Consider the following 114,529-nt stretch of genomic DNA (forward strand, 5'->3'; position numbering starts at 1 on the left):
TGCTGAGCCTGCAGCTTGCTTGGACTGCCCCGCTAAGCCTTTAACGGCGTCGGCTACGACGGCGAATCCCCGGCCAGCTTCACCAGCACGAGCAGCCTCAATAGCCGCGTTTAAAGCAAGCATGTTGGTTTGACCAGCAATATCAGAGACCGAATTAGCCATCTGACCCACCTGCTCAACAGAACTCACCATAGAAGTAACAGCTTCGGAAACGCGGGTAATGTCGCTTTTTATGTTTTCAATAGCTTTTAGACCTAACTGGCTTTTTTCGTTGGCTTCTCTTGAGCGGCGCACTGCCTCATCTGTTACAGATGTCGCTTCACGAGCAATTACTCCTGCTTCATCCATGACTTTCTTTAAAGCTTCGGTGCTTCGTGCGGCGTTTTGAGAGAGTTCGGCAAGTTTTTGGGCGCCTGTAGAGACCTGCTGTGATGCAGTGCTAACCTGCTGCATACCAATAGCCATCTGATTAGAAACATTAGCTGCCTGTCGACCCATGTCTAAGACACGAACGCTTGCTTTAGTAGCGTTTCCTGCAGCAGAAAAAACCTTCTGTGCAACTTCTCCGACGCTTTTAGCGGCAGTAGCCACATTGTCGATGGTTACTGTGGAGTTGGTTGCAAGTTTTGAGACCTGACCTGCAGATAGTTGGGCTTTGCTTGCCAGTTCGGCTATTTGGCGGTTGGTTTTAATTGTTTCTTCGTTGCTTGTTATGATGTCTTTTGCGCCTTTTATTGCGTCTTCGAGGATTTTTTCTTGGGATTTGATTAGTTCTATGTTAATCTGTTTTTGTTTGGTTAATTCTTTTGTTAGGGTTTCTAGTTTTTTTTCGTACTCTGCTATTTTTTTATCTGCTTCGTCAGGCATTGTTTATTGCGCACTCCAAACATTTTCAGGGGTTGTCTGGTTGTTGCTGATTTTTGTATTAATCAGTTATGAATTCAGAATCTGAACTGGAATATTTTGAAAAATGATTGTTGGCGCCGAGAATGGGATTCGAACCCATGCGGACCGGGAGGTCCACGGGCTCTCAAGGCCCGCGCGTTAACCACTCTGCCATCTCGGCACAACAAATCAACACTCTTAATTCACTGTGTCTTAAATGTTTACCGAATCACCAACAGCTACTTTTTTAAAAAGCAAGTAAGGTAAGGTTCTTAACTGACAAATTCAACCCTTCTGATATGTCGCCACCCTTAACAATACATATCCCAAGCAACATACTCGAAACCATCTATGCAGGCGCCAAAGAACTCTACCCCCGTGAAAGCTTCCTGCTACTACGAGGCAAAAAAAAGAAAAACACCCTACAGATCACCGACCTGATTCTCGCTCCCTTTGCCATTCACGGAGAAGGGGAAGTGCACTTCAACCCTTACATGTTTTCAGGCGACTTCTCACTTGTCGGAACGGTGCATTCCCATCCCTCAGGCGACATTTCCCCCAGTCACGTAGACTTGAACTATTTTTTTGGGCGTGTACTGTTGATCGTGTGTTATCCCTACGAAGGTAAAGAATGCATAGCTGCCTACGATTCAAACGGCGATGAACTCCCAATCGAAGTGACCGCTGCCATAGAATGCAAAGATGAAGAATTCTACTAAGTCTCTTTTTGTGCTGTCATTGTAGCTAATTGAAATGCAGCAAGGTAGTCCGTAGCGAATTTGTCAGCATTACCTTCAGTTCCCCTATGCAATCCATCGACTGCGCGGCACCGAAGATGGTGATAGAATTCATGCAAAACAACAAAAGGGTTAGTCACTATGTCGCTGTTCTGTACGCTTATGGTTTGGGTTTTGGCCGTGTAGCAGCCGTATGCTTTGATTTTGTGCTTTTTTGGCAACCCAACCTTAAAAGAGGGCACACTGACACAGTATTCTTTTGCCAGCAACGCCAATGCAGCCTCGGTTTTGCCGCTTAAAATCAACGCAACAACGTAAGCTTTGAAGTCAATCTGAGTCATTGGCAAGTCACCGCTAAACCGTCGAGGCGCTTAATTAAGGTGGTTTATTGTCCGTATGTTCCCCTTCGGATTTTCTCAACTAAGAGGTGAATGAACTCGATGGGCCACACATCGTCACATACATCGTCAGTTAAGATTTTACGTTGATGATAAAGAGGTATAAGGTCGTTTTTGAGCAGAAGAATCAACAAGAATTTGTGCCCATATGTGCGTTTGAAGAGAGCGTATTTGCGGGCTTGTTTTTTGGTCATTTCAAAATGCGGTTCCAAGATGATTTTTCGGCCCTGCACCGTTTTCTCCAAAATAAAATCAGGAGTATAAACCTCGTTAGGTAAAGGAAAACTAATAGTTTCATACCCATAGGGAATGTGCATACGAAGCAAGGTAAGGGCAGTTTTCTTTTCCCAGCCACTCTTGTAGCGGCTCATCTTTTGATAGTAAGCTTGCGATTGCCCCGTGATTTTCTGCATACGCTCCAAGAAGTCAAGGGCAGTCTTGAGCGTGTAGCGATTGAGAGTTTTCTGCTTTAACCATCTGCCTAAGAGAAAAAAGGGGTAATCTATTTTTGCAGGATCATGTGGAAAGAGTTTTTTAGCGTAATCGGTTAGCCTCTGTCTGGCTTGAGCAGCTGTTGGTTCATCGCGCCAAAGGGAAGGCGAAGCAGTGGAAATGATTCCTAAACTTGCAGCCACGTTCGCGTTCTCTTTAGTTAATGGAACATAGAGGTCCTCGGGTAGCAGGTGATCGTAAATCTGTAGGTCAGGTTGGGGTCGTACCATCCACCGCATATAGGTCCAAGCGCGATCTTTGTGGGGGCCACTAAGAGAAGGTATGTTTTTTGATAGGTCTTCGATGAAGTCTTTGGGTTTAGTGAATTTTTGAGCATACTTAAGCAGGTTACGTTCAGCAGTATTGCGGATGAATAGGTTGACGGAGGCAAGGTTTTCAGAGGCTGCTTTTTTATTCGGACCCAAGTCGTGGTAGAATTCGGCTTTGACTATTTCTTCTTCAAAGAGATGCGCTTTTTTGATTTCGAACAGCTGGTTACCAAACGCTTCATGCAAATAAACCATCAGCATACGAGCATTCTCAGGGTAACCGACTACTGTATCATCCAAGATGGAGGACGCAAGCAAAAAGTAGTGAGCAGCTATCCGTCTCTCCTCATACTTCTCGGAGTAGGGATTAAAAAGCAGCCGCGGACTCATGCGGCGGTCCCATTGGACGTCAGCAACGTTGGAGTTTTTGTTTATAAATTCCACAAGTAGCGCTTGTATTTCGTCATTTGCAGCCATGACCCGTGATTCCGTAAAGTAGGTGTATTGTTTATTGTGCAAGGATGCTTAAAACTTCTGTCATCCCCCGAGCATGCCGAGCATTAAGTGTCCTTGATTTTTTTTATGGCTAAGAAAAATGTAGATGTTTGAGGTGGAAAAAACAGAAAAATCAGGGGATAAAGGTACCCCTCATTTTGAAATTAAACTGGAGCTAAACTGTTACAGAGTATATCGTTATCGGCAAGTGGCAGTAGTTGTTGTCATAGTTGTTGTCCATCCAGTCCACTATTTCGAATGTTAACGCTTTTCCTTGACCGACGTAGATTATTGAGTATGTATGTAAGGTAGCTCCGTTGCTAAATGTGCCCCAATTGACGTCGTTGCCGTTTATTTGTAAGAATGAATGACCGTTGGGTGCAAGGTTGGAGTCACTCCAGTCCCACGCGTTCGATGCATCTGCAGAGTAGTACATGGCGTCTGCTGCAAGATTCGCTGAAGCATTATACCAGAAGATCTCGGAAACCTCTATGACGTAAATCTTGCCTGCTTCAAGAACAGGTGAAGTCACAGTGGACCCATAGATGTTACGCATGTCAGTGGCACTCCACGCGGTACCTGACCAAACTAGAGATTTCGTTGAAAGGTCGATTACGGTTATTTGTTGGGTTGTGGTGCTTGTTTTGCCATTTTCGTCTGTTACAGTGAAAGTAACGGTTTTCACGCCTGGGGTTGTGTAGGCGTGTGTTGGGTGATGTTCACTGCTAGTTGTGCCGTCTCCGAAGTCCCATAGGAACTGGTTAACCATTCCTGAACCGTGGAGTGATGTGCATGTGAAAGTTATTGTTTCCCCGACTACAGGTACAGTTGGGCTGTAGGTGAAACTTGCAGTGGGTGACGTATAGTCGTTCACGGTTAATTCGTGGGTTACAGTGCTTGTTTTGCCGTTCGAGTCGGTCACAGTTAAAGTAACGGTCTTTAGGCCAACAGTGGTGTATGCATGGGTTGGATTTTGCTGTGTGCTTGTAACACCGTCACCGAAATCCCAAAGCCAACTGTTAATTACGCCTGAACCCGCAACAGAAGTATCAGTAAAGCTCACGATTTGTTGAAGTACGGGGTTAACGTTGGAAACCGTGAATTCTGCAGATGGAGCCTTCTCAACGGTTATACTCTTTGAGATAGAACTTGACTTACCGTTTGTGTCAGTTACCGTTAGAGTGATGGTTTTGACGCCGATGGAGGAGTAGGCGTGTGTTGGGTTTTGCTGTGTGCTTGTTGTTCCATCACCAAAACTCCAGAGCCATTGATTGATTACGCCTGAGCCGGCAACAGAGTTATCGGTGAAGGTGACATCTTGAAGGACAGTTGGATTAACTGATGAGACAGCGAAGTCTGCTGTTGGGGCATTAATCACGATGGCTTTTTCTACGTTTAGGGTTTTTGTGACTGTACTTGAAATACCGAATGAGTCAGTAACTGTTAAAGTAACAGTTTTCACACCGGCAACAGCGTATAGGTGCGATGGATGCTGCACGGTGCTGGTTGTGCCGTCACCGAAATCCCACAACCAAGAAGTGACTTCACCAAGGAATGAAGTGGACTTATCGGTGAAGACAACTTGCTGATTTACAGAGGGATTAGCGTTTGACACTGAGAAATCAGCAATCGGCAGTAAACGCATAAGTGGCGCTGTGAAGCCGCGGAGGCTTTCAACAAAGATCATTTTTGTTGTGGTGCTTGTTTTTCCGCTGGAGTCTGTTACTGTTAAAGTGACGGTCTTGACGCCAGTGGTTGAGTATGCGTGTCGGGGGTTCTGTTCGGTGCTTGTTGTGCCGTCACCGAAATTCCATGACCACTGTGTAATCGCGTCGGCACCTTTTTGGGATGTGTCTATGAACCTAATGTTGTAATTGACAATTGGGGCTGTGTATCTGAAACTTGCAAACAGGGCCGCTTGAGGCGGGTTTGGCTTAGAATTTGAAGTGGTATCTATGCCTGTGTCATCTGGAGCTTGAGGATCGTTATCGTTAACCGAGCCCGTGACATAGGTGTATGCTATGAATGAACTGAGAGCGGCTAGGACAATTAGAATAATTATCGAAGCTGCTGAGACTTTTTTTGAAGGATGAATTTTGGTTTGCATCTTACTCGCTTCCTGAGTCTTTTTAATTTATAGAGCATATTGCTTGTTTTCAGTCATAGGAAATTTGCCTTTATTAAGCGGTAAGCCGAAGCAAGCAATACATCGAAAACAGAAATATCTCTAACACCGTGTGGCAAGTGATTTGAGCATAGAAACCTACGATTAACACCTCTTTGATTTGATGATATGCATAAGGTATTTAGGATGCGAAAGTAAAATGTTCAGAAACAAGGCACCTTTAAAGAATCGAAGCGCCTAAATAGGAAGACGCAGTAGGAAAGGTGGCTAATAGTGTGGGCCGGTCGTCTAGCCTGGTTAGGACATCTGCTTGACGTGCAGAAGGTCGCCGGTTCGAATCCGGTTCGGCCCACCATTCTCTTACCTTATCTCGACAAGTAACCCATTCTTTGATAGTCCCTTTAAGGAATTTCTAAATGAATCCAGCACCAAAAAAGACAGCTTTGAATAAAGACCTAGGGAGGGGAGGTAACATCTGAGAGGTCGCGTGAAAAGAAGAGGCTTTCACTGGCGCTCGTCCACGCCACCCGCTTAAAGTCAAAGTTGGGCCTCCCGAGCTCACAGACACGGATAGGATACATGTAAGGGGCTTTTACGCGTGCATAGCAAGCGACACTGAGTGAAAGCCAACATACCTTCTGGCGGTGATTGTTTTTGTAGTTTGTGGATGTATAAGCTGAATTAAAAAACCAAAAGAAAAAAGGGCGGTAAAATTATCTTTTGCGTGATTCAATTATGCCTCGGCATTTATCAGCAAACTGACAGTACTGCAAACACGCGGCGGAGGGGTCGGGGCGTTTCCATTCGGCTCCGCAGCTGGGACAAGTTGTTTTGTCCTCATCACTCCAGATTTCCAACTCGCCGCCACAGACGTGGCAGTTGATGTAAGCGGGTTTAGGCTGGAGTAAGTCACGGAGTCCGGGGCATGTTTCAGGGTTCTTTTCGATTTTGTCTTTAGAGCTCAACGATGTCACCTCCGATTTTGACCTCGTATTCTTTAACTGGAACCTGCTTACCTGATCCCTCGATGGCTTTGTTGACTGCCCACTTCAACCCTGTACAACAGGGCACTTCCATGTGAACTACGGTTATGCCTGCGATGTTGTTCTGTTTTAGGATCTCAGTTAGTTTAGCGGCGTAAGCTCTGGCGTCGTTGAATTTGGGGCAGCCGATGATGACGCGTTTTCCAGCCATCAGGTCGTGGAAGCTTTTGAGGGCGACAGGTGCGCAGTCAGCGGCTAAGAGGATGCTTGCGTTTTCGAAGAAGGGTGCTTTGGGTGGAACTAGGTCCAATTTTACTGGCCATTGGGGTTTCTGTGGTTCAGCTTGGGCTGGTTGGATTGTGACTGGTTTTTCTATGCCTTTACTTTTTAGGTATTCGTGGACTTCGGCTTCGTTGAATGCTTCTGCTTCGCGTTCTGTAACGGTGATTGCGCCCTGTGGGCATTGACCTAAACATGCACCTAAACCGTCGCAGTAGGTGTCTTTTACGAGTTTGGCTTTTCCGTTGACGATTTGGAGTGCGCCTTCAGCACATTTAGGGATGCATGCTCCGCATCCATTACAGAGTTCTTCATTAATGTGTACGATTTTTCTTTTCATTTTATTTTTCTCCTTTTAGGCATTTTCCGCCTGTGGGGCAGAATTTTTGGGCGTGGTTTTCTATGGCTTCAAAGATGGGGGCTATGGTTTCTTGGTTGACGGTTAGGATGTGTTTTTTGCCTTCTCGGTGGCTGATTAGGATGTTGCAGTCGAGGAGGGGTTTTATGTTGTGGCTGATCATGCTTTGTTCTTGTCCGAGGGCTGCTGCGAGTTCGGTTACGCTCATGGGTTGGTTGATGAGTTGTTCGATGGCTGCGAGGCGGGTGGGGTTGGATAGGTTTGTGAAGAAGCGGTGGCAGATTGTGGTTAGGCTTTTTTTCATTTTCCCATCTCACTATTTGCATGAATAATTATTCATATGAAACATTATTCATATAAACCTATTGGCCACTAAAGCTGATATCTACCCAAATCAGCCGAACCCGTATCAGGCGTAACAAAATAAAAAACCAACCCACACGCACAGCACTTAACCTCTTGATTTCTCAGCCGCTCAACCCGCAACGAACCACACTTCGGACAACGCATAACTATAGCACCATTAACTTTTGGGGTCTGTCATTCGTTTAATTCTTCATCTTTCCCGATCAGACTGGGACGGCGACATCATCCCCCGATGGAAAATGCACCGTCCCCGACTATAAAGTCTTGGGGTTAAAGGAGGACAAGAAAATGAAGAAACGAACCCAAGAAACCCAGCAAGCAAGTCAACAACCCCAAGATATAGGAAAACTAAACATTCCAAATGTTATGCTTTGGATGCTCAAGAACGCCTATGAACAAACGACCATCAAAAGAGTAGCTAAGGAGCTAAGGCACTTAGAAAGAAACTGCAACACCTCAAGTCCCGAAGAAGTCAAGCTCTTTATTGCCAAAAAGAACTGTTCCAACGCTCGAAAAGAGAATTTAATCGAATCATACAATATTGTAATAAAATCCTTAGGCTTATCTTGGAACAAGCCGTTTTATGAAAGGTACGATAAAAAGCACAGGGCACCAAAGGAAGCCCTTTTAGACTTTATGATTAACCATTTCCGTTTAGAAATGGCGCTCAAACTATCAATCCTCAAAGATTTAGGAACAAGACCCCAAGAACTGCTATGGTTAACTGTTAAAGACATTGACCTAAACACTGGAATGGTGAGTATTACAGGAGCCAAGCATACAGTAGGACGAGATGGAAAGCTAAAACCCAAATCAATCGCACTACTCAAATTATACATAGAGAAAAAGCAACTGAATGCCAACAGCAAACTCTTTGAAGTATCAAGCTCAGACTACTTAGGCGACATGTACCGCCATTGCCGAAACAGACTAGCCAAAGATTACAACATGCTAGAACTCAAACAAATCTGTCTCTATGACTTTAGACGCTTCAAAGCATCCAAAGAATACACCCTCTCTAGACACAATGCTTTCTATGTGAAGCAACTACTAGGACACAAGGACTTCAGAAGCATAGAACGCTATATTAGCGTATTCGATGATAGCAATGTTAACTGGATACCAGTAATATGCCATAATCAAGGGGAAATAGAAAAAGCCATCAAAGATGACTGCATCTTAGTATGTCAATCGGACGGAATAACATATTTTAAAAAACCATTGTAGCACGCTATTTTTATCTAATTAGAATTTTTCTTATTACAAGGTTTTATAAGATTATTCGTAGATAAGGAATCGGTAAAAAGAAATGGAATGGCAAATAATTGGCTATGCCATAACGGCTTTTTCAGGAGCTGTCTTCGCTCTTGTACTAACAGAGGTATTAAAATGGCTAAAAAGACCCAAACTATCGATGAATCTCGATTTTTCTGCATTAACCGAATTTAGGGATCAAAATACAGGCGATATTCAAAAGAAATCAGATTATCGATTTCTAACATGGGCAAAACGCCAGCAACATACTGTGAAGCCAAAATTGAACCATTAAATGCAAACAACAAATCCCTCTTCGACCCATCAATTCTACATTGGGTAAGAAGATTTTTAGAACCCAAAATTGGCCCTGAAAACACGTTTTCGCCGATTACTATTAATGCAAAAGACCACGAATTTCTTGCTATGTTGATTTTGATTAACGATAATGGAACGAACATACCGAGAATATCTTTAAAATCTGCTTCCCATCGCCCGTATAATTTCGCCGCAAATACCCGATACAAAATCAAGGTAACCGTTTTTTCAAGTAATCATGGCCCTGTCTCTAAAAACTTTTCTTTGTTATGGAATGGAGAATGGGACGGATTCAACACTGATGTAATCAAAGTAGTTTCAGATTGAAAGCATGAGTCCGCTTCGCTCCCGCTTCGCGGGTCGCTCAGCCTCTAGATTGCCGAACGTTGCGCAAGAGCCAAACGCTATTCGCAGGTATCATCAATCTCTTCACCTTCCCAAAAGTCACCTTCGGGGATAACGCCAATTTGTTTGTGAGACAGCACTTTGAATTCTCCTGCAACAAACTCGCAGATACTGACAAGCTCAATATGCCCACCGTATCTATGGTTTTCAAAAACACCCACACTACGAACTCTAAGCTGTTTCTTTGAGATTTTAGTAGCTTGGAATTCTATGACGTGAGGCATTGAGAAAAGATTTTCTCGCTCAAGGAATTTTGTGCAGTCGTCACCCACTTTTATCTTAGCCCATTGGCGCTCTATTCGCCTTCTCTGCTGACGAATCATCACTATCCGCACCCCTCATTGCCATCGCCTTCATGCTCAACTTCCCAGAGCGGGGTCCCATCCTCTGCAAACATGCTCAGGATTTCGCCTTTTCGAGTAAGCAAGAGTTTAGAGTTGCCTAAGTATCGGATATGGACTAACTCGGAATTGCAGATAGGACACTTATGCTGAATTCCCACGTCATCACCGTTAATAATTTCCAGCTTTCGGTAAGAGCAAGCGCCAAACCATGTTGTGGCATGAGATTTTTTGGAGCCTCGCTGAATTGAGCAGTGGTTGAGCTGATACCAGCAAGTTCCGCCTACTGTTTTTCGCTTCTCAAGGACTTTGACAACCCAGCCGTCTTTTTTGTTCTCACGTCTTGTAACGCCTTCGAAGCCTTTGCAAGCGTAACAGTCACCGCCTTTGCATTTTCGGCACTTACCGTAACCTTCACCGCCAACAAAGCCTAGAATGTGGAAGTGTGGACTCCAGCGCCAACCAAAAGGTACTGCTTTTATGTACGCTTCTTTTCGGTTAGCATAACGGAAACCATGAAAGATTATGGAACCGCCGATTATGCCCCGTTTAGCCAAAAGTTTGATAGCTTTTTTGCGTAATGCATCAAGGCTTAACCCATAGTCTTCGCTTCTGACACTTGCGACAATATGCTCAACTGGAAGTCCAAAACGCTTAGATGCGTCTTTGAGGCGTGCTTCCATTCGATAGGCTTCACGAACAGCCCAACCATACTTGAAGCAAACGGGGCAAGTAGGTTTATCGCATGAATGATAAATGGGCTTGGCGAAAACTGCATTTTCAGGTATGCTCTCAGTAAAGAAGCGTGCTTGATTATGTGCCTTGTAGTTAAGGCACCCCATGTATTTGTTGAATGTTCCGCATTTTGGAGAGGTTTGTTTTCCATGACCCACGAGTTCATACTCGCCATAGCTCCAGAAGTCGTTGCGGATTTCCGAAACTACATTATCATGTTGGGTTTGCATTTGTTGTGCCATTTTATTCGCCAACCAAGATAATGATAACAACTAATATAAGGTAGTATATAACATACCTTAGCTTGGGAAAACATATGGTGAGCAAAAAATCAAGAGAGCATAGGTCAAAAACTCTTAACAAAAGCGATAGCTTACCTTCACTGCAAAAAGCGATAGTCACCTACATGGCTGAAAACGAGCCTAAAACAATCCGTCAAATATCAATAGCCCTTTCAAAAGATTACTCAGCTACTCATACTGCTTTTAAGAGTTTAGAAAACAAAAAATTAGTGGCGAAAGTAACTGTAAAACGTTATCGTGAGCAAGATTTCGGTTGCTATTGGTTAACAGATGAAGGCACGATAATGGCTTTAATGGAAGGTGCAAATGCCGATAAATTGTTGCAACAGACAAAAAATCTGTATCCAGAAGCGGAAATTACCCATTGCTTCTTACAGGTAATCCCTTTGTTTGACCCCGTTATGATGCGAACCGCTTATTCATATGTAAAGGGAAAAGGAACTCTTGGATTTGCCGAGGTTGCACAGATAATTCTTTCTGGAACAGCAGAAGCTATGGATATAGAAACAGGTAAAAAAGTATCAACTATACTCAGACGATACCCAAAATACTATGCTCAACTAAAGGTTATAGTTCAAGAAATGATTAAGACCCTAAACCAGCTAATTGAGGAGTAATCAAAAGAGCAACGAGCAGGTTTTAGAGAGAAAAGTTGGAAGCGAGCAACCACAAGGGTTGCCGCCGACTGATTGTTAAAATTGGATGCCATATCTTGAACCCAGAAGACTTACCTTTGATAAGTAAATTATATAACCGAACTCTTTCATCAGTAGCTAACATGGAAAAAATGGGTAAGTATCTTTCATTATGCTTAGTTGTAATCTTAGCGGTGTCAAGTCTAATAAGTATTGAATCAACTTATGCGCAATCAACAATGACACAAAAGCCAACACCTCCCGAATTTACCTTGAAATTTGTTCCATCGTCAGAAAATATAACCCATATAGACTCATTTACTGGAGTAAAGACATTCGAAATAATTGATAAGAGCAAAATAGAAGTTAAAATTAAGAACCAACTTTTTACAAAAAACTTGAATGGCGTAAATTATTACTTATATTATAACATATATGTGACAGGTCATTTTGACCCTTCAAATCAAAACGATTGGCGATATGAGTATAATTTCCCCGACAATTATACCAAAACGCCTCGTTGGAATAAAATATTGGAAGCAACTGCATCCGAATACACAACCGTATCGATTGGCGGTGATTATCCGTCTCATTCCCAAATCGATGTTCATGTCGGTGCAATGCTAATGCATGATGGGCAATTTAGAGTGTATGAGTATATTGGGGATTTGACTGGACATTTAGTATCAGGTGTCGTACAAGGCGAAATAAGCGGCAATGTACAAACGTTTACTATACCTGAACACCTGACTTCTTCAACTGATTCGCCCAATCCTACATCCATAGTGACTACTCAGCCGACATCTATCTCTCCTAGTAGCCCTACTTCCGTGAGCCCCTCAGAACAAGTTAAAGATATGATTTCAATGCCTTTATTGACTTTTATCGTTATAATTGCAGTCTTCTTATCGGTCATAATAATATTGTTAGTCCTGATTCTAGTCAGAACACGCAGACAACCCCTGCATCAACCTGCAAAAGCTTATAACTAGAAACATGCAATATCAGTAATTTAGTCTCAGAAATTTACTTTGCCCTAAGGCTGGGACGGCGACATCATCCCCCAACGAACCAAACATCGCCTCACATCTTTTAGTGTTTTGGTGAACAAATAGAAAGCTGGAAGCGAGCAACCACAAGAGTTACCGCCGAGGCGGAATTATTTGTGAAAAAAAAATAATTATAGTGTGCGCTAAGCGTTATTAATCCCATACTGGGGTGCCTGTTCTGCAGGAAACCTGTGGAGAACCACCTGAAACTTGGACGGATGTACTGATGTCTTTGGAATCTCCTGCTGATATATCGCCAATGGTTATTGTTTCTGTTTTAATTTCCGCCTGTGTATCAACGTTAAAGAACGTTACATCAACTCTGACGTTCTTTGCATCTTTCTGCCCCATATTTTGGGCGTTGACCTGTAAATCAAACAGGCCCGTTTCGCTATTGTAGCCGCCTCCAACGCTGACTGCTACGGAAGCCTCTTTAAGTTCAGGAGTAACATTGGAAGAGAAAAATGAACTTAGTATTCCAGTGGCAATCAAAGCTCCGATGACTAAAACAACTGCTATTACGGCTATAACACCAATCACAATTAATTTCTTCATAATACATCTCGCTAAATATGGCTACACTCGTTAATAATTCTATTCAACGCACAATAGACAAACAGAGAACAATCAGCAAGCAAATTAATTCATAAGAATTGATAGCGCGATAGCCCTGTTTTTTGCTACCCCCAAGACCCCAAAAAATAATGAGTTAGTGAAATTAACGAATGATTTATTTTTGAAGCTGAGAAGTGTTGAATTATGTTAAAAGAGATATCTATTATTCTTACAGCAGTTGGATGCATCTTCTTAATTATCCCTTTAGTTTGGCTCTCTATTGGCGCACTAAGTTTTATCTTACCACTGATGCTCTTAACCGCCATAGTAGTTTATTCTATTTTCTATGTTAAAAAACTCTACAACAATGGAAAAAAACATTTAGCGACCCGATTTATATTAGCTTTAAGTTCTGTAATTATTCTGGCGTTTATTGTTCTCTTAATAATATTTCCTTATGTTATCCCTAAGCTGTTAATATAAGATAATTAATCAAAAACACCTCGGTAGCGAGTACACCTCCCTAAAGGGCACCCTCCTCGCAACCAATGGCTCTGTTTTTGCAAGTCTGCTACCTCTATGGCAAAACTTATAATGAGAAGCAAATTGAATACAATTGAGGGAGAAGTGTGAAAAGCAAGTTATGCTTGTTGCTTCTGGTTTTTACGCTTTTTTTAGGCTTAGCCTGCTTCGTTAAAGCACAAACAGATCAAGTTTATTGGAGTGATGACTTCAACTACTCGTCCAATCAAGATATGAAGTCTGCGGGTTGGACACTGTATCGAAATCCCTCAGGAATCAGCGTAAGCGCAGGAGCATTAACGTTAGACGGAACGGATGGAGACGCAATCGTTTATTATCATAATCACTTTGCAAGCGGCATTTATGATTGGAAAGTCGAAACTAAAAGCATGTGGCTAGGACAAGGACACACCACAAACGGCGTGTTTATCCTTACGGAGAAGCATTCATACGGTTTTAACGCAGATGGATATTACAAAGAATTCGCATTTTATAGAGATAACAAAAAAATCTTGCATTTCGGCATATTTGAAGAAAAAGCAAACCAATGGATAACAATTGCCTTAGTGCGTGAAGGCAACACTATTAAGATGTACTTTAACGGGAATTTACAAAATACCTACCAAGAAGAAGATACAGAAAAATCCGCAGCTATAGGCGTAGATATTAGTTCTCCTTGGCAAGGTAATGCGAAATATGATTATGTAATGCTTGGAACACCAAACGCAGTAATGCAAAACACTTCTCCCCCAGAAACCACCTCAAGCTTCCCAACAAGCACAGTACTTATTGTAGGAGGATTAGCTGCTGTAGTTGTTGCTGGGGTCGTAATTTACTATTTCTTTATAGCTGGCGGCTCTGGTGCTTCTACAGGTGCAAGTGCAGGCGCTGGGGCTGCTTCAACAGGAACCGATAGCTCGGACGACGGTGAAGTGGGCGGAACACTTATACACAATCACCAACTAAGCCCTCAAGAAGTGGGTAATCTTATTCTTCATTATCCGCCTGAAGCAAAAGGTGGTCTTGAGGATGGACCCTTACATGAACAACCTTTGAGTGGAGAAAAACCACCCAAACCACCATCAACTTCGGATTCTTCAGAACCTTATTTGGAGGGGGACGGCGGACCAGTAATAAGTCCCGACCGCTTTCAATCTCAACCTAAACCACCAAATAGCAATACAAACCAGACACAAGATAATACAAATCAAGCATCCAGTTCAGGCCAAGCAAATAGTGAAAACGACAGCTAACTTGCAATAGGTCAAAAACACAAAACTTAAATCTAGAGGCAAACAGTATCAACTCAATGATTTAATCCCACAAAATTTACTTTTCCCTAAGGCTGGGACGGAGACATCTCCACAAGCCTATTTTTTACTTCTTTCTACGAATGAAGTTTATAAGCAAACCCGCCCCGCAGTTTGCTGGAGAAGGCCATTGGATAAAGTCGCAAGAAGACGTTACGAGATTCTTAGATGCAAGTTTTTTGGGGGACTTCGACGCCTTTCTTAGGCGCAAAGCAGCAGCTCACATCTGCATCGGCCTGTACCCGTCAATTTTAGCGTCATACGTGCTTTTCTATGCAGGTTCAAAAAAAAAGAAAAAAGGTTAATGGCGTCTTGCAGCGTAGACTCCGAAAGCAACAAGCACGATAATGACGACAACGACTAAAGCTATGATTATCCACCATTCCATCGATAACCCGCCTATGTTGGTGGGCGTCGGTGAGGTTCCACCCGTCGGTGTTGGTATTGTGCTGCCTGTGGGGACGAAGACTGCTTGGTATGCGTATCGGTTTCCGTAGCCGTGATCCACAGTGTACGGATTATCTGTGGGAGTTGTGGTGAAGGGTGCTGTTCCATGTGCGCCTACAATTGGGTAGCCGCTGATCGACCAATGGGAAAACTGGTAACCCTCAGAGGGAATAGCTGTAAGGGTGGTCTGGGTTGCGTCAGCCAAAGCGTAAGTGCCCGGTGGGGGGTTTGTGGTTCCGCCTGCAGAGGCCAAAACGACGATTATGGCTGCTTTTGAGATGTCAGCGGGAAGGCTGGTAACTGGCGGAGGCGGAAGCAAGGGTACAAAGATTGCTTCAACGACATAAGTGGCGCCGCCCATAACGGTGATGGAGGCAGGGTTATCAGTTAGTACCTGTGATGAGGAATCAAACTGAACAATCCACCGATCGAACATGAAGGTGTCATCCGTTGGGGTGGCCGTCATAGTGACAGTTTGACCGTTCGAGTAGGTTTGTGTGCCAGTGGGATTAGTTGTGCCGCCCACTGTGGTTAAGAAGACTACTGTCGCATTGCCCTGTGCTGTAACGTTTATCGATGTAGCGAAGACTGCAAAAAGCAGTAAGCCAAAAAGAAAAGTCATGGACAGGATTTTTGTTGATTTAGCCATTAAAAATATCTCCTTATTGTAGCATGCTAGCTTGTGGATACGTTAATTGAAGAGACTATATTTGTCTATGTGACTGCAAAGGTGCGCCAACAAACCTGTGCAATCAACACTGCAGTTGCCCATTTTTTCAGCAAAAATACAAATCAACATAACATTTATTGCTCAAATAGTTATCCTAATACGTTAATTGAGGGTGCTTGAAAGGATGCTTTCACGTTCAGCCGTAGTTAAATTAAAAGCGATTTTGATTGTGGATTTGATAATTGTTGCAGCAGCAGCTGGTGCCTACTTCTATTTGCTAAACGAAGGTACAATAACAGGCGCATCAAAACCAGCAACGTTTATCCTAACTGACTTGACCGTAACGCCTCCTGAGGCCTATGTTGGCGAAGCGATACTGGTCTCGGTTAATGTTACAAACATCGGCGACGTTGAAGGTAACACCACGATCAACCTCGAAGTAAACAACGCCCTCAGAGAATCCACAAACCTCACCTTGCCAGGTTTAAAGTCCTCAGAAATCGTTGAATTCACAGTAATCGAAAACAATCCTGGAAACTTTAGTGTAAAAATAGGTGATTTGGAAAGCTTTTTTATTCTAAAAGAGGCACCGCCTGAAACCAGTAAAATTGTGCTCTCGAACTTGAAGATGGACCCCTATGAAACTTGGCCCAACTACCCAGTTACAGTAACTGTTTTAGCTACCAATCCATCGGCTGAAACCGATCGTTTATTCATAAAAGTCTCAGTAAACGACGTTATAGTTAACTCTACCACGATAGTTTTGGACGCAAAAGCTAGTCAAACAATCTCATTCAACGTCACCGCCTCAACTGAGGGAAAACACACCGTAAAAGTCAACTCACTCAAAGGCTCCTTTATCGTCGTAAAAGAAGGCTACCACACACTCACCATCAACCGATCGGGCGGCGGCTCAAAGTCAGTGCCCTTTACCCTAAACGGGGAACAACTCCAAACACCCTACCAAGCAGTTTTACCAGAAGGACAATACAGCATTTCTATGCCATCACCATTCGATGTAGGAACCGGCGTTTTGGCATTCGACACTTGGAGCGACGGCGTCGGAAGCCCCTCGAGAACTTTCACATTGAACAGTCGCACGATTTTGGTTGCCACCTATCAATTAATCAGCGGTTATGCGTCTTGTCCATCCCTCTACATCTGGAACGGCACAGGCTACACTTATGTCACTGACGTTTCTAACTCAGGGTGGCTTGGATACATCGGCTACATAACGTCGAATGGAACCATCGTATTCAAAGATGGAAACCCCTATGACTACGTTAAACTAGACCGAAATATCCTAACAGCTAAGAACGGCTACTTTGACATGACGCTCTCCCAGCAATGGGATGAACTCTACTACTTAGACCAAGCATACCTCTTAGTCGTTGATCACCCAATAGGCACAGACGCCTACATGTCCATGACCAGTTATCTAAGTGACTGTTCAACTGGAAAAGTCTACACCGTAAGCAGCAACAACATTTTGTCCCCCATAAGCGCCACCAACGAAAAAGGTCAAAACGTGTTAGCGCAACTTTTAACCCAAGATGGGATTTTCACTCCAGGCATTAATGGCTATGACAGCGTTTGGAACAATATCACTCTAAACCAGTTAACCCTGAATTTAGGCAACCTCAAGGGGGCATCAGAAATTAAACTAGTCGTAACGGGCATGGTAGATTGGGGATTAGCTGAACCATACTATGACTGGATAGACAGTTTCATCGCAGCAGCCAAGCAAGGTATACTAGTAGATGGCACCGAAATCACGCCTGCACCATACTTGGAAGTTAAAGCCGCCAACGGAACTTGGATCAGAGTTCAACGCGACATTCCCTTGCCTTCAGATTACCGCTCACGTACCTACACAATAGATTTAACAGGCATATTCCCCGATGACGTCACAGAATACCAGATCCGATTCAACAATTTCTGGAACGTAACCTACGACTACATCGGAATAGACATAACAACTCAACAAACCGTTACTCAACAGATAATTAAACCAACATCAGCAACCCTAAGCCAGCTATGGGAAACCAAATCCATCTCCTCAGGCTACTTCACCCGATACGGCGACGTAACACCGCTACTGCAGGAAGCAGACGACATGTTTGTCATCGGCAGACAAGGCGACCAAGTCAACATGCAATTCTCCACTGAAAACCTTGCGCCAGTCGCAGAAGGAATGGAACGCGACTACTTCTTTGTAGTTGCATGCTGGTTTAAAGACCCCCCTGGAGCATGGGGTTACGGCTTTGAATTCACTGTTGATCCAATGCCGTTTCTAGATATGACGGGCTTCCCATACACCAGCAACGAAAGCTACCCCTACGACGCGGCGCATCTGGCGTATTTGCAGCAGTACAATACTCGCTACATTCCACCGCCATAAACCGCCCTTTTCTTATTTTTTCTTCTGCATATAACGAAATTATTTATGTGTTAAGCAAAAAATGTGTAAACTTTAAATGAGATAGACTGCTATTTGCTGTAAATAAAACCTGCCGAGACATACACATGTCGACAACGGACTTAACTAATCCTTATCTGTGGGCTTTTAGTGAAGGCTTGGTCTACGGTTTGGCGGTTTGTACAGCATCCTGTTTGCCGCTTTTGGCAGGGTACATCGCAGGAGTCGGTTCAGGTTTCAAAAAGAGCGTAAAAATCACCATGATTTTTAACTCTGGGCGGGTAGTTGCTTACACCGCGATTGGCATAATAATCGCTTTGTTTAGTGGGTTGATACGGCTGTTGATTTCAGACACAGCTTTTTCACCCTTTCAGATTTACTCTTCAGTTGCCTTTGGAATTGTTACAGTCCTTATCGGGGCGTCGGTTTTGTATAGAATAAGAAAGCCCGCCTGCGAATGCATCGGCAAAAACGAGCCAAGTTTCTTTGGAACAGGAAAAGTTGGCAGACACGGAGTTGACTTCGGTGCTTTCTCGCTGGGGTTAACTCGGGGGCTTGTTATTTGTCCGCCGCTGATTTTGATTTTGGCGACCTCGTTGCCATTGGTTTCGCCTGCGGGGAGCGTGGCGATTTCAGTGCTTTTCGGTTTGGGAACCACAATTTCGCCGATGCTATTATTAGGTGGAGTTACAGGTTGGTTGCTAAGTAAAGCACCGCTGTTTAGGAAGGGGATTTCCATCGCTGGAGGCGGCATTCTAATATTGCTAGGTGCCTATACAATGTACAATTCCCTAATTCAGTTAACGTGATAGACTATGGCTGGAGAACTAATCGGGGACCTATTGCGCCTTACTGTGTTGGCGGGGCTCGGGGTAGCAGGGATACTGGCGATTCTGATTTGGAAGAAAAATCTTGCGATGCGCGTAACATTTCTGAGGTTAGTCATTCAAGCGGTCGCTTTTGCAGCTATTTTTTACATTTTTTCTTATTCGGCAGTCATTCCTATGCTCTATGAACTCATAATCCTCTTCGCCATCACGCTGTTCATAGGCAGGTTCTTCTGCGGGTGGCTGTGCCCATTTGGGTTAATCATGGACTTAGAAAGCCTCCTGCGCAGAGCACTTAAAATCCGCTACCGCTTACTCCCAGACAAACTAAACATAGCCCTGCATAAAGGACGCTACTTGATTTTACTTGTTTTCTTGTTGTTACCTGCTGTGTTGTGGCTTTTGGATCCGCAGGAAATTTTAGTCTCCCCGCTGATGGCTCAACTTCTGGCGGGGCATTTTCGTCCGTATGGCATTTTGCTTGATCCCATGATACCCTTTATTGTGCCTTGGACTGGTCCGCTAAATATCGGCGGAGTTAACCTAAGTTACCCATACGCTCAAAACATCATAACTTTCACTGGAGAGGAACTGGGTCAAATATTCGCCATCGCATTTGTTGCCGTTACATTAATCGGCGGGTTCTTCATCAGACGAGCGTGGTGCCGCTTCTGCCCCACAGGCATCTCATTGGCAGCAATAAACCAGATCAAAGCATTCAGAAAAGTTCCCTTAGTGTACGTGGATAAAGATGAAGAAAAATGCACTAAATGCGGTGTCTGCAAACGCGTCTGCCCTGTCCAAGTTAACGAGGTTTATGAGCAAAAGGGCGGAAAAATCGCAACATCCCAATGCATGCTCTGCGCTCGATGCGTCGAAATGTGCCCCTATGAAGACGCACTTAAAATTAAGGTTGGTAACAAGACCGTGTTTAAGTCTAGAGATTGGTTACAGCCGCCAAAGGTTGAATGAGGAGAAAAGAAATGACAAAAACCGTTGAGAAAAAATTCATGCCTGATATGCCTAAAAAAGAGATGGATGAATTAAGAAACACCGTGAAAGCCGCTTCCCTAAAAATCATCGCCGACAACATCGAGCGAATGAAAAAAGCTGACCCACACCGCCCCGAAGCCATGAAGTACTTCGATGACATCGCAAACCTGTTTGGGCAACGCCAGCAAGAAATTCAGGCAGCTAAAGAAAAAGGCAAAAAAGTCATCGGTTACATGTGTCTTTTCGCGCCAACTGAACTCATCACGGCTGCAGATGCGATTCCAGTGCGTGTAAACTCAGGCTGGTATGACACATCAAAACTCGGGGACCGAGTAGTGCCAGTTGAGGTTTGTCCAGTTATCCGCTCCACTATCGGAGCAAAGATGATTGAACTTTCGCCCTTTTTGGAGCAAAGCGACGCCTTAATCAGCGTCTTAACCTGCGACGGCATGACCAAACTTAGCGAAATTCTCGGCGACACAAAGACCATCTGGGGCATGAACATCCCCCGCGTAAAAGACTCAACACAGTCATTACGCTTCTGGAACGATGAAATTAAACACATGAAAACCCAAATTGAGCAGTTCACAGGCAACAAGATAACACGTAAAAACCTGAAAGAAGCCATAGAAATCAGCCACCGCGCAACCAAAGCTTTCCGCAGACTACAAGAACTCCGGAAAGGCAACCCCGTCATCATGGGCAGAGATGCTATGCTTGTCAATCAGGCGTACAGTTGGGATGACAAGAAGCGCTGGACAGAAAAAACTGAAGCCCTCTGCGACGAACTTGAAAAACGGGCGGAACGCAAAGACTGGGTTGTCTCACCAGACACACCACGCGTAATGGTTACAGGGACACCGATGTTTTGGCCCGACAACTGGAAGCTACCCACCCTAGTTGAGGAAGGCAACCCACAGGGCATAATCGTCGCGGACGAACAATGCAGCGGAGAACGCATCCTAAACGACCCCATCGGAGTAGACGAATGGTCGATGGATGACATGCTAAACGCCATGAGCGAACGCTACCTGATGGCCTCCACATGCCCATGCTTCACCAGCAAAGACGGCAACGAAGACCGCATAAACTGGCTACTAAATAAAGTCAAAGAATGGAAAATTCAAGGCGTCGTTTACTACGTCGTTCGCGGATGCATGCTCTACGCCATGGAATACGCTCGAGTAAAGAAAGCTTTAGACAAAATTAATGTTCCAGTTTACTATTTGGATACCGAATACACAAGAGAAGACGTTGGGCAAATGAAGACACGTGTTGAAGCCTTCTTGGAAATGCTCAACGCAAGAATCGACATCTAAGGTGAAATGAAGCATTGATAACAGTCGGAATGGATCTAGGCACGCAACGTGTACAAGTTGTTGTCCTAAAAGACGGAAATGTTGTAGGTAGAGCACAAGCCTTTGCAGGGTTTGACCCCACAAAAGCCGCTGAACAAGCAGTCAACGAAGCACTAACACAAGCCAACCTCAAACTCTCAGACGTAAACCACTTTGCTGCCACCGGTTCAGCCATGGACATGGCACCCTACGCAAACAGCACAGTCAGCATGATGGGCGCCGACGCAAAAGCAGGCGTATACCTCGTTCCTAAAGCGCGAACAATAATCGACGTAGGCGCAGAAGAAGCCCGCGCAGTAAAAACCGACGAACGCGGCGTAATGGTCGACTTCGTCGTAAACGAACGCTGCGCAGCAGGTGCAGGAGCATTCATTGAAGCCATGGCAAGAGCACTAGAAGTGAAACTTGAAGAAATGGGACCACTCTCCCTGAAAGCTGAAAGAGCAAGCCCCATCAACGCATCGTGCGTGATCTTCGGCGAATCCGATGTCGTCTCGCTTATTCACCGCCAAGAATCCAAACCCGAAATCGCACGGGCCGTATTCGACGCAATGGCAGACCGTGTTTCAGCCATGATGCACCGATTAGGCATAACTCCCGAAGTGGTGCTGGTCGGCGGAGTAGCCAAAGACCCCGGCTTTGTCGCTTCATTAAACCGTAAGTTAGGGCTCACCGTGGTTATCCCCGAGTACCCCGAATACGTTGGAGCACTCGGCGCCGCGTTAATTGCGGCTACACGCGTCAAGGAGGCATCTAAATGAGTGGAGTCAGAGACGAGTTCTGGCGTTGGCAAGAATACCACCGCATAATGCCCAACATCAAATGGAGCAAAAACGACATAATCACCGCAGGCGTAGACGTAGGTTCAGTCGGTTCCAAAGCAGCCATCATGGTTAACGGCGAAGCGTACGCTTGGGGAATTACCCGCACAGGCAGCAACAGCCCTGAAAGCGCAAAAAAAGCCCTAGATTTCGCTCTAAAAGACACAGGACTCAGCGTCAGCGACCTAAAATTCATCGTGGGCACAGGTTACGGCCGAGTTAACGTTCCCATGGCCAACAAAGCCATCACAGAAATCGCCTGCCACGCCAAAGGGGCAAACTACATTTGGGGACCCAGCGTCCGCACAGTCCTCGACGTCGGCGGCCAAGACATTAAAGCCATAAAAATCGACGAAACAGGCAGAGTCGTCAGCTTCCTCATGAACGACAAATGCGCCGCAGGCACAGGCAGAGGCATGGAAGTCTTCGCTGACCTACTTCAAATCTCCATCGAAGAAATCGGAGACATTTCACTTAAGGTCGAAAAAGAACCCGAACCCGTAAGTTGCACGTGTGTTGCGTTTGCAAAAACAGAGGCTATGGGTCTTTTACGTAAAGGCTGGTCTAAGGAAAAAGTTTTAGCTGCCTACACAAGGGCTATGGCTGTGCGTATGGCTAACTTGATCAACCGTGTGGGTCTCGAAAAAGAACTGGTCATTACAGGTGGTCAATCAAAGAACAAAGGCATAGTTAGCCGTATCGAAGTAATCTTAGGTGTCAAAACTTTACCTTCGCCGAAATGGCGGGAAGGCGGCTTAGATCCGATGGTTGCGGGTGCATTGGGTGCGGCATCTTTCGGCAAAGCACTCTATGAAAAAGCCCAAAAGGCATAGGTGAAATTGGCATAATCACGCATTACGGCTACACGGATGGTTCAGGTGAATACTACATAATAGTGGACTCTGAGCATTGCAGTGGATGCGGTAAATGCGTTGACCGATGCCCCCAAAAGGCGCTTCAGTTAATAACTGAATTCATCGATTTAGAAGACAAAACCGTCGCCGCAGTAGCCGAGGTACATCGGAAAAAAATCAGCTACACCTGCGCTGCATGCAAACCTGACCGCGGGCAGACGCCATGCGTTTTAGCTTGCGATTCAAAAGCAATAAGATGCGTCTGGAATCCACGATAAACTATTTTTGGAAATAAAGAAAAAGGTAGGGTGCCCTTTTATGGACCTTGGTTTCTACGTCTTAGCACAAGTATGGCTATCGCGCCGACTGCAGCTATGACAATTATGGCGATGATGACTATGCCCCAGGTGCCAAGCAGGTCAGCTGGCGGTTCCGGTGTGGGTGTTGGGGTAGCAGGTTTTGGTGTCGCTGTAGCTGTAGGAGCAGGTGTAGGTGTCGGGGTAGCTGTTGGGGTGGGTGTTGGAGTGGGAGTTGCAGTAGGCTCGGCGACATAAACCGCTAATGTGATGTTGCGCGGTTCATCAGATATCACTGCATGAGTGCTGTTTTGGAGTCTTATGTTCCAATAGTAGGTTCCGTTCGCGGTGAAAGTGTAGCTGATTGAATTTACTTGGTTATTTGATATTGCTGATTGATTTGTGGCCGTTTGGATTACGCTTCCATTAAGTACCAAGTTTGCACCGTAGAATTTGTCTGAACCGACAAGGTATGGAATGTAAGAGAATGTTACGTTAAAGTTGTCGGTTTTAGCTGTGTTGTTGGCGGGTGCATTTAGTACTACTGTAATTGATTCTTCGCTGCTTTGTGCATTTGTGTTTGCGATGTTAACCAAGAGTGCACTTGCTAAAAGGGTAAAGAGAAGTATTGAGATATACGCTTGTTTGATTTTCATAAAACGTAAATCGCTACATTCGCTATTTATAACTTTCGAAGTTCAGAAAATAGACAAGCTAACGGATTTAACTAAAAAACAAAAGATAAGCCCAATTTAAGCCCCTTTTTAATCAAAAAACCTGTAACTCGGCTTTTAATCCAATTTTTACCTCGATATCACGCCCAAAGTGAGAAAATCGCTTTGTTTTAATGCGGCGCAGAGACAATTTGTCCTGTTTTGTTGTTGTACAGAATTTTCAATAAATATAGTTACGCTGTTGCTCTGATTCTACTTGACGATTCGCTAACATTATATACGCAAAACGCTGTATTGGGTTTGTTAAGTGGGGGTTAAATAGTAAAAATGGCGAAAAATCCGCAGTCAAAAGACGAAGCTCTGGAAGCGGTAGACTTCATCGTTAACGTCCTAAAAGAGCATGAAAGAGACTTAGACAAACTCATCAATGAACTCGCAACCGTCACCGAACAGATGGGCGACGCAGGAGAACTAAGCAACAAAGTAGAGAAAGTGGAAGAAAAAATCACCACCCTGCAAAAAGAAGTAACCAACCTCGTCGGTTACGTTGGAGGAGCAAAAGTCAGCGCTCCAGCCCCAACAGTTAAAGAGCAGCAACCTGTGCAATCTGTAGTCGCACCCGTTGCCGCGCAGAGTGGACCTACAGTGATCTTGCGTTGTAAAGTATGGGAAGATTTCCAGAAATTAGCATTAGGCGCCCCGACTATTTCGTTTAATTATAAGGAAGACGAGAAACTCTTCCAAGCAGATGCCGTAAAAGGCAACCAAATCATCAACTATAGTGGACCTCTTCCCAAGTTGTCTGTCGTGCTTAAGGCGTTTTTGTCTAAAGAATTATGTGTCTCCGAACAGAGTATTCTAGAAGGCGTTTTAGCTATAGGGTAAAATTTACTCTGTAGGCTAAATCCATATTTTGTTTTCATAAACGATATAACAGTTTTTTGGCTATCTGTTTGCTTAGTGATTGGAGGGAATGGTTAAGGTTGAAGGCGAACACCACTAGCCAAGCATACCTTTTCCGTTTTCGAAGCCTTCTCCTTTCTCCTCGAACGACGGATGGCTAATGGTCTAACCAACACACTTAAGCCACCTCTCCAAACACAAACTAAACCTAAAGTGTTATGGTAATATAAAGTCGTAAAGAAGACTATATCAAAACTGTAAGAACACACGTCATACCTAAGCACGCTACCCCAACCTTGTTTAAGCAATCAGGGCAACACAGTAGTTGTTGTTGCGGAAAAAGCTCTATACACAACAACCCGCAGTTTATACTGTGATTTGCTTTTTGGATTCCGGGTTTAACGTACGTCGCAGACTAGGGGAGGGGGTCTAAGTCAGAGTAACAACAGAAAACGGGTTTTACGTTGGTGACGGTCTTGTACCCAATTTTACTGTTACCGTTATCTCTTGGTTGTTTCTGATTACAGTTATGTTGATTGTGTCTCCGGGGATTGTTTTGTCTTCCAAGTAACTTGCTAAATCATCGTTGTTTTTGATAGTTTGATTATTGATAGCTATGATTATGTCGTCTACCGTTAATCTGCCGTCAGAGGGTCCTCCTCGAACAATAGATGCAATCTTCCATCCGTAAGTTACGCTTGCACCCGTCTCTTTCGCTATGTTGTAACTCATGTCGGCGCCTGTGACCCCTAGATAGGAGTGCCCATTGTAGGTACCTGTATTGATCAGTGACCCAATTTCGCGCAGAATAGTGTTCGACGGGATAGCAAAGCCTAAGCCTTGTGAGTCAGAAACGATTGCGGTTGTTATTCCCACAACGTTACCCATCGAGTTAAGCAGTAAACCGCCAGAGTTGCCTGGGTTGATTGGAGTGCTTGTTTGGATTACGTTAGCAATCGAGTAGCCACCTGCGCTGCTTTCGGTGATGCTTCTTCCAGTTGCACTTACTACTCCTGTGGTTAAAGAGCCAACTAAACCGTACGGGTTACCTATGGCGATGACGGGTTCGCCGACGCGAAGCGGTGATGAACTCACGATGGTGATAGGTTTAAGTTCGTGGTCGCCTTGGACTGAGAGAACTGCTAAATCAGCGTATGGGTCAGTGCCCAGTATAGTGGCTGCGTAACCTTTGCCATCTGAGAAGGTCACGCTTAAACTCGTGGTGTCTTCAACGACATGGTAGTTGGTTATAACTACGTTTCGACCCGCGTGGTTGTAGATGAAACCGGATCCCTGCACACTTCCACTACTTGTTACTCCTTGAATGAGCACAACAGAGTCACGAACCTTATCATACAAATCAGCTAACGAGGTACCATCTTGGAGAACTGTAATGTTTTGGTACGTGATGTTTTGTTGGCTTTGAAGTGAAGAAATTGCCATTTGTAAGTCAGAAACTTGGCTGTTTAAGTTGCTTACCATTCTGTAGTTAACGTAGTAAAACAAGAGTCCCCCGACCAGCAATCCTGCAACAAAGAGCAGAATAAGTGCGCTGGCTGAGGCTTTAGTCGCTCTCTTAGAGGTTAACATGTATGCAGCCCTTAAAACAGGATTGCAAAGAAAGAAAATAAAAGTTACTATGCTCTGCGGTCGATTATGTCAAGAGCTTCAGGGCCAGTGCCGATTAAAGTTATGGGGACGCCTGTGCGTTTTTCTACTTCTTTTATGAATTCTTTTGCTTCGTTAGGTAAATCATCGAATTTCCGTGCACCTTTACAAGACGGATAAATTACGTCGAGCTTAGTCATGGCCGCTTGTGTTGCACCGTTAATCTTCGCGGTTTTCTTTGCTAAATCGAAATCAAAAGGCGCAGAACGACGCTCCCGCCCTGTGCCTGCGGCAACTTCGAACCAGCCTCGTTTTAAGGCTTCTTCCTTCGTAATTTCTCCAGGTAATGGACCTCCTCCGACGCGGGTTATGAAGGATTTGTAAACGATTATTACATCATCTACCCGTGTAGGTCCAACGCCTGCTTCTGAAGCTATTGCGGAAGCACTTGTGTCTCTGCCTGTAACGTATGGATAACCTCCTCCGAGGAAAAGCGACAACATGAAACCCTGAGTGCCCTCCAATAGCACGCTTTTGCCTTCATCTAAGCCGTCGTTAACTTCAGTGATTCCGTCGCAGAGGTATGGTTTGAGTTCAGGCATATCTTTTGCAAGTTTAGCTGTGCGCCTCACTCGCTCCTCCAGCGCTGGGCCAACACCCCATCCTGTGGTACCAATTCCTTTGTTGATTGCTGACGCCTTGTCTTGGTCGCTGTGTTTCTGCTCGATTATGGAGGCGTTTTGGTCTATGCCCATACGTTTGGCGTCAACCTGTGTTAATTCGACTTCTTTGAAGAATTGCCCTATGTGGACGTTTGCGCCCGCGGCTATGAGCAGGCGGGTTTTGGGGTTGAGAAAACCAGCGGGAACCATGTGTAGGGCGTATTTTTTGTTGTCTTGCCAAACAGTGTGTGCTGCATTCACTGAGCCGGTTCTGACACAAAAATCAAGGTTGTCTTTTAGAGCTAAATACGAAATGATTTTTCCTTTGCCTTCATCTCCCCAGAAGGCTCCAACTATTACCGAGCAAGGCATGCCTATTCCCACGGTAAGGGAGTGCAAGGGTTATTTAAAGTTGTAGGGATTGAAGCGTTATTATTTTTGTTTCACTCTTTTGTCTTGGGTTATGAGTTCTGCCAGCCGATAGGTAACGTAGGCAGAGAAGCTCCGGATGCCTTTTTTTATGGTATATTCTTCTTTTACTTTGAGCCATTCTTTAAAGAAATAATCGTAAACTTCAGCCTTCACAGTGATTGTTTTGAAACCTTTTTTTGGCGTACTGTTCCCCTCTTAAGGATAGTAACCGAGTATACGTTTATTTAAGGTTTAGCAATACTTGCGGTACTTTACGTTAAACTCGGCGATACCCAAACTCAATTAAGAGCGGCGTTTAAGCGCCTCAGAATCGATACCTTCAAGAAGCCTAACTACACGTTTACCCTTTAGCGTTTTTTCTTCATCTGAGATGGTGTGTCTAGATTCACAAATTGTATCCAAGATAATCCCTTTCTCTTCATCAACTATAACTGGGTAAACCCTGCAACCTGAAGGTCGACTGGCATACTCACTGCACCTTCGGTTTTTGCGATCATAAAAGACGCAGTAGCCATCACGATTTTTCAGCGTCGCGTAGCCTTTTTTGTCAAAGTGCGCAAACTTGCTTTTTTGGTAGCCTCTATCTTCTAAGCGTTTGATGTCTTTTTTGGATAGCAGCATCTCTGTTTCAGTGCAGCAAACCCCGCAGTGTGAACAACGCATACTGGGTGAATTATTATGGGTGTATTTGTGCATTTAGCTAGAACGGGAAGCTATGCTATGTTCTTCATAATTTTAACGTTTAGGTTTTCTGCGTACGCGATTGCCCGAAGAGGAATACGACTGCCTTTACGGTTGCCCAGCGAGTACTCGATTAGATTGTTGTTTTTTCCTGCAGCTTTATGGATTTTTGTCAGTTGCACGTTGACTATGACTGCGCCGTCTTTTAGGTGAAGGTTTACGTTTTTACCGATGTATGATCTGGCACTGTTTGCGCTGAAGCTCTCCATTTCACCATTCCTCATCTTGGTCGGCGATTTTGCTCCAACATTGCTGACATATTGGGAGGTTTTCGCCTTTAATTTGAATGTAGAGTTTGATGTCTTCGCCTTTACAGGCACTTTTCCATGGGTTTTTACAGTGTTCCATTCTTATCCCTTCAGAGCGGTGTAGTGTTTTTTGCTTTTAAGCCAAATCAGCAAACTACCTTTAGAAGCGGGGGAGGGGTGACTTTAAGTAAAGCTTATCTACGCTATGTTCACTCTAAAACATTGATAATTATGTCATTTTTTGAAAACCCCTTTATTGTTGCCGCAACAGCAAGCTTAATCATCCAACTTTTCGTTTTAGGCTTACTCTTCTACGGCTTCATTTTAAAGAAAAACCAAAAATTCCGCCAACACGGCTTAACAATGCTTGGAGCCGTAGTCTTACATGCCATAACCATTTTTGCAGTCATGATGCCCTCCTTTGCTGGAGGCTTTTCTGCACCTGGTGCCTTTGATTTCTCGAATATGCTGGTTGTTTTAGCGCTTGTTCACACTGTGGCTGGCGTTGTTGCTTTCCTTTTGGGTATTGTTTTAGTAGTGAATTGGCGTCTTCGAGCGGATTTGAAACCATGCTTTGCAAAGAAGCAGCTTATGCGGGTTACTATAGTGATTTGGATGATTGCACTGATGCTTGGGGTAGTGCTTTATTGGTTGTTCTACCTTGCAACTTATGCTACATAACTCGAACAGGTTATTCATTCGATTCTAAACTTGGTTGATGGGGATTATTTCTGGAATTATTGTATCTTTTGTTATTTTGATTAAGCCTACAGAAAGTTTTCCCATGGTATTTGCTGGAACTGTGGGGCTGCCTGGGTTAAAAAAGAGCGTTTTTCCTTCCCATCTGATATTAGCAACGTGTGTATGCCCATAAACAAAAACGTTGAAACCATGCTCTTTTACCAATTCACGAATCCGATTGAAACCAAAAGCAATGTCAGGGTCATGCATAACACCGATCTTCCAGTCAAACACCTTCAAAGAGTTAAGTCTTGGAAGGGCTCCATTTACTTCCATACCATCCATGTTTCCGTGAACCGCTAAGACAGGTGCCAACTGCTCTAACTCATCCACAACTGCCAACTCAACCAAGTCTCCCGCGTGAATAATGTAGTCTACTTTTTGAAAAATCTCAAAGACGCATCTCGGCAAAGCGTGGGCGCGTTTTGGGACGTGGGTATCTGAGATTAAGCCAACGGTTTTTGTGACTTTTTGTATAGGGGGTTCTTTGCTTACTAATGATGTTCCGCTGAACATTGCTTTTGTTCCTCTTTAGCAGGCAAGTGTAATGTTACTCATATGCATGTTATGAATAAAAAACCATTCATCGAATTTGTTCAGTCATGTCATGAACCTTTTAACTGTCTCATAGAACACACTTGTGCCCCAAACAAGGTTCTCTATACTTAAGCGTTCATCTATGCCATGCATGCGTTTCTCGTATTCATCGTTTGGCTCATCAGGTCGCACGGGGTGGAAACCGTAGCATATGCTGCCTGTCTCTCTGAAGAACCGCGAGTCTGTTCCACCTGTAGTTAACGTTGGTGTTACGCCGCAGTCAGGCTCAACTTCCCGTAACACGTATTTGATGGCTTCATAGAGAGGTGTTTGTGTGCTTGACTCGTTGCCATCATGGATCTGGATAATTTCGTAGCTGAGTTTGCCCTCGTCCACATCCTTAAGCATCGATTTAATTAATTTCAGAGTTTCGGTAACGCTTTGACCTGGTAGCACCCGGCAATCAAAAGTTGCTTCACATTCGGATGGAATGATGTTTTCTTTTACGCCTCCTTTGATGATAGTTGGGCTTATGGTGGTTTTTGTGCGGGGCCAGATTTCTTCTGCAAGGGCTTTATCTTTTTTAGATAGTTCCTTGAGAATCTGGTCGCTGTGTTCTGGATTATTTAGCAGTCGTGTAAGGATTTCTTTGTGTTCAGGGTTACTTTTTGCCACTTCTGCGACGAATTCTTTGAGTGTTGGCACATACAATGTAGGTGGCTGGTAACTACCCAGTTTAGATATAACTTTGTTGATTCTTGTTATGGCGTTGTCGGCCATGTTGGGTGTTGAACCATGTCCGGGGGTGCCTTTAGCTTTGATTTTAAACCACAATATGCCTTTTTCGGCTGTTTGAATTGGGTAGACGTTTCTGCCGTGTTGGGGGAATGCTGTGCCGCCGCCCTCGTTTAACACGTATGGGCACCAGATTTTTTCTTTGTAGTTTCGTATTAGGTATCCTGCGCCTTCTTCTCCTCCCCGTTCTTCATCAGCTGTTGCTGCTAGCACTACGTCGCCTTTTATTGGGACATTGTTTTTCTTGAGTAGTTTTAGCGTCATAACTTCGATGGCAGTCATGCCTTTCATGTCTATGGCGCCTCGTCCATACACAAATCCATCTTTAACTGTTCCTTCGAAGGGGTCAACGGTCCACTCTGCGGGATTGGCGGCTACCACGTCGAGGTGAGAGAGTAAAAGCAGGTTAGGTTTCTGGCCGTTACCTTTGAGGCGGGTGATTATACTGCCTCTTCCTGGACCTGATTCGATTATTTCTGATTTGAAGCCGTCTTTGGCTAAGTATTCTGCTATGAATTGGGCGGCTTTTGTTTCGTTGCCTGGTGGATTAGTGGTGTTTATGCGGATTAATTCAGAGAGGAAACTGGTGATTTCGGCTTCTATGCTGTTTAGGATTGGTATGGGCATGTTTTATTGGTGCACCGCAATGTTTTAGGGGTTGATTTCTCATAAAACTATCTGTTGCCTTCGCTTGCTAAATGTTGCTGGATTTTTTAATTATTCAACAACGAAGTTTATATATGATGGCAAAAAATGCTTATGAGTATCGAAAAAATTACAGGTAGATGACAATGAAAGAACTAAAACCAATAGACTACAAGATATTGTTCGAGCTCATGAAGGACTCACACAGAAGCGATCGCCAATTAGCCAAAGCCCTGGGTGTCTCCCAACCTACCGTGACCCGAAGAAGAGCAATGTTAGAAGAAAACTATATCGAAGGATACACTGTTATTCCTAAATTCGGGCAAATCGGGTTTGAAATTGCAGCAATAACCTTTCTCAAAAGTAAACTAAAGTATGAATCAGGCGAAGCAAAAAACAAAGCACTTCAAAAAATGAAAGAATGGTACATGAAACAAACCAACGTTATCATGGCCGTCGATGGCAGAGGAATGGGGTGGGATGCAGTTTGCATTTCCCTTCATGAAAACTTTGCCAGCTTTGCCGAATTCATACGTGCTCATGATTCAGAACTGTCTGACTGGGTTGTTGAAAGTCAAACTTTCCATGCCGACTTGAAAGGCGGCATTGTCATAAAGCCCTTCCACCTGAAATACCTCGCTTCACTGAAGCAGCAGTAATTCTTTAAATCAAACTTTTTCTTTTTTTAAGTTCCATTAAGTAACAGGGTCAGAATTTTACCGTTTGTTTACCTTTTTAAGCAACCGCTTCTTGGGTAACTTTGGTTTCTTAACTCTGCTTGCGTCACCAATCAAACACATCACCACCATAAATATCAAAATTTGTAAATAAAAGTATACCCGAGACTGTTTTGTACTCTGCTATAGACCCCTCCCCTTATTTAAAGGCAGAATTATTTGAGTTCTCTACGTGAACGTGATATTTACTGCACACCAAACTTCACCTCAAAACTTAAAAAGCCCAGTCCTTATGCTGGCGCCCCTGTCTTGCTTGTGTTTTTTTAACCGCTAAAGTTAAAGCCAACCCAACAAATAACATGCCTACTCAACAAGAAAATCTGTTCGGGGTTTCGAATAGCTTGACTCGAGCAAGTAGCCTCGGACGCAAATACTTCTAGACCAAAGCAAACAGATTTTGATAACACAATAATTGCGTTCTAAAGTCCATGTTAAATAAGTCTTCTTATGTAAAATGGATTCCGAAACTATAAAACGGTAGTATAGTACAAGAAGATAACCAATGGCTCTATCCCGAAAATTAATATCCAAATTTTTAAACCTTCTAACTAAATTTCATCAAAAAATCCCAATTAATTAATAATTATAATCAAAAACTTAATTTGTTTTTTTATTTTTCAATATTAGAAACATGGTGCAAGCTATAATGAAACCAATAATAATTATTTGTGAAAACTCCGGAACTGTTGGCGAAGGATTAGCTGTTGGACTTGGTTTAGGGGTAGCTGTTGGATTATTAGCGGGCCTCTGAGTAGATGTTGATGTTGGATTGGAAGCAGGATTACTTGTAGGATTCGCTGTTGGAACTGGGGTAAGTGGAGGAGTTGAAGAGGGACTTGGAGATGGTTGTAGGTTATTGTAGAGATTTTGGACCTCGCTTGATGTAAGGGCTATATCGTATATCATCACTTCATCAATCTTTCCATTAATTCCATCATAATATTGTTGAGTAACTTCCCTTGTAATGCACAAAGGTGTATCATCATGTCTAATGGAGTATTGAACTGAGTTTACCGCCTTCAATTGACCATCAATGTATAGCTTAGCGGTTGAACCATCATAGGTTCCAGTTACAAGATGCCACTGATTTAGAGTTAAAGCGTTAATGCTATTATATTGTACCAAAAACCTTTGCGCTATTCCATCACCAATTGCAATAACAAGCGTATCATCAGTCGAAGTAGGATTTTCAAAATCTAGTTTATACCCAGAAATAGCTGAAGTTCCAGCATAATGCAACTTGTTTATTATACATACATGTGGATTTGGTGGGTGCCCAGCTTGATAAGGTCTAACAGGCATATAGATCCAAGCTGACAAAGTGAACGACTGAACTCTGAGGCTTTTAGAATCAGGGATGAGAACATAGCCCTTTTGACCATTGAATTGCAGAGCTTTGCCAGATACCCCCTCAACCCAAAGGGGATCATCAATTAAGGTTCCTGTGTTTCCATTTCTGCTACTATCATATGCTGATGCTCCTGAACCTTCGTCAAACTTCCAGTAGCCAACTAGGTTTGATGTTGGTGAAACAACAGCATCTTCAATTATGAAATAGTCAAATGCCACATTTGCCGCTCTTGCTCTTAAGCCAACTTTGCCATTTTGATATGCGGAATCTGTCCAAGTCAATGTTTGATTAACATCTTGACTTATAAGAGAACCTGTGAAGAAATCATCGCTAACTGTAACCCTCAGAGTATATTCGACACCAGTTTTTATTGTTCCTGCGTTAAATTGAAAGTTCGTAGGAACAACATAACCATGACTTAAAGACCAAAATGCATCAGATGTTCCATAACCTGTGTTTTCTGGCAAATATCTAGTAAATTGTATACAGTCATACTCATCACTAATCTCAAATGCATAGTAAGGATTAATGTCAATGTATCTGAACACAATTCCTGCTCTAAAACCATTATTAGAAAAAGTAAGTTTTGTTTCAACAGTATAATTAGCCAGGCTTGGTGTATTAACCGTAGATATTACATTTTCTACAATTCCTGCTGCTACAATATATTTTCCGCTTGCCTGAGTCCAAGAACCTTGTTGTTGTACCCAATAACTTGGTGAAATATTATCAAAATTATCGAGAAAAAAGGTGGCTGCTGAAGCGTTCAGGGGCATTAAATGATTTACGGAATTTATCAACACTAAAATAGAAATTATTGCTATAATTGAAATTATTTTTTTCTTCATATCTGTCGGTTACTACTTCTTTTTGGATTTGTTTATAAAGATTGTTAAAGTCATCAGGTGACAGTTTTTCCTTCAAACATTCTTAGCAACTAACAAATTTTATTCTGACAGATTAATAAGATTCAAAACTTTTTTTTTCACCTACTTAAATTATAAATTGATTCGCTAATTAGGGCAGATAGATAATTAAGCGCTACAACCTAAACTCCGTTCACTAATACAAATTTCTTATAATTCTCCCATTGACCTGGTTCGAGAGGAATGTGAGAGGAGACGAATCGATTGTCAAATATGAGGTATTGAAGCAAGTTTACAAATAGTAATTATTACTGATGTAAACAGTATAAAGAAATGAGCAAAGGTAAAGCACAATTCTACTATCACTATGAATGCCATTAACTCAATTAAGTTTAAAGGGGGCAAGTCTTATCTAAAGAAGAAGTTGAAACATAACAGGTCAAAAGCTGGTGAGGCAATAAATAATATTTACCAATTACAAAACACCATTGACCTAAATAAGTCAAAACTAAGCCAGAAAGTAAATATTGGGGCTTTCGGCTAGCTTGGTCCAGGCTTGTAGCCTCGGGCGCTATAGACCCCGGTTCAAATCCGGGAAGCCCCACCAATCAATTTAACCTTGGCGTTTAGCTTTAATAGTTGAACAGCTTACCCATAAGGGGGGCAACCCATTGCTCTTTAAGCTCAAAAAGGAACCCCAACTTCAAGTAGATTTAGGCGATTTAGAAGCTGAAAAAGAAAGGTTAACCAGTTTTCTTGAGTCACGCCTCAAAGTTACAGTTTTGCAAGGAAAAAACCGATTAACTGTAGATGGTCAAAAAGTACAGTTATCGGAGCTATTCCATGCAGTAAAAAAATTCATTTATCACAGAGATTTAAACAGTTCACATTGGGCGTCTATAGAAGGCTCAACCGTAAAAATCAACAGGTTCAAAGGTCACGAGAAGAAAAAAGAGAAAACAAAAAAGGATGGGTCTCATCAAACGCTTACCCAAAGCTGGGGGCTCTAAGAAAGCCGAATCTCGCCCGACATCAATCAGAGATTTTTTGCCTTAAATCACCAAATTCTAAAGCCCTTTTAATCAAGCGTTCTAAAACTTCGAAATCTGAATGCTGCACCGTTACCTGTGTCGAGTTTTTGTGGTTGTTGCGTTTGGCTTGGGTTACGTATTTTTCTAGTTCGTCGACGATGCCCTGAGACATTATAGGTTTCCCATCCAGTAGTCGATAGTTGCATTCTAGACAAAACTCAAAGTCAAACTCTAACTTTCGATTCTTAGAGTTACCCTCGCCGAAGTAGCGTAAGTCTGCGGCAAGTTTAGCGGGGTTAACGTCATCGAATTCAACGAATACTACGTGTGTTTTTTTGGTTTGGTGTACATGGTTCAAGCCTACACCTCCATTGGCGATTCTCGACGGAAATGTAACAGTCACCATTTACGGTGTGGTTAAGTAAAAACATTTACAATTTTACCTCTGCCAGAAAATAAAAAACCAATATAATTAAGCAGGCAAAAAAGACCTCACAAGAGTCTTAACGACTCTATAGCTAGATACCCGACCATTAGCAGATTAAAAAAGAACAATGCTGAAATGTTGATTGCACTAAAAACGTTCGAGTTTGCTTTTCTACGAGAATATAATGCACCTGCAATCGCCGCAGCCAGCGGAACAGTAGAAAAAACAGCTATAACCCAAAAATTAATGGACACAGCGGCCACACATAATGCAAAGAAAACAAAAACAGCCAATGCCAACAAGGCGACTACTAAAATTAACTCAAAAACTGCTTGCGCCCCCCACCGCGATCCTACAGTTATCTTGTCACTTTTACGGTCTACCTCTACATCTGGAGCCTCCAAACTCAAGCCAAGCATGAAACCATACAACACAAAAGGCAAAACAAAGTATGCAAACAAAGCATCTAAACCCCCTTGAACAGCCATGTATCCAACAGCAGGAATGGCGAATCCGGTAGTCAACGCGATAGCTACCTCTCCCAACCCCCTTGAGACCAGCCGCAGAGGTTTAGCTGAGTAGAACCAGCCCAGCAAATTCGCGCCCACAGCAATAAGTAACAGTTCGAGGGGCGCTAATTGGGTTGCGACTGCTAAACAAGCCAGCAAAATCGAAGCTGAAAAGCAGATGAGGGCGATTATGCGGACGGTTGGCAGCAGGTTTGGGTGTTGGATGAGGATTCTTTTACCTGAAAAGAATTTTGATGATTGGGTTTGTCGGTCTTGGTTGTAGTCAAAGTAGTCGTTGCTGTAGTGGGTGGATAAGTCGCCGAAAAATACCACAGAATAAAATAATAGTGCAGTTAAGGGGTTGAATGTGCCGCCTCCAGCAACAGCTAAAAGCATGCCCAACGTGAAGGCTAAGAGGCCGCCTAAAACGATGTGAACCCTCACCATATTTAGCAGTTGTATCGCTTCATGTTTTTGCATGCAGTTTTCGCTCTGTATTGATTATTATCGAATAGCTTATTTATTGTCGCTGTTGATAGTGGGGGTGTTGGGGTATAGGTAAGTGGGCGTTAAAGCGTATGTTGATCTCTTGAGGCTTCATTTCTTTTTTGTCTGGCCCGTTCTTTTCTCTGCAGGTCTCTTCTTTGGATTCACTGTAAACGGTGGCTTCAGTTTTCTGCTTGTGTTGCAGGCGATTTTGATTGCTTACTTCGGGTTTGAAGCAGGATTAGTCTTAAACGACATCGTAGACGCAAACTTGGACAAAAAAGAGTTGCCTACCGATAACAAATTAACGAAGTATTGGCGGCCTTTCGGTAGGCGCCCCCTCTCTGAAGGCTTAATTCCTCGGCGTAGTGCAACGGTTTTGTTCGCGGTTTTTGTAGCCATCACAAGCGCCATTATTTTTACGCTTCCATATCCGCACTCTATCTACGTTTTTGTTTTGATGTTCATCTGTTATGGTTTGGAGGTTTTCTACCAAATAAAGAAGCGAAATGAGAAAGTTCCATTTGCACAGATAATTGGGCGGGTGGATTTTGCACTTTTCCTTGTCGCAGGTTATCTCTGCGTGGGCAGCCCCGACCTTTATGCGTTGACGCTGTTTTTGTTCTTCTACCCCCTGGCGCTAGCGCACTTGGGCGTAAATGATCTCGTTGACGTGGCTAACGACCGAGCTAAAGGTATGAAAACGCCACCGACGCTCTACGGCATTAAAGCCACAGCCTATTGGATTCTCGCGTTTACAGTCTTCCATTATGTGACGGCGGCTGTTTTTCTCTACGTACTCGGTAGCCTTGTGGCGCTTGGGGGTTTCGCAGTGAGCTTTGGGCTTTTGGCAGTGGCTAACGCGATGATTTTAAAGGGTGAATCTGTGCAGTCAGCACTCAAAGTACTACCGCTCTTCCACCTCTCCATGCTAATCTATGCTATATCGATAATCGCTAGCTACGTTGTCATGGCTTACCTCTAAAAACAAGTTTGATACTGTCGTTTAAAACACGCCAAGTAGTTTAGACGCAGCTACAGCTGCAGACAGTATGGCAACTAAAAAGATAAGTTTACCTTTGGTGAGCTTTATGCCGCCTTCAGAGTTTTCTTCTTGGGCAAACTCGTACTCGCGTATTTCTTTGGTTTTGGAGTTTATCTGAACTTTAGCGGTTTTCTTCTGGAAAGCCATTTCAACTACGTAGAGTTCGCCGTCTAAAGATACCTTCATCGGTAGCCAACTGCCTCTGTAGCCTAAGCGTTTTAGAAAGTCCCCTGTCATAGCGGTTGCGTTTTCCGCGTCGAACCGCGAGATTTCTGGCGAAACCTCTGTTTGTGGGGCTAGTTCAGTCATGAATGTTCCGCTAAGAATTGAGTGTTAAAATGCTTATTAGGAGTTATGAAGCCAAAAAATGGATTAAAAATCAACATCAGCAAAGAAGTCTACGATGGATGGACCAAACGGTGGTTTTAGCTGTAAATTGTGGGTTATGGCGTGGGGGTTGGGCTGGGTATTATGGGTAGAGTGCTGTTGAAAGTGGAGGTTTGATTCATGATGCTGTCTTGGAGTTTGTCAAGCAACTGCATCTGTGCGCTTTCACCGCTGACGCTGACTTGCACCATTTGCACTCCATACCCGATTACTATACATGCGAAAACCACTGAGGATGTTACCAATAATAATGCTGCTACGGTCGATTCCATTTGAAGCCTTCTCCTTCTCCAAATAGAGTAGGAACTCTGAGCATATAATTGGTTAATTCCTAAGCGGAAACTATTCCGAAAACCGATATATAGTCAAAAAATGTGGGTTTCCGATTACTTCGGGGCTGCTTCTGCCGTGGTAGAAGCGGAAGCTGAGGGTGCTGCCTGTTGAGGTTGAGCCTGTGGCTGCGCTGGAGCAGGGGCTGCAGGTGCCGCAGGTTGAGCTTGGGGTGACTGTTGTGTTTGAGACTGAACAGTTGCAGCTGGAGATGCAGCTGGTTGTGCCTCAGTTTTTTCTGCGGGTGCTTGAGTTGTTGTGTTGTTTGCGAGTATCTGGATTTTTTCCGCCATAGGATGGAGTAGATCAGGCGGCGGGTAGGGTGTGTTTAGGTTGGAGGAGAGCATATAGATGGAGTTGAAAACATGCTGGTAGATGGTGAAGAGGATTTGGGGGATCTTGGTTTTTGGGTTGACTTCAAGTTTCTTTCTGATGTCTTCACCTTTACCCATCAGAATTACTGTGCCGCTTGTGGAGTATTTGACGACGTTGGGTTTTGTTGAAATTAGTAGTTGAAAACCCAATGTAACTTGGTTGTTGTCTTTCTTTTGTTCTTCAAGTTTAGCGTTCACGTCAAAAAATAGTTCTTCTGACCCTGCAGTGAGTCCGCTTCGTTCAGCCTGTAGGCTATTAATACTTATCGAAACGGTGACTCCTGAGACGGAATACTGCGGGTTTACGGTTGATTCCTCTTACTTCATGTTGGTTTTTTGGTATTTAACTTTTGTATGAAGCACCCTTCAGTCGCCACTTGGGAAGCGGCGACATCTGGTGCTACGTGGTCGCGGGGATGCTGAAGTATGCTGGCACGGAAAGCTCAGTCATAAACTTGAAAGCATCATCTCCCTTAACGTTAGCTTTCTGTTTTAGCACAATTTTTTTAGGAACATCTTCCTCGAGGTAAACGATGTAGTTAACGGTTTGCCCAAGCCCCAGCCGTGTAAGCTGCTGCACTGTGCCCTTAAATTTCTCGTATTCTTGGATTTTAGCTTTAATTTTCTCTATGGCTTCAAAAAGAATCTCGGTTTGTCCCTGCTCAGTGAAAGATATAGCTACATCGCCTGTTTGTATCCATGTGGTTTCTTCCTGTGCACCTTTTCCGCCTTTGCCGCCTTTTTTAGATTTGTCGGTTTCAGCGGGCTTTTTAGCTTGGCTTTTTAGGGTTTTTTGCAGTGCCGCGGATTTCTGGAACCATTCTTCGCCTTTATGTTTGCTCTCTGCGTCTCTGAGTACTGAACCGAGCCATTGACTGTAGTCTTCGAAAAGCGCCTTGTACTGACTGGTTTGGGTGGCTACGAATTCTGTGATGTCTTTGAGTGAGGTAAACGTGCGAATTTCAGTTCCCAAATATCCATTACTCCAGTTAGCGATCTTGATGGTTAGCTATGTGAACGATACAGAATGCCTGTTTATCGAATAAGAGGATTTGTCCATCACACAAGCGACATACTTTTTGCGGTTAGCGGTTGCGGGCTTTATCGTAAGCGTTTGAGATGGCTTCGCTGGTTAAAACCCCAACTACTTTGTCAGGATTATCTCTTTGGACTACGGGGAGGATGTTGAGTTTTTCGCGCAGAATCACCTTGTTTGCTTCAAGGATAGACTCGTCCTCGTAAACCGTGATTTTCTTAAGCGGCATCTGCTCCACATACAACAAGTCTCGGTCTCCGTTGCTAACTTTCATGAGTTCAGCCCAAGTGACCATACCCAAGAATACCCCGTCTTTTTCCACCAAAGCGTCGTGGTAGCGATTCTTAAACATGACTTCTAAGGCTTCAGTAAGGGTTTGCTGGGGGGAAACAAAGCCGACTTCACAGTGCATAACATCTTTGACTCTTACTCCTGCCAGTTTGGTGGATATGATGGTTTGTTCGCCTTCTTCGCTGGCTCCAATGTAAACGAACAAGCCGACCAAAATAAGCAGAAAATTGTAGATGAAACCGACGATAACCATAACAAATCCCAGTATTCTGCCCAGCGTCACGGCATAGCGGGTTGCATCAGAGTACTTCATGCGTTCAGCCAGGACCGCGCGGAACACTCTGCCGCCATCCATGGGGAACGCGGGAATCAGGTTGAATAAACCTAAGAGGATGTTTAGGATGGCGAGGTCAAAGATGATGTTGCCTGTACCCGCAGAGAAAGCAAGCAGTAAAGGCAGCAGATTCGGGGTAAAAATTGAGCTTACCCCGAGTAATGCGAATCCTAAAACAAGGCTTGTTAGTGGTCCTGCAAAAGCCATGCGCCACTCTTGGGCGGGGTTGTCGGGGATTTCTTCGATTTCTGAGACGCCGCCGATGGGGTAGAGCACGATTTTTCGCACCTTTATGCCGTAGCGTCGAGCGACCACCGAGTGGGCAAGTTCATGGAAGAAGACGAAAACAAACAAGAAAACAACGATGAAAAACGTGTAGAATGAACTTCCAACTGAGTAGAATGGCAGGTTGAGCAGGGACAACACGAAAACTGCCAAAATCAGCAGTATGAACGTGAAGTGTAACTCGATGGGTATGCCCCATGCGGAGCCTATCTTAAAAGAGTACCGCATAGAGATAAATGCCTGCGGATGGCTTTTTAAATTTTCGATGAACTAAAAGCCGCTTAAACCCCTGAAAAATCGCCGTTACCGTTACATTCCGTAAAATATACAAAGAGCAAAACTACACTTGCTAAGTATACAGATTGGAGAAAGGGGAAAAATGAATAGAAATTTCTTTTTAGGATTAATTATCGTCATAATTATCGGCTGCGCATCAGGCATAGCTTTACTTAATTCCTCAATTTCAAAACCCGCAGTCACACCACGCGAACTTGACTTCACAGTCAGCGGCAAAAACGACTGCCTACGATTCCTCAACAGCAGCATATCAACCGTTTACATCCCACTTGCCACAGGCGCTAACGAGCAGTGGAAACTCACCATAAACGCAACAAAAATGGCAGGCGGCTCCAACGCATGGGTTGACCTCTACATATACAAGGGCTACTGGGATGGCGGCTTCAACTTTACCTGCAAATCCAAAGATATCTACCCCATCCTCGGCGACATCGAAAGCGCTGACGCACAAGTCAAAGGCAGCGAACCCTACACCAAAATCTTCGGCGGAGAAACACCTGAAAGCTACACACTGTTCTTCATCTTCCCACCAGGCGGGCAATCAACCTTCCACGTAACCTACAAACCAGCGTAGACGACTACCTGCCCACTTTTTCTGCTTTGGTTTCACATGTTTTCTTGTCGGATAAGGCGCGGTCAGCCAGCGCCTTACATTTTTTCTCTTCGTATAACTTAGCTTCAGCATCGAAATTTTTTCCTGCCAAAATAAAGCACTCTTTAGCATGCATTTTCGCCAAGACTAAGTCTTTAGTTGAAGAGTTCAACCCAGCTTCAGCCAGCTTTGTTTCTCCTAATTGTTGGTTACTTACCCCCGCCCAAAAAGAGGTTTTCTTAAGTTCAGTTGTGCACCGTGAAAATGCTTGCACTGCCTGGGAGTAAGAGCCTTTATTAACTGCATCAAGGCCTCCACGCAGAACCTGCAAACTCGACAAAGAGAATGCCCACTCCAACTCCTGACGCCCTTTAATTGCGCCTTGAGTTGACCGTTTGGGCAAGTTGTTTAAGTCGTCTTTTGTGTTGATGTTTATGAAACTTTTAAGGTCTGGATCCAGCTTTATGATTTCTTCTAACGGAGAAACCAGAAGTAAACTTCTGGCGCCTCGAAATATTGTATCTGCTCTGGATTGCTTTAGTGCGAGAAGTGTTTCTGTGATTTCTAAGCAAGTTTCGCGCTTAAGCACCGCCAACAAGGTTTCGAGTTTGCCATCAGGCCACATTGGAACAGCCACATCGAACCCTGCGGCAATGTTAAACATGAAATCTGCAACAGTCGGCTTAAGACAAGGCATGTCAACAGACACAGTTAAGCAATAATCCGCTGAAACCGCATCTAATCCCGATTTGATTGCCAAAAGCGGACCCTTAACGGGGCTATTTTGTGGGTCTAAAACGAACTCTACGTTGTCAACACCGTAAGTTTCCAGAGTTTTTGCATAAGTCGTCTGGCGGTCTTTTGTGTTTGTGCAAACGGCAACTTCATCCACAATGTCCCTGAGGTTTTTGATAACATGTACAAGGAGGGGCGTTCCGTCTATTTCGGCGAGTGCTTTATCTTGCCATGGCTGGTTGGGTATTTGGAATCTGCGGGCGCTTCCTCCAGCCAGTACTATTGCAGCTCGTTTAGGCATTGCCTCTCCTCAGCTATGTTTGAGCCTACATTCATCTGCATGCTCTGATTGGATTCAACCGAGTTGTTTATAATAAATTATGTCCTTCAAAACAACTGAAGCGTACTTATATGTCAATAGAGGAAGACGGCTATTTACAATTAATAGATTTGACTGAACTTGAAGAGGGCAAAATGAAGCTTGTCAAATTCCACGGAACCCCACTTCTAATCATAAAACAAAACAGCCAAGTCTTCGTTGTTGATAACCGCTGTCCACATATGGCTTGTGGGCTTTCTGGAGGACACATAGAGGAAACAGCTATTGTTTGTCCATGTCATGGTTTGCGGTTCAACTTGGAGGACGGTTATGACCAAAATGGTTCATTTCAATTGACTGTTTACCCTGTCAAAATTGAAGCTGGAAAAATCTGGATTAAAATAGAAGAATAAAAAGAAAGAAAAGCTAATTTTAACAGCTTTAAGCCGTTAAACCAACCGAGATTTTAGATTTACGCCGCGATGATGTCGATTTCGACGATTTGCTTTGCTGCGGCGCTACCATCAGTTAACAATCCATCAACGCCGACGATCATGGTTTTTAGCGGTCCATCAGAGCCCAAAGTGGTGCCGTTATACCAGTAAGCTACTATCAAGTAAAGCGGATGCGCAGGGGTTGCGGGGTTTCCTGTGGCGTCGTAGGTGTTAAAGCCCACGCCGTTAGCGACTTTGTCATAGGTGTAGGTTGTGGTGTATCCGTCTTGGGCTTTAACGGTGACGTTGTTGCTGCCTGTGATTCCGACGAGGTTGCAGAGGTCAATTAATTTTATACCTGTATAGTTACCAACGTTTACGATGGTGCCTGTGCTTTTTCTGGAGCCGCCATCATAAGTTATTGAAGTCATTTTTGCGATGTCATTTGAGAACAAAACGACTCTGTTGCCGTCTGCGCCAACCACCGTTAAAGTTAAGTCGGGGATGGGCAGGATTTGTATCTGCGCTACGCCGTTGATTTTTTCGGCGCTTGATAACTCTGCGCCGGTTAGAGTTAAGGGGGCGTTGCCGCCGCTTAAAGCCAAGTTGTTTGCTGTATTTGCCAGCATGATGTTTTGGTTGCTTGTTATTCGGCTACTGTTAAAAGTTGCCACTTGTCCTTGGGCGCCGACGACTTTTACCACATAGCCTGATGTCAAAGCGCTGCTGCTTATGGCACCGTTGTTTTGTGCCCAAAGGGCTAACTGATAGAGAGATGTTCCCTGCCAGGTGGTTCCTGATTCAGTGTATGACACAAAGTTTTGGATAACTAAAGTATCAAAAGTACCTTTAGTCAGAGTGATTGTGCTTGATCCAGTTACTGCAATGTTCCAAGAGGTTGCAGTTGGATTGGCTGTAGGTGAAGGCGTGGCGGTGGGTTTAACAGTTGCTGCCGTGGTTGGTTTAGCAGTTGCTGTCGGTGTGGGTGATGGTGCTTGGTTTGATGTCACTTCTAGTTGGATAACTTTTTTTGACCATAGATTGCCTTCTGTGGCTAATCCTTCTGAACCTAAAATGGCTATTCTGAGTGGACCTTTATCGTCGGACAGAGGTGCTCCGTCTACGGAGTAAACTAGAACTAACTTTACGGGGGCGGTTGCATTGACCATGTCTCTTGTGGTTGGATCATACGTTCTGAAGTCTTGACCATTGATGACTTGGTTGTATGTGTAGGTCATTGGGTAACCGTCAGATGCTAAAGCCTTGAGTTTTTGGTCGCTTGTGATTCCGCCGACTAAATCCAAAAGGGTGCTGATTGGTACGCCTGTGTAGGTGCCGACGTCGGTTATTAAGCCGCCGCTGGTTTTTAGAGCTCCTTTTGAGGTGTAAGATTCTAGTGCTAGTATGTCTTGTTTGTTTAGGGTTTTTTGTTGCCCGTTACTTCCGATGAGAGTTAGGGTCATGTCTGGCAGTTCGCTGCTTGGTTTTGAGAGCAGGTATTGAGCGGCTACAACTGCCGAGGAAATGACGATTATTGTTATTATTATGGCTGCTATGATTTTTGTGTTGAAGTTTTTTGCTTGGCTGGTCATTTTTTTTACCTTCGGTGTTAGACTGGAATCGAACTTACTATTTAATCATATCGGCTTTTTTAGGAAAAAAACGCAATTTAACAACAAAACCCACCACCAAACCCAAACACAAAACCACAACCAAAACTACTGCAATAACCCAAACATTCTCCGCGACATCGTTGCGGAAATTCGTTGTCAAAGTAAAAACGTTGTTGGAATCAGTTAAGAATTGCGAAGAAGGAACAAGATAAGTCTGCACATCAACAATACCACCTGATACATCGAACGTCAAGATTCTGGCGCTAGCCGCGCCCATCCGCTCAAATGCATCCTGCTGATTGAACAACAACTCAAACCTATCCCCCGCTTTAACCACCTTGCCTTCCGTCGGATAATAATGCGCACTAAGCGTCAAAAACACGTTAGAATGAGTATCGAGTACTTCCTTCTTGAAGTTGGTCGCCCACTCATCGTATTTGCGCTCTTTGTTGAGGTACATGTGCATCGCAACGATTGCGTGTGCGTCTGGATTTGAGTCTAAAAGGTTGTTTACCCACGATACCACTGTTTCGTTAGCGTTGAATGCGACGTTTATGATGAGGCATTCCCAATCGCTCACTTTGAAGCGGACAGCCGTGTTCATCCCGTCAAATTTGTCGCTTACCCAGTAGGGTTTTGTTTGCATCAAAGCTGGATTAAACGCGGCATATTGGTTGCCTATCCAGTATGAGGTGTTGTAGTCGTGGTTGCCTGCGTTCCAGCAGTACGGCACATCGTTGTCAAGCAGCATACTCATTGATTGGTTGGCGTTTAGCCATTGAGTTTTGTTGCCTTCATCGTTTACTATGTCGCCTGTGTGGATGACCATTTTTATGTTGTAGGTTTCTTTGTTTTGTACAATCCAGCGACAGAGTTCGGTGTAGCTTTGGGGGTGGCTCTCGGAAAGGTATTGGGTGTCGGTTATCCATATCACTGAAAAGGTGCTTTTTGAGGTGGTGGATGCGGGAGCAAGTAGCGCAAGGATTAGTATGGCTACAGATAGAATTTGTTTGGGGGTTGTTTTCAAATGTGGGTTCGCCTGTTCTGTAAATGGCGATGTTACTATTAAATCACTTCGCCAAATGAACTGAAAAATCATCAACGACGCAACTTATATTAACAAACCCCTCCCTTCAAAAAGCGGAGCGTGAACCTTTCGACCCAAGTAATCGCCGCCATAGGAACCAGCGGATCAGGAAAAACCACCACACTCGAATACCTAATCACCAACCTAACCAACGAAGGATACAAAATCGGCGCAATCAAACATATACATCTCCAAAACTTCACCCTCGACCGTGAAGGCACCAACACTTGGAGATACGCCAAAGCAGGCGCAAAAATAGTCGTCGGCCTCTCGCCACATGAAATAGCCACCATCAAAAAAATCGAAACCGCCTCCACCCAGATAGACCAAATAATCAAATCCTTAGAGCCCGAAAACTTGGACATCATATTCATCGAAGGCTTACACGACACCATGTCAAAACGCAGCGACATCCCCAAAATCATCACAGCAAAAGACCCAAGCGACTTAGATGAAGCTTTAAAGAAAGCCGTTAAACCCATCTTGGCGATTGCAGGTTTAGTCGCTCTAAACATAAACAAAAAAGACGAAGATGGCGTCCCCTACATCAAAATCCCCTCGGATGGACCCAGACTTCTAAAAATAGTAAAAGAGCAACTCTAGATGATTATCCGCTGCGGCGCCGAATAGATGTTTAAGCGTTTTCCCCTCACAAACCCAACCAACGTCACGTTTGTTTTCTCAGCAGCATCCAAACCCGAGGAAAGCGCAGCCGCAATCGAGGCAATGATTGGTATTCCCACTTTTGCTGCTTTGTAAGTCATGTCGCCTGAGAGGCGCCCGCTTGAAGCCAAAAAGCACTCGCCCAGCGGCGTCTCTTTTAAGGCAGCCATCCCTATGGCTTTGTCAGCCGCGTTATGTCTCCCCACGTCCTCAGCCAACGCCACCAAAGTGCCATCCACCCGGTAGACGGCGGCAACATGCAAACCCCCAGTCAGCCGAAATCCTGCAGCCTTAAAATTTAAGGCATTAACGCCCTCAAAAATTACCTGCGCCGAAACCCTCAAATCCGAATCAACGCGAGGGATTTTTCCGACGTACTGGTATGGTGCAGGGCTTCCGCAGACAGATGGAATCACGCGGTTGTGTAGTCTGGATAGTTTCACGCGTAAATCCAAGTCGATGTCTGGTTTTATTGTGACGTTGCAGGTGTTCTCGTTGGGTTTTAGTTCGATTTCTCGGATTTCTTGGATTGATTTTAGGATGCCTTCTGAAAGTAGGTGTCCGACTGCGAGTTCTTTTTGGTCACTGGGAGAGGAGAGGATGGTTGCCCAAAACTTGTTGTTAACAAACAGGTGCAGGGGAGTTTCTTCGGCTATAAAGTCCACTTTTTTTTCTGTTTTGCCTGTTGAAACTTCAACTCTGATTATGTCGACTTCGCGAACCATCGAACTCCCACTTAGAGGTGTCTTGCGTCAACTGGGAAAGCATCTTTGAAGTATTTAACGTTTGATTAACTGCCACACGTCAAGCACGATAATTTAAAATAACCTTCCGCAAATAGAACTAATGGTGACGTGTTTTGGTGGAATTAGCTTGGGACAAACCCGTTTTAACCGTCTATCATGAGAACAATGAACATCCAGAAAGAGAGGCATTCGCAATCATTAAGGCAAAGAAACTCGTCCTCAACCAGTTGGAGCAGGGAGGATTCAGCGGGAACGTTGAGGACTTCTTTTGTCTGATGGGAGACGCGGATGAACTCAAGTCAAACCAGAAATACATTGTCTGCTGGTTTGACGACAAAGTGGATGACTTCTATGAGGGCTTTCGGCGGTTGTCTGGAGTTACATTTCCAAGTGGCGTAAATTACTCGCTGGACAAGCGGAACAAGCGAACCTACAACGCTGAATTCCAAGCAAAATATGCCAAACTCAAATAGTTAACTCAGCGATTTCTCAACGTGTAATAAAAATAGAATTAATGCATTTATCCAGTATAATACAACGTTTATCTTGGGTTTTAGGGATTTTTTGAACTTACTCTTAAATATAACTATCTAAATTTAACTTGTAAGGTCAAAATTATGGCGGAGCAAAAGTTAAAGGTAACTTTGCTTACGGGACGCACAATCGAGCAGGGCGTTGGCAAAGAAAGGGGAAAAAGCTCAGAAGACTATTTTGATGCGTGTTCAATGTGTTATATGGACGCAGGTGACATGCAGAAACTTGGCATAAAAAACGGAACAAACATAAAGGTCACCACCAAGAGCGGGTCAGTGGTTCTTAGAGCCGTCAAATATCGACGGGCATCGACTCCTGGCTTAATCTACATTCCTTATGGTCCTTGGGCTAACGCAGTCTGCAGTGACGAAACCACCAGCATCGGCATGCCCACTTTTAAAGGAACCCCAGCTGAAGTAGAACCAGCACCAGACGAACCTGTGCTGAAACTTGAAGAGTTACTCAAAGCAGAATTCGGGAGATAAACATGTCAGTAATTAAATCAGTTACTTGTCCAATATGCGGCTGTTTATGCGACGACATAGAATTAACCGTTGAAAACAACGAGGTTACAAAAGTCAAAAACGGCTGCGCAGTTTGTGAATCAAAATTCATAGGTTACAGAAGCGAACACAGAATCAAAACCCCGTTGATCCGAAAAGACGGAAAACTTGTGCCTGTCTCCATGAAAGAGGCGATCCATAAAGCAGCTGAAATCTTAGCCAACGCAAACTACCCTGTACTTTACGGCTGGAGTTCAACCAGCTGCGAAGCCCAACGTCTCGGTGTCGAATTAGCTGAAGAAGTCGGCGGAGTTATGGATAACACAGCCGTTGTCTGCCATGGTCCATCCATCTTAGGCGAGCAAGAAGCAGGCATCCCAACAGGCACATTGGGACAAATTAGGCACCGGGCTGACCTCATCATTTACTGGGGATGTGATCCTTGGAGTGCACACCCAAGGCACCTTGAAAGATACACATCTTTTGCTGAGGGTCGCTTCGAAAAAAGCGAATGGCAATCATACCTTAAAAAACTAAAAGCCCAAGCAGGCCAAAAGAAAGTCGAAAGCACAACAAGGCGCCTATCTGCAGGTGTTCAAATTCCAAGGCCCCAAGCTTGCAGTTTAGGTGGTATGCCCCCGTCCTTGTCGAAGCGTGGACGCAAACTCATCGTGATTGATGTACGCAAAACGATGTCTGCCGAGATGGCGGATTTCTTCATCCAAGTTGAACCCAACAAAGATTACGAACTAGTGCAAGCGTTACGGGCTCTGGTTCAAGACCAAGAGCTTGATGTAGACAAAGTTGCAGGTATCCCGATAGAGACCCTGCGAGAATTAGCCGACGCGCTAGTGAACTGCGAGTTAGGAGTAATCTTCTTCGGCATGGGATTAACCCAATCTACAGGCAAATTCAGAAACATCGAAGTCGCAATATCGCTGGTCAGAGACTTAAACATGAGAACCAAATTCTTGATTCTGCCCATGCGAGGACACTTCAACGTAACCGGCGCCAACACAGTAACAGCCTGGCAAAGCGGCTATCCTTATGGCGTTGATTTCTCGATGGGTTACCCCAGATACAACCCAGGAGAAACAACCTGCATGGAAATTCTACTCCGTGAAGAAAACGACGCGACACTCGTCATCGCTGCAGACCCAGCCGCAAACTTCCCCAAAAAAGCAGTACAAAACATGGTCAAACATCCCTTGATAGTCATAGACCCCCACATGAACGCAACCGCAATATTGGGCGATGTCGTTATTCCTTCAGCCTTTGTAGGTATAGAAGTTGAAGGCTCCGCTTACAGAATGGACCACGTACCCCTACCGCTTAAGAAGGTTGTTGAGCCACCTGAAGGAATAATCTCAGACCTTGAAATCCTAACAAAGATACTAGAAGAAGTAAAAGCCATAAAGGCACAAAAAACCGAAACAAACCAACCCCCTGCTGAAGCTAAACCTAAAGCAAAAACCGAGACCAAGAAAAAACCCAAATCGGTTAAAAAAACAAAAAAGAAGAAGGAGGCAGCATAAATGACCGAGTTATTAATCAAAAACGGGTTCGTTTTCGACCCAATAAACGGTGTTAATGGCGAAAAAATGGATATCGCCATAAAAGATGGAAAAATAGTTGAGAAAGTCCGCTCTACAGCCAAAACAATCGACGCTACAGGCTTGACAGTTATGGCTGGCGGTGTTGACATTCACTCCCACATCGCTGGAGGAGAAGTTAACACTGGACGCATCTTTAGACCAGAAGACCACATAAAAGACGCTGTTAGAAAAACCTCGCTAACCCGAGCAGGCACAGGCTACTCGCTGCCCTCCACGTTTGTTACCGGTTACCGTTACTCAAAGTTGGGCTACACAACCGTTATGAACCCCTCAATCGCACCCATCGGCGCAAAACACGCACACGAGGAATTAAACGATATACCCCTAATCGACAAGGCCTCATTCCCACTTTTAGGTGACTGGTGGTTTGTTCTGGAAAACTTGGCAAAAGGCGACGTAGAAGAATGCGCAAGACACATCGCGTGGATGATGCAAACCACCAAAGGCTACGCAATAAAAATAGTGAACCCTGGCGGTTTGGAATCTTGGGGTTTTGGCCGCAACGTCCACAGCATCGATGACCAGGTGCCTAACTTCTGCATTACCCCCAGAGAAATCGTCCGAGGATTAGCTAAAGTTAACACTATGCTTAACCTACCTCACACAATCCACTTACACACAAACAACCTGGGCGTACCAGGCAACTATAAAACAACCCTAGAAACAATGCGCGCACTAGAAGACTTAGCAACAAACAACAAACCCATAGCACACATCACCCACATACAATTTGCCAGCTTTGCAGGCGACGACTGGGGCAAGTTCCGCTCTGCAGCAGATGAAATATCCAAATACATCAACAGCCACAACCACATCACACTCGATATGGGTCAAGTGACCTTCACTGACACAACAACCATGACCGCAGATGGACCCTTCGAACACACCCTCTACACGCTAAGCAAGCACAAATGGATCAACAGCGACTTTGAAACCGAAACCAGCGGCGGAATCATTCCCTTCCAGTACAAGAAAAACAACGCAGTAAACGCCATACAATGGTCAATAGGCTTAGAAATCGCTCTGCTAATTAAGGATCCATGGAAAATTTACATGACCACAGACCACCCCAACGGTGGACCCTTCACAGCCTATCCACGTGTATTAGCTTGGTTGATGAGCAAAAAGGCGCGAGAAGCAACACTGAAAAAGTGCCACAAGAAAGCCCAGAAAAAGAGTTTACTGCCCTCAATCGACCGCGAATTAACCCTCTACGAACTGGCAATATTGACCCGCGCAGGAACCGCCAAAACCTTGGGTCTTAAAAACAAAGGCCACCTAGGTGTTGGCGCAGATGCAGACGTAGCTATATTCAACATAAACCCTGAAACAACCGACATAGCTAAACAATACAAGATTGTACGGAAAGCCTTCAACTCCTCTGTGTACACAATTAAAGATGGAAAAATCGTTGCCAAAGACGGTGAAATCGTCGACAACACCACCCCCGGCAAAACAATGTGGGTAGATGTCCGAACAAAAGAACCATGCAAAATAGACGAAGAAATGAAAAAGAAGTTCCGCCAATACTGGACGGTAGACTACGAAAACTACCCAGTACCAGATCACTACCTAAAAGTGCCCCAAGCCATTCCAATTCAAGGAAGCGTCTAAAATGATCGCCCTGTCACCTCTCAAAAAATTCACATACCCAATACAAGCTGAAGCAATAAACCCAGATGTTTTCCAAGGTAAAACCATATCTGAAATCGGTGAGCTAACTGTTTACGAAGGAAACAAACTCCGAAAACTAAGTGAACTTTTCAGCATCAAAGAAATGCCCGGCGAACCAACCACAATCCAAATCGACGGAGACGTAAGCCAAGTACGCAGAATAGGCTTAGGAATGAAAAACGGTGAAATAATCATAAACGGCAATGCAGGCATGCACTTAGGCGAAAAAATGGCAGGTGGAAAAATAACCGTAAACGGCGATGTAGGCGGCTGGGCAGGCAGCGACATGAAAAAAGGCACAATCGAAATCCACGGCAACGCAGGCGACTACTTAGCTTCACCATACCGAGGCAGCGCCATAGGTATGAAAGGCGGAAACATAACCGTCGACGGCAACGTCGGCAGCGACTCAGCCTGCTATATGCGTGGCGGCGTGATAAAGATTAAGGGTAACGCAGGGCCATTCTTAGGTTATCATATGAGTGACGGAGCCATCTATGTCCAACAGAACGCTGCACCACGACTAGGTGCAAGCATGACTGGCGGCAAAATCATAGTTTCAGGCACAGTCGAGGACATGATGCCTACCTTTAGCATAGACAGCATAAAACCTAAAGTCAAAGTTGACGACACAACAAACGTAACTGGACCATTCTACGTGTTTTTAGGAGACCTCGCCGAGCATGGTACAGGCAAAATCTTTGCTTCCAAGGCCGCTAACCCTGCTTTGAAAGCATACGAAAAATTCCTCTAACCACTATTTTCTATTTTTTAAATTTTAATATTTAACGGCTTTTGCTTCCACAAGAGTAGCTAACATGCATATTTCACGGGTACTGTGATACAAAGGACACGCCAAGCTTGCGGCTTTTTTTGTTTCCTGATCTGAATCAGCCAAAATACCTGACAAAGCAACCACGGATTTATCCATAAAACTTTGTGCCTCTTGAACAGTTTTTGCCGCAACAATCTTCGGCAGCTTTTCCGCAGATTCAAAGCCTTCTAAAAGCACAAAATCCAACCCTAAAAGATGCGGAAGAATTTCTTTTACGCCAAGCCGTTTAGGCAAAAAAATCACTGTTTCCTCTCGGGGAACCGCAACTACTGCTTGAGCACCCGCTTTTCGGTATCGGTCGGTTTCCTTCTGAGGCGTATCCAACGTGGAAACACGAACCATTTCTTTTATTGTACCAACGTGGTAGCCGCGGCGGGTTAACTCTTCTATTAAATGTTCGATTATGGTGGTTTTTCCTGAATGTTTGTCGCCGACTACAGCGATGAGTCTTGGCAAAGCCTACACCTGATCGTATAAGCGGTTTTGTTCTATATATAAGGGAGGGGGTCTGTAGTGAGAGGCGGCCGGGGTTTTTATGTTGCATGTTTATTCTTGAACTTTTGTTTGGCTTTAAATAATGAAATTATAGAAAATCCCGTACATCCAGCTACTCAATCCGCCCAGCCACGCCAAACTACTGGCAGAAACAAACACTACAGCTAGAAAAAACTTGACTAAAACAAATATGAAGATTAGAGGCGACCCAAAACATCCACAACAGAATTTGGGGTCCAATGAAAAAAGAGGAGAGCTCGCCGAAAGCTATTTAGCCCTAATGTTGTTGGGTCATTTCCATCTTGGGCATCAGCACCTTGTCGATTGCGTGGCATACTCCGTTGTCCACGATTATGTCGGGGTTTATGATGTTGGCGTCGTTTACTTTTATTGAACTGTGCAGATGCCATTTTGCTGCGTCGATTTTGAGGTCTTCGCCTTGAACAGTGGTTAATGTCTTTTGTTTGGCTACTTGTGCCGAAGTGTACTTTCCTGAAACAACATGGTAAGTCAGTATGGCTTTTAGTTTGGGGATGTCTCCTAAGAGGGCTTCAACTGTTCCTTTCGGCAGCTTCGCGAACGCTTCATCGTTTGGAGCAAAAACGGTGAATGGACCGGGACTTTTGAGAGTGTCAACTAACCCTGCTGCTTTAACTGCAGTTACCAAAGTGTTGAATATGCCTGCGGACATTGCAGCATCAACTATATCAGCCAAAAATTTCACCTCCACAGAATTTAATCTAAAAATCTACACATTATCATAGCGACAGAAGAGCTATAAACATTACCTACACCGAGAAGTTACATCACTTTGCCCGAAAAAGAACTTGCAGAAGAGAGTTTTTCTCTGTTACGTCTAAAAAACAGCCTAAAAGAAGCCGTTAAATCGTATGTTTCAACCTCGCTGAAGGGCACCCACCGCAACTCCACCGCGTCGCTTGCCGCCGAAATGTCGCCGCCCTTAACGTGAACCAAATAGTCCACGATGACATAATGATACTTGACTTTACCTTCTGCATCTAAATCCACTTGGCTAACCACGTCGATTAATTGTGGTTTTTCCACTTCTAGGCAGGTTTCTTCTTTTGCTTCGCGGATGACAGCAGCTTCGTTTGATTCACCAAGCTCGACTAATCCACCGGGGATGGTCCATTTGCCTCTGGCAGGTTCGTTGCCGCGTTTTATCAGCACGATTTTTTGATCCTCTACGATGACGACACCGATGCCGACAATGGGTTGGTCAGGGTAGAGACGCTTCAACAGAACCACCTGCGGAAGTTATGTGGCTTCCATCTTAAAGCTTCTACGGGTCAAACATGCAAGAAGTCATGGATTAAACAGCAAAAAAAGAAAAAACAAAAAGGGAAGAGCAGCTTGCGCTTATTCATACCGTAGTGCTTCAACGGGTTTAAGTTTCGAAGCACGCCAAGCGGGGTAAAGCGCAAAGATTACGCTGACGCCAACGCCGAAGCCAAACGCGCCTACCACCACATCAGGCGTTAAGAGAGGAACGATGGCAAACGCCGCGCTTCCGCCACCTATAAAGCCGCCATTTCCAAGCACCGTAGCCGTCACGTTGGCTAAAGCCCAACCGAGTCCAATGCCGATTACTGCCCCCATGACGCCGATGATTATGGATTCGCCGAGGAATATTGTGAGTACGGTTCTGCTTTTCATGCCTAAAGCTTTTAGGATGCCGATTTCGCGGGTGCGCTCGATTAGTGAGACGATCATTATGTTCATTATGCCGATGCCTGCGACAAGTAGCGAAATCGCTGCGATGCCGCCGAGGAACAACTGGATGGTGCTAAAGATGCTGGTGAGCAAACTCAGCACGGCTGTGGAGGATATGACTGAGACTTGGTTGCTGAAGTAATCTGTTATTGCTTTGGATACGTTGGTTATGGTTGCGTTGTCACTACTTTTTAGTTTAACAACTATCATGTCAGCGTTGCTTGTGTTAAAGAAAGTCATGGCTTTCTCGATTGGAATGTAGACGCCTGTGTCTGAGGGACCGCCCAATCCGAAGCCACCGATTTTTCCCAGCACACCTTGAACGTCGGCTATGTATGTTTCGTTGACGGGTGGCAGAATAGTGGCGTTGGTCCAGGTGATGTTTATGCGGTCGCCAGGGTTGAAGAATATGGTCCCGTTCTGCCCAGGCTGGTTTACGCGTGTGCCAACTATGGTGTCGTTTTCGGCTGGGTTGCTTGGTATGCTGCCGTCTTGTGTTACAAAGGTGTTGCTGTAGATCGCGCCGTAAGTGGTATAATCTACTCCGTAGATGGTGACTGACCGGTTTAGGTTATCAGTTTGAACGTAGCCACCGCGACTAATCACCGCAGCTGAACTCTCAATATCATCCGACAAAGCGTTAATCTCATCAGTATAGTTAACGTAGAGTTGGAAACCGGAGTTGTCGCTGCCGCCTCCGAAGCCTCCGCCAAATCCTCCGCCCCCTCCACCGAAGCCGCTGCTGGTTCCAGGAGTGACTATTAGGGTGTCAGCGGATAATCCTTGGCTGAGTTGAGTTGTTATGGTTGCCTGCAAACCTTGAGTGATAGAGAGCAAAGCAACGATGGCGGCTATTCCGATAACGATTCCCAATGTTGTTAGGGCGGCGCGTAGTTTTCTTAGGCGGATTGCGCTAAACGAAAAGCCGAAAATGTCAAGTACTCTCATTGTCCATTCACCACGTCTGAGCATATTTCTCCATCAAACATCTGCACCGTCCGTCTTGCTTCCCGCGCCAGATTCTGATCATGTGTAACCATGATTATGCTTACGTTGTCTTCTCGGTTTAGTTTCTTAATCAGCGAAATGACTTCTTTGGCAGTTTTTGAGTCCACGTTTCCTGTAGGTTCATCCAGCAAGAGGAAACGGGGTTTGTTAGCTAAAGCACGTGCAATAGCTACTCTCTGCTGTTGACCACCGCTGAGTTCTGCGGGTTTATGGTTGATCCTGTCCTTTAACCCGACAGTTTCAAGCAATTCGACGGCTCGTTCTCTCCGCTGATTTTTGCTCTTGCCTGCTATAGACATAGCTAATTCAACGTTGTCACGGGCAGTTAGCCTTGGAATTAGGTTGAAGAATTGGAAAACAAAGCCGATTTTTAGGCGCAGATTGGCAAGTTGGTTGTCGCTTAGTTTGCCGATGTCCACGCCGTCTATGAGTAAAGTTCCTGCAGTTGGTTTATCCAATGCGCCTACAAGATTTAGCATTGTAGATTTTCCGCTGCCTGAAGGACCGAGAATGGATACGAAGTCGCCTGCTTCGATTTTGAGGTTAACTCCTCGAAGTGCTTCAACCGGAACTTTGCCCAGCATGTAAGTTTTTCGAAGGTTAACTGCTTCAACTATGGTTGGCATTGAATCTCACATCATAACGTTATGTTTCGTTATTGTTGAATGAAGGGGCTGATATAAACGATGTCCAAATTTGATTTACACCTAAGCTGCAATCACAAGAGCACTATGAAATATAAAAAAAATGGGTGGTTAGATTGGCTTAGGTTTATTTCTTTTCATTCTGACAACGTTGAAAAGAACAATAACCGAAAGCAGAGATATTTTCCCATGAAGAGGTATAGGAGCCCACACGGCTAAAGCAGCTAGCACTATCCCCATTATTGAATGCGTTAAAAGGTTTCTCCAATCGGTTAGATAACACTTCAAGGCTTTAGCAATTTTCTTCAAGGTTTCCGATATATTTTTCATAATTCTCACTTTCTTGCTTTTCTTCATTTTTAGATAAAAAGGGGAATTTCGGTGAATGAAACTCGGATTATCACTTGTTCAGGTACCTCCAAGAGAGAACCACACAGATGGCGGTGACGATGACTGCGAAGCCGCCAACGAAGGCGAAGTCCAGTGGCAACTGACCGAAGCCGTCACTGAATATCATTAGCCTCCTCACTGCGTCGATGGTGTAGCTGATGGGGTTTACGCTTGCGATTACTTGGAGCCACTGGGGCATTTTGTCGATGGGGAAGTAGGCGCTGCTTGCAAACATCAAAGGCAAGGTTATCAACTGGAAGGTTGCTTGAGGCATTTCCATTCGGGTGGCGCGCAGGGTCAGGGTGGTAAACATCGAGGATAGGCCGACGCTTATGAGGAAAACTATTGCGAAGATGCCCAGTATGCTCCATGCTGAAAAGTTGGTTCCCAACTGCAAGCCTAAGAGGAAGGCGATTATGGCTACGATGGCGGCTTGGAACATAGCGCGTATGCTTGCTGCAAACACTTTGGATAGGATAATCACTGAACGCGAAACAGGCGTGCTTAAGACTTTATTCATAAAGCCCAAGCGTTTATCCCACACAACCGACATGCCCACAAACGCCGTCGTGAATACGGTTGTGAAGGCAACCATGCCCATTGCCATAAACGAGAAGTAATCGGTTGTGCCAAATGTCTGCATCATGATAGCGTCTTGGCTTAATCCGGGTATACCTGATGGTATCATTGCGCTGAGGTTCATGGCTTTACCAAGCAGGGCAAGCCAGAGAATTGGCTGGACTATCCCCATGACAAAAACAAAGGGTTGTTGGTACCATTTTTTTAGTTCTCTGTTTGTTAGTGCCCAAAGGCCGTGTAGTTTACTTCTTGAAACTTCGGTTTCTATGTCTTTACTCATGCATGCGCCCTCCTCATAACCATCCGCTGTGACCTAACCGCCCCAGGTGATTCTTCAGCGTCACGCATCGAACGCCCAGTGTACTGCATGTAAACCTCGTTTAGGGTTGGTTTTGTCAATGAAAGTCGAGTGACGATGTGCCCTTTTCCACGAAGAGCTTCGATGATTAGGGGCGCAGTCACTTCGCCGTTGGAAGATTTGATTATGTAGTCGCCGTTTTCTTTTTTTACTTCTTTGACGTGTTCGACTTTGTGAATTATTTCTGTGATATCTTCGTCTTTTTGGACAGACAAGGTTATGATATCTCCGCCTAAACTATCTTTCAGCGCTGCGGGAGAGCCTATGACGACGATTTTGCCGTGGTCAATGATGGCGATTCGGTCGCATAAGGCATCTGCCTCTTCAAGGTAGTGGGTTGTCAAGAACAGGGTCATACCGAATTCTTTCTTTAGGGTCTTAACGTAGTTCCATGTTGCAGCGCGTGTCTGGACGTCTAAGCCAAGTGTGGGTTCATCAAGAAAGAGAACTTTTGGTCGGTTGATTAAGCCGCATGCTAATTCAAGCCTGCGCCGCATTCCGCCCGAAAACGTGTCTACCCGCTTATCTTTAAACGCAGTCAACTCAACGAGGTTCAGCAGTTCAAGGGCTCTCTTTTTAGAAACATGCCGAGGTATGCCGTAGAGGTCTGCGCAGAGTAGAATGTTTTCCATGGCAGTTAGGTCTTCGTCTGCGGTGTATTCTTGGGGAACTACGCCTATTGCCGCACGCACGTCCATGCTTTGTTTGGCTATGTCGCCGCCTAAGATGTACGCTGTGCCCTCAGTTGGGCGAGTAACTGTAATGAGCATTTTGATAGTGGTGGTTTTGCCTGCGCCGTTGGGACCTAAGAACCCAAAGATTTCGCCCCGCTTTACGGTGAAATCGATATGGTCGACTGCGGTTAGGCTGTGGTTGAAGACTTTTGTTAATCCTTTTACGACTATGACGTCGTCATTTTGACTCATGCTTTGGCACCTTGTAGTTTGGTGTTGAGTTCTTCTAGTTTTTCGGAGGCTTCATTGAGAATTTTGAGGGCATCGTTTAGGTCGCTTTCGTAGTAGTTTTCTCGCAGTGTTTTACCGACATTTATGGCGGCGTGAAACAGGCGTCTCATGGTCATACGAATTTCAGTGACTTTTTCTTTGGGTATGTTACTTTGTGCGCAGTCAAAGAATGGAAAAGTCATAAATCCGGCTTCTTCTCGGAATTTCTCTCGGAATTGTGTTTCTTCTTTTAATAGTTCTTTACCGCCCATTGTTAATTCGTAGCGTTTGAGGCCGTTCTCTTGTGGGAGTTCTTTGATGTATTGGTTGTCTTGTAGCCACGCCAGCATGGGATAGATGGAGCCGGGGCTGGGTTTCCAGTGTCCGCCTGTGTTTTTGCTGATTTCTTCCATGAGTTCTGAGCCTGACATGGGTTTCTCGTTTAGTGTGGATAGGACGTGGTGGCGTAGGAAGCCTTTGGGTACCATGGCGTTGTGGCGGAGCCAGTTGTGTCGATGGTGGAAAATCGGGTGGTTGGGGCAGTCTTTTTGTTTGTGGTTCATTTTAATATCACTTTTGATATCGTTATTGATATCATATTTAATTATCACTGACGATATCACAATCGATATTTAAACATGGCCCAAATTACACAAAAACCAAACCATTAAACCTCAGAAAAAATAACATCGACAATTATTGCGCTTCTGATTCCTCAAGATCCGCCTGCTTAAACGTGTATTTCTTCCAAAAAAACAACGAACCAGCCGTCATGACCACAACAAACACATAGAACGCAGGTGTTCCAATCCCAAAAAATGCAGTACCAAACAAAGACGCAATAATAACATCATCCAGAGGGCTGGCTACAAAAAGGGCCGCTGCGAAGGCTAACCCCGCTACGTATTTGTTTTTCTTCTTCATCAAATTTCACCAATAAACAAGCAAAAACACAGAGAAAACATTGTGCATGTAGCTTTAGGTATGCACAAAATAGGGGACATCATCTGTTTCAGGTTCTGTTTCCGCAGAGTGATGCATAACGCTTAGTTCATTTATCTTAGAGAACCCCGAAAGGTGAATTATACAGCTACAACGATTACAGCAGATCACTAGTTCCTCTAAACCGAAACTATTTACGCAGATGTCGACTATGGAATAAACGAGTTCTGAATGGTCGTCTGGAGATATCTTTGCGCCACATTGCGGACACAAGAAGGCACCATCCCTATTTGTGGTATCAATGTCACGTTTGTATGCGTGTATTTGTTTGTTCATCTTTCTTCTCAATCTTGTCACGCTCCAAGTTTACCCTGCTGAAAAGCTTATTAATGGATTTTTCAGATTTCTGCACAAATATACCCCAAATTAAACCTAAATCCACCCAGCCAACTCAGGTGAATTAGGAGGTCAAGGCTTATTTTAGGGGTTGAAAACCAATCGGCCAAGCAGGCGGTTTGTTTAGTTCCTGTTTCTTCAGGTGGATGGCTGCCACTGTGGCGGCGACGTTCCTTTCTTCGACGACAAGAATAATTTGCGAGGTGTGGGGTGCAAAGATGCCGCGTTTGATGTTGATACCTGAGATGGCGCCTATTGCCAATGAAGCTACACCTGGAGAATCCTTCATTTTGTCGCCTATCAATGTGACTACGCCTAAGCCATATTCGATTTTTAGGTTTTCATCAAATCCTTTGAGACGTTCCTCGTTTTTCTTAAGGAACTCGCTGTCCAAAAACAGGAAGTCGCGGATGTGTTCGCCTGTTTCCATGGTTTCCGCACCGAGGTCCATGAAGTCGTTTCGGCGTTCCCAAATCCGCAGTGAATCTTCGAAGCTGCGGCTTTTTTCGTCACTCATCGAGAGGATGGCGCAGCCTGATTTGCCTGTTAAGCACTTGACGATTTCGCCGCTGCTATTCTGAGCTTCAATAACCGAAAACATCTCTGGCTCGTCAATTGGCACCACCATCAGAGGCTGATTAAACCGCCTTGCCCACGCAATTGCGGGACTCATAACGATTTTCATACCCATCAATGAAGCCTTATGAGCCTCATTGTATGTTAATGCTTTAACGTGGTCAGTTTTTTGTCCCCGCACGACTTTGGGGTCAGCGCTCTGCACAGGTACATCTTTGTAGAGCAAAGTCTTGGTCTGGTAGCTGTCTTTTAGGATGCAGGATGCGAACACTGCAGTGAGGTCTGAACCGCCTCTGCCCAAGATGGTTTCAAGCCCATCAGGCGTTATCCCAAAGAACCCCGCTAAACAGACTACTTTGCCCTCTTTTAGCGGCTTTACGAAGGCGTCGAGGCGTTTTTTGCTTAATTCGTAGTTTGGGGCGGCATCTTCAAAGTTGTCGTCGGTGACGACGGGGAAATTCTCCATTGAAACCGCGCAGGACTCTAATCCGTGGCTTCTTAGGATGTAATCCATGAGCATGGACATACATAGTTCGCCGCCTAAAGTGAGCGTTCGAGCTTTGATGTTTCCACTAAAACGCTTATTCACTGCGTCCAGTGTGGTCTGAGTTAGCGCTTTGTAGTTGGCTATTTCTTCTTGCGCTTGTTTGAGTAATTCGCCTTTCACGTAGAGTTTGGCGAGGCGGTCATAAATTTCGAAAACGGGATCAAGTGAAAGCCCGCATTCTTGCGCGTGGGATTCCCCGATTTTAATGAGTGCGTCTGTGCAGCCCATGGGCGCGGAGAAAACGGCGATGGGGCCTGTGCCGTCGCGTTTCTGGATTTCTCGGATTTGCCCGATGATTTTGGGGATTCCTTTGCCTTCTACGTCTAGGAGGCTACCGCCGAATTTTGCAACTGAAAGAGTCTTGAAAGCGCATTCCACCCTACTGTGAGATAGCATCAAATTCTATTGTGGTTTAATAAATTTTCTAGCCGATTATAGGCTTTCTAAGTCTATTTCGTCAGAGCTTTCGGTGCCCTGTCGACGTTTTAAGACCAAAGTTAACGCCACCACAGACCCAATTACTGCAGCGGTTGCGAATCCCGCGTTGTAGAGGTCGCCTCGAGAGATGATGTTGGGGTTGATTGTACTTGTCGGTTCAAGCGTGGGCTGTGTGATCGGTGTGGGTCTGATGGTGGGTTTTGGGGTAGCTGTGGGTCTGGGGGTTGGTTTGGGTGTGGGGTTGGGTTGGGTGGTTGATGTGGTGGATGAACTGCTGGATTGTTGTGTTGGAGGTTCAGTGGGTTGAGGGGTCGGTTCAGCGGTGGGTTCAGGTGTAGGTGTTGGTGATGGGGTTGGCGTCGGTGAAGGCGTGGGTGTTGGCGTGGGTTTCGGTGTCGGAGTGGGAGTTGGCGATGGAGTGGGGGTTGGGCTTTGTGGAGGAGTTGGTGTAGGGGTTGTTGTGGATGTGGGTGAAGGTGTTGGAGTTGGTGTCGAGGTAGGGGTTGCAGTCGGAGTGGGACTTGGGGTGACTGTGGGGGTTGGGGTTGCTGTTGCGTTTGGTCTGAGCGTCGGGGTAGGTGTTGGGGTGGGGCTTGGTGTTGAAGTGGGTGTTGAAGTGGGTGTTGTAGTCGGCGTTGGGGTTGGACTCGGGGTTGGAGTAGGTATTGGAGTCGGAGTGGGCGTGGCTGTGGGTTGGGGTGAAGGAGTTGGTGTTGGTATGGGAGTTGGGGTAGGAGTTGGTGTAGGCGACGGCGATGGAGAAGCCGTCGGAGTTGGGGTGGGAGTCGGGGATGGGCTGGGGATTGGCGTAGGCGTTATTTGGGCTTGGGCAAATTGAGATAAGATAGCTGCGCCTAAAACAAGACACAATACGAGAAATACAACTTTAAACGTAGTTTTCGTGGTCATTTTAAGCCCTTCAAAACGGTGAAGAAAATCAGGATACCTGTTTGATAAAGAAAACCGCTTGGGATAATTTACCGCTTTAAAGAATATATGCAGTTGTGGCTTCATAACCGAGCAACTAATGCAGAAAAGCAAAGAGAAATAAGAGCCCCTGCCTTCGGTTCTAGTGGAGGTTTTTTGAATGTATGACGGTTACGTGTTTTTATGCAACAAAACAACCCAGCAACAATGCCTAAGCCATAAACGCTACGTCTGCACCGACAAAGCCACTCAACCGCCTCAACCGATAAAGGAGGGCTCCGTGATTTTTCTCTTCAACACCGACGACAAAAGTTTGCTTGGTCCCTTCACAGCGCTGACCGAGGGCGGCGGAAAGTTGGATGCTGGTGCATGGACAATGGATATAGATACGCATATCCCATCCGAGGATGTTAAGGTGACTTGGGAAGACCTGCACATAATCCGCAACGCAGAGGAGGATTTGCCCTTTTTGGCGAAGCCCAAAACTTGCAAGTTATCTGTTACGCAAACCCAACGCATCTTGGATTTGCTAAGGCAAGGCGAACGCTACTTTTACGCTAAAGAAATCCCGCATTAAGGCTTGCTGAATTTCTTTGCATCCAACGCGACGATTTTGTGGCAGTTGATGCACCGCGTAAAAGTGAATTCCAACCCGTTTAAGATGTCAAACCGAGTCTGCTTATACAAATGCGTCTTCTCGTGACGACAATAAAGTTGCCTAGTATATAGAATACTGTCTTCCGTCAAGTTCTCCCTTCCCCCAATAGCGTAGATGCGGCGATAAGCTAAAAAGTTTTCTAAAAAAACGCCTAAAAACACAAAAAAGAACCAAAACTGCTGAATCAAAAAACGGGTAGCAGCTACTCTGTTTTGATATCCACTTCTACCTTAACAGGTATCTGCTCTTTGTAAACAAACAACACTGGACAAGCAGCTTCTGTTCGTCGCCAAGCAGCCTCCACAAGCCCCTTGCGGGTCTTCGATTTTATGTTTACTTTCATGATTACGCCGCTTAGAACTGGCGAGTTAGGCGGTCTGTCGGCTTCCACTTTGATTTCGATTTGACCGGGGTCGATTTTGCTATTTTTGCAGATATCCGCGTAGATGATGACTCCACAGCCGGCAAGCGACATCAACGATAACTCTAGCGGGGTCGGCCCCGCGTTGGTTCCGCCTGCGGCTTCAGAAAGGTCACAGATTACGCTGTGGCCACGGCCGTTCTCTGTAACTAATCGAGTGTTTTCTAAAAGTTTGGCGCTGCCTCTTAGTTTACCCATAACTTTCCCTGTTCAAGTATCAGGTTTTGTTCATTTAAGACTTCTGCTACACTCATTTTTCCATATTAACCCTGTTTCTAAGGTGAAATGTTAAATACCAAAATCGCCGTGTATTGCTCTATACCCTGTGGAGACTGTGCCCTTGAGAAACAAAGGTCCCTTGTTTATCGTCCCGTGGCGGTGCACCTTTGCCTGCGAAAGCAGTTGTGCTCACTGTGTTTCTGCGGGTAAAGCAGCTTTTCCAGACGAATTAGACACCAAAGCCGCCATGCAAATCGTCGATCAAGTCCACGAGTTCGGTGCAAGCTTTTTTGGAATCACAGGCGGCCAGCCGTTTCTACGAAAAGACCTCTTCGAAGTCCTTGACTACGCGACCAGCTTAGGTTTAAACACCAGCATCATCACCGACGGCCGCATGCTTGACGAGAAAGCCATAAAAAACATCATAAAAAACAAAACAAAAATCTCAGTAAGCATAGATGGAGCTGAAAAAACCAACGACGCCATCCGCGGAAAAGGTGCTTATGCTGCGGCGGTGGCTGCAATTGAGCGGTTTGCAAGAGCTGACCTTCTAAACGTGCTGGTTTACACGTTTGCCAACAAAGGCAACGTGACCAATGCGACTGAGGAAGACATGGTTCATGTCATCGAATTAGCCAAAAAGTACGGCGCCCGATGGGTGGTTTTCCACGGCTTTATTCCCTACAGTAACGATAAGGATAGCCTCAAAGCGGACCTCACGCCCAAGCAGTATGAGTGGGTCTGCAACAAACTCTTCGATTTAACCGCCAAATACGACGGCAGGCCAGGCATAAACGTTTACATACCCTTCTACGCGCGCGTCGCGAAACAGCGTGGTATGCCTGATTATGATGAATGGTGGAGTCACTTCTTTTTGGGCCGATGCTTCTTTGGCAAATTCATGAGCATCGCTGAAAACGGCGACGTTATCCCCTGCAGCTACAACGACATCTACCGCATCGGCAACATAAAAAACAAAAAGCTAGACGAAATCTGGGCGGATATGCAGAACAGCGACTTCTTTGAAAAAATCCGAGACAAAAGCAACCTTAAAGGCAAATGTGGCGTTTGCGAATACAACGACGTCTGCGGAGGCTGCCGCTCAGCAGCGTTGTTCTATACGGGGGATATTTTGGGCTCAGATCCACGATGCGCCTACGTTCCTAAAGCTTTGCGCGAAAAATAATAACTTTAGGCGTTGGTTCAGCGGGAGTGACGTGCACCCAAAAGGAACATTCGGAAGAGAGAGGGGGGTAAAGGGAACCTGGATGCACGCCACACATACTACCGATCTCTCAAATGTTGCCTGTAGAGAAAACCTACCGTACGCCTCGAGCGACTCAAGTTAGCCACCGTCAATGTACTTGGTTTTTTGATTTTCTGCGAGTTTTTGCTGGTGATGAAGACTGAGCCGCCGCCATTTAGGTGCGCTTTTACTTGGCTGAAATCGACTTGCTCTGCTTCCTGTACTTCCACGTCTTGAGTTTGGTTGTTGGCGAGTAGTAATACCTGAAAAACCGATTGTCTCCTCTTTTTGTCTGCAGTCACAGTCAAAAGTGGTTCTCCCCTCAGTGTTTGAGAGCCAACTAGTATTTCTTGGGTTATTGTTTAAAGCTATGTGACTGCGTAGCCACAACCACAATAGATTATCCAAGAACAAATGGCAAAATTTTTGGGTCGCTTAGTGTTTCCACGATTAAGTCAGGCTCCGCTGCTGCGAGTTCATCTTTACCGTACACTCCAGTCGTGGTTGCGACACACGCCATACCCGCCGCCTTTGCTGCCTTAACTCCGAAAATCGAATCCTCAAAAACCACACATCGCTGGGGTGCAGCGTTTAGGGCTTGGGCGGTTTTTAGGAAAATTTCTGGGTCAGGCTTCGAACGCGTAACTTGTTCGACGGTTAAAACCTCTTGAAAGCACCCTTGGAGATCAGTTGTTTGGAGCAGATGACTGATAACATTGCGGTTATTCATCGAGGCTAACCCAACTTTAACTTTGCCCTGTAATGCCTCAAGCAATTCGCGGACGCCCGTAAACAGTTTCACTTCTCCAGCCAATTCGATTTGAATCTCGCTTTTCTTTTGCACAAGCCGCTTCACCACGTCCTCGTCAATTGGTCGATTGTTTTCTCGCAAAAGCTCACGGAAGGTGTCTGAGGCGCCGATGCCTATTCGCCGCTCAATGTATTCTGTGGTGACTGCTATGCCTGTCTCCGCTAAAGCTCTATGAAAAGAAACCACGATGGCGTGGCGGCTATCTGCCAATGTGCCATCCCAGTCAAAGATTGCAGCTTCAAACATCGCTTTTCGCTATGTGATGTTGAGTTTTTCTCGGATGATTTGGCTTTTTTTGGTAGCTTCTTCTATGGCGCGGATCATGGCGGGTCGGATTTGGCTTTGTTCGATTTGGTAGATCGCTTCGATGGTGGTTCCGCCGGGTGTGGTGGTCATGTCTCTGATTTTGGATGGGTCTTCTTTGAGTTCAACGACGAGTTTGCCTGTGCCCATGACCGTTTGGGCTGCGGCGTTTAGGGCAACGTTGCGTGGCAACCCGACCTTGAGTCCCGCGTATGCTAAGGCTTCGATGATTATACTCAAATATCCAGGTCCGCTACCGCTAACAGCTGTGATCGCGTCAAGGTACTTCTCCTCCATTTCGTCACAGATGCCCATCATGTTGAGTAGCGTCTTAACCTTCACTTTATCCTCAGCGGTCACGTTGTATTCGCAGCAGTAAGCAGTGTAAGATGCCTGCACCATAGCGCCTAAATTGGGCATAATCCGCACAATCCGCGAATCAGGCGCATTGCGCTGCAGAAACTTGAGGGGCACCGTAGCGGCGACTGAAATCAAAATTTTGTTCCTGATTTCCTTGCTTACGCCTCTTAGGACTCGCTCTACGTCACCTGGTTTCACAGCCACAATTATGATGTTAGCCTCAGCGGCAGCTTTGTTGCTGTCAGCAGTTACCGCTACACCTAACTTTTCTAGTTCAGATAGTTTCTCGGGGGCGATATCCACTGCAGTAATCTTACCTTCATAGTTGCCTTTAAGGAGGCTTTTGATTATGGCGCTACCCATCATGCCCGCGCCTAAAACTGCGATCTTGTCATTCATGTTAGTTCACTGCTATACTGCTAGATGCACCTGTTTTTGCTTTTTAACTTTTGTTACCGAAAAAGCATAATGGTTAGTTGGCTGACACGGTTTCTCTTAGTATTTTCTGCATTGCGAGGGCTGAGGCGTCGGTTTTTATGCCTCTGGTATTAAAATGCGTCGGCATCGCCTGAAAACCAGCTTTTTGAAGCGCCCACAAGAACACTTGATTTGAGGGGGCGGGGAGGTTGAGTTTTTTGCTGAGTTTGTCAATTACGTAGTATGTGGCGGGGGCTTTTGCTTCGTTTTTGATTTGAGTGAGGAGTTTGCTGATTTTGGCGTTGTTTCTAAATGCAATAGATTGGTTTTCTGCTAAAATCTGCTCAACGAAACCTTGATCTGCAATGGAACCAGTCCAAAGAGGTCCCGCGTAATCCATTTTCGCGCCGCATTCATTGCAAGTGGGGCAACCGAAGGGTTGATAAGTGATTTCTCTATGCATGCAACTGAAGCAGTGCATGATGTAACCGACACTTTTGAGGCTGTCATCGGCTTTTTTTGCACCGTAGCCGATTTGAGCATAAACCCGAATGTAGTGGTCGGTGCTGTGACTGAACATGAACTGGATGCCGATGTCATGTTGCGCAGCGATTTTTGCCATGCAACCAGCCAAAAGCCGCACCGCCAACTCGTGACAGTACTCAGCGCGCAGGGGTTTACCGCCGTATTTTCGCAGGCAAGCTTTTGCATGCACCCCACACAGTGGAGCCAAATCCGTCGCAGTAGCAGCAATCAAGCCCTTGTTTTTTAGTGCGCGGAACGCTGAATCCAAGTAGGGGACTGGTGTGCCGAAGGGGTCGATGTCGATTATGTCGAAGCGCTTCTTGGGGGAAGCGTTGCTGCTTAGTAGGCGGTTTGCGTCGCCATATTTGAGGATGATTTTGTTTTGGACGTTGTTGAGTTCGATGTTGTGTTTGGCTAGTTCGTAGGCGTGATGGTTGATGTCGCTGGCCATAACTTGGAATACTTTGTCTACTTCTATGGCGTATCGGATACCGCGGATGCCCTGACTGGTCAGAGGCTCACAGATGCTGACTTCATGGTTAACCATGTGCTGGTAAGCACGGAAAACCAAAACCGAGAGGTCACGGTTAAACTCCATCACGGGGTTGTAGAAAACGGGTGCTTTGGAGGGCGCATAATCGCTGGGCACTACCCCGTATGCTTTGAGGTTGGGCACTAAGACTTGGACTTTGCCTTCATGTATGATTTCGCTGGGGAAATCAGCGACGTAACCCGTTTTTTCGTTCATGCTTGCGCCTCAAAGGTACCTATGAATTTGAACGATTTTCCTTAAAAACATTCGATTCTAAGCAGACTTACCAGCATTTGCTCTAACTGGAGGTTCAACTAAACTTTGCCCCTCTAAATAAAAAGAGCGTGTCAACAGAGAGAATCGCGGGATAAGCCCTACATAAAACCGAAAACTACAAGCGACACCCCAAAGCCCGTCTGCCAAGCCCACATCCCCCAAAATCCAAGTTTCAGGAGCGGTTCTTGAGCAAAATCAAGACGTGCGTGATAGGCGCTAGGTGAAATATCTTCGATGTCTGTGGCGTTTTTTAGGTTTAGGTTTCCTTAACCGTTCGCCACACTGTAGGCAGTATGCTTTTCCTTTCGACACGGGCAGAGCGCTTCCTTCGGGCCAAAAATGGTTATGGCTGCATTCGAGGTCAAAATCGAAGGTCTGTGTTTCGTAGTCTTGGGGGTTGGCGAGTATGTCTTCTTTTAGGGATACTTTGGTTTTGATGATTTCGTGTGGTGGGTAGACGGGGGCGGGGGTTATGGGTTTGGGTGGCAGGGCAGGTTTGGCTGGAACGGCAACGGGGACGGGTTTTGGGGTTGGTTTTGGTTGAACGAATGGAACGGGTCTAGGTGTAGCTACAGGTTTTTGTTGCACCGCTGTGAATGTAGCCACTGGTCGAGCGTTGGTGAATGAAAATGGGGCAGGGGGCTTCTGTGGCGCAGCCCTTTTAGGTTTGACTATGTGCTTTGCCGAGAGAACGGGTTTGGATGGCGCAGGCTGTTTTGTTGGAGCAACCACTCTTGAGGGAGCGGCGACCTTTGGTTGGGCGTTTGTTGCTGCTTTTTTGGGTGGAGTTTGGACGTTAGCTTGCGCATTGAGTATGGTGATTTTGACTATTTCACTCTGAGGCTTGACTTTCTGAGGCGATTGAGTTGGGGGTATGGTTTTCACTGTTACAATGGTGTTCTCTGGGATCATGGCTTTAGCGATCTTTTTTGATGGGGCGGCAGCTTTGAAGTTGAGACCTGACCCTGGAGCCTTCTTGACGTTAATTATGGGTGCTGTAGTTGAGGTTCCGCAGTCAGGGCAGCTTTCACTGTACTCGACGAGTCGGCGTCCGCATTTTCGGCAAAACGGCATATGCTCACTCAATTATTTTTTAGATTTAGATAGTTTGGCACCCTTTAAACTTTAACCAAACTTTAGCAGTCTACCTGAATGTTTAAAGGTTCTAGGGGCTGTTTTTTGGGTGGGTGGGCGATGACGAGTCTGGCCCCGCAGACGCAAGGATGACGTGGATCTTGAGTGCGACGTAGCATTAATGAAAGGTTTCAGGTTTGCCTTGAAGCTATGCAGATGATTTGCTACTACAAGAGCCCACCTATTTGTAATGACAAGAGCAGTCTTTTTGTCTGCGCAGTCCCAAGATTGTTTAAAAACTCCATAAATAGCGGTAAATAGGGCGTTTTATTCTGTAATAGTGAATTTTTATGAAAAAAGCGTCTGTATCATTACTAACCAACATTCTTATTCAAAAATACTATTTCTAATTAATCAGTGGGGGGTTGTAGTCGTGTCGTGTTCCCCTGTAGTAGTGAAGGTTTGCCAAGCGTGTATCCAACCACCTAATGCACGACTACAAACCTTCATTCCAACTTTTAATGGCTAAAAACAGTTTATTGTGTTAAAGAGTAGAAGTATAGCCTCTGTGGTGAAAGAAAACTACAGGTCATATTCAGCTTCTACCCATCAAACCTTAAACGGAACGGTTCAGGTTTGACTTGAATATCTAGCTAACGCCACAAAAGCATGCCTAACCCCCGCCGTTTGTAGCTTCAAGTACCCTAATTAGGCTCTTAGACAATATTATTCAGTTGGGAGTCTTGAGATGTCTAGTCAGATTGTTGGGTTAATAGCCCGTATACCTGTTCCATCAGTTGACATCGCTACACCAGTGGAGAAGATCGCCTCGATTATGGCTAAACAAAACATTGGGGCTGTGGTGATTACGCGTGATTTTGAAGTTTTAGGCATCGTGACCGAAAAAGACATCATCGAAAGGGTGGCGCTGGGGAAAAAGGACCTCTACGGCATTGTTGCTCAGGATATTATGACTTCGCCTGTTATCACTGTAGATTATGACCGAACGATTCAAGATGCCCTCAAAATCATGCAAGACAACAACATAAGACGGCTCATTGTGGTTAAGGACAAAAACATCTATGGGTTAGTTACTGAGCGCCGATGTCTTTTGGCGAATTTTATTCGACAAAATAGGGAAGCACAAAATAGGGAAGCAAACGTGAAGCTTTAATAGTATCACGAAATTTGTTCAAAGCTTGTTCAAAGATAAGCAGGTCTCAGTAATTCCGTGTTTTTTGAAAACTTGAATTACAAATTACCACAATTTTGTGACATAATTTTAATTGATATGCCAACACTGATTAAAAAAAAGTTGAAGACTTGAACTTTTTAGCAAGTTATTTATAACCAAACACTCGATACCAGTGAATCGTTTGGCAAGAACAGCCAAGCACTGTTTTTGTCGAATAACAAGGAGAAAAGAAAATGAAAAAGATAAGAAAAATCGCTCTTATCACAACAACAATTTTATTCATATTCTCAATGATGACAACAACCTCAATCCCCCTCGTAAAATCAGCACTATTCCCAGGAGTCACCATCCCAGTTTGGGCCTACCTGCAAGTAGTCCCAGACACAGTCGGCCTCGGTCAAAACGCTTTGATGGTCATGTGGATCGACAAACCCCCGCCAACCGCAAGCGGAATCTTAGGCGATAGATGGATTAACATGAAAATTGAAATCACCAGACCAGACGGCAGTAAAGAAACCTTAGGTCCATTCATGTCCGACGACGCAGGCGGCTACACGGCAGTCTACACCCCCACCCAATTAGGCACCTACACAGCGAAAATGACCTTCCCAGGTGAAGTCATGACTGGCGCACAAGGAAATCCAGGATTCAACAACAGCAACAGTGCATCCATAGGTGACGTATACGGTGCAGCCGAAAGCGCGCTTGTCTCATTCGAAGTTGTAAATGAACCATACACTACAATTCCCGAGAATCCTTTTCCATCAGACTACTGGCAACACCCTGTACAAGCGTTCAATCATTGGTGGGCAGAATTTGCCGGTAACTGGTGGGGACTTGGAGATGTTGAATTTGCAAACACAGGTGGCTACACGTTTGCAGGATGTTTCAATCCCTACACCAAAGCAGTCTTAGCCCCTCACATCGTCTGGAAAGACACCGTTGTTCCAGGCTCCAACGTCGGCGGTCAACTCGGCGGAGAATTCGGCGGCATAGGCAACGCAGAAACCAACTACTACTCAGGCTTCCAATACCAACCTAAATTCGCCCCAATCATAATGAACGGAATACTATACTACAACCTCAAACCAAACTATAACTCGCTCGATCAAGGTTTCACAGCCGTTGACTTAAGAACGGGCAAAACTCTTTGGACAAAGAACTACGCCAACTATTTCTCGAATGGATCTCAGGACATACTGCTTTGCGGACAGATTTACATATACAAAACCATGAACACTTACGGCGGCCAAGCATACCTCTGGGCAACCAGAACCACAGCAGGAGTAACCTATCTAGATGTATTTGATGCAGCAACAGGCAACTACTGCTACAGCATCCAAGGCGGAGGCGGCAGCGGCTCATTTGGTAGGCAGGAGTTCATGGGCGAAGACGGCAGCCTACTCCAACTATATCTAAGCACCGCTACGTACGGCGGAAAGAGTAGACAATACCTGAACCTATGGAACTCAAGCCAATGCACAAACAAAGCCAACAGTCAATTCTTTAACTGGCAACAGAACGGCAACTACCAATATAACGACGGCATAATGTGGTCAACGCTACTACCGAACCAAACAGCAAACGGTGATGCAATTCCCAACTGGATACTTAACGGTGCAGGTCACACAGTTTGGGATCCAGACTCCAACATGATTATATTGACTACCAGCACGGGCATGTATGCATCATATGGCTGGAACCCAGGATGGGTAATGCATGTTGCAATCGATATGGACAACGGCCAGCAACAATGGATCAAAAACATAACAAACACAGCTTTCGCAGCAACCATGGTTATGCCAGGAGCTTCAAACGGAACATTTGCAAGATACACCAAGGAGACCTTTACTTTTGACGGATTCAGTACAAAGACAGGCGAAAAAGTTTGGGGACCAACAGAACCAATGGTTAACCCTCTCGCATACTATGACCAAACCAGTGCAGTGTGCGCTTACGGAAAACTCTACACATGGACTTTCGGAGGAGAAGTCTACTGCTTTGACATGACTAACGGCAAGAAAGTTTGGAACTGGAGTACAGGGGAAACAGCCGACACACCATATGGCGTTAACCCTCTTTGGATCATCGGCAACTATGAAGCCACAGTGGCAGATGGCGTCCTATACGTTGAAACAGGACACGACTATGGCCCACCATTATTCAGTGGCGCAAAAATCTATGCCCTTAACGCAACAACAGGCGAAAAACTTTGGGACATACTCAACTTTGCCAGCGGCTCAAGCCTGCCCGTCGTCTACGGCTACATGCTATCCTTCAACGCGTATGATAACTCAATCTATTGCTTTGGCAGAGGACAAACAGAAACAACCGTTGAAACGGCGCCAGTCATTAACAACAACGCAAAAATCATGATTACTGGAACAGTAACTGATCAGTCTCCAGGACAAACATGTCTAGGCATACCTGCTGCAGGTACACCCGCAATCTCTGACGACTCCATGGCCAGATGGATGGAGTACCTCTACATGCAGTCACCTAAACCGACAAACGCTACAGGTGTTCCAGTTACGCTTTCATACGTTGACCCAAACAACAATTACTACGTGATGGGAACAACCACAACCGATACGAACGGAAAATACTCTTACATATTCACCCCTGATGTTCCAGGGGTATATACAATAACTGCGTCCTTCGGCGGATCAAACTCCTACTTTAGCTCAGCCGCTCAAACTACAGTGGCATTTGACACACCAGCAGGTCCAACACCTCAACCAACAGCTGCACCACAAACATTAGCTGAAATGTACTTCATCCCCGTGTCCGTTGGCTTATTCATCGTCATAATCGTGATAGGCGCAGTACTGGCATTAATGATACGTAAACGACCATAAACTGAGAAAAAAACTCTCCCTATTTTTTCTTTTTTTGGATGCTAAAGTTTTTTTTTACTGTTTTAGGCGCCATCTGAGTTGTACCTGAACCCTCTTAACCAGACCTCGCCGCTCAAGCGACCGTAAACTCCGACTAACCGAAGAATATTCATGTGATTGGTACTCTACTATTCTGCCGAAGATGGTTTCAGCTAGTTCTTTGGTTGTCATTTCAGGTTTTATTTCTAGATATTTCAAAATTAGCTGCTGATTTCTCGACAAGGGTTTCGTTTCTATCACTAAAATGATTAGAAAACGCTAATTGTTTATAGCTTTTATTTCGCCACCGACAACAAATCCACAGACGCCACGAATTAGATGTCTCAGAGTCACTGCAGAACCACATGAAAGTGAATTGTATATTCTATAAATAAGGGCGGCGAGGTAGCGGCAAAGTAGAAATGTACCTCCAGCTATTGAGGATACGTTTTCGTTTGCGACTTTAAATAAGATGAGTTAGTCACCACAGAGGCACACATCAGGGTTTTCCCCCAAGGTTTTTAAAACACAAAAGATTCCTTTTTAATCGACAAAAATCAGCGCAGGATTGGTTTTGTTGCAAGTCAAGTTTTTAGGCGGCGCAAGAGAAGTAGGCAGAATCGGAATAAGCGTAAAAACCGCAAAAACACAGGTCGTTATCGATTATGGGGTAATGCTTGACAACGAACCTGGTTTTCCGATGCATGTGCCACCCAAAGATGTGGACGCTCTCATTCTAACTCACAGTCACCTGGACCACTCTGGTGCACTGCCAATTTTTTACATAAATGACCAAATCCCGCTCTACACTAACAAGCTAAATTTGGAGCTTTCACAACTGCTCATCCAAGACTTCATCCACCTCTCCAGTTACTATCTCCCGTTTGAGTACCTTGAGCTTAAAACCATGATGCGCAACAACCACCACCTAGAATTCGGCGAAGCACAAACCGTCGGCGACATGAAAATAACTCTCTTAAACGCGGGGCACACACCTGGCAGCGCATCAGTACTCATCGAGGCAGAAGGTAAACGCTTCCTATACACGGGGGACTTCAACACTGAAGAAAGCAAACTCCTTTCAGGCGCGTCGATGGATTACGGCGACTTAGACGCAGTTGCAATCGAAAGTACATACGCCGACGCTGACCACACACCGCGACCTGATCTTGAGCGCCAATTCGTAGAAGCATGCAACGCAGTCGTTGAAGTCGGCGGTACCGTGCTTGTACCAAGCTTCGGTGTTGGACGCGCTCAAGAAATCGCCTGTGTACTTGCTGCAAGCCACTTCGAACACCCCATCGTGTTAGATGGCATGGCAAGAGAAGCCAGCAGAGTCGTAATGAACTACAAAGAATTCCTCAAAGACCCCCGCCTCTTCATGAACGCCATGCACAGTTGCGATTGGATAGACGGGTGGAGAGACCGAAGAAAAGCCCTCAAAACCCCCTGCGTTATAATCTCAACCGCAGGCATGCTCAAAGGCGGACCAGCAGCCTTCTATCTCTCTAAACTTGGTAAGAAAGCCATAAACGCTGTTTACCTTGTCAGTTACCAAATCCCAGGTACACCTGGACGTGAACTCATGGAAAAAGGCGTCTGCACTATTGATGGAAAAATCAGAAAAATCAAAGCAGCATACCGCCACTTCGACTTCAGTAGCCACTGCGGCGCCAGCAAACTAAAACAAGCCTTAACTAAACTTGGCGGAAAACCAAAAGTTTACGCCGTTCATGGCGCAGAAGGCAATTGTGAACTCTTCGCCAACTGGGCAAAAACTGAGTTGGGGTTGGATGCAGTTGCACCGCGTACTGGGGAAACCTATACTGTTTAGGTGAAATTTTGAAGATAGGTATTTTGGGAATTGGACAAATCTCGCCTAACTTGTTAAGTGAGGTTTCTAGAGGTTTAGTTGAGGTTTTTCCAGATTCAACCTGCAAAGTGGTAAAAGATTTTTTAGCGGTTCCAGAAGAAGCACTTAACAAAAAACGTAACCAGTGCAACTCAACAGTTATTTTAGCAGACATCCAAAATTTTACTTTTAACCAGAAAGAGTTCCATCGAGTTTTAGGTATAGTCGACGTCGACGTTTATGCTTCAGGGCTGAACTATGTTTTTGGCGAAGCATACCTTTCCGGCCCCGCAGGGTTGATTTCTCTTTGTCGGCTCAAGCCTGAATTCTACGGAGAAGAACCTGATTCAGGAGCATTCAAATTGCGGATACTAAAAGAAGCCGTACACGAATTGGGACACACACTAGGTTTACAGCACTGCACCCATGCCTACTGTGTCATGCGTTTTTCTAATTCCATTTTTGACGTGGACAAAAAACAAACCTTATTGTGCGACCAATGCTATCTAACAGCATCACTGGCCATAAACCGAATGGACCGACAGCCATGACACAACCAACCACTACAGAAGAAACCAAAAACACATCGGTAGACACCTTCAAATTCGAAGTCATCTACCTCCTTCCGGTCTTAGCAAGTATGCTCTTCGGCTTAGCATGCTCGCTTGTTCTTCTCCCGCAATCAACCCCCGTTGTTCCGGTGACGCCAATTCCACAAGACACTCCTGGTGCAGATTGGGGCAACGCCTTCTACTTTGTCGGGCTCATAGCCATAAGCGCCACAGTGTTCTACATACTGCTTAAACGCAAAAACAAACGCATAATAAAAGGGCTAATCGTCCTCGCATTAACCACGGCAGCGATGCTACTCTCGCTGGTGTACCTCACTGCATTAACTGCATATTTGCCCTTCTTAGCGGATTGGCTAATAATCCTTCCTCTCGTCGTAGCTTTTACGGTGCTCTTTGATTTGGCGATATTCCGTTTCGGAAGTACCGCTCGCAACGTCGCAGTGATTCTTGTCGGTGGCGCCTTAGGTATGTTTTTTGGCTACAACATTGCAGGAATTTCACTTTGGAGTGCGGTGTTGATTTTAGTTTTCTTGGCGGTTTATGACATTTTCGCTGTTTACAGGGGTCCTGTGGGTAAAATTGCCCAGTCAGGTTTAGATCAACTGCAGGGGTTAAGCTTCTCGTTCAAAGATATCCAGATGGGATTGGGCGATTTAGTCTTCTACTCGATGCTCACAGGCGCCATGATCTTTGGATTCCCCACTAGTTTTCTGCCAGTTTTTGCTTCCATTATCGGAATCGTGGCAGGGTCTGTAATAACTTTTTACATGCTGGAGAAGAAGGGGCTTTTTCCAGGGTTACCATTTCCTATCTTTTTAGGGCTGACTTTAGGGTTAGGTGTGGGCTTTCTACTCTAAGCTAACAATAAACTACCAAAAAATTTTGGCCAATCGCACGGTAACTGCGAAAAAAGTTTGAGGTTTAAATGAAAAAATAAGATTAGCTGGTGCCTTTGATGGATATTTGCACGCTAAAGTCTGTGATATCAATGATGCTTGATGAGACTGTTAAGGTCAGGGTTGCTTGGGTCGATTGTCCAGGTGCAAGTGTGGTGCCTTCCTTGTTCCATGTAACCGTTATGGGACCGTTTGCATTGGTTGGGCTCCAATTTAGGGAAGTCATGTTCAAGGTAAGCGAAACACCGCTACCAGTGTTCTTTATATAAACAGTTTTAGTAGTCGAAGCCCCAGGTGTTAAACTGCCCCAACTAAATGAGGAAATCGAATTCGTGCAGGCACTATCAGAATAAACCCCCAAATTTGCAGAAACCGTAATAGACCCAGAAGAATTGAGTGTTTGACTGGTAGAGATGGCGGCATAAGTCGTAGAGGCTAGCAAAACTGCAGTTAAAGTTAATGCTGTGAGTGAAAGGATTGCTTTTTTGTTTTTGTTTACATCCATAGCCATCACATATATTGAGTGTTAATACTCAATTCGTCGTTTGATTGTTTAAAAGCATTTTCTTTTTTCCATGGAAAAACGTGATGTGTCGTACGAAAATACAGATCCATAAGATATAGTCTACATTCAGAAAGAATTTTTGAAATAATCAGAGTTGATCGTTCATGCGAGGGTGTTAGTTTTGCTTAGGAATAGTTTTTTTAGTCCTTGACTATCTTATTTTCGCGTTGTGAGTTTATGGAAGATGCAGAAGTTTGGGTTCCAGCCGACGGCGACACATTCGTCACTGTAGACGGCTTTATCATGAATACATTAGGCTACGAGCACCCCGACGACAGGGTTTTTGCGTTTTTAAAGTACATCCCTGCAAAATACAAGGATCTATTTAACGTGGAAATGCTTCAGCGGACCTGGAAATTCGGCTCAAACCCACTCACCAGTCAGCTTTTCCGGGCCGAGAAACTCTACACGGCCAAAAACTACCAAACTTTTCTTGAGGCTTTCCGCAAAAACTTCCCAAACTACCTCTACTACGACCAAACACGAGGCAAAGAACTCATCACTGCACCGCTTGACAGAATAGAGCAGGTGTTTGTTCCAAAAGACCGCTTGGTCTGGCTTCAAAACCTCAAAAACCCCGATGATTTCCAGAAGATGGCCCTCGAAGTAATCGACCTGATCCATAAAGAGTCAGGTGTTCCCTACCACGATTTAGGGCTGCATGGCTCGACGGCGTTGGAGATGCATGCCCCCGAATCAGACATAGACTTCGTCGTGTACGGCACAGAAAACTTTCGCCGCGTCGAACAAACCCTCCAAATCCTCGCCAACCAAGGCGTAGTCAGCTACATCGCGGGCAACCGCATAGAAGCCGCACGCCACTTCGTCGGCAAATACAAAGGCAAAATCTGGATGTACAACGCCACCAAGAAACCCGAGGAAATCAAAGGCAAATACGGCGACTACACCTACACGGCATTGGCGCCCGTACGGTTTTCTGCAACAGTTTGCGACGATACCGAAACCATGTATCGCCCCGCAGTGTACAAAATCAGCAACTACCAACCCCTAGACCCCCAATCCGAACTCCCGCTAGAACAAATTCCTATACAGGTCACCTCAAACATCGGTTGCTACCGAAACGTCGCGCGAGCAGGTCAGCGCATCAAGGTTGCAGGCACCTTAGAAAAAGTTCAATCAACAAGAGACAATTCAGCCTTCTATCAAGTTGTCGTTGGAACAGCTACTTCAGAAGAAGAATACATATGGCCCACCTAAAACTACGCGACCGCGACGCCATCCAAGGAGCAGAAGGAATAATTTTCCGTGTTTTCGGCTACAGCCACCCAGCCAACGCCTATCTCTGTGACGCGGAATATGCCAGCAGCAAAATTTTTAGTTCCGCTGATCCGCGTGCACCACGTGAAGGGCGAAGTGAACTTTTCTACAAATTCTACAACGATGAAGGCATGAAACTCGTTGCTAAAAAGTATCCGCAGTACCTTGTTAATCATGAGATGCTTGGGTTGAAACTGGTGGGTGTCCCAAAAGAGCTTATTGCTGAAGCACGGCAACCGCAGCCCCGATTGCAGGAACTACTGAAGAAAGGAGCGACTGACCCGCTACTGGCAGCAATGGAGCGCGTGCTTGAAGTTGCAACAAACAAATCAGGAGTACCAAACGGCAGTTTCGGCGTTTTTGGCTCCATGTTACATGGTTTTCATCACCCAAAATACAGCGACATAGACTTCACAATCTATGGTAAAGAAGAAAACCGCAAAATCCGCGAAGTCAACTCAGAATTGTATGCTGACCCAACCTCTGGATTAACAAACGAATTTGCTTCAAAGGACTCCATGAAGGGCAAGCGATGGCTCTTCCAAAACTTTTCCGTCGAGGATTTTGTTTGGCATCAACGCCGCAAATACATCTATGGACTCTTCGACGACCGCAAACACAGTGGCAGAATCATAAAAGCGGAATTTGAACCAGTCAAAGCATGGAGCGAAATCAAAAACGAATACGACCCAAACGCACGCATACTGCAGAAAGGCTGGGTGAAACTAAGAGCACGGGTCACAGCAGACGATGATGGACCCTTTATTCCCTCGGTCTACGGCATTGAACCCTTAGAAGTCCTCAGTGGCCCCACAGAAGCCCTCGAAGTCGTCCGAGTTTTCAGTTACATGGAAGAGTTCCGCCAGCAAGTCCAACGCGACGAAACAATCATTGTTGAAGGGAACCTTGAAGAAGTGACATCGTCCAAAGGAAGTTTTCTGCAGGTGACGCTTACCTATTGTCCACGCTATTACGAGCAGGTTCTAAAAGCGCTACATTAACGTGAACTTTTTCTTTCATGTTGAAACCACGCGACGTCTCTGCCGCTACCTCCCCTCCCTTATTTAAAGAAGTTACAATGTGTCGAGAAAACTGTGGTTTGCTTTGAACAGAAGAATCAAGTTACCATTTGATAGGTTATTTAAGAATCCGTGCTCATTTTTGAGGCAGATTTCTTTTTCTTGCCTTCAGGTTTTTTTAAGACACCCGCCAATACGCCGATAAATTGTTCTATGCGGTCCCTTGTCTTGCCAAAATCCACCATCGACGTAATCGTGGTAACAGGTGTCTCAGCGGTTAAAAACATGCGCGATTTTTCTTCCGCAGCCACCAACTCTACCTCTATGATCGTGCTATAAGAGAGGAAGCCGCCTTTAGTCTTCAACTTCGCCTTGTGGGTGGAGTCATCTTTTTCTTGAATAGTCCACTCTAAGGCTTTAACTGCCTGCGGGATCGCTGCCCAAACCTTCTCCAGCGGATAATCAACTTCTAGTTTTTCTTTTTCGTCGCGTGTGTATGCCATGATGATTCACTGGTGTGTTTCTAGATGCAGCCGTTTTTATTTAAATGCTCAGCATATTCCGTAGTTGCCAGTGATTGGGTCTTCAAAGATGGAAAGATGTGGTGGAACAAAAGTAAACACCACGAACAATACGGCAAGTAAAATCACAAAGAATAACGCAATCCACTGAGCTTTAACGCTTAGAGTGCGATAGGTTAAGAGTTTGTAGCTTACTAGTTGCCCAATAACAACAGCTGCCAAAAAAGACCCTATGTCTACAGCTAATAAGTTCTCACCAGTGATGGCGGTGTAGCTGTAAAATATTGCTGGAATCACAGTAACCATAACATATACACTCACGTTTTTTGCCAACACAAAATTCTGCGCAAAACGCTTCAAAGGAACAAACTCTATTAATGCAAATAGCATGGCGGGCCAAAACGCCAGTTTAAGGTGTTCCCAGACGCTTTCGTTCACTGCAGAAAAAACACCCACCAACGCATTGTCGCCTGAGATTTCATAGGTAAAATGAAGCAAACTTCCTAACATAATGATGAATACTATGCCGACTATTTCGTAGAGGAGAATCTTGCGTTTCATTTAGATTTGCTTTCTCCGATGCCTAAGTCGAGAAGCAATCAATGAAGCAATCAAGCCTACAATTATGATTGCGATTGCAACCTCAATTGTAAGGACGATGTTTGGGTAGCTGCTTTGGTTTACAGCTATTCCAGTTAATGCCCAAATAATCACTAAACTATATGCAATATCGCGACGTGTAAAGATAACCGCTAAAGCTACAACCAAGGCGACAAAAAGAACCACGACGGCCCAAGTATCTGCACTTAAGCCTAAACCACCCCAATTTAGCGAAACCAAAGCCGCTGAAACGTTTGCTATGGTTGCAATCGTTATCCAGCCTAAATAAACACTAAACGGGGTTCTGATTAGTAGTTGCTCCATTAAAGGCGCTTTGGTTTTTCCTATACCTAAACGGGTATAGATAGTAATCAGTGTTGCAAGTAGAGCAAACATGACAATCACTGAAAGTGTGATGTAGTCGTATTGCCACAGGAAAAGCCAAAAACAGTTGAATACGCTACTTAGGATGAATAGGGCTCCGATTTGTTTTTGGTAGGTTTTGTCTTTTTGGCTGGGCAGGGCTTGGTAGATGGCGAAGGCTGCGAGTAGGATGTAGATTACGCCCCAGATGCTAAAAACGTAGCCAGCAGGTGTGATGAGTGTGAAGTAGGTGTCAGAGACCTCTGCTGTTGTTCTTCCGTTGAGCAATGTGGTGCTTGCTAAGCCGTTAACTATCAAGGTTACGATTAATGCAATTATGTTTCCTACTCGAAGAATATTCATATTTAAAACATCCCGGTTGCCCTGAGTACCCTAATAGAAAGGAGGGCTGCTTCTGAATTAAAAGGTTACGTTTAGAAGAGTTATGATTTGAGTGATTCTTTTAGCGCAGCAAAATACGACAAAACCTGCCCCATCTGTTCCTGCGACATCGACAGAATTGCTCGTACCGCATCTCGCTGTTTAATGGTCGCGGATGTAGAAAGTGTGGCCAGAGCGTAATCTAGGCTCGTGAAAAGTGATTCCCAAGGTATGTTGACTCTTCTGCCTTTAAGGTTGTAGAGTGCTAAGACGTAGGCGCTTGCGCGGCTGAGGCTGTCTTTGAAGGTTTGCATGCTTGTTCCAATGGTTGAGGGATCATAGTCTGTTCCAGCTATGAAACCGTAGATTATTTTGTAGTTTTCTTCAAGCGTCTGAATTTCGGCTAGGATGTCTTGTTTGATTTTGGTTTCTGTGTCGTTTTGCATGCTTAATCGCTTCCTTGTATGGATGGATAAATCAACTAAATAAGACTTGTTAGGTACGTAAACTCATTTGGGTAGCGCTTAGTTCTCTTTGGATACCTTCAAGGTTCTTTTTTAGGTCACAGACATAGAGTGTTCTTTTCTGTATGCCCATTTGCACTGCGCCTGCCACCAAGAAGCCAGCCCCTATGATTTCGGTAACTGGCGAAGGATCAGGAAATACAATACAAGCTACACCGATTTTTATGAGCCTAGATTTGTTGCCTTCTCGCCAAAGCTTCTTTGTTTTGGCTGCTGTTTGGGCGGTGGTCTTTATTGATTTGTGGAGCTCCACGTAGCTATCTGTTAATTCGTTGAGAACCCGTTTTGTCTGCTTTGCCCTTTCCATCATACCACACAATCCAACTACACTGCATTGATAGACAAAAACGTTAGAAGAAAAATAAGCCTAAACTAAGCTTTTTAAATCGAGATCTAGAGTTTTTTTTGATACTAACGCTTAAAATGGCTACCGCTAAAATGTGCAGCTTATACAGCAGAAGTACTAAACTGGTAACCACAACCCCTCGAACAGATTATAAATCAAACATGTACTTTCAAAGAACAACCTGGATTTTCTTTAGTGACAACATAATTTTGTTTCGACTTACCCAGAGTGCTCCCGATAAGGCGAGTGCAAACCCTAAATACTGCAAAAACATCGCAGGGCTATCAGCACTGATCGCCTGAAAATTAAAAAGCGAATAGCCAACGTTGATGTTTGGGTCAACTTTGAAAATCAAGTACTCCCAAGTAGAGAACAAATGCACAAAGTACATGTTGTAAAAAATCGCTGCAGCCACCAAGCTAACCGCGAAAACGGTCAGTCCAACAAAAAGGTGTTTTTTTAATCCAATGCTTAACCTGCTTGCTTTAAACAAAGCGGAGCTTTTTGTAACTATTGCAGCCGCCAGAAGGCTGAAGAAAGGTAGCGCTTGGTAGCTGTATTTGATGGTGTTTAAGAAGGGCGCTTTGAGATCTAAAATTGCCCCCAAAAATATGTTGACACATAAAACGCACACTATCACTACCACGCAGGTCGCATCAGAAAGCCTGAAGTCCCGAAAAAGCTGCCTCTGCCACAGCGAAAAAACCACTGAAAGGATTACTGCGTCAAGGAAGAACCATCCTAATCCGTAGCTGACTAGAAAGTTTGTTGCAAAAAACGGTGTCGGGTTAGCTAAATCGGGTATGGGCACGGAGAAGTCAGTGTGTAAAAAGATGGCGTATAAGTCTGAGGCGGTGATTATTTCGTACCAGATGACTGATGAAACTAAGACGGGGACCGCAAAGGCGGCAAGCCATATTGCGAAATTCTTTGGCTGCGTGCGTTTAGCTTGGTAGAGGAAAATTAGAATTGGAATTAAAGAGAACACAGCATACAGTTTTGTGTTGAAGGCTACTGCGAAACCCAGTGCAGATAGCAAAAAGAGCCTAAAAGAACCTCTTTTAATGGCAAGTAAACCAACGAACATGCTTAGCAAACTGAAAAACAAACACTGCGTGTCAATTAGGAACGTTCGAGACAGAATAAGGTGCCATGGACTAAAAGCAAACATTAGAGTAGCAAAAAACCCTGCCGTTCGACCATAGAATAAAGTGCCCAAACCATAAACTAAAGCCACACAACCCACACCAAACAGCGTCACCAAAAAAATGCCATTAGCGATTGAGACACCGAACGCTGTGAACCAGAGGGCTTGGAGGTAGAACCCGACTGGCGGCTGATCCATCAAGTACCCGTTCGCGTATGGCAACCCCGTGTTTAAAACTCCTTTTACAGCGTCCATTTCCCATTGGGTGTCCCCGTTGGTGTAGGGTCCAATGGAGATTGAAACCATAAAAAATGCAATCAAAACCGCAAACAGTGGATAGTGAAGGCTTAGAAACTGCTTAAGCTTAAAGGAGCGAGTTGCAGTTTCTCTGTTTCCCAAAACGGTTCCTCCAAATCAGCCTTTTGTATTTAGTAAACATAAGTCTTTACCCTTTTCTTGGTTACCCTATTATTCTCTTAACGTAGGGCAGTTTTTTTAGTGGGGCAAAGATGGCTAAGCAAATCATTAGCGTTAAGATGGTTACTAAGGGTACTGAAATTATCGGGTTGATCGTGGTTACGCTTACTTTGAAACCCAAATACCCGTACTGTAGAGCCTCTAATACTATGACGTGGAAAATGTAGATTGGCAGGGTGTTTTGGCTTATGGCTTTGAGCACTCGGCTACCGAGGGGTAACCTGTTTTTGATGGCTCGATTGGGTATTGCCGTTAAGATGAGGAATAACGATAATGACGCCAATATTACGCTGATGCTGGAGGCGTCAAGGAAAAACTGGCCGTACGCTTCCCCCAATGTTCCGACCAAAAGGTAGGTTCCCAAAATCGTCCACAGCGTGCTTAAAATCAACCCCGTCCACAAAACTCCCGCTCGAACCCTTATCTGCGTCGCGTATGCTCCAAAAAGGTAGTATCCAACCAGCCCGGTTAAGATGAAAACGCTGTCTCTAAACCACACTGCCTGCGGGCTTATACTGGAGCACAGGAATAAGAGCGGTATTATGCCTGTACCCAAGAACCAAACGACCAGAAAATAGCGGATAAGCTTCCAATCGGCGTGGACTACGATTACCCGCAGAAGAGGCGTAACTAAGTACAGTCCAATCAAGACGTAGAGGTACCAGAAATGTACATAAGGCCCCGCCAGCAACCCCTGCACAACAGCAACGACGCTAAACGGTTGCTCTTTAACGGTGAAAATCCAAACAAAAAAGACGATGTTCCAAAAAATTATCGGAATACCAATGCGGCTCCAACGCTTCTTAAAGAACATCCTAAGCGGCTCCTCAGCTTTGCTTGGTTGAAGCAGCAGTGCACCTGTCAGCATCACAAAGAGGGGAATGCACATGCGACCGATGGAATCGTAGACGTTGGATACCCACCAGAGTTCTACGCCTTGAGGGGACATGAAGTCAACGTTTGGGTTTGGCTCAATCGAGGCGTGGAGAAGAATAACTAAGACTATGGCAACGGTGCGGATGAGATCAACAGGAAGCGCGGTGACCACGTTTTTGGGGGTGGTTTGGTCTTGCCCTGACATCGATAACTTTGGATTAGTTACAAATTATAACGGTTTCTATAATCAGGGAGATGAATAACCGTAGTAGGCGCTTTCGGTGTAGGTGTAATCGGGGGAACCGTCAGGCAAAGTTATTGCGTCGCAGACGTTTGATGCAATAAGCGCTGCACCTTCACTGCTGGGGTGGACGCCGTCACAGAAGTATTCTTCGTACTCAGCACAGGCGCTGTTTATGTCGATTACGGGCAGGTTTAGTGAATTAGACAGGTTGTTTATTTTGGGAAGCACCGATTCAGATAGGTAGGTGTTGTTGTAGGCGGAGTTAGTTGCAAAAATGGGCGGTGACTTAACGATCCAAATTGCCTCTTTTCCGCTAAGAGCTTGGAAAGCGCTGATTAACTGTGCATAGTCGGCTTCGAAGCTTTCTGTGCTGTAGGCGATCTCTGGGTTGGCGTCGTTGGTGCCAAGCATTATCACGATTATGTCAGGGTCGAATTCTAAGGATTTCTTGAATTCAGGCTGATCCATGTAGGGTATTTTTGAAGTGTTTGAGACTGTTGCGCCGCAGACCCCAAAGTTTCTCACCTGATAGCCATAACCAAGCATTTCCTGAAGCACATTCGGGTAACCGCCAAAAGTTATGCTGTCACCTACACAGGCAACGCGTATGGGTTGAGCTTTGGCGACGTAACCAAAATTCAGCACAGCTAAAGAAGACAAGACGATTAACGCGATTAAACCAAACGCATGCAACGTCTTCTTTCTACGTGTATCTTTGTCCAAATGAATCTTTTAAGCTCAACGTGCCGCTTATAATTTTAGTTTACGGTTCAACAATCAGTTTTTACCATCAAAAACGCGCCTTTATTGCCCTGTAGACGGCTTCTGCGATGGCTTTTGCACCTAAATCGTTGGGGTGAACGCCATCCAAAAAGAAACGAGGGCTATTTAGCGCTGAATGAACGTCAATTAAAGGCAGAGCCTGACGTTTAGCTACTTGCTCAATCGAGGGAATTATCTGTTGCTCCAAAAGGGGGTTGCTCAACCCATGTATTTCGCCGTAAATGTGAGGCGGTTTAGCAAGCCAAACCCGCGGTTTGGTTGAGAATGTTTGGAACTTTTGGATTAACATTGTGTAATCTTGCTCCAAATTGCCCAAGTATGGCTCTAATTCAATGCTGGCGTCGTTGGTTCCAAGCATGACGACGACTACGTTGGATTGAAATGTTAAGGAATCTCTTAATGCGGAAGTGGAAAGGTATGGATAAGGGGCGTTCAGTAGCGCGTTGGAGCCTGAGACACCGAAATTTTTTACTTCAAAGTTTGTGCCGAGTAAGTTGGCTAGGTAATCGGGGTATCCTGATAGCTCGGTTATGCTGTCTCCTACGAGTGCTACGCGGATTCTGTTCATACCAGTTAGTCGGATATGAACAGCCGTATTAAGCTTCAGTTATGAGGGCTGCGGGGCTAATCGTTTTTTGGCAGTTTTGGCTTCTTTTCTTCTCGGAATACCCAGAAGTTTATGCCTACCATGAGCGCGGCGCCTCCGATTGTAAGGGCCAAGAACTCTGCCATGTGTGCTTGTTCGTAGCTTAGCCACCAGAAAGAGGAAAACGCTTTGGATCTGAAGAAGTCTGATGCTACGCCGAGACTCCAGAAGAGCAATCCCGCGGCTGCGGCGAGGCATATTATTGCGAGGTAGATTTTTTTCACCCTTCTCCCTCCTTTGTTTGTGGTTGTATGCATATCTGCAGTTAGCGCTATTTAAAAGTATGCAAAACGGTGACTATTTGTCTGCCATAAGGAGCAAAAACGTTTTATCCACAAAACAACCAATCAAAGCAAACCATCGGAGACCCCCGCGTGCCCCACAACCTGTTCTCACAGAAAAACAAAGCCATCCTCCTCACCCTACTCGCAGGCGCACTATGGGGCACCTCATTCCCAATAATAAAAATCGGCTTAGAAACAATCGACCCAATCACATTCCTATTTTGGCGGTTCCTAGTTTCCTCTGTAACTTTAGTTCTAATCATGGCGGCACTGAAAAAACTCAAATTCGCAAAACCCAACATGAAATTGATGGTTTTCTTAGGCGTTGCAAACGCCGCAGGCTACCTGTTGCAATACGTGGGCATGCCATTCACTTCAGCGGCGAAAGCGGCTCTTTTCATCAACCTCAGCGCAATATGGGTCGCCGTCATGAGCCCGAAATTGTTAGGGGAACATTTTTCCAGCAAAAAAATTGCAGGTGTACTCTTTGGGTTGCTGGGCATAGTTTTCGTCAGCACCAACCTTGATTTCGCCTCGTTAACTGAGGGGCAACTGTTGGGGGATATTTTGCTGATTATTTCAGGGGTAACTTGGGCGGTGTTTATGATCTACAATAAGAAATTAGTGATGCACTCCACTTCGGAGACTTTCCAATCTATGACGTGGGTTTTGGTTTTCACTTTTGTATGCATTGTTCCGTTTACGGTTTTTGCTGGCCCGGACTTTTTTGCTCTGTCTGGTTGGGCGTGGCTGGGGGTTTTCTGGACAGCCATTGTCTGCTGGGTTATCCCGTATTACTTGTGGCTGGAAGGTTTGAAGCATCTTTCAGCGTCAACTTCAACCGTGCTGTTGCTGTCAGAAATAGTTGTTGCTGTAATCTTGTCGATTCTGATTTTAAGAGAGCCGATAACGATTTTCTCCACAATCGGCGCTTTCCTTATAGTCATAGCTATCGTGCTCGTTTCGGTCAAAGATAAAAAAAATCAGTGTGAAAAAATAGCGAAATTCTGTGAGAATGCTTAAGCTTAAATACAAAAAGCGTTGATTAGGGAGCAAGGGAGAAGTAAAATGGCAAAAATATTAACAGTAGCTTTAGTTGTGATAATGCTCCTTGTAGGATTTTCAGCGGGAATTGTCGCAAGTCCTTTAATTCTGCCTCAGAATTCATCGGGAACAGATACCGTCTGGGAACACATTCAAGCAACCAAAACCATCCGCGTCGGAACAGACCCAACTTGGCCACCCTATCAACTAATGGAAAACGGAAAAATTGTAGGATTCGAAGTTGACTTAGCCGATGCATGTGCAAAGAAGTTAGGTTTAACGATAGAATGGAATAGTGTCGCATTTGACAACATTATTCTCTCAGTACAAGGCGGTCAACTTGACATGGGCGTTAGCGGTTTCTCAGTAACACCAGAGAGACTCGAGCAGGTTTCATTTACTCTGCCCCACAGTACGACTGAAGGACAAATAGTAATGCTCCAAAGCACAATGACAGCCAAAGGCATAACCACAATACATTCATTGTCTGAATTCAAAACGTTAGGCATCACTGTCGGAGTTCAGTCTGGAAACGTTCAAGAAGAAGAACTTCGCGCTGCAGGCGTAACAATAAAAACATGGAGTGATTCAGCGGCACCATTTCAAGACATGGTAAGCGCGAACCCAAGCGTCCAAGCAGTCTACGCAGAAACACCAATCACGACCACTTGGATTGCTCAGTTCCAGCAAGATGGAAAACCCGCCAGCGCTGTCTATAGTCACCCATACTACCCAGTTGCGTTCTTAACTGCCAAAGGTTCAACAACGTTGCTTGACAAAATGAACGGGGCACTTGCAGATTTAATCTACGACGGAACAGTAGCTGAATTAAAAGCAAAATGGCACGCATAGACACACGTGATACGTATTGGACGTTGGACAACAACTAATATACCTCTTGGAAGGAGTCCCACTAACTCTTTCCATTTCCCTTATTTCTTTTCTAGTAGGGATAGCAGTAGGTCTACCCTTAGCGTTCATCAGAGTCTATGAAAAAGAAGTCGGTTTCGTAGTTGACGCGTACGAAAAAGTTTTCCGAGGTATTCCTGAAATCGTCTTAATGCTTATGATATTTTTTGGTTTAGGTCCATATTTCCCAATACCCTTCAACAGTGCTTTCTTTGTTGCGTGTTTTGTGCTTGGTTTAAGAAGCGGCGCAAATCAATCCCAAATTTATCGAGGCGCAATACATGGCGTTGGAGATGAACAAATGATTGCTGGGCAATCAGTTGGTTTCTCCAAATGGAGGGCAATTTGGCACATTATGGTTCCGCAAGTTTTTACTTACTCAACACCAGGCTTAGGCAGTGAATACGCTTTACTAATAAAAGATTCCGCATATGTCTACGTTATCGGCGGCTTAGCTGAAGTAATGACGAGGGCGATACAAATTAAAAGCTCACCGCCCTACGACGTTGTTACACCATTCATTTTGGCCGCCTTGATTTATGTGGCGTTAACTTTTCCGATCGCTTTCTGGCTTGATAGATGGGGAACAAAAAGAAAGAGAAAACTAGGACTGTAGAAAAATGAACGAAATCGTGATGGAAGCAAAACACGTATACAAAACATACAAAATCAAAGGCGACAAAAAAGGCGAAATGAAATATGTTGAAGCCGCCAAAGATGTTTCTCTACAAATTCGCAAGGGCGACATTAAACTAATCTTTGGGCCAAGCGGTTCAGGTAAAAGCACCATTCTTCGTTGCATGTCTATGCTTGATTTTCCAGATAAAGGAGAAATTTACCTCGGAGATCTATGCTTAACTAAACCAGGTGTAGACCTTAACAAAGCGCGTGCAAAAATTGGATTTGTATTTCAACACATATACTTGTTTAGGCATCTCACTGCCTTAGGCAACGTCGAGTTGGCACTTAGGCAGGTTTTGAAGTTGCCGAAAGAAGAAGCAAAAAAACGGGCTTTGGCCGCTTTAGAAGAGGTAAAAGTCACTGAATGCGTCAACAAGTATCCTTCTCAAATGTCTGGCGGGCAAGCTCAGCGAGTTGGCATAGCCAGAGCCATAGCACGCAACCCCGACATAATCCTACTTGACGAACCCACCTCAGCTTTGGATCCTGAACTTACAGGAGAAGTCATAGATACACTGCGCGACTTAGCTAAAGAAGGCACAACCATGCTTATCGTGAGCCATGAAATGCCGTTTGCTAAAGAAGTAGCTGAGGAAATGATATTTTACGATGAAGGGCGAATCATCGAAACTGGACCTCCATCGTTATTCTTCAACGCGCCAAATACAGATAGAGCAAAACAGTTCATGACAAGAATAATCAATCGAACAACAAGGGAATAAATGAATGTTTGAATTCCTATCCGACCCTTACACGTGGACACTGATTATAGAAGGTTTAACGCTAACTGTATCTATAACATTGTTCGGTGTACTCCTCGGACTAGGAATCGGAACACTGTTATCAATCGGCGACATTTACGGCGGCAAAACCATCAAAGCACTCATAGCTGTCTACGTTGAATTCTTCCGTGGAAGCCCCCTGTTTGTTCAATTGTTCATAGCAGTATATGCGGTTCCTGCAATAATTAATATCCAGATTGACCATGCCGTGTTAGCGTTCTTAGTCTTTGGATTGAACAGCGGCGGATACCAGAAAGGATACATGAAAGGGGCAATCGAAACCATATTTAACGACCAAATGGATGCAGGTTTATCGACAGGAATGTCCCGAGTACAAACACTCCGACATGTAATTCTGCCGCAGGCATATAGAATAGTAATTCCATCATGGACAAACGAGTTTTGCTCGTTGACAAAAAGCACTTCAGCCTTAGCCTTTGTTGGCTTATTTGATTTAACGGCGGCAGGCATAGCACTTAGGTTTTCTACTTTTCAAATCCTGCCTGTCTGGATTGTTATCGGAATCATCTACCTAATATGGATAACTTCCTTCTCAAAAATTATGGATATCGTCTACGAGAAAAAACGGATTCCAGGTATAGAACTGAACATGCAGTAAGCAATCCTTTAACTGCAACGTCCACTTTAACTTGCAAGGGTTGATAGGTTTGGTTGACACTTGGCGGGAACCCTACCACGTCGTTATAGAAATCGAAAACAAAGAATGCCACATGGTCAAAAAACTCGCCGAACTAGGCTTCAAACACCTAAAAGTAGTCGACGTACGCAGCTCCACCACAGGTTCGGTTCGGCACCTCATGGATTTAGGTGAGGAACAAGCAAAGAAAGTCCCCAAAGAACTCACCGCCAAAGGCCACGTGGAAGGCAAATCCGCGGTTTGGCTGGAGAGCGAAGGCTGCGGGGTTTGTAACACGATTTTGGGGCATGATGCTTTTTTGGTTTCAGGGAAAAGCGTGCAGGGAAACATCATAAGCTACAGTTTTATGGTGCCTACCCCCGACGCGTACAGGGGCATTATTTCTGATTTGGAGAAAGCAGGCTACAAGGTTAATGTGCGTAAAGTGGGCAAGTTTGAGCAGCAAATCGGGGTTTTAACGGAGAATCAGGAGCGGATTTTTTGGTTAGCTCTGAAAAGTGGGTTTTTTGATTTTCCCAGACAAATCGACACGACTGAGTTGTCTAAGAAGCTTGGGATAAGTCCTGCGACGTTGTCTGAGATTATGCGGCGGGGAACGCGGCGTCTGCTTGAGCATTATTTTAAGCGGGAACTTTAGGTGCACTGAGTAATTCAGGCGATATCCCTAAGATGTTAGGGGCAATATCTATTTACAAAACCACCCATCTACTGTGTATAGTGAACAGTTATGAGCCAAAACCAAATGTTCTGTTACCAATGTGAACAAACAGCCAAAGGAACAGGCTGCACCGTCGCAGGAGTCTGCGGCAAAACACCCGAAGTCGCCAACCTCCAAGACCTCCTAGTATACAAACTTAGAGAACTCAGCCAACATGCACTCCAAGCAAGAAAAACAGGCTGGACAGACAACAAAGTCGACGCGTTCGTATGCGAAGCACTATTCGCCACGTTAACTAACGTGAACTTTGACCCAGAAGCAATCGTAGCTTACATAAAGAAAACAGCTGAACTCCACGAACAACTACACAAACAAACTAACGTAACTGTCCCGCATACGCCGCTTGAAAGCACAATCGAGGGGTTAGTTGCACAAGGCAAACAACACGGCATAAACTCTGACCCAACCATAAACCCAGACCTGCATTCGCTGCAGTGGCTACTCACTTTTGGACTTAAAGGAGTCGCCGCCTACACCTACCACGCATACCTACTGGGCAAAAAAGACCAAAAAGTCTTCGACTTCATCTACGAAGGCTTAGCCGCCCCGCTGGACAAGGCTCTGGGCGTAAACGAATTTGTCAGTTTAGTCTTCAAATGCGGAGAAATCAACATCCGCGCCATGGAGCTGCTGGACGCAGGCAACACCGAAACCTACGGCCACCCCGTCCCCACCAAAGTGCCGCTTGGTCACAAAAAAGGCAAAGCCATCCTTGTCTCAGGACACGACCTCATAGACTTAGAACACATACTAAAACAAACCGAAGGCAAAGGCATCACAGTCTACACACACGGCGAAATGCTCCCCACCCACGGCTACCCCAAACTCAAAGCGTACCCACACTTCTACGGCCACTATGGCACAGCATGGCAAAACCAACAGAAAGAATTCGCCCAGTTCCCAGGCGCCATCCTCATGACCACCAACTGCATCCAGCGCCCTGTCGAAAGCTACAAAGGCAACATCTTCACCTCAGGCCCCGTCGGCTACCCAGGCGTCACCCACATTGAGGGCAAAGACTTCACACCAGTCATCAACAAAGCACTCGAATTGCCAGGGTTCCCAGATGATGTGGAAGGCAAATCAGTTCTTGTCGGATTCGGCAGAAACGCAGTCCTAAGCGTAGCAGGCAAAGTCATAGAGTCAGTCAAGAACGGCCACATCAAACGCTTCATCCTTGTCGGCGGATGCGACGGAGCTAAACCTGGACGCAGCTACTACACCGAATTCGTAGAAAAAGCACCCAAAAACACCATCATCCTAACGTTGGCATGCGGCAAATTCCGCTTCTTCGACAAAGAACTCGGCACAATCGACGACATCCCACGACTCCTCGACATCGGCCAATGCAACGACGCCTACAGCGCAGTAAAAATCGCCATGGCACTCGCAGACGCATTCAAAGTCGGCGTTAACGACCTACCGCTCTCGATGGTGCTATCATGGTATGAACAGAAAGCTTGCGCTATATTGCTGTCGCTGCTGTACTTGGGCATAAAAGACATCCGCATCGGACCCAGCCTCCCCGCCTTCATCACACCAGGCATCCTAAAAGTGCTCGTCGAAAAATTCAACATCATGCCCATAAAGACAGCAGACGAAGACCTCGCAGCCATAATGAAGTAAAACAAGAGTGCCTAAACGGCACTTCCCCACTTTTGTTTTTCAGTTTTAGGTTTGATTGAAAAAAGAAGATTGAGCCGATTCATCAGCAGTTTTGGGTTGCAGTTTCTTAATTAGCCAAGCCATGTTCTTGCCCAAAGTCGCCATCGTCTCCAGCCCATCCTCATCCATTTCAACATCACCCTTGTTTAACCCCACACCCACGTTCCAGTAGGACGAGCCGGGGATTATCATTTCGCTTATGAGGAAAAAGTTGTTTATAGCATCAAACGTTGGAATGGCTCCCGCCCTGCGAACCGCAACAACTGCAGCACCCACTTTACGCCTAAACAAGTAATCATTCGCCATGGCAACGTACCCCGCGCGGTCGATGAACGCCTTCAACTCGGGGGTCATCATCGAAAAGTACGTCGGGGAACCAAGGATTACGCCGTCGGCTTCAGCAATCTTTTTGATGTATTGGTTGATGTTGTCGTTTACTATTTTGCATTCTTTGTTTTTGAGTTTCCAACAAGTGCCACAGGCCATGCAGCCGTGGATTTGTTGGCCGCCGAGTTGGATGAATTCTGTTTGGATTCCTTCTGCTTGAAGTTCTTTAAGGACATGATTGATTAAAGCGGCGGTGTTTCCGTCTTTTCTTGGGCTTCCATTAAACGCAACAACCTTCACTGTAAAACAACCCCTCTAACACTTAATCAGATTAGGAGATAAAAGAGTAACGTACAAGACTATTGCGGCTTGTTAAACCTGCGAACCAAAACGAAAGTCACTACTGCAACCAACGCTGCACCTGCAATAAAGGTCAACCACTGCATCGGCAAAGCCTGGGTTGCCTGTGTCGTGGGGGTTGGTATCTGCGCGGGGTTTGTCATCAGTGGATAGCGGTCTTGGTTTTGAACATCAACCACGTAGGCGGTGTCGCCGATTCCGTCTTTGTCTGCGTCGGTGCCGTTGTAGTCACTCCAGTAGTTGCCCTCTCTACCGTTATCCCACGCGTGTGGCTCCTCGTTTTCGGGGTAATCTTCGCAGAAGCAGCCGTTAATCTGTACCTCGTTCTCGACAAAACCGTTGTGACTGATGTGGACGTCTAAGGGGATTAACTCATTTTCTCCGTTGAAACCAAAGAATAGGCCTTGCTTATTGTATGCAAGGTAGTTGTTGGTGACAGTTGTGTTTGAACCTGACAACATTATACCCAAGATGCTCTCTGAAACTGCACAATGGGTTACGGTGTTGTTTTTTGTCCACATGTACATGCCGATGCTAAAGTTCTTAACGTTGAGGTTTTGAATTGTTATGCCTTCCACTGTTTTCCCGCCTAAATCCACACCGATTATGTACTCAGCAACTAAATCTGGTGACTGATTGGGACCGTTACCGACTACCCACACGTTTACCTGCGACCCATTGTAAGGACCACTTAACGTGTAGCCTGCACCGTCGAGTATAATGTTGCTTTTCTGGATTTTTACTGTACCGTAGATGTTGTCTGTAAAAGTGTAAACTTCGCCGTTGCGTGCGATAGGTGCGTCGGCGGGTGTAAAGCTGCCGTCCGGTCTGATTATGATGTTTTGCATGACTGTTTGTTGTTGCTGACTTGCTTGAGGGGATTCTGTGAAGACAAAACCTGCCAGAAGGGACACAGCCAAAATCGCAACCGCAACAACTACAACTACTTTTTTCTGCATTGTCATATCTCTTTTACTCCAATTTTAGTGTGTCAGATTTATTTAACCAGTTCCTTGATGTGGCAACTTTCTTGCCCAAAAGCTTAAGTTGCAGGCAATCCTCCTGTGGGCACATCTCTACACAACGCAAACAATAGATACACTGCGAGTTGGCTACGTCCCCGCCCTTCTTTTCGTAAACATCTTTAACTTGGGTCGGGCAAACACGTTTGCAAATGCCACATTTGGTACATTTCTCCTCAACCTTGTTCAAGCGTACACCTGAAATCCACTTAAACGGAGGAAAACGGTTGAACAAAGCGATTAACGCGCCCAGCGGGCAAATTTGGCACCATGAACGCCTAAAGAAGAACGCTGCAATGCTGACGATTGCCAAAATGATTAGGTTAGTTGAGGTCAAGTAGAAACCTACTTCAAAGAACTGACCTGTTGTATTCTGCACCAGCCACTCGGGTCGCATTAAGCCGACACTGGATTCCGCTAAGAGGCATAACGGTTTCATGGGGCACACTTGGCAGAAGGGCGCCGAGAAGTAGGTGTAGATGTAGCCACCCCGTTCGGTTCCACTAACAAGTTGAGTGCCTGTCAGGGCTTGGGAGGCGAAAACTACGCTGAGAATTACTGTAAGCGCCAAGATAACGTAGCCTAATTGGTGGAATCGTTCATTAAACCGTTCTGAGAACGCTCTACGCTTGATTTTTAGCGCCTTACGCAGGCGAGTCATCAAATCCAAGTACAAACCAAAGGGGCAAACCCAACCGCAGAAAACCTTCCCCAATAAAATCGCCGCTATGATGATTATGCCGAAAACCACCGCCAACCTAAGTACCCCCTCTGAAGCGTAATGTACACCCCAACCGCTCCCTACATCAAAGAACGGGTAAATGTAGGCTTGAATTTGCCACAAAGCGCAGGTTCCAATTCTACCACAGGGATAGTAACAACTATACAGGGGCAAAGGAAGCCCGTCAGGCATATCGACACCTAAAACGTTGGTTGCTATGTCTAATTCGTGGGTTGAAATCTGCGCGGCTGGAACTGGGTAATTGTAGTGGTCGATGAATATGCCGAAGAAGATAACAAAGATTAAACCAATCTGAACAAAAGTCCTGATGGCAGTGATTTTTCGTGTCTGATTTTTGGTCCCAAAATAGAACACAGCCGTGCCCAAGCTTAGGAAAACTGCTGTGACGCCTATGACAGAATAGTTAGGCTTATAGTTTAAAGCTACACTGGGAGTTGGAAGCGGCGCATCAGGGTTCTGGGGATCCGTGACTTCAGCGAATAATCGGTCACATATGTGGCCGTCTATGGCAAAAATGTTCCAATACCCCACCATGTCAAGCTTCTGAGTAACTGTGAAGTTCCCCGTGACCGGATCAGTCAATACGTATTGTTCGATGTAGGTGTAGTCTGGGCGAGTGAAAGCAAACCGTACAGTCTTGTTTTCAGCGGCAGGACACACTTTGCCCGTGCAAGTCACAGTTTCGTTTAGGTTGACTTGTGTGCGGTCAATATCTGCGGTTATGTGTGGACCGTAACAACTGCTGGCGGGTTCGATGCTTTGGATGCTCAAAAAGCAGGCGGCAATCAGAACCGCAACTGATATGCAAAGAATCCCTCGCCGTTTACCAAGCACCCCAACCATGCCTGCCCACACCCACCCTTCGGTTATGTTGCCATATAGCTTTTTTCGTTAAGAAACCTTGACAAAGAAGCGGTTTTGTTTGTCAACGTTTATTGACTAACCCTCTTAAAAGGTCAGGAAATATATACAGAATATTAAATAGGGATATTTCGTAAATTTTAAAAACAAAGACAACAAATAACGGATGATACCACTTGGCTGACGCCGTATCCATCGCCCTAACCATAAGCGCTCTCATAGTCCTGATTGGGTTTACCGCGAACTTTCTGTTCAAAAAAACAGGTTTACCCGACATGCTCATACTAATCTTTCTGGGCGCCCTCTTCGGTCCAGCCTTAGGCGTCTTCGACCCAACAAGCGTCAAAAGCTTTGCCCCCTTCATCGCAGCCCTAGCGTTAGCGTACATACTATTCGACGGCGGCATGGGCTTAAACATAAAACGTGTCCTATCAAGCAGCCGCAAAGCACTTTTGTTAGCTGTTTTGGGTTTTGTTTTCAGCGTAATAGGCGTGTGCATTTTCACTGTTGTCGCTTTCGGGGTGCCTCTAATCTATGGTTTGCTGTTTGGAAGCATATTCGGCGGCAGCAGCTCCATCGTAGTCATTTCATTAACATCTAAAATAAAACTAAGCGACCAAGGATCCACGATTCTTATCCTAGAATCAGCAATAACTGACATACTCTGCGTTGTCATCAGCTTATCTATTCTAGATGTAATAGTTACAGGCGAAGCCAACCTACTCGCAATAGGGTTAGGCATAACGGGAAAGATTCTGATTGGACTCATCGTTGGCTTAATCGCAGGTTTCGTTTGGCTTTTTGCACTAAAAAAAGTGCTTGCGATGCCGTTTTACTATATGTTGACGTTAGGAATTGTCTTGCTAGGTTACGCCGTCTCAGAAAGCATAGGAGGCAGCGGGGCATTAAGTGCATTGGTCTTCGGTTTAATCTTAGGCAACGAACGAGACATAGTCAAATTAACACGTTACCTAAAACCAACGGATGAAAAAGTCACTCTCTCAGTAAGCAAAGGTCTAAAACGGTTTGAATCAGAAATCGCTTTCCTCATTCGGACTTTCTTTTTTGTTTTCTTAGGCATAATCTTCTCATTTTCCACAGTCTACATCTTCTTGATGGGCATCTTACTCTCAGCAGTACTTTTTATAACCCGATTCGGAGCCGTCTGGATAACAACCGCCAAAAGTAGCCTCAAAAAAGAGCGCTCCATAATGACGTTTGTTCTAACTCGGGGGTTAGCTGCGGCTGTGCTTGCAACATTACCTACACAGTATGGGTTGATGTATGCTGATCTGTTCATCAACGTCGCAGTCGTGGTAATCATAACTACGGCGGTTCTCGCAACCGTAGGCGTTTTTGCTTTAGGCCGCAAAAAAGAACCCGCCCAAAATCATCGAGGGATAGCTCAAGAAGAAAACACAGAAAACGACAACGGCGACTGAGCAAGCAACTAAAATACGCGTCCATTCAACTTACAAGTTTTTTGAAGTATTATCTAGTTACGAATTTCTCCACGACAAACACGCAGCCGCCCATAATTTTCCTTGCTATCCGAGTTTATATAAGGGAGGGGAGAGGGCGGCAGAGACGTCGCGTGTCCCCGCAGATTCAGATATGAATTTGTATGCACCCCTTTTAGGTGCTCTATAAAAAATCAGACCCCTCAAGGTACCCAACTAAACTGAACAACTTGCCGAAGTCGCCACAACAAGTCTGTAATGCGCCATATTTGCTGACGTTAAATCGGATGTTTCTGTCATATCCTTTGGGTATAGTTGAAATTAGCGAGCGGGTCACATCAACAACCAAAAGAGCGCCCACTAACAGAGCATTAGTCAAGGTGGTACGCTTCTTCGCCATGTTGGCTTAAATCCAAACCTTCGTCCTCCTCTTTTGCACTTACACGCACAGGCGAGAACAAATCAACAAACCGCAACAGCAAATATGAACCGACAAAAGAGAAAACAGCTACCACAACGACAGCTAACACTTGTATGCCCAACTGAGCAGGGTTACCGTAGAATAATCCTTGAACCGCAGGGTTAACTGCGGCTGTTGCAAACAACCCGACAGCGACTGCCCCGATTATGCCGCCAACACCGTGGCAAGCAAATACGTCTAAGGTATCGTCTATTCGGGATCTGCCTGCTCTCCAGTTAGCGACCAAATTTGAGATCACACCTGCAGCGAGACCGATGATAACTGCAGCAGTAAATGATGTAGCCTGCAGCCGCGGTGACCGCTGCTATACCACAGACTGCACCTACTGAGATGCCGATAGCGGAAGGTTTCCCCTTGATCACCCAATCCAGAATCATCCAACTGACAGCCGCGGCTGCAGCAGCCAAGTTGGTTGCGATGACAGCTGAAACTGCGATGTCATCAGCGGCTAAAGCGCTGCCGCCGTTGAATCCGAACCAGCCAAACCACAATAAACCTGCACCTAAAATGACGTATGGGATGTTTGTGGGTTTGAATTCTGAGCCCATGGCGGGTAAGGCGGGTCCTTTTTGGTTTAATGCTCTGAGTTTGTCTTTCCAGTAAACGCAGCCTTTTCGTCTTCCCACGATTAATGCCGCCGCTAAAGCAGACATTCCTGCCGCAACATGTACAACTATGCCTCCTGCGAAGTCCCAGGCGCCTAAGACGTGAAGCCACCCGTTTGTGTTCCAGACCCAGTGTGCTATGGGGGAGTAGATTAAGGTTGACCATAAGAGCACAAAGATGAGTAGGGATTTGAAACGTATGCGTTCAGCGCATGCACCTATTATGAGTGCAGGAGTTATTGCGGCGAATTTGAGTTGGAACGCAAAAAACAAAACTTCAGGAATAACCGGAGCATAAAGTTCGTTTACATGGCTTATCGTTAATCCGTTTAAGCCCACAAGTGAGAGGTTGCCGATTAAGCCGTTTACGCTGGGACCGAATACGAGGCTGTAGCCCCAAAAGAACCAAACGAGACTGACTACTGCAAAGATGATTATGTATTGAACGAGTGTGGAGACGAGGTTTTTTCTTCTGACTAAGCCGCCGTAGAAGAAGGCTAACGCGGGGGTCATTAACATTACGAGTGCGGTGGACATGAGTAGCCATGCGATGTCTGCTGCGTTTTCCATTCTGTTCCCTGTATGTGGTTTATTGTTTCTCATTTTTACGCAAGCTTGTATTTAAACTATACATATGCATCGATTAAACAACTAAATTTGGATAAATATCCAATAATCAACGCTAACTCCACCCATTTATTTAACAAACATCCACAATAAAGAGATTAATCGAAAAATCGTTCAAAAACCTGCCAATAACAACACAAAATGTCAAAATTAAAAACAACACATATGTCAGAAAATCATCCATGATTAAAATCAGATAAAAAAACAAAAAGGAAAATTGGGATTAAGCTTTGGGCTTAATCGAGTTGGTATGCTTCTTCGCCGTGCTCGCTTAAGTCTAAGCCTGCATCTTCTGCTTGTTCACTGACTCTAAGCGGCGAGAAGACGTTCACCACTTTAAGCAATGCATACGAGCCGAAGAACGCAAACGGAATAACGACAGCGAGTGCACCGAGTTGGGATAGGAATTGCGCTACGTTTCCAAAGATTAAGCCGTTGACTCCACCGATTGCTGCTGAGGCGAATATGCCTGTAGCGATTGAACCCCAAATACCACCTACACCGTGACATGCGAATACGTCGAGTGTATCGTCTATTCGGGATCTGCCTGCTCGCCAGTTAGCAACTACGTTTGAGATCACACCTGCTGCTAAACCGATTATCATAGCTGCGGGGACGCTGACGAAACCTGCTGCAGGAGTGATGGCGACGAGTCCAACTACTGCTCCGATGGCTATGCCTACTGCTGAGGGTTTACCTTTGATTACCCAGTCTGATAGCATCCAACTGACTGCGGCGCCTGCTGCGGCCAAGTTTGTAGTGACGAGGGCTGAGACTGCTATGTCGTTGGCGGCAAGGGCGCTACCTGCGTTGAACCCGAACCAGCCAAACCACAGTAGCGCTGCACCGAGTAGTACGTATGGGATGTTTGTTGGTTTGAACGCTGGGGGTGGTGCGTCAAGTTTTTCCATGTGGCTCTTCCAAGGTATTGAACCGCCTTCCTTCCCAGTTGGACAAGCGGCACCTTTTCTTCGACCGACGACTAAGGCGGCTGCTAATGCGGATATGCCTGCTGCTACGTGTACGACGATGCCTCCTGCGAAGTCGATGGCGCCTAAGCCTTTTAACCAGCCGTCTGGGTTCCAGACCCAATGTGCAATTGGAACGTAGATGAGTGTTGACCATAGTACCATGAAGATGAGTAGTGATTTGAAGCGTATGCGTTCAGCGCATGCACCAATGATTAGTGCGGGTGTGATGGCTGCGAATTTGAGTTGGAAAGCAAAGAACAGCAGTTCAGGTATTTCTGTTGCGAGGGCTGTGTTGACGTCGCTTATGCCAAGACTGCCCAGGCCCAGTAATCCTGGGCTGAAGCCTATGAAGCCGCCGTAGGATTGTCCGAACACGAGGCTGTAGCCCCAGAGTGCCCAGACGATGCTTATGATTGCAAAGATGACGAAGCATTGTACGATGGTTGATACGAGGTTTTTTTTGCGGACTAGACCTCCGTAGAAGAATCCTAGTGCAGGGGTCATAAGCATGACTAGGGCGGTTGCGGTTATTATCCAAGCTATATCTCCTGATGCCATTTTTCATTTACCTCTTAACACTTGTTTAGTATTTTCATTATTTGTTGAGCATTTATCACACTTCTCGTATTTAAAAGTATCCGTTTGATTGTAAAAAAAACACATAATTGAATGCACGTTCTAAAAACAGTTAAAAAAAGCGCTAAACATTCACTAAAATCTAATGATAAAACAAAAAAATCAAAATTTATCCAAAAAATCACAAAAAATAAACTCAAACAAACACAAAAAAACCATAGAAAAACACAGCCATCCAATCAAAAAACAAAAGTTAAAACTAAACAACTAAAACAAAAAAAAGAAAACAGTTAAAGAGTCCGATATTTCCATTGACTCTTTCTAAGTGCATTTGTAATCTTCATCGCCAACAAAGAACTCACCAATGCAGCAACAACCAAAATACCAGCCCAAACAAAAACGCTTGGCATAAGCAAATAGTAGAAGATTGCAGCTAAAACAAGGAAGGTAAACAGGAATGAACCCCCATAAAGCACCGACGTATCGATGCTGGTAAGGGCACGCATAATTTTTTTAATTACAATACCCCGGTGTTTTTCAGCCTCTATTATTTCCCTAAAGTTTCGACCTTTTTTGTGAACCATATTGCTTTCAGACATACTATTTCTCCCTTTTCCTTAATTATCTTTATCATATCCAGAAAATCCACAGCAACACGTTCGCTGTAGCCACTGCAACCACCGATAGCGGCAACCCTATCTTGATGTATTCCTTGGTGCTTACTAGGCAACTGTTTTTCTCAAGCAGACCGCAGGCGAATACGTTGGTAGCTGCACCCATTGGCAAGATGTTTGCGCCGCTGCCTGTGCCGATAAGAGTGCCAAAGAGCAGAGGCCAAGCGCTCATGCTGGTGAATTGAGCTAACTGTTGGCATACGGGAATCATCAGAACCGTGTAGGCATTGGGGTCTATGAAGCAGGATAACCCGACTGATAACCAAACTACGAACACCAACAAGATGCTTGGGTTGTTTATGCCTAAGTTGATAACGGCTTGCGAGAAATCCATCAACAGCCCTGAGGTGGTTAGTGCGTAGATTACTCCAAAGATGCCTGCTAAGAAGATCAATGAATTCCAGTCGAATTCGATGAGCATGCGTTTGGCGTTTTTTCCACCGATTATCAAAGCCAGTAACCCCACTGCTACACCCACCAAACCTAAGTTTATGTCTAAGCTTGGAGCTAAAGCTAAAACTACTACTCCTGCAACGAAGAGAACTGAGGGGAGTTTTTTTGTTTTTATTTTTTCTGGTTCGAAGTCAATTTGTTTGGTCATTTTTCGAAATATCACAAGCAGTGTCAGTAATGCTGCAGTAACGCCGATTGCTGTAATTGCGCCTAAGCCCAGTCTACCTTGGAACCAGTAAAAATCTAGCGGTGTCAAACCTGTTTGTATGGCTAAAATGAGCGCTGGCGGGTCGGCAATCATTGTGGTTGTTGTAACCATGTTTGCAGATACACCGACGGATACGATGTAGGGGAATAGTGGGGAACCGAGTTTTCTGGCGATCTGTATGGCAACAGGTGCCATTAAAAATAGCACAGCTACGTTTGCCATGAATGCTGAGAGGAAAGCTGCTACTGAGCATATTGCCAATAGCGCGTATTTTTCAGTTTTTATGTGGGTGAGGATTTTGTTAGCTATGAACTCGGGCATTCGACTTTCTGAAAAGACGAATGAAACCATCATGAAGCCCCAGATGACTGCTAGAACGTCCCATTGTATGGCTTCGAAAATGGTGGCTTGCCACGATATGACTCCGATAAGGATTAGTGCGATTAAAGAGCCGATTGATACGTATGCAAGTTTTACTTTTCGGCTAAGGGCAAGCGCATAGCATGCTATGAATACGGGAAGAATTAGGATTTGGGCTTCTGTGGGTGACGTGGTTTACTCTCCTAGCTTTTTCCCTTTACACCCACTGATTTCAATATAAGCATAGTTGTGATTTGTTCATAACTTTTAAGAAATTGTAAACACTATTTCAATAATTTAGTGAATATGAAGATAAATTTCCAGATAATACACGCATTAAATGTACAAAAGAAAAGAAGAGGGGGTTGTAGCAGATTCCTTTTTGCTACTTCTGTTTTTCGTCCCCGGAAGGAGGAGTAACCCATTCTTTTGCTTCAGGTTTCATCTCAACTTCTGGGTAAGCACTAAAGCCATGTTCTGTCTTGTCTAAGCCTTCGATTTCCTCTTTGACTGGAGCTCTAAGACCAATGGTGTACTTTATTATGCCAAAGATCACTAAGCCCATGCCAAATGCGAAGCCAGCGCAGACTGCTGCACTTATTATCTGCGCAACCAACTGGTCTACACCTGCTGCGCCGTTGAAGAGGACCCCTTGTATGCCATATGTTCCATCTGCAAACAAGCCAACTGTGATTAGACCGAAGATACCGCCGATACCGTGGATACCGAATGCGCCGACTGGGTCATCGATTTTTAGTTTGCGTTCAACGAAGAAGTTACCGTAGATTGCCAATGGAGCTGCGATTAAGCCTATGATTATGGCCACCCAAGGTGCAACATAAGCACATGACGCAGTGATAGCGACTAAACCTGCTAGTGCACCACAACATACCGCTTGAATGTCTGGTCCTGTGAAGTGCTTACGGTCGAGGTAGCTGATTGCAACAGCCATCACACCACCTGCACCACCAGCTAGGTATGTGGTTACTGCAACGATAGGTGTCCGAAGATCCAGAGTCGTCAAAGTGCTACCAGGGTTGAAACCGAACCAGCCGAAGAAGAGAATCATTGTACCGATGACGATGTATGGAACGTTAGTGTAGCCAAAGCTCCGTGCTTTACCGTCCTTAGTGTATTTTCCAAGCCGAGGTCCAATCAGCCAACATGCAGCTAAACCTGTGAAGCCACCGACAGCGTGAACAACGCCTGAACCTGCGAAGTCAACTGCACCTAATTCTGCCAGCCATCCGCCACCCCAGACCCAGTGTCCGTAGATTGGGTAGATGAGGATGTTGATGAGCACAGCATAAAGGAGGTATGCTTTGAACTTCATTCTTTCTGCAACCATTCCTGCAACGATGGTCACTGAAGTGGCTGCGAAAACTGCCTGCCAGAAGAAGTACACCAGTGTTAATCCGTTGTAGGCATCGCCAGTTAATGCAAACCCACTCCAACCAATGAAAGCGTTTCCAGCGTCTAGACCTGGAAGAGTTGTGTAAATTGCTTCTCCTGCAGCGTCAAAACCTGTTGGGAAGGCTGCTCCTGAGCCACCGAACATCAAACCGAAGCCAACTAACGCAAAGACCACTACACCGACGGAAAGGTCGATGTAGCTTTTAGTCCAGTAGTTTACTTGGTTTTTCTGTCGTATGTAGCCTGCTCCTAAGAATGCGAAGCCGAGCTGCATAAACCACACAAGGCAGCCCATAGTGAGTGTCCAAGCGATGCTTACGCCTGTGCCTGTATCTGCCAGCGGGTTAGTGGTTTGTGCAAACGCTTGACCAACGCTCATTGCTAAGCATGTGACGAGTATGCCTGCGAGTATGAAAAATTTGCGTTTCATGAAGAGTGCTGAGTGTTTTTCTAATGCTTTTTGTGCCAGAGTTGTTGCTTTTGTTATTATCTGTATTTTTTTCATTTTTCCCTTTCACCATTTTTTTTAAACAACGGTTGGCAGGTAGCTAATATAAGCGTAGTTGTGATTTGTTCATAACTTTTAAGAAAAACTGAAAAAATTTACATCAAAATAGCAAAATAATAGATAAACACAAGAAAAAACAAACAAAGAGTTTACAGTCATCAAAAAAGCTACCAGATTTTTACCCCAAAATCCTCTTTGACCACATTAAGCGCAATGTTAGTCATCGTTTTCTTAATATGAGGCGTCACAAGCAAATCCTTAATCAAAGCATTCAAACTTTCCCGATCCTTAAGCTTAACAACCGCCACAATATCAAACTCGCCAGTAATCTCATAAACAGCAATAACATTTGCCATCTGCGAGAGATTCGTCGCCAGATTCTTGAGGTATCCCCCCTCAATCTGAAAGAAGATGACGACCGTTAAATCATAGCCTAACTTTACCGCATCCAAAAGTGTAGTGTACCCTTTAAGGAAGCCTTTGTCTTCTAGATTTTTAATCCGAGCGGCAACCATGACTCCGGACATGCCTAATTTGCTTGCGAGTTTTCTACAACTTACGCGACTGTCATCTTGTAGCGTAGTTAGGATTTGGATGTCTTTTTTGTCGATTTCTGTTTTTTGAGCTATTTTTGTTCTCAAGGTGGACCTTCTCGTTTGCTGTTTTTGTTTTCATCATGTTATGGCACGCTTGTTTCAGTCATTCATGGGTTTCCGTTCAGGATTAACGACTGTTCGGCAATTTCAGTCTTAACTGCACACATATAACTCACTTCTATTTAAAACTACCCAATTGAGTAGCATTAAAACAACAAACTACTCAATTGTTTAGCTAATCACCCCTAAAAAAGCCAAATCAGACTTTCACTATCGCAGCACAGAAAACTCCTTTAACCACAAAAAACAAGCCATAAACGCATTTGCACAAAAACCTTATAACGAAACAACCCTTCTTTGCCCCTCATAAGGCGACCACCATGAAATTAGGCTCACTAACCTTTCAACCCCACAAGCCTCAAGGCTTTGACTTCCACGTTTTCCGAATAAAACCCGAAACTGGAATACGGCTCAACCCGCAACCAGACATGCATAGCAACATAGCTGTATTTGCAGACACAGCAACAGGACAAACTCACCCCGACTGGATCTCACAATCACCATTAGGGCAAGCAAAGTTTGGAAACAACAACTTCAACCTCTACTGGAGCGTCCTTTGCCCAACACAACCAGACTACCGAGAAGAACAACTCAAATACATAGCCGAAGTCGACCGACAATCACAAGGAATATGGTTAAACAGTCACTACTTCGCCGACCACAGCCACTGCACTTGCCCACGCTGCCAAGACTTGTTCCAAAAAAGCGGCTTGAGTTGGGTTGAGTGGCGCCGCAAAGTAGTCACAGACTACATGGCGCAAATACGAGATGTAGTAAAAAAAGAACTCGTTTTAAGCCTCCAACCCGACCCCGTAAGTTCCTTGGAACGATACGGCGTAGACTTCGACGACTTCGCCAAATACGCCGACACCTTCAACGCAGTAATGTTCAGCAAAAACTACGCCACACCATGGTATTGGGAAATGCTGACACGCGCCTTCAAGAAACTACTCAAAAAGCCCTTCTACGTCAACTTTTACGTTTACGGCCCCGGCGACGCCCCACAAGACGTCCCAACGCCCGCTGAATTGCTGACTGTTACCGCAAGGTGCGCCAGAGTAGGCGGCGTTGACGGTTTTGTGTATTTGGCTGATGGACAAAACGAGATGGCTGCATTCCAGAAAGCCGCGGTCGCAAATGTTCCTTTAAGGGATAAGCTACGGACATTTGGCGGTCAACCAGTTCAAGAATTCTTGGACAGAGTGACTGAATGGGAGAAACTGGCCAAATAGCCCGTTCCGCTATGTTTTTTATCAACATACAACTAACCCATAACAGCAGCTGGGATCATTTACGGTAGATTTCATAGCTGACGTAGCGCGCGCTGTAATAGCGTTGTTCATTATCGTTGACCCATTCGGCAACATTCCCATATTCATAGGGTTAACCGAAAAAATAGAGCCCGCAAAGAGAAAACGAATTTTTAATGTCGCTGTTTTGGTAGGGTTTGTGCTGCTTTTAGTTTTTGCGTTTTTAGGGCAGGAGCTTCTAAACATATTTGGGTTGTCGATTTATAGCTTCGGAATCGCAGGCGGCATACTGTTACTCATCATTGCAATACGAATCTTAGTTTCTGGAAGCATCAAAGAGGAGACTGATTCACCTGAAAGTTTAGGCGCTGTTCCCATCGCTATGCCGTTGCTTGTAGGACCAGGCGCAATAACCACCACCATATTCAACCTACAAACCTATGGTGAGTTGGCGGCGATTTTAGCTGTTGTAATCGTTTTGTCAATGACTTGGGTTATTCTGAGATTCATTGACCCTATATATCACGTTTTAGGGAAAACTGGCTCTCTAGTTATTGCTCGCGTAATGGCGCTCTTCATCGCAGCAATTGCAATCCAGTACATTATAACGGGGATAACTTACTACATGAATTAGGTATGTTGATTAAGAATTTCACACCTAAACCTGCTTCTCCCACTTCTTTAACACTCCATTTGTAAGCTTCGCATATTCGCCGCACCACGTAAAGACCATGGTTCGCGCCGCGGCTGGTTTTCTCGTCAAACAGGCTGTTCTTCAAGTTCGCAGGGATTCCTGCTCCGTCATCTTCATAGATCAGCTTCACTTGTGAGCCGTCATCTTCGTAGCGGATGCAGATTTTAGTGGTTCTTTGTCCATGTCGAATTGAGTTGTCGATTAGATTGTAGAAGAGTTGACGCAAAAGAGAATCTGCACAAACAATTAGCCCACTACATTGATTTGTTATTTTTACTCCGTTGATGTTGGAGAATAACGCAATTGCATCGTTCACAGTTTTTTCCACATCTACACGCTTTAGTTGTTCAGCCCCTAATTTTTGATAAATATGCGCAAACTCTAACAACTCAACAATCTGCCTACAGACCAACTCAATTTCTTTGAGGTGCACCTCGGCATCTGGAACCTGCTTAGTCTTCTTCTTTAACAAATACACTTGACCGTTTAGCGCAGTCAACTTATTGCGTATATCATGCCTTGTCAAACTCCCTACCACGCGGAGTTTCTCGTTGAGCTGATTAATTTTTTCCGCGTCCTCAACCAGTTGCATTCGAGCTTTTTTACGCTCCACAATTTTTTCGATTGCGTAAGCGAGTTCGCAGTAGACGGCTTCGGGGTCACCGTTTTTATTGATGTAGCGGTCTGCGCCCAAGTTCAGAGCCTTAACGGCGACTTCTTCACGCCCACGCCCAGTGAACATGACAAAGGCGATTTCGTTTTTTTGTGAGCGAATTTCTTCGAGAAACTGCAGACCGTTTTTTTGAGGCATTTCGTAGTCGCTTATGATGGCGTCGAAGGAGTGTTGGCTGAATTTTTTAAGGGCTTCATCTACGCAGGTTGCTGTTTGAACGTGGAATTTGCCATCGCATTCGAGGATGTCTTTTGAGACTGAAAGTATGTTGGGATCGTCGTCTACGTGGAGGACGTGTATTTTTTGGTTTTGTTGAGTAGTTAGCCCCATTTTTTGGCTCCGTTATTCGTTTTTTTAGCACTTACTCTATTTACTGGTTGATTATCCAGAAAAATACTCAGTATGCTAATATATATTGTGTTCTCAGTGCAAATACTGAAAATATGTTCCTGAAAATTTTGTTCGATACTTTACGTTGAGGTCTGTTGCTTTTTTTGGTCCCGCTCTTTTAATGGCGCAAAAGAAGCCTTATCCGTAACGCTGGGGCACGCGACGTCTCTGCGGCCCTCTCCCCCCTATATAAAGAACAAATGATGACGCCACAGGAAAGCATCTATGAGCCATGCACGCGGATTGGGGCAAACCCTACAAACGAAAAAGAGAAACCTGACCTGATTTTTCCAGTGTCTGCAAAGCGGTTTTTTGACGCAGAAATAGGAGGTGATTAGCTTCAGGGGAGCAGGCAGACCTTGATTTTGTGCGCCATCTCATCCAAAGCCGAACGGGAAACTTCTTTGAGTTCGCTAAAACGTGGCAAAGTCTGCCCAGCAAACCTCGGAACAACATGCACATGTATATGGAAAATGTCTTGGCCCGCTGCAGCGCCGCTTTGTTGAATGATGCTTATTCCATCTGCATTTGTTGCCTTTTTTATTGCAGTTGAGAGTTTTTTTGCGACTTGGTGGACTTGGCCTATCTGTGGTTCGGGAGTGTCAAATATGTCGACGTAGTGGGCTTTAGGAATAACAAGTGCGTGCCCCATATTCAGTGGACGAATATCCAAAAATGCAAGTACGTCTTTGTCTTCGTATAGTATGCTTGAAGGCGCCTGTCTTGCAACGATTTTGCAGAAGATACATTTTTCGTCTGAACTCATACTTTGTCACTGTTTAACTGTTTGCCCATTTTGGAGGTAATCAATCAGTTTATATGTTATGGGAGTTCATATTCCTTTTACCGAATGAGGAAGATTTTATGACTGAATTGGAAGACAAAGTCCGCGTAGAAGTAGGCAAAGTAGTAGACCCTGAAACAGGGCAAACCTTTGAGGAGATGCAGATGATTCAGAGCGTAAAAGAAACCTCCCCTGGCACCGTTACCGTAGAATTTGTTCCAACAAGCCCCTTCTGTCCCATCGCGTTTAAGTTAGCCGCAGACATCCGCGACGCCGCCAGCAAAGTTGAAGGCATCCAGAAAGCGGTTGTTTACTGCCGAGGTCACGCCATGGAAGAGCAAATAAACGAAATGACCAACAAGCAATAGGACAGAAGAACGTTATTTATTTTGGTTTTTTGTGGCTTTTATTGGCAACTCAACCTTAAAGACCGCACCTTGCCCTACAGTGCTTTCTACAACAATTTTTCCGCCGTGGGCTTCGACTATTCTTTGGCAAATCGCTAGCCCAAAACCCATTCCTTTGGCTTTGGTTGTGTAGAGGGGTTGGAAGAGCTTTTTTAGTTCTTCCACCGAAATGCCTGCGCCAGTGTCTATAAACGAAACTTTCACGGTTTCTTCCTCTGCTTGGCTTTTTATGATCAGTTGTCCCCCTTCAGGCATGGCGTCGATAGCGTTTTTGAGGATGTTAACGAAAACCCGTTTCATCTTAACCATGTCTAAGGTCAAGTTAGGTGTATTTTCCGTTAAATCGTGGACTTCTATATTCTTTGGGAGAGTTATCATATCCAAAGATTCGGAGACGAGCGCTTTGGGGGTGGTATCTTGCAAATCTAGGTTTATGTTTCCTGCATAATCGAGGAGGTCGTTGATTATTTTGTTAGAGTACTCAACGTTGTTCTCGATTACCTCAAGCATATCTCTACCGGTTTTGTCCAGTTCTTGGCTGTATTTTTTCTTAAGGTAGTAAGTAGCGTTTGATATGCCTGTTAGGGGGTTACGTAAATCATGTCCCACCATGCCTGCGGTTTCACCTATAGCGGCGAAACGTTCAGCTGTTCGCAGTTTTCTTGTGCGTTCCTCAACGAGTTCTTCAAGGTTCTTGGTGTGTTGTTCGAGTTTTTCTTGTGCCTCTTTTCTTTTTACGAATTCGCGGTAGGTGTTTATGCGGTAACCATGCAGTTGATAGGCGCCTGCAGCGGCGATTATGTTTGAGATTAGGATTCCGAAAAGAATGGTGAACAGAACAGCGGATTCTGTTGGTCTTGTTATGAATAAAATGATTAAGGCTTCACTTAAAGAGGTACTGAAAGATAAGATACATTGGTAAAGAAAACGGAAAGGCACAAGTAAGAAAATAACGAATACAGCAATTATTGTAACTAAAGCTTGGACTACAAAGTCAGTGGGTCGCATTACGTTTACTATGCCGCCTCCGACGGCCATTATGATAATTGTCAAAAACATTACGCGGTCGTATGTGTGGTAGTTCTTTATTCTGTCCATGAAAAACGCGCTTAACACAAGGATTATAATTAGACTCAACCGCAAAGCTACAAGACCAAAGAAAACTGTTGAAAAACCAAAAAAGTTGTAGTCGTTAAAAACGTAGCCAATCACGGGTATTATAAAGAAAAGCAGGGCTATTTTGGCTCTCTTTACATCTGTTAGAAGATAAAACGTGCGGTAACCGTCTGTTTCACTGTTGCCTTGTGCGGCGTTAAGCATGCGTTTCCTCTCGGGTTCAAACATTTTCGGGGTATTTGTAAGTTTCCCACAAAAATTCATTTAATTTAACCGCACAACATATAGCCAATTAATTTCTAAATAGCGATACCTTAGTGGTGATTTTAAGTTTAGTTCATGCATGCCAAGTTTTAACCCGATGTGCCATAACCTGTAACCTTAACCGATGCCCCAGTTGAACCCATGTTTGTTTTCGCGTCAACCACGATGGACCAAACGATGCTTTGAGATGAATACAGCTGCATCATCTCATCGTCAGTCAACCAAGCGGAGCCTGTACCATTGAAGGTTCGGGTGACGGCGCTGGATACGACGTTGTCTATGTATTCAATTCGGATTCGTACTGTGACGATTTCGTTTTGGCTGAAGCTGCCTGAAACTTCAATTTTTGGTTTAAAATTAAAGATTTTTAGGGGGCGGCACTCGATGGTTCGGTTTTCTCCATAAACGTTGCTGACGCCGACGGGAACCGACACTTCTCGTTCGAACACGCTGCCGACGCCTGAAAGCCAAATCCCAAACGGATTATGAATGCGGGCAGTCCAGTTCCCTAGAAAGCTTACGCCTCCGTCAAGTACGGGTGCGGGGTCACAGTTTTGGCCCAAATCTATGGCAAATATGTAGATGGGGTCTGAGGTGAAGCATTCAAAAACGACGCCGAACAGTAGCGTCTGATACATTGAGCCGTCTACGTAGAGGGCGGTTTGGTTGCTGCGGTGTTCGTTTTCGCCCATCCAGAAGCGTACGTTTTGAATTTGGCTGTCAGAGAACTCGGCCCATTTTTCAACCTTTATGCCTACTGAGAAGTCTTGGAGGTTAAAGTTGCAACGTTCGATCACGGAGGATGCGTAAGAGCCTGTGGCGTTTCCGATGTCGTTGCCGATTTGGGTGCCGTTGACGGGTGTTCGGAAAGCGATACCTTCGGTGTTGTTGATGAATTGGCAGCTTTCAACTTTGTTGTATTCGCTCCAGGTGTTGGTGTTGACGAATTCTATGCCTGTGGAGGCGTTGATGAATTTGGTGTTGGTTATGGTTGTGGCAAAAGAGTTCTCAACTCGTACGGTTCCGTTGATGATCGTCAAACCCGAAATCAACCCGTACTGTGAGGTGGTGTAGTCGTTGCCGTAGATTACGATTTTGTGACCGTTGCCTTGTATTGTTGCGCCGTCGCTGACGATTTTAGCGTTCAATTTGTTGTTGACGTAGACATCGTCGGTTAATTCGTAGGTTCCGGGGTTTAGGTAGACGGATTTGCCCAACGTTAAGGCTGCAGTGAGGGCTGAAGAGGCGCTTTTTGGGTGCTCAGTTATGATTCCTGTTAACATGTTTTTGAGTTTGTAGGTGCCGCTTTCTGTTGAGAGGACAAAATCGTAGTTTACTACGTTGGTTGTGTTGGCTTGCCTTGTGCCCTCTAAAATCAGGTAGGTGTTTATGGCGGTCATTGTGAGCAAGGCTACTAGAGCGATGGTGATTGCTCGTTTAGAAAGGGCTTTTTTTAGGGCAGTTTTCATTTTGGGGCTCTGCTGTTTTTGTGTACCATGTACTTGGCAGTCTTAATTAATTTTGTTGGCTTTTTTGTGGGGGTTGAGTTGGTTTTTGGGACGTTGTTGGTTGTGGGATTTGCTGTAGATTTATATATGGTGGGCTTTCTATTGGGAGTTGGTGTATCTGGTTTAGTTTACCGAAATATTTAAAGGTAAATCTTTACTGTATTTTGGTAAAAATTTGGTGATTTGAACATGGATGCCTCAAACGCAGTAGAACTCAAAGCAGTAACCAAACGCTACGACGAACTAGTCGCAGTAAACAACATCGACCTAACCATCCCAACAGGCGAAATCTTCGCACTACTAGGTCCCAACGGCTCAGGAAAATCCACCACACTAAAAATGCTCCTAGGACTGGTGCAGCCAACCGCCGGCTCCGTACATGTGTTGGGCTTAGATGTGCAGAAAGAACCCGTCGCAGTCAAACAACAAGTCGGATACGTCCCCGAATCACCCAGCGTATACGAATTTCTAACAGGCATAGAATACCTAGACTTCATAGCCGACATCTACGGCGTGCCACCCGCTGAAAAGCAGCAACGCATAAACGAGTACCTAAAAGCCCTCCAGCTGGAAGGTCGAGAAGGCGACATGATTAACAGTTACTCCGACGGCATGAAGAAGAAACTCAGCCTAATCTCTGCGTTTCTCAACAAACCCAAACTCCTCATACTTGACGAACCGCTAAACGCCTTAGACCCCCGAAGCGCAAGAATCGTCAAAGACTTGCTCCATCAACTCAAACTGCAAGGCGTAACCACCATTCTATCTACACACGTGCTTGAAATCGCTGAAGCAGTGTGTGACAGAATAGGCATCATGTATCAAGGTAACATCTTGGCGTTGGGCTCCATGAATGAACTTAGGGAAAAAGCAAGTTTGCCTAGCAGCGGCTTAGAAGACATATTCCTGAAATTAACTGGAACAGGCGACTTAAAACCCGTCGTTGAGGAACTTCTCCGATGAACTGGAAAAATGTCCTCGCTCTGATTCGGGTTGAACGGAAATCAGGCAGGCTCATTCGCGGGGTAAAAAAGACCCGCTACAAGGAAAATCGCTTTTTAGCTTATTGGCCTTACTGGGTTGCCGCCATAATCGGTGTCTTAGGCGGTTTGGGCGCAAACGCAATCGCCTCCGAAGTCTACTCGTCCCCCAGCGAAATTTCTTTGCCGCCGCTTGAGACTTCTGCTTTAGGCTTCTTCATAATCATGCCCACGTTGGTGTTGATTTTCAGCATCGTCTTCTCGATGCTGCAGCAGATTCAGATGAGCGGCGTGAAAGTTACCTCACGGGTAAACTACTGGTTGCCCATCACTTGGCAGGAGCAAACCTTAGCATCTATACTAGCCAATTTGATGGGGTTGCCTGTTGCGTTGACTATAGGCTTCGCGGCTGGTTTGCTGGTTTTCGCAGGTCTCAACGGATTAATCTTGCCCGCATTGGTGACAACTGTTTTTATGTTGGCTGCGGCGTTCATGGGTAGCTCCACTACCGAAATCCTGCGAATCATCCAAGTACGTTTCACTGGTGCAGTCTACAAGTCAAGCGGCAGAGCAGCTGTCTGGGTCAGATTCATAGGTTCAATCACATTCTTCATTGTCTTCTATGTCGTCTACTTGTCTATAACACAGGGATTCACAAACTTCATTCAAGGCTTAACCACTTTCCAAAGCTCATTTTGGTTTATCCCCTTCGTGTGGCCAGGTTTAACACTCTTCTATGTATTCTACGGTATGCTCCTAGAAGGTGCACTCTTCATTGCCTTAACAGCCGCCTTCATAGCCGCACTTTACCTTAGT

General features: G+C 45.0%; 125 protein-coding genes, 3 tRNA genes and 1 pseudogene (1 of these 129 cut by a window edge). 51 read left to right on the forward strand and 78 right to left on the reverse strand.

What is annotated here, in order from left to right; translation table 11 throughout:
* The coding region (locus NWE96_02325; protein ID MCW3982814.1) for a methyl-accepting chemotaxis protein at positions 1-867 on the reverse strand (867 nt) is incomplete at its 3' end.
* 111 nt (positions 868-978) lie between these two features.
* Positions 979-1,066, reverse strand: a tRNA-Ser gene (locus NWE96_02330).
* A 118-nt stretch (positions 1,067-1,184) separates the two neighbouring features.
* On the opposite strand from NWE96_02330, the gene NWE96_02335 reads away from it, so the two are divergent.
* A complete protein-coding gene (locus NWE96_02335; protein MCW3982815.1) occupies positions 1,185-1,604 on the forward strand; it encodes a Mov34/MPN/PAD-1 family protein in 420 nt (139 codons plus the stop codon).
* Here the strand turns inward: NWE96_02335 and NWE96_02340 are convergent.
* From NWE96_02340 to NWE96_02355, 4 genes and pseudogenes are all read right to left on the reverse strand, one after another.
* A complete protein-coding gene (locus NWE96_02340; GenBank protein ID MCW3982816.1) occupies positions 1,601-1,963 on the reverse strand; it encodes a hypothetical protein in 363 nt (120 codons plus the stop codon). The genes NWE96_02335 and NWE96_02340 overlap by 4 nt on opposite strands.
* A 44-nt stretch (positions 1,964-2,007) precedes the next feature.
* Positions 2,008-3,258 (reverse strand): DUF2400 family protein, encoded by a 1,251-nt coding sequence (locus NWE96_02345; protein ID MCW3982817.1) that lies wholly within the window; start codon positions 3,256-3,258, stop codon positions 2,008-2,010.
* Between the two features lie 193 nt (positions 3,259-3,451).
* Positions 3,452-4,921 carry a PKD domain-containing protein gene (locus tag NWE96_02350; GenBank protein ID MCW3982818.1) on the reverse strand — a complete coding sequence of 490 codons (1,470 nt, stop codon included), beginning with the start codon at positions 4,919-4,921 and terminating at the stop codon, positions 3,452-3,454.
* Between the two features lie 54 nt (positions 4,922-4,975).
* Positions 4,976-5,383, reverse strand: a pseudogene (locus NWE96_02355) (PKD domain-containing protein).
* A gap of 295 nt (positions 5,384-5,678) precedes the next feature.
* Here NWE96_02355 and NWE96_02360 point away from each other — a divergent pair.
* Positions 5,679-5,756: transfer RNA gene (locus NWE96_02360), tRNA-Val, on the forward strand.
* A gap of 358 nt (positions 5,757-6,114) precedes the next feature.
* On the opposite strand, the gene NWE96_02365 is transcribed toward NWE96_02360, so the two are convergent.
* From NWE96_02365 to NWE96_02375, 3 genes are read right to left on the reverse strand one after another with little or no spacing between them, the layout of a single operon-like run.
* The gene (locus tag NWE96_02365; GenBank protein MCW3982819.1) at positions 6,115-6,366 is read right to left on the reverse strand and encodes a hypothetical protein; all 252 of its coding nucleotides are present in this window, start codon (positions 6,364-6,366) and stop codon (positions 6,115-6,117) included.
* Complete coding sequence (locus NWE96_02370) at positions 6,356-7,003, reverse strand: 4Fe-4S binding protein (GenBank protein ID MCW3982820.1); 648 nt, start codon at positions 7,001-7,003, stop codon at positions 6,356-6,358. The genes NWE96_02365 and NWE96_02370 overlap by 11 nt, the downstream gene beginning before the upstream one ends.
* A gap of 1 nt (position 7,004) precedes the next feature.
* Positions 7,005-7,325 (reverse strand): metalloregulator ArsR/SmtB family transcription factor, encoded by a 321-nt coding sequence (locus NWE96_02375; protein MCW3982821.1) that lies wholly within the window; start codon positions 7,323-7,325, stop codon positions 7,005-7,007.
* Between the two features lie 350 nt (positions 7,326-7,675).
* On the opposite strand from NWE96_02375, the gene NWE96_02380 reads away from it, so the two are divergent.
* The 3 genes from NWE96_02380 to NWE96_02390 all read left to right on the forward strand — a co-directional run bounded on the left by NWE96_02380 (position 7,676) and on the right by NWE96_02390 (position 9,286).
* Complete coding sequence (locus NWE96_02380; protein MCW3982822.1) at positions 7,676-8,614, forward strand: tyrosine-type recombinase/integrase; 939 nt, start codon at positions 7,676-7,678, stop codon at positions 8,612-8,614.
* 82 nt (positions 8,615-8,696) lie between these two features.
* Positions 8,697-8,936: a hypothetical protein gene (locus tag NWE96_02385; protein ID MCW3982823.1), complete on the forward strand. Its 240-nt coding sequence runs from the start codon at positions 8,697-8,699 to the stop codon at positions 8,934-8,936.
* Entirely contained in the window at positions 8,888-9,286 is a 399-nt protein-coding gene (locus NWE96_02390) for a hypothetical protein (protein ID MCW3982824.1), read from the forward strand. Before NWE96_02385 ends, NWE96_02390 begins: the two co-directional genes overlap by 49 nt.
* Positions 9,287-9,363: 77 nt before the next feature.
* Here the strand turns inward: NWE96_02390 and NWE96_02395 are convergent, their stop codons facing one another.
* Together NWE96_02395 and NWE96_02400 are read right to left on the reverse strand one after the other, a co-directional pair.
* Positions 9,364-9,687: a hypothetical protein gene (locus NWE96_02395; protein ID MCW3982825.1), complete on the reverse strand. Its 324-nt coding sequence runs from the start codon at positions 9,685-9,687 to the stop codon at positions 9,364-9,366.
* Positions 9,688-9,689: 2 nt separating this feature from the next.
* Positions 9,690-10,682: a hypothetical protein gene (locus NWE96_02400; protein MCW3982826.1), complete on the reverse strand. Its 993-nt coding sequence runs from the start codon at positions 10,680-10,682 to the stop codon at positions 9,690-9,692.
* A gap of 74 nt (positions 10,683-10,756) precedes the next feature.
* Between NWE96_02400 and NWE96_02405 the strand changes: the two genes are divergently transcribed.
* Entirely contained in the window at positions 10,757-11,359 is a 603-nt protein-coding gene (locus NWE96_02405) for a hypothetical protein (protein ID MCW3982827.1), read from the forward strand.
* A 95-nt stretch (positions 11,360-11,454) separates the two neighbouring features.
* Complete coding sequence (locus NWE96_02410) at positions 11,455-12,369, forward strand: hypothetical protein (GenBank protein ID MCW3982828.1); 915 nt, start codon at positions 11,455-11,457, stop codon at positions 12,367-12,369.
* A 210-nt stretch (positions 12,370-12,579) separates the two neighbouring features.
* On the opposite strand, the gene NWE96_02415 is transcribed toward NWE96_02410, so the two are convergent.
* A complete protein-coding gene (locus NWE96_02415) occupies positions 12,580-12,981 on the reverse strand; it encodes a hypothetical protein (GenBank protein ID MCW3982829.1) in 402 nt (133 codons plus the stop codon).
* A gap of 629 nt (positions 12,982-13,610) precedes the next feature.
* Between NWE96_02415 and NWE96_02420 the strand changes: the two genes are divergently transcribed.
* Positions 13,611-14,756 (forward strand): hypothetical protein, encoded by a 1,146-nt coding sequence (locus tag NWE96_02420; GenBank protein MCW3982830.1) that lies wholly within the window; start codon positions 13,611-13,613, stop codon positions 14,754-14,756.
* Positions 14,757-15,114: 358 nt separating this feature from the next.
* Here the strand turns inward: NWE96_02420 and NWE96_02425 are convergent, their stop codons facing one another.
* Positions 15,115-15,909: a hypothetical protein gene (locus NWE96_02425; GenBank protein ID MCW3982831.1), complete on the reverse strand. Its 795-nt coding sequence runs from the start codon at positions 15,907-15,909 to the stop codon at positions 15,115-15,117.
* A gap of 205 nt (positions 15,910-16,114) precedes the next feature.
* Between NWE96_02425 and NWE96_02430 the strand changes: the two genes are divergently transcribed.
* The 7 genes from NWE96_02430 (at position 16,115) to NWE96_02460 (ending at position 23,480) form a co-directional block, all read left to right on the forward strand.
* Entirely contained in the window at positions 16,115-18,331 is a 2,217-nt protein-coding gene (locus NWE96_02430; protein MCW3982832.1) for a hypothetical protein, read from the forward strand.
* 125 nt (positions 18,332-18,456) lie between these two features.
* Entirely contained in the window at positions 18,457-19,158 is a 702-nt protein-coding gene (locus NWE96_02435) for a sulfite exporter TauE/SafE family protein (protein ID MCW3982833.1), read from the forward strand.
* A 6-nt stretch (positions 19,159-19,164) separates the two neighbouring features.
* Positions 19,165-20,148 carry a 4Fe-4S binding protein gene (locus tag NWE96_02440; GenBank protein MCW3982834.1) on the forward strand — a complete coding sequence of 328 codons (984 nt, stop codon included), beginning with the start codon at positions 19,165-19,167 and terminating at the stop codon, positions 20,146-20,148.
* A gap of 11 nt (positions 20,149-20,159) precedes the next feature.
* A complete protein-coding gene (locus tag NWE96_02445) occupies positions 20,160-21,488 on the forward strand; it encodes a 2-hydroxyacyl-CoA dehydratase family protein (GenBank protein MCW3982835.1) in 1,329 nt (442 codons plus the stop codon).
* Between the two features lie 14 nt (positions 21,489-21,502).
* Positions 21,503-22,288 carry an acyl-CoA dehydratase activase gene (locus NWE96_02450; protein MCW3982836.1) on the forward strand — a complete coding sequence of 262 codons (786 nt, stop codon included), beginning with the start codon at positions 21,503-21,505 and terminating at the stop codon, positions 22,286-22,288.
* Positions 22,285-23,181 (forward strand): acyl-CoA dehydratase activase, encoded by an 897-nt coding sequence (locus NWE96_02455; protein MCW3982837.1) that lies wholly within the window; start codon positions 22,285-22,287, stop codon positions 23,179-23,181. The genes NWE96_02450 and NWE96_02455 overlap by 4 nt, the downstream gene beginning before the upstream one ends.
* Positions 23,182-23,240: 59 nt before the next feature.
* Positions 23,241-23,480, forward strand: a complete 240-nt coding sequence (locus tag NWE96_02460; protein ID MCW3982838.1) for a 4Fe-4S binding protein — start codon at positions 23,241-23,243, stop codon at positions 23,478-23,480.
* 38 nt (positions 23,481-23,518) lie between these two features.
* Here the strand turns inward: NWE96_02460 and NWE96_02465 are convergent, their stop codons facing one another.
* A complete protein-coding gene (locus NWE96_02465; GenBank protein MCW3982839.1) occupies positions 23,519-24,094 on the reverse strand; it encodes a hypothetical protein in 576 nt (191 codons plus the stop codon).
* 405 nt (positions 24,095-24,499) lie between these two features.
* Here NWE96_02465 and NWE96_02470 point away from each other — a divergent pair, with 405 nt between their 5' ends.
* The gene (locus tag NWE96_02470) at positions 24,500-25,057 is read left to right on the forward strand and encodes a hypothetical protein (protein ID MCW3982840.1); all 558 of its coding nucleotides are present in this window, start codon (positions 24,500-24,502) and stop codon (positions 25,055-25,057) included.
* A 477-nt stretch (positions 25,058-25,534) separates the two neighbouring features.
* On the opposite strand, the gene NWE96_02475 is transcribed toward NWE96_02470, so the two are convergent.
* From NWE96_02475 to NWE96_02500, 6 genes are all read right to left on the reverse strand, one after another.
* Positions 25,535-26,665: a trypsin-like peptidase domain-containing protein gene (locus NWE96_02475; protein MCW3982841.1), complete on the reverse strand. Its 1,131-nt coding sequence runs from the start codon at positions 26,663-26,665 to the stop codon at positions 25,535-25,537.
* A 47-nt stretch (positions 26,666-26,712) separates the two neighbouring features.
* A complete protein-coding gene (locus NWE96_02480) occupies positions 26,713-27,717 on the reverse strand; it encodes an adenylosuccinate synthetase (GenBank protein ID MCW3982842.1) in 1,005 nt (334 codons plus the stop codon).
* A 60-nt stretch (positions 27,718-27,777) separates the two neighbouring features.
* Positions 27,778-27,930 (reverse strand): hypothetical protein, encoded by a 153-nt coding sequence (locus NWE96_02485; protein ID MCW3982843.1) that lies wholly within the window; start codon positions 27,928-27,930, stop codon positions 27,778-27,780.
* A 129-nt stretch (positions 27,931-28,059) separates the two neighbouring features.
* On the reverse strand, positions 28,060-28,440 hold the full coding sequence (locus NWE96_02490) for a YkgJ family cysteine cluster protein (GenBank protein MCW3982844.1): 381 nt from the start codon (positions 28,438-28,440) through the stop codon (positions 28,060-28,062).
* A 50-nt stretch (positions 28,441-28,490) separates the two neighbouring features.
* Positions 28,491-28,727: a hypothetical protein gene (locus NWE96_02495; GenBank protein MCW3982845.1), complete on the reverse strand. Its 237-nt coding sequence runs from the start codon at positions 28,725-28,727 to the stop codon at positions 28,491-28,493.
* Position 28,728: 1 nt separating this feature from the next.
* The gene (locus NWE96_02500) at positions 28,729-28,866 is read right to left on the reverse strand and encodes a hypothetical protein (protein MCW3982846.1); all 138 of its coding nucleotides are present in this window, start codon (positions 28,864-28,866) and stop codon (positions 28,729-28,731) included.
* Positions 28,867-28,997: 131 nt separating this feature from the next.
* Between NWE96_02500 and NWE96_02505 the strand changes: the two genes are divergently transcribed.
* Positions 28,998-29,447, forward strand: a complete 450-nt coding sequence (locus NWE96_02505; GenBank protein ID MCW3982847.1) for a hypothetical protein — start codon at positions 28,998-29,000, stop codon at positions 29,445-29,447.
* Between the two features lie 24 nt (positions 29,448-29,471).
* On the opposite strand, the gene NWE96_02510 is transcribed toward NWE96_02505, so the two are convergent.
* On the reverse strand, positions 29,472-30,023 hold the full coding sequence (locus tag NWE96_02510) for a metallophosphatase family protein (GenBank protein ID MCW3982848.1): 552 nt from the start codon (positions 30,021-30,023) through the stop codon (positions 29,472-29,474).
* A gap of 84 nt (positions 30,024-30,107) precedes the next feature.
* A complete protein-coding gene (locus tag NWE96_02515) occupies positions 30,108-31,466 on the reverse strand; it encodes a M20/M25/M40 family metallo-hydrolase (protein MCW3982849.1) in 1,359 nt (452 codons plus the stop codon).
* Between the two features lie 164 nt (positions 31,467-31,630).
* Here NWE96_02515 and NWE96_02520 point away from each other — a divergent pair, with 164 nt between their 5' ends.
* Positions 31,631-32,143: an Lrp/AsnC family transcriptional regulator gene (locus tag NWE96_02520; protein MCW3982850.1), complete on the forward strand. Its 513-nt coding sequence runs from the start codon at positions 31,631-31,633 to the stop codon at positions 32,141-32,143.
* A 675-nt stretch (positions 32,144-32,818) separates the two neighbouring features.
* Here NWE96_02520 and NWE96_02525 read toward each other — a convergent pair.
* Positions 32,819-34,420 (reverse strand): hypothetical protein, encoded by a 1,602-nt coding sequence (locus NWE96_02525; GenBank protein MCW3982851.1) that lies wholly within the window; start codon positions 34,418-34,420, stop codon positions 32,819-32,821.
* 547 nt (positions 34,421-34,967) lie between these two features.
* On the opposite strand from NWE96_02525, the gene NWE96_02530 reads away from it, so the two are divergent.
* Positions 34,968-35,045 (forward strand) — tRNA-Pro (locus NWE96_02530).
* Positions 35,046-35,109: 64 nt separating this feature from the next.
* Entirely contained in the window at positions 35,110-35,448 is a 339-nt protein-coding gene (locus NWE96_02535; protein ID MCW3982852.1) for a hypothetical protein, read from the forward strand.
* 22 nt (positions 35,449-35,470) lie between these two features.
* Here NWE96_02535 and NWE96_02540 read toward each other — a convergent pair whose 3' ends face one another.
* Positions 35,471-35,827, reverse strand: a complete 357-nt coding sequence (locus NWE96_02540) for a hypothetical protein (GenBank protein MCW3982853.1) — start codon at positions 35,825-35,827, stop codon at positions 35,471-35,473.
* Between the two features lie 134 nt (positions 35,828-35,961).
* Positions 35,962-36,885, reverse strand: a complete 924-nt coding sequence (locus tag NWE96_02545) for a prenyltransferase (GenBank protein ID MCW3982854.1) — start codon at positions 36,883-36,885, stop codon at positions 35,962-35,964.
* Positions 36,886-36,967: 82 nt separating this feature from the next.
* On the opposite strand from NWE96_02545, the gene NWE96_02550 reads away from it, so the two are divergent.
* Complete coding sequence (locus tag NWE96_02550; GenBank protein ID MCW3982855.1) at positions 36,968-37,876, forward strand: UbiA family prenyltransferase; 909 nt, start codon at positions 36,968-36,970, stop codon at positions 37,874-37,876.
* Between the two features lie 21 nt (positions 37,877-37,897).
* On the opposite strand, the gene NWE96_02555 is transcribed toward NWE96_02550, so the two are convergent.
* From NWE96_02555 to NWE96_02575, 5 genes are all read right to left on the reverse strand, one after another.
* Complete coding sequence (locus NWE96_02555; GenBank protein MCW3982856.1) at positions 37,898-38,245, reverse strand: hypothetical protein; 348 nt, start codon at positions 38,243-38,245, stop codon at positions 37,898-37,900.
* Positions 38,246-38,379: 134 nt separating this feature from the next.
* Entirely contained in the window at positions 38,380-38,595 is a 216-nt protein-coding gene (locus tag NWE96_02560) for a hypothetical protein (protein MCW3982857.1), read from the reverse strand.
* A gap of 114 nt (positions 38,596-38,709) precedes the next feature.
* A complete protein-coding gene (locus tag NWE96_02565; protein MCW3982858.1) occupies positions 38,710-39,225 on the reverse strand; it encodes a hypothetical protein in 516 nt (171 codons plus the stop codon).
* A 202-nt stretch (positions 39,226-39,427) separates the two neighbouring features.
* Positions 39,428-40,000, reverse strand: coding sequence for a hypothetical protein (locus tag NWE96_02570; protein MCW3982859.1), 573 nt, complete (start codon positions 39,998-40,000; stop codon positions 39,428-39,430).
* Positions 40,001-40,112: 112 nt separating this feature from the next.
* Positions 40,113-41,201 carry a site-2 protease family protein gene (locus NWE96_02575; protein ID MCW3982860.1) on the reverse strand — a complete coding sequence of 363 codons (1,089 nt, stop codon included), beginning with the start codon at positions 41,199-41,201 and terminating at the stop codon, positions 40,113-40,115.
* A gap of 151 nt (positions 41,202-41,352) precedes the next feature.
* Between NWE96_02575 and NWE96_02580 the strand changes: the two genes are divergently transcribed.
* Positions 41,353-41,844 (forward strand): hypothetical protein, encoded by a 492-nt coding sequence (locus NWE96_02580; GenBank protein ID MCW3982861.1) that lies wholly within the window; start codon positions 41,353-41,355, stop codon positions 41,842-41,844.
* A 4-nt stretch (positions 41,845-41,848) separates the two neighbouring features.
* Here the strand turns inward: NWE96_02580 and NWE96_02585 are convergent, their stop codons facing one another.
* Complete coding sequence (locus NWE96_02585) at positions 41,849-42,898, reverse strand: molybdenum cofactor guanylyltransferase (protein MCW3982862.1); 1,050 nt, start codon at positions 42,896-42,898, stop codon at positions 41,849-41,851.
* 110 nt (positions 42,899-43,008) lie between these two features.
* On the opposite strand from NWE96_02585, the gene NWE96_02590 reads away from it, so the two are divergent.
* Positions 43,009-43,329 carry a Rieske (2Fe-2S) protein gene (locus NWE96_02590; GenBank protein ID MCW3982863.1) on the forward strand — a complete coding sequence of 107 codons (321 nt, stop codon included), beginning with the start codon at positions 43,009-43,011 and terminating at the stop codon, positions 43,327-43,329.
* Positions 43,330-43,388: 59 nt separating this feature from the next.
* Here NWE96_02590 and NWE96_02595 read toward each other — a convergent pair whose 3' ends face one another.
* Both NWE96_02595 and NWE96_02600 read right to left on the reverse strand, forming a co-directional pair.
* Entirely contained in the window at positions 43,389-44,942 is a 1,554-nt protein-coding gene (locus tag NWE96_02595; GenBank protein MCW3982864.1) for a hypothetical protein, read from the reverse strand.
* Positions 44,943-44,979: 37 nt separating this feature from the next.
* The gene (locus NWE96_02600) at positions 44,980-45,990 is read right to left on the reverse strand and encodes a metallophosphoesterase (GenBank protein ID MCW3982865.1); all 1,011 of its coding nucleotides are present in this window, start codon (positions 45,988-45,990) and stop codon (positions 44,980-44,982) included.
* Between the two features lie 120 nt (positions 45,991-46,110).
* On the opposite strand from NWE96_02600, the gene mobB (NWE96_02605) reads away from it, so the two are divergent.
* Positions 46,111-46,653, forward strand: a complete 543-nt coding sequence (gene mobB, locus NWE96_02605) for a molybdopterin-guanine dinucleotide biosynthesis protein B (GenBank protein ID MCW3982866.1) — start codon at positions 46,111-46,113, stop codon at positions 46,651-46,653.
* Here mobB (NWE96_02605) and fdhD read toward each other — a convergent pair.
* On the reverse strand, positions 46,650-47,438 hold the full coding sequence (gene fdhD / locus NWE96_02610) for a formate dehydrogenase accessory sulfurtransferase FdhD (protein MCW3982867.1): 789 nt from the start codon (positions 47,436-47,438) through the stop codon (positions 46,650-46,652). The genes mobB (NWE96_02605) and fdhD overlap by 4 nt on opposite strands.
* Positions 47,439-47,572: 134 nt before the next feature.
* On the opposite strand from fdhD, the gene NWE96_02615 reads away from it, so the two are divergent.
* From NWE96_02615 to NWE96_02635, 5 genes are all read left to right on the forward strand, one after another.
* Positions 47,573-47,932, forward strand: coding sequence for a hypothetical protein (locus NWE96_02615; protein ID MCW3982868.1), 360 nt, complete (start codon positions 47,573-47,575; stop codon positions 47,930-47,932).
* Between the two features lie 144 nt (positions 47,933-48,076).
* The gene (locus NWE96_02620) at positions 48,077-48,478 is read left to right on the forward strand and encodes a molybdopterin dinucleotide-binding protein (protein ID MCW3982869.1); all 402 of its coding nucleotides are present in this window, start codon (positions 48,077-48,079) and stop codon (positions 48,476-48,478) included.
* A gap of 2 nt (positions 48,479-48,480) precedes the next feature.
* Entirely contained in the window at positions 48,481-50,031 is a 1,551-nt protein-coding gene (locus tag NWE96_02625; GenBank protein ID MCW3982870.1) for a formylmethanofuran dehydrogenase subunit B, read from the forward strand.
* Positions 50,032-51,726: a formylmethanofuran dehydrogenase subunit A gene (locus NWE96_02630; GenBank protein ID MCW3982871.1), complete on the forward strand. Its 1,695-nt coding sequence runs from the start codon at positions 50,032-50,034 to the stop codon at positions 51,724-51,726.
* A gap of 1 nt (position 51,727) precedes the next feature.
* Positions 51,728-52,540, forward strand: a complete 813-nt coding sequence (locus tag NWE96_02635; protein MCW3982872.1) for a formylmethanofuran dehydrogenase subunit C — start codon at positions 51,728-51,730, stop codon at positions 52,538-52,540.
* Between the two features lie 24 nt (positions 52,541-52,564).
* On the opposite strand, the gene mobB (NWE96_02640) is transcribed toward NWE96_02635, so the two are convergent.
* The 11 genes from mobB (NWE96_02640) to NWE96_02690 all read right to left on the reverse strand — a co-directional run bounded on the left by mobB (NWE96_02640) (position 52,565) and on the right by NWE96_02690 (position 62,581).
* Positions 52,565-53,077 (reverse strand): molybdopterin-guanine dinucleotide biosynthesis protein B, encoded by a 513-nt coding sequence (gene mobB / locus NWE96_02640; protein MCW3982873.1) that lies wholly within the window; start codon positions 53,075-53,077, stop codon positions 52,565-52,567.
* Between the two features lie 316 nt (positions 53,078-53,393).
* A complete protein-coding gene (locus tag NWE96_02645; protein MCW3982874.1) occupies positions 53,394-53,831 on the reverse strand; it encodes a fasciclin domain-containing protein in 438 nt (145 codons plus the stop codon).
* 86 nt (positions 53,832-53,917) lie between these two features.
* The gene (locus NWE96_02650) at positions 53,918-54,376 is read right to left on the reverse strand and encodes an NUDIX hydrolase (GenBank protein MCW3982875.1); all 459 of its coding nucleotides are present in this window, start codon (positions 54,374-54,376) and stop codon (positions 53,918-53,920) included.
* A gap of 120 nt (positions 54,377-54,496) precedes the next feature.
* The gene (locus NWE96_02655; protein MCW3982876.1) at positions 54,497-55,798 is read right to left on the reverse strand and encodes an ABC transporter permease; all 1,302 of its coding nucleotides are present in this window, start codon (positions 55,796-55,798) and stop codon (positions 54,497-54,499) included.
* Positions 55,795-56,484: an ABC transporter ATP-binding protein gene (locus NWE96_02660; protein ID MCW3982877.1), complete on the reverse strand. Its 690-nt coding sequence runs from the start codon at positions 56,482-56,484 to the stop codon at positions 55,795-55,797. Before NWE96_02660 ends, NWE96_02655 begins: the two co-directional genes overlap by 4 nt.
* Positions 56,485-56,902: 418 nt before the next feature.
* Positions 56,903-57,751 (reverse strand): ABC transporter permease, encoded by an 849-nt coding sequence (locus NWE96_02665; GenBank protein ID MCW3982878.1) that lies wholly within the window; start codon positions 57,749-57,751, stop codon positions 56,903-56,905.
* A complete protein-coding gene (locus NWE96_02670; GenBank protein ID MCW3982879.1) occupies positions 57,748-58,755 on the reverse strand; it encodes an ATP-binding cassette domain-containing protein in 1,008 nt (335 codons plus the stop codon). The genes NWE96_02665 and NWE96_02670 overlap by 4 nt, the downstream gene beginning before the upstream one ends.
* The gene (locus NWE96_02675; protein MCW3982880.1) at positions 58,752-59,336 is read right to left on the reverse strand and encodes a PadR family transcriptional regulator; all 585 of its coding nucleotides are present in this window, start codon (positions 59,334-59,336) and stop codon (positions 58,752-58,754) included. The genes NWE96_02670 and NWE96_02675 overlap by 4 nt, the downstream gene beginning before the upstream one ends.
* Positions 59,337-59,469: 133 nt before the next feature.
* Complete coding sequence (locus tag NWE96_02680) at positions 59,470-59,697, reverse strand: hypothetical protein (protein MCW3982881.1); 228 nt, start codon at positions 59,695-59,697, stop codon at positions 59,470-59,472.
* Between the two features lie 493 nt (positions 59,698-60,190).
* Entirely contained in the window at positions 60,191-61,630 is a 1,440-nt protein-coding gene (locus tag NWE96_02685; GenBank protein MCW3982882.1) for a hypothetical protein, read from the reverse strand.
* Positions 61,631-61,666: 36 nt separating this feature from the next.
* Positions 61,667-62,581 (reverse strand): hypothetical protein, encoded by a 915-nt coding sequence (locus tag NWE96_02690; protein ID MCW3982883.1) that lies wholly within the window; start codon positions 62,579-62,581, stop codon positions 61,667-61,669.
* 178 nt (positions 62,582-62,759) lie between these two features.
* On the opposite strand from NWE96_02690, the gene NWE96_02695 reads away from it, so the two are divergent.
* The gene (locus tag NWE96_02695; protein ID MCW3982884.1) at positions 62,760-63,176 is read left to right on the forward strand and encodes a hypothetical protein; all 417 of its coding nucleotides are present in this window, start codon (positions 62,760-62,762) and stop codon (positions 63,174-63,176) included.
* Between the two features lie 283 nt (positions 63,177-63,459).
* Here the strand turns inward: NWE96_02695 and NWE96_02700 are convergent, their stop codons facing one another.
* Entirely contained in the window at positions 63,460-63,876 is a 417-nt protein-coding gene (locus tag NWE96_02700; protein MCW3982885.1) for an OsmC family protein, read from the reverse strand.
* Positions 63,877-64,018: 142 nt separating this feature from the next.
* Here NWE96_02700 and NWE96_02705 point away from each other — a divergent pair, with 142 nt between their 5' ends.
* Complete coding sequence (locus NWE96_02705) at positions 64,019-65,083, forward strand: radical SAM protein (protein MCW3982886.1); 1,065 nt, start codon at positions 64,019-64,021, stop codon at positions 65,081-65,083.
* Positions 65,084-65,181: 98 nt separating this feature from the next.
* On the opposite strand, the gene NWE96_02710 is transcribed toward NWE96_02705, so the two are convergent.
* The 5 genes from NWE96_02710 to NWE96_02730 form a co-directional block, all read right to left on the reverse strand.
* Positions 65,182-65,451 carry a hypothetical protein gene (locus NWE96_02710; protein ID MCW3982887.1) on the reverse strand — a complete coding sequence of 90 codons (270 nt, stop codon included), beginning with the start codon at positions 65,449-65,451 and terminating at the stop codon, positions 65,182-65,184.
* 92 nt (positions 65,452-65,543) lie between these two features.
* Positions 65,544-66,200 (reverse strand): HAD family phosphatase, encoded by a 657-nt coding sequence (locus tag NWE96_02715; protein MCW3982888.1) that lies wholly within the window; start codon positions 66,198-66,200, stop codon positions 65,544-65,546.
* A gap of 9 nt (positions 66,201-66,209) precedes the next feature.
* Entirely contained in the window at positions 66,210-67,016 is an 807-nt protein-coding gene (proC, locus tag NWE96_02720; protein ID MCW3982889.1) for a pyrroline-5-carboxylate reductase, read from the reverse strand.
* Positions 67,017-67,089: 73 nt separating this feature from the next.
* The gene (locus NWE96_02725) at positions 67,090-68,307 is read right to left on the reverse strand and encodes a tRNA (guanine(10)-N(2))-dimethyltransferase (protein ID MCW3982890.1); all 1,218 of its coding nucleotides are present in this window, start codon (positions 68,305-68,307) and stop codon (positions 67,090-67,092) included.
* Between the two features lie 276 nt (positions 68,308-68,583).
* Positions 68,584-69,441, reverse strand: coding sequence for a hypothetical protein (locus NWE96_02730; GenBank protein ID MCW3982891.1), 858 nt, complete (start codon positions 69,439-69,441; stop codon positions 68,584-68,586).
* 748 nt (positions 69,442-70,189) lie between these two features.
* Here NWE96_02730 and NWE96_02735 point away from each other — a divergent pair.
* Together NWE96_02735 and NWE96_02740 are read left to right on the forward strand one after the other, a co-directional pair.
* Positions 70,190-70,615 (forward strand): CBS domain-containing protein, encoded by a 426-nt coding sequence (locus NWE96_02735; protein MCW3982892.1) that lies wholly within the window; start codon positions 70,190-70,192, stop codon positions 70,613-70,615.
* Between the two features lie 254 nt (positions 70,616-70,869).
* Positions 70,870-73,494, forward strand: coding sequence for a PQQ-binding-like beta-propeller repeat protein (locus tag NWE96_02740; protein ID MCW3982893.1), 2,625 nt, complete (start codon positions 70,870-70,872; stop codon positions 73,492-73,494).
* A gap of 54 nt (positions 73,495-73,548) precedes the next feature.
* Here NWE96_02740 and NWE96_02745 read toward each other — a convergent pair whose 3' ends face one another.
* Positions 73,549-73,731 carry a hypothetical protein gene (locus NWE96_02745; GenBank protein ID MCW3982894.1) on the reverse strand — a complete coding sequence of 61 codons (183 nt, stop codon included), beginning with the start codon at positions 73,729-73,731 and terminating at the stop codon, positions 73,549-73,551.
* Between the two features lie 358 nt (positions 73,732-74,089).
* Between NWE96_02745 and NWE96_02750 the strand changes: the two genes are divergently transcribed.
* The 3 genes from NWE96_02750 to NWE96_02760 are packed head-to-tail and all read left to right on the forward strand — an operon-like array spanning position 74,090 to position 76,793.
* Complete coding sequence (locus NWE96_02750; GenBank protein MCW3982895.1) at positions 74,090-75,346, forward strand: MBL fold metallo-hydrolase; 1,257 nt, start codon at positions 74,090-74,092, stop codon at positions 75,344-75,346.
* Between the two features lie 8 nt (positions 75,347-75,354).
* Complete coding sequence (locus NWE96_02755; protein ID MCW3982896.1) at positions 75,355-75,915, forward strand: archaemetzincin family Zn-dependent metalloprotease; 561 nt, start codon at positions 75,355-75,357, stop codon at positions 75,913-75,915.
* Positions 75,912-76,793, forward strand: a complete 882-nt coding sequence (locus tag NWE96_02760) for a presenilin (GenBank protein MCW3982897.1) — start codon at positions 75,912-75,914, stop codon at positions 76,791-76,793. Before NWE96_02755 ends, NWE96_02760 begins: the two co-directional genes overlap by 4 nt.
* A gap of 82 nt (positions 76,794-76,875) precedes the next feature.
* On the opposite strand, the gene NWE96_02765 is transcribed toward NWE96_02760, so the two are convergent.
* Positions 76,876-77,337 carry a hypothetical protein gene (locus tag NWE96_02765; GenBank protein ID MCW3982898.1) on the reverse strand — a complete coding sequence of 154 codons (462 nt, stop codon included), beginning with the start codon at positions 77,335-77,337 and terminating at the stop codon, positions 76,876-76,878.
* Positions 77,338-77,574: 237 nt separating this feature from the next.
* On the opposite strand from NWE96_02765, the gene NWE96_02770 reads away from it, so the two are divergent.
* On the forward strand, positions 77,575-78,615 hold the full coding sequence (locus NWE96_02770) for a nucleotidyltransferase domain-containing protein (GenBank protein ID MCW3982899.1): 1,041 nt from the start codon (positions 77,575-77,577) through the stop codon (positions 78,613-78,615).
* Positions 78,603-79,676: a nucleotidyltransferase domain-containing protein gene (locus NWE96_02775; protein ID MCW3982900.1), complete on the forward strand. Its 1,074-nt coding sequence runs from the start codon at positions 78,603-78,605 to the stop codon at positions 79,674-79,676. Before NWE96_02770 ends, NWE96_02775 begins: the two co-directional genes overlap by 13 nt.
* Positions 79,677-79,816: 140 nt before the next feature.
* Here the strand turns inward: NWE96_02775 and NWE96_02780 are convergent, their stop codons facing one another.
* The 10 genes from NWE96_02780 to NWE96_02825 all read right to left on the reverse strand — a co-directional run bounded on the left by NWE96_02780 (position 79,817) and on the right by NWE96_02825 (position 86,826).
* On the reverse strand, positions 79,817-80,197 hold the full coding sequence (locus NWE96_02780) for a hypothetical protein (GenBank protein ID MCW3982901.1): 381 nt from the start codon (positions 80,195-80,197) through the stop codon (positions 79,817-79,819).
* 48 nt (positions 80,198-80,245) lie between these two features.
* Positions 80,246-80,776: a DUF6512 family protein gene (locus NWE96_02785; protein MCW3982902.1), complete on the reverse strand. Its 531-nt coding sequence runs from the start codon at positions 80,774-80,776 to the stop codon at positions 80,246-80,248.
* Complete coding sequence (locus tag NWE96_02790) at positions 80,777-81,541, reverse strand: tryptophan-rich sensory protein (protein ID MCW3982903.1); 765 nt, start codon at positions 81,539-81,541, stop codon at positions 80,777-80,779.
* 80 nt (positions 81,542-81,621) lie between these two features.
* Positions 81,622-82,005 carry a hypothetical protein gene (locus NWE96_02795; protein MCW3982904.1) on the reverse strand — a complete coding sequence of 128 codons (384 nt, stop codon included), beginning with the start codon at positions 82,003-82,005 and terminating at the stop codon, positions 81,622-81,624.
* Between the two features lie 49 nt (positions 82,006-82,054).
* Entirely contained in the window at positions 82,055-82,393 is a 339-nt protein-coding gene (locus tag NWE96_02800) for a hypothetical protein (GenBank protein ID MCW3982905.1), read from the reverse strand.
* 205 nt (positions 82,394-82,598) lie between these two features.
* Positions 82,599-83,975: a glycosyltransferase family 39 protein gene (locus tag NWE96_02805; protein ID MCW3982906.1), complete on the reverse strand. Its 1,377-nt coding sequence runs from the start codon at positions 83,973-83,975 to the stop codon at positions 82,599-82,601.
* Positions 83,976-84,036: 61 nt separating this feature from the next.
* On the reverse strand, positions 84,037-85,134 hold the full coding sequence (locus NWE96_02810) for an acyltransferase family protein (GenBank protein MCW3982907.1): 1,098 nt from the start codon (positions 85,132-85,134) through the stop codon (positions 84,037-84,039).
* 42 nt (positions 85,135-85,176) lie between these two features.
* The gene (locus NWE96_02815; protein MCW3982908.1) at positions 85,177-85,896 is read right to left on the reverse strand and encodes a GDSL-type esterase/lipase family protein; all 720 of its coding nucleotides are present in this window, start codon (positions 85,894-85,896) and stop codon (positions 85,177-85,179) included.
* A 67-nt stretch (positions 85,897-85,963) separates the two neighbouring features.
* Complete coding sequence (locus NWE96_02820; GenBank protein MCW3982909.1) at positions 85,964-86,524, reverse strand: GDSL-type esterase/lipase family protein; 561 nt, start codon at positions 86,522-86,524, stop codon at positions 85,964-85,966.
* A gap of 56 nt (positions 86,525-86,580) precedes the next feature.
* Positions 86,581-86,826: a hypothetical protein gene (locus tag NWE96_02825; protein MCW3982910.1), complete on the reverse strand. Its 246-nt coding sequence runs from the start codon at positions 86,824-86,826 to the stop codon at positions 86,581-86,583.
* A gap of 150 nt (positions 86,827-86,976) precedes the next feature.
* Between NWE96_02825 and NWE96_02830 the strand changes: the two genes are divergently transcribed.
* From NWE96_02830 to hcp, 7 genes are all read left to right on the forward strand, one after another.
* Positions 86,977-87,909 carry a DMT family transporter gene (locus tag NWE96_02830; GenBank protein MCW3982911.1) on the forward strand — a complete coding sequence of 311 codons (933 nt, stop codon included), beginning with the start codon at positions 86,977-86,979 and terminating at the stop codon, positions 87,907-87,909.
* A gap of 45 nt (positions 87,910-87,954) precedes the next feature.
* Positions 87,955-88,782, forward strand: a complete 828-nt coding sequence (locus NWE96_02835; protein MCW3982912.1) for an ABC transporter substrate-binding protein — start codon at positions 87,955-87,957, stop codon at positions 88,780-88,782.
* A 16-nt stretch (positions 88,783-88,798) separates the two neighbouring features.
* The gene (locus tag NWE96_02840) at positions 88,799-89,455 is read left to right on the forward strand and encodes an amino acid ABC transporter permease (protein MCW3982913.1); all 657 of its coding nucleotides are present in this window, start codon (positions 88,799-88,801) and stop codon (positions 89,453-89,455) included.
* A gap of 4 nt (positions 89,456-89,459) precedes the next feature.
* Positions 89,460-90,242 carry an amino acid ABC transporter ATP-binding protein gene (locus tag NWE96_02845; GenBank protein MCW3982914.1) on the forward strand — a complete coding sequence of 261 codons (783 nt, stop codon included), beginning with the start codon at positions 89,460-89,462 and terminating at the stop codon, positions 90,240-90,242.
* A gap of 4 nt (positions 90,243-90,246) precedes the next feature.
* Positions 90,247-90,921, forward strand: coding sequence for an amino acid ABC transporter permease (locus NWE96_02850; protein ID MCW3982915.1), 675 nt, complete (start codon positions 90,247-90,249; stop codon positions 90,919-90,921).
* Between the two features lie 49 nt (positions 90,922-90,970).
* A complete protein-coding gene (locus tag NWE96_02855; protein ID MCW3982916.1) occupies positions 90,971-91,597 on the forward strand; it encodes a helix-turn-helix domain-containing protein in 627 nt (208 codons plus the stop codon).
* A 105-nt stretch (positions 91,598-91,702) separates the two neighbouring features.
* Positions 91,703-93,304 (forward strand): hydroxylamine reductase, encoded by a 1,602-nt coding sequence (gene hcp, locus NWE96_02860; protein MCW3982917.1) that lies wholly within the window; start codon positions 91,703-91,705, stop codon positions 93,302-93,304.
* A 45-nt stretch (positions 93,305-93,349) separates the two neighbouring features.
* On the opposite strand, the gene NWE96_02865 is transcribed toward hcp, so the two are convergent.
* From NWE96_02865 to NWE96_02875, 3 genes are read right to left on the reverse strand one after another with little or no spacing between them, the layout of a single operon-like run.
* Positions 93,350-93,970, reverse strand: coding sequence for a flavodoxin family protein (locus NWE96_02865; GenBank protein ID MCW3982918.1), 621 nt, complete (start codon positions 93,968-93,970; stop codon positions 93,350-93,352).
* A 59-nt stretch (positions 93,971-94,029) separates the two neighbouring features.
* Entirely contained in the window at positions 94,030-94,995 is a 966-nt protein-coding gene (locus tag NWE96_02870; GenBank protein MCW3982919.1) for a hypothetical protein, read from the reverse strand.
* Between the two features lie 7 nt (positions 94,996-95,002).
* Positions 95,003-96,637, reverse strand: coding sequence for a 4Fe-4S binding protein (locus tag NWE96_02875; protein MCW3982920.1), 1,635 nt, complete (start codon positions 96,635-96,637; stop codon positions 95,003-95,005).
* 194 nt (positions 96,638-96,831) lie between these two features.
* Between NWE96_02875 and NWE96_02880 the strand changes: the two genes are divergently transcribed.
* Complete coding sequence (locus NWE96_02880) at positions 96,832-98,097, forward strand: cation:proton antiporter (GenBank protein ID MCW3982921.1); 1,266 nt, start codon at positions 96,832-96,834, stop codon at positions 98,095-98,097.
* Between the two features lie 202 nt (positions 98,098-98,299).
* Here NWE96_02880 and NWE96_02885 read toward each other — a convergent pair whose 3' ends face one another.
* From NWE96_02885 to NWE96_02920, 8 genes are all read right to left on the reverse strand, one after another.
* Positions 98,300-98,494, reverse strand: a complete 195-nt coding sequence (locus NWE96_02885) for a hypothetical protein (GenBank protein ID MCW3982922.1) — start codon at positions 98,492-98,494, stop codon at positions 98,300-98,302.
* A complete protein-coding gene (locus NWE96_02890) occupies positions 98,487-98,822 on the reverse strand; it encodes a hypothetical protein (protein MCW3982923.1) in 336 nt (111 codons plus the stop codon). Before NWE96_02890 ends, NWE96_02885 begins: the two co-directional genes overlap by 8 nt.
* Positions 98,812-99,771, reverse strand: coding sequence for an ammonium transporter (locus tag NWE96_02895; protein ID MCW3982924.1), 960 nt, complete (start codon positions 99,769-99,771; stop codon positions 98,812-98,814). Before NWE96_02895 ends, NWE96_02890 begins: the two co-directional genes overlap by 11 nt.
* Before the next feature lie 293 nt (positions 99,772-100,064).
* The gene (locus NWE96_02900) at positions 100,065-101,357 is read right to left on the reverse strand and encodes an ammonium transporter (protein MCW3982925.1); all 1,293 of its coding nucleotides are present in this window, start codon (positions 101,355-101,357) and stop codon (positions 100,065-100,067) included.
* Between the two features lie 308 nt (positions 101,358-101,665).
* Positions 101,666-101,974, reverse strand: coding sequence for a hypothetical protein (locus NWE96_02905; protein ID MCW3982926.1), 309 nt, complete (start codon positions 101,972-101,974; stop codon positions 101,666-101,668).
* A gap of 31 nt (positions 101,975-102,005) precedes the next feature.
* Entirely contained in the window at positions 102,006-103,220 is a 1,215-nt protein-coding gene (locus tag NWE96_02910) for an SLC13 family permease (protein ID MCW3982927.1), read from the reverse strand.
* 235 nt (positions 103,221-103,455) lie between these two features.
* On the reverse strand, positions 103,456-104,988 hold the full coding sequence (amt, locus tag NWE96_02915; GenBank protein MCW3982928.1) for an ammonium transporter: 1,533 nt from the start codon (positions 104,986-104,988) through the stop codon (positions 103,456-103,458).
* Positions 104,989-105,158: 170 nt separating this feature from the next.
* The gene (locus NWE96_02920; protein MCW3982929.1) at positions 105,159-105,632 is read right to left on the reverse strand and encodes an Lrp/AsnC family transcriptional regulator; all 474 of its coding nucleotides are present in this window, start codon (positions 105,630-105,632) and stop codon (positions 105,159-105,161) included.
* Positions 105,633-105,967: 335 nt separating this feature from the next.
* Between NWE96_02920 and NWE96_02925 the strand changes: the two genes are divergently transcribed.
* Both NWE96_02925 and NWE96_02930 read left to right on the forward strand, forming a co-directional pair.
* Positions 105,968-106,879, forward strand: coding sequence for a hypothetical protein (locus NWE96_02925; protein ID MCW3982930.1), 912 nt, complete (start codon positions 105,968-105,970; stop codon positions 106,877-106,879).
* 103 nt (positions 106,880-106,982) lie between these two features.
* Positions 106,983-107,531 (forward strand): MarC family protein, encoded by a 549-nt coding sequence (locus tag NWE96_02930; protein ID MCW3982931.1) that lies wholly within the window; start codon positions 106,983-106,985, stop codon positions 107,529-107,531.
* Here NWE96_02930 and NWE96_02935 read toward each other — a convergent pair.
* Both NWE96_02935 and NWE96_02940 read right to left on the reverse strand, forming a co-directional pair.
* Positions 107,500-108,594 (reverse strand): hybrid sensor histidine kinase/response regulator, encoded by a 1,095-nt coding sequence (locus NWE96_02935; GenBank protein MCW3982932.1) that lies wholly within the window; start codon positions 108,592-108,594, stop codon positions 107,500-107,502. The two genes, NWE96_02930 and NWE96_02935, sit on opposite strands and share 32 nt — an antisense overlap.
* Before the next feature lie 400 nt (positions 108,595-108,994).
* Entirely contained in the window at positions 108,995-109,420 is a 426-nt protein-coding gene (locus tag NWE96_02940) for an HIT family protein (GenBank protein ID MCW3982933.1), read from the reverse strand.
* 98 nt (positions 109,421-109,518) lie between these two features.
* On the opposite strand from NWE96_02940, the gene NWE96_02945 reads away from it, so the two are divergent.
* Entirely contained in the window at positions 109,519-109,806 is a 288-nt protein-coding gene (locus NWE96_02945; protein MCW3982934.1) for an iron-sulfur cluster assembly protein, read from the forward strand.
* A 12-nt stretch (positions 109,807-109,818) separates the two neighbouring features.
* Here the strand turns inward: NWE96_02945 and NWE96_02950 are convergent, their stop codons facing one another.
* Together NWE96_02950 and NWE96_02955 are read right to left on the reverse strand one after the other, a co-directional pair.
* Positions 109,819-111,165 carry a HAMP domain-containing histidine kinase gene (locus NWE96_02950; protein MCW3982935.1) on the reverse strand — a complete coding sequence of 449 codons (1,347 nt, stop codon included), beginning with the start codon at positions 111,163-111,165 and terminating at the stop codon, positions 109,819-109,821.
* 149 nt (positions 111,166-111,314) lie between these two features.
* A complete protein-coding gene (locus NWE96_02955) occupies positions 111,315-112,694 on the reverse strand; it encodes a hypothetical protein (protein ID MCW3982936.1) in 1,380 nt (459 codons plus the stop codon).
* Positions 112,695-112,922: 228 nt separating this feature from the next.
* Between NWE96_02955 and NWE96_02960 the strand changes: the two genes are divergently transcribed.
* Positions 112,923-113,696: an ABC transporter ATP-binding protein gene (locus tag NWE96_02960; GenBank protein MCW3982937.1), complete on the forward strand. Its 774-nt coding sequence runs from the start codon at positions 112,923-112,925 to the stop codon at positions 113,694-113,696.
* On the forward strand, positions 113,693-114,529 hold the 5' end (the start) of the coding sequence (locus tag NWE96_02965) for a hypothetical protein (GenBank protein MCW3982938.1). 855 nt of this gene lie beyond the right edge of the window; the window shows 837 of its 1,692 coding nt (coding positions 1-837); its start codon is at positions 113,693-113,695; its stop codon lies off the right edge, out of view. Before NWE96_02960 ends, NWE96_02965 begins: the two co-directional genes overlap by 4 nt.

It is taken from the genome of Candidatus Bathyarchaeota archaeon (genome assembly GCA_026014685.1).
Lineage (GTDB): Archaea > Thermoproteota > Bathyarchaeia > Bathyarchaeales > Bathycorpusculaceae > Bathycorpusculum.

Bases quoted from the DNA above. Each gene is read 5' to 3' on its own strand.
- NWE96_02515 (MCW3982849.1), bottom strand. From the start codon at position 31,466: ATGCCCATACCAATCCTAAACAGCATAGAAGCCGAAATCACCAGTTTC.
- NWE96_02835 (MCW3982912.1), top strand. From the start codon at position 87,955: ATGGCAAAAATATTAACAGTAGCTTTAGTTGTGATAATGCTCCTTGTA.
- NWE96_02800 (MCW3982905.1), bottom strand. From the start codon at position 82,393: ATGATGGAAAGGGCAAAGCAGACAAAACGGGTTCTCAACGAATTAACA.
- NWE96_02430 (MCW3982832.1), top strand. From the start codon at position 16,115: ATGCTTTCACGTTCAGCCGTAGTTAAATTAAAAGCGATTTTGATTGTG.
- NWE96_02875 (MCW3982920.1), bottom strand. From the start codon at position 96,637: ATGGTTGGGGTGCTTGGTAAACGGCGAGGGATTCTTTGCATATCAGTT.
- NWE96_02505 (MCW3982847.1), top strand. From the start codon at position 28,998: ATGTCATTTTTTGAAAACCCCTTTATTGTTGCCGCAACAGCAAGCTTA.
- NWE96_02335 (MCW3982815.1), top strand. From the start codon at position 1,185: ATGTCGCCACCCTTAACAATACATATCCCAAGCAACATACTCGAAACC.
- NWE96_02475 (MCW3982841.1), bottom strand. From the start codon at position 26,665: ATGTTAACCTCTAAGAGAGCGACTAAAGCCTCAGCCAGCGCACTTATT.
- NWE96_02870 (MCW3982919.1), bottom strand. From the start codon at position 94,995: ATGACAATGCAGAAAAAAGTAGTTGTAGTTGTTGCGGTTGCGATTTTG.
- NWE96_02950 (MCW3982935.1), bottom strand. From the start codon at position 111,165: ATGCTTAACGCCGCACAAGGCAACAGTGAAACAGACGGTTACCGCACG.
- NWE96_02510 (MCW3982848.1), bottom strand. From the start codon at position 30,023: ATGTTCAGCGGAACATCATTAGTAAGCAAAGAACCCCCTATACAAAAA.
- NWE96_02695 (MCW3982884.1), top strand. From the start codon at position 62,760: ATGTATGACGGTTACGTGTTTTTATGCAACAAAACAACCCAGCAACAA.
- NWE96_02440 (MCW3982834.1), top strand. From the start codon at position 19,165: ATGGCTGGAGAACTAATCGGGGACCTATTGCGCCTTACTGTGTTGGCG.
- NWE96_02500 (MCW3982846.1), bottom strand. From the start codon at position 28,866: ATGGAACACTGTAAAAACCCATGGAAAAGTGCCTGTAAAGGCGAAGAC.
- NWE96_02545 (MCW3982854.1), bottom strand. From the start codon at position 36,885: ATGCAAAAACATGAAGCGATACAACTGCTAAATATGGTGAGGGTTCAC.
- NWE96_02390 (MCW3982824.1), top strand. From the start codon at position 8,888: ATGGGCAAAACGCCAGCAACATACTGTGAAGCCAAAATTGAACCATTA.
- proC (MCW3982889.1), bottom strand. From the start codon at position 67,016: ATGAATGACAAGATCGCAGTTTTAGGCGCGGGCATGATGGGTAGCGCC.
- NWE96_02690 (MCW3982883.1), bottom strand. From the start codon at position 62,581: ATGACCACGAAAACTACGTTTAAAGTTGTATTTCTCGTATTGTGTCTT.
- NWE96_02760 (MCW3982897.1), top strand. From the start codon at position 75,912: ATGACACAACCAACCACTACAGAAGAAACCAAAAACACATCGGTAGAC.
- NWE96_02585 (MCW3982862.1), bottom strand. From the start codon at position 42,898: ATGCCTAAACGAGCTGCAATAGTACTGGCTGGAGGAAGCGCCCGCAGA.
- NWE96_02370 (MCW3982820.1), bottom strand. From the start codon at position 7,003: ATGAAAAGAAAAATCGTACACATTAATGAAGAACTCTGTAATGGATGC.
- NWE96_02660 (MCW3982877.1), bottom strand. From the start codon at position 56,484: ATGCCAACCATAGTTGAAGCAGTTAACCTTCGAAAAACTTACATGCTG.
- NWE96_02785 (MCW3982902.1), bottom strand. From the start codon at position 80,776: ATGAAACGCAAGATTCTCCTCTACGAAATAGTCGGCATAGTATTCATC.
- NWE96_02415 (MCW3982829.1), bottom strand. From the start codon at position 12,981: ATGAAGAAATTAATTGTGATTGGTGTTATAGCCGTAATAGCAGTTGTT.
- NWE96_02395 (MCW3982825.1), bottom strand. From the start codon at position 9,687: ATGATTCGTCAGCAGAGAAGGCGAATAGAGCGCCAATGGGCTAAGATA.
- NWE96_02375 (MCW3982821.1), bottom strand. From the start codon at position 7,325: ATGAAAAAAAGCCTAACCACAATCTGCCACCGCTTCTTCACAAACCTA.
- NWE96_02470 (MCW3982840.1), top strand. From the start codon at position 24,500: ATGGCGAAAAATCCGCAGTCAAAAGACGAAGCTCTGGAAGCGGTAGAC.
- NWE96_02425 (MCW3982831.1), bottom strand. From the start codon at position 15,909: ATGGCTAAATCAACAAAAATCCTGTCCATGACTTTTCTTTTTGGCTTA.
- NWE96_02725 (MCW3982890.1), bottom strand. From the start codon at position 68,307: ATGAACGAAAAAACGGGTTACGTCGCTGATTTCCCCAGCGAAATCATA.
- NWE96_02845 (MCW3982914.1), top strand. From the start codon at position 89,460: ATGAACGAAATCGTGATGGAAGCAAAACACGTATACAAAACATACAAA.
- NWE96_02455 (MCW3982837.1), top strand. From the start codon at position 22,285: ATGAGTGGAGTCAGAGACGAGTTCTGGCGTTGGCAAGAATACCACCGC.
- NWE96_02655 (MCW3982876.1), bottom strand. From the start codon at position 55,798: ATGAGAGTACTTGACATTTTCGGCTTTTCGTTTAGCGCAATCCGCCTA.
- hcp (MCW3982917.1), top strand. From the start codon at position 91,703: ATGTTCTGTTACCAATGTGAACAAACAGCCAAAGGAACAGGCTGCACC.
- NWE96_02765 (MCW3982898.1), bottom strand. From the start codon at position 77,337: ATGGATGTAAACAAAAACAAAAAAGCAATCCTTTCACTCACAGCATTA.
- NWE96_02795 (MCW3982904.1), bottom strand. From the start codon at position 82,005: ATGCAAAACGACACAGAAACCAAAATCAAACAAGACATCCTAGCCGAA.
- NWE96_02685 (MCW3982882.1), bottom strand. From the start codon at position 61,630: ATGCTATCTCACAGTAGGGTGGAATGCGCTTTCAAGACTCTTTCAGTT.
- NWE96_02620 (MCW3982869.1), top strand. From the start codon at position 48,077: ATGGCGGAGCAAAAGTTAAAGGTAACTTTGCTTACGGGACGCACAATC.
- NWE96_02790 (MCW3982903.1), bottom strand. From the start codon at position 81,541: ATGAATATTCTTCGAGTAGGAAACATAATTGCATTAATCGTAACCTTG.
- NWE96_02405 (MCW3982827.1), top strand. From the start codon at position 10,757: ATGGTGAGCAAAAAATCAAGAGAGCATAGGTCAAAAACTCTTAACAAA.
- NWE96_02385 (MCW3982823.1), top strand. From the start codon at position 8,697: ATGGAATGGCAAATAATTGGCTATGCCATAACGGCTTTTTCAGGAGCT.
- NWE96_02945 (MCW3982934.1), top strand. From the start codon at position 109,519: ATGACTGAATTGGAAGACAAAGTCCGCGTAGAAGTAGGCAAAGTAGTA.
- NWE96_02630 (MCW3982871.1), top strand. From the start codon at position 50,032: ATGACCGAGTTATTAATCAAAAACGGGTTCGTTTTCGACCCAATAAAC.
- NWE96_02345 (MCW3982817.1), bottom strand. From the start codon at position 3,258: ATGGCTGCAAATGACGAAATACAAGCGCTACTTGTGGAATTTATAAAC.
- NWE96_02400 (MCW3982826.1), bottom strand. From the start codon at position 10,682: ATGGCACAACAAATGCAAACCCAACATGATAATGTAGTTTCGGAAATC.
- NWE96_02635 (MCW3982872.1), top strand. From the start codon at position 51,728: ATGATCGCCCTGTCACCTCTCAAAAAATTCACATACCCAATACAAGCT.
- NWE96_02595 (MCW3982864.1), bottom strand. From the start codon at position 44,942: ATGACCAGCCAAGCAAAAAACTTCAACACAAAAATCATAGCAGCCATA.
- NWE96_02770 (MCW3982899.1), top strand. From the start codon at position 77,575: ATGGAAGATGCAGAAGTTTGGGTTCCAGCCGACGGCGACACATTCGTC.
- NWE96_02735 (MCW3982892.1), top strand. From the start codon at position 70,190: ATGTCTAGTCAGATTGTTGGGTTAATAGCCCGTATACCTGTTCCATCA.
- NWE96_02900 (MCW3982925.1), bottom strand. From the start codon at position 101,357: ATGGCATCAGGAGATATAGCTTGGATAATAACCGCAACCGCCCTAGTC.
- NWE96_02445 (MCW3982835.1), top strand. From the start codon at position 20,160: ATGACAAAAACCGTTGAGAAAAAATTCATGCCTGATATGCCTAAAAAA.
- NWE96_02625 (MCW3982870.1), top strand. From the start codon at position 48,481: ATGTCAGTAATTAAATCAGTTACTTGTCCAATATGCGGCTGTTTATGC.
- NWE96_02905 (MCW3982926.1), bottom strand. From the start codon at position 101,974: ATGTCTGAAAGCAATATGGTTCACAAAAAAGGTCGAAACTTTAGGGAA.
- NWE96_02590 (MCW3982863.1), top strand. From the start codon at position 43,009: ATGTCAATAGAGGAAGACGGCTATTTACAATTAATAGATTTGACTGAA.
- NWE96_02955 (MCW3982936.1), bottom strand. From the start codon at position 112,694: ATGAAAACTGCCCTAAAAAAAGCCCTTTCTAAACGAGCAATCACCATC.
- NWE96_02675 (MCW3982880.1), bottom strand. From the start codon at position 59,336: ATGAACCACAAACAAAAAGACTGCCCCAACCACCCGATTTTCCACCAT.
- NWE96_02340 (MCW3982816.1), bottom strand. From the start codon at position 1,963: ATGACTCAGATTGACTTCAAAGCTTACGTTGTTGCGTTGATTTTAAGC.
- NWE96_02850 (MCW3982915.1), top strand. From the start codon at position 90,247: ATGTTTGAATTCCTATCCGACCCTTACACGTGGACACTGATTATAGAA.
- NWE96_02520 (MCW3982850.1), top strand. From the start codon at position 31,631: ATGAAAGAACTAAAACCAATAGACTACAAGATATTGTTCGAGCTCATG.
- NWE96_02560 (MCW3982857.1), bottom strand. From the start codon at position 38,595: ATGGAATCGACCGTAGCAGCATTATTATTGGTAACATCCTCAGTGGTT.
- NWE96_02670 (MCW3982879.1), bottom strand. From the start codon at position 58,755: ATGAGTCAAAATGACGACGTCATAGTCGTAAAAGGATTAACAAAAGTC.
- amt (MCW3982928.1), bottom strand. From the start codon at position 104,988: ATGAAAAAAATACAGATAATAACAAAAGCAACAACTCTGGCACAAAAA.
- NWE96_02380 (MCW3982822.1), top strand. From the start codon at position 7,676: ATGAAGAAACGAACCCAAGAAACCCAGCAAGCAAGTCAACAACCCCAA.
- NWE96_02495 (MCW3982845.1), bottom strand. From the start codon at position 28,727: ATGGAGAGCTTCAGCGCAAACAGTGCCAGATCATACATCGGTAAAAAC.
- NWE96_02680 (MCW3982881.1), bottom strand. From the start codon at position 59,697: ATGAAGAAGAAAAACAAATACGTAGCGGGGTTAGCCTTCGCAGCGGCC.
- NWE96_02780 (MCW3982901.1), bottom strand. From the start codon at position 80,197: ATGGCATACACACGCGACGAAAAAGAAAAACTAGAAGTTGATTATCCG.
- NWE96_02350 (MCW3982818.1), bottom strand. From the start codon at position 4,921: ATGCGTTTACTGCCGATTGCTGATTTCTCAGTGTCAAACGCTAATCCC.
- NWE96_02555 (MCW3982856.1), bottom strand. From the start codon at position 38,245: ATGACTGAACTAGCCCCACAAACAGAGGTTTCGCCAGAAATCTCGCGG.
- NWE96_02525 (MCW3982851.1), bottom strand. From the start codon at position 34,420: ATGAAGAAAAAAATAATTTCAATTATAGCAATAATTTCTATTTTAGTG.
- fdhD (MCW3982867.1), bottom strand. From the start codon at position 47,438: ATGGTTCGCGAAGTCGACATAATCAGAGTTGAAGTTTCAACAGGCAAA.
- NWE96_02490 (MCW3982844.1), bottom strand. From the start codon at position 28,440: ATGCGTTGTTCACACTGCGGGGTTTGCTGCACTGAAACAGAGATGCTG.
- NWE96_02575 (MCW3982860.1), bottom strand. From the start codon at position 41,201: ATGCGGTACTCTTTTAAGATAGGCTCCGCATGGGGCATACCCATCGAG.
- NWE96_02895 (MCW3982924.1), bottom strand. From the start codon at position 99,771: ATGGAAAACGCAGCAGACATCGCATGGCTACTCATGTCCACCGCACTC.
- NWE96_02480 (MCW3982842.1), bottom strand. From the start codon at position 27,717: ATGCCTTGCTCGGTAATAGTTGGAGCCTTCTGGGGAGATGAAGGCAAA.
- NWE96_02715 (MCW3982888.1), bottom strand. From the start codon at position 66,200: ATGTTTGAAGCTGCAATCTTTGACTGGGATGGCACATTGGCAGATAGC.
- NWE96_02960 (MCW3982937.1), top strand. From the start codon at position 112,923: ATGGATGCCTCAAACGCAGTAGAACTCAAAGCAGTAACCAAACGCTAC.
- NWE96_02775 (MCW3982900.1), top strand. From the start codon at position 78,603: ATGGCCCACCTAAAACTACGCGACCGCGACGCCATCCAAGGAGCAGAA.
- NWE96_02730 (MCW3982891.1), bottom strand. From the start codon at position 69,441: ATGCCGTTTTGCCGAAAATGCGGACGCCGACTCGTCGAGTACAGTGAA.
- NWE96_02820 (MCW3982909.1), bottom strand. From the start codon at position 86,524: ATGAACAGAATCCGCGTAGCACTCGTAGGAGACAGCATAACCGAGCTA.
- NWE96_02435 (MCW3982833.1), top strand. From the start codon at position 18,457: ATGTCGACAACGGACTTAACTAATCCTTATCTGTGGGCTTTTAGTGAA.
- NWE96_02940 (MCW3982933.1), bottom strand. From the start codon at position 109,420: ATGAGTTCAGACGAAAAATGTATCTTCTGCAAAATCGTTGCAAGACAG.
- NWE96_02580 (MCW3982861.1), top strand. From the start codon at position 41,353: ATGAATAGAAATTTCTTTTTAGGATTAATTATCGTCATAATTATCGGC.
- NWE96_02925 (MCW3982930.1), top strand. From the start codon at position 105,968: ATGAAATTAGGCTCACTAACCTTTCAACCCCACAAGCCTCAAGGCTTT.
- NWE96_02935 (MCW3982932.1), bottom strand. From the start codon at position 108,594: ATGGGGCTAACTACTCAACAAAACCAAAAAATACACGTCCTCCACGTA.
- NWE96_02700 (MCW3982885.1), bottom strand. From the start codon at position 63,876: ATGGGTAAACTAAGAGGCAGCGCCAAACTTTTAGAAAACACTCGATTA.
- NWE96_02740 (MCW3982893.1), top strand. From the start codon at position 70,870: ATGAAAAAGATAAGAAAAATCGCTCTTATCACAACAACAATTTTATTC.
- NWE96_02665 (MCW3982878.1), bottom strand. From the start codon at position 57,751: ATGAGTAAAGACATAGAAACCGAAGTTTCAAGAAGTAAACTACACGGC.
- NWE96_02810 (MCW3982907.1), bottom strand. From the start codon at position 85,134: ATGTCAGGGCAAGACCAAACCACCCCCAAAAACGTGGTCACCGCGCTT.